Raw genomic sequence first — 113,789 nt, 5'->3', positions numbered from 1 at the left:
GGCCTCGGCTTGCTGGAATACCCGATCTGGTACTGGCACTGGGCCACGCCGGAGCGGGACACCGAGTGGGAGTACTGGAGATCCCTGAACCTGGATGTCGACACCATCCGGGCCAAGGCACGGGCCACCGCAGCCCACCGATCACAAGTGGCTCCGCTGTCCGATGCACCGCAGGACGCTGCGCTGCTTCAGGAAACCTTCATTCAACACTTCCAGCGCTCCGGCGAAACGTTCCGATTCACTCCCCCAGGACTTCGGGATTCCGCCACGGCATCCGCCACCTTTGACGGACTATATGAGCATCGGCCCGATCCATGGGACTACTTGGGAAGCGCTTACGAACGACGCAAGCGCGCGATCACGCTCGCGTCGCTTCCCCGGTCCCGGTACGGCTCCGTCATGGAGCTCGGCTGTTCGATCGGGGTGTTGAGCCGGGACCTTGCACAACGTGCCGACACCCTGCTGGCCGTGGATGCGAGCCGGGTTGCCCTGGAATCAGCCGCCGAGCGCCTGGCCGGCTTCAACCACGTGGTGCTCAGGCACGCGGTACTGCCCCACGAGTGGCCCGATGTGAAGCCCGGATCCCAGGACCTGGTCGTGGTCTCGGAAATCGGATATTTCCTGGCCGCCGACGAACTTGACCTCTTGTACGCGCGTTGCCTCGAGGCGCTTTCCGCAGGAGGGCACCTGCTCCTGTGCCACTGGCTGCATCCGGTGCGCGGCTGGCCGATGGACGGCGCCCAGGTGCATGCCGCCGCGCAAGGTCTGGGCCTGAAGACCAAGGTGCTGCACCGGGAAACAGATTTTGTGCTGGAGGTCCTCGAAAAGCCAGGCGGGCACAATGGATGACAAACTCTCGGCCATCCTCATTGTGGTGCCTGTACGCAACGAGGAGGAATTGCTTGGCGCATGCCTCTTGCGTCTGCGCAAGGCCATGGACCGGTTGAACCGTGCCAGGCCCGAGCTCGAGCTCCGGCTGACGTTGGTCCTTGACCAATGCCGGGATTCGTCACCAGCGCTCGCGGCATCCTTTGCTGCCAACGACCCGCGTCTGTCGGTGCTCTCGGTGGGATGCGGGGTGGTAGGTGCCACCCGTGCAGCCGGAATAGATTTTGCCCTCGAATCCCTGGCAGCTGATACCCCGGCACGTCATTCGCGCGAACGCATCTGGATTGCCTGCACGGATGCCGATACCCGGGTCCCGGTGCACTGGTTGACCCGCGCCGTGAAGCTGGCAGAGTCCGGGTCAGACGTCATCGCCGGCACCGTGGAGCCTGACAGTTCGGACATTGACCAGGCATTTTTTGCATTGTGGTCGCGAGACCATGACCGCGGAGAAGGCCATGGCCACATCCACGGGGCAAACCTGGGTTTCCGGGCTTCCGCCTATTGCGCGGTGGGCGGGTTTGATCCGGTTCCGGTGGCCGAGGACGTCCAGTTGGTTGAAAGGCTGCGCAAAAACGGGGCCAGGGTCACGGCCACCGGAAAAATCCACGCAATCACCTCCGGGCGAATGCAGGGAAGAGTGGGGTCCGGCTTCGCTGGATATCTTCGAAACCTGGCGCAGCGCCACGTGGAGCATGCCGGAGAACACGGTTCCTGAGGGAGCACCGCAATCCCCTTGCCACTTCGTGGTGATGCGCATATGTTGGCCACAGGGGCCCATGATCCCGGCCTTCAGGGCATCCTCCCGCAGTTCCTTCAATTCGGCTCCGCACCGAGAAATGGGGAAGCAAATGGTTGAAAACCCGGGGAAACGTGCCGAACCGGACTCCGTGTCCGGGAAACCCATTCGTCATCGGCCAACCAAGAACGTCACGGCGACGACACGTGCAGGGGTTATCTGGACATTCACCATCGTCGCCATCGTGGTGCTGATCCTCCTGGTGATATTCATGATGCAGAACCAGACCCAGGCGACCGTCAACTTCCTCGGATTCCAGGGGCAGATGGCCCTCGGTGTGTCCATGTTGCTTGCGGCCGTGGGCGGGGCAGTCGTCGTGGCCATTGTCGCGGCGGTACGCATCATCCAGTTGCGAAGCCGCGCAAGTACCGCGGCCAAGCGCCGGGAAGCCTGACCAAAATCGCATCCGTTGTGGGCGACCGTATTTTCACATGTCAACAGTCAGAGAGGATCCAACGATGCATGATCTCGAAAAACAAATGAAAACGATCCAGACCCAGCTCAAGCACTGGGCGGAGAAGGCAAAGCAGGAGTATCCCAGCCAGTTGGAGGCCTCCGTGCGCCACGCCGTGGACCGGATGGACCCGGCCGGGCTGGCCCGGGCATCCGAGGAGGTCGTGGCCACCGTGACCGGCAACCGCAAGACGGCCCGCCGTGCCCGGAAAGCCGTCGAAGAGTCCTTGCGCAAGGCCCAACGGAAGGCTGGCAGCAAGCACAACGGGCATGGTCGGCTATTGGCGGTCCTTGGCACCTTGGCAGTCACCGGAATCCTCGTCGTGATCGTGCTACGCCGCGCCGCAGGACCCCACGACCGCAATCTGGGAGCAGTTAAGTTGCACGTCGACGACACGACGGAGGGCATCGATCCCGATCTGGGCGAATAATCCCCGACTCGGCCGACCCTATCGACAGAGCCCCGGTAGCACCCTTGCTCTCCCTTGGCGGGAGCGTTCAGGGGGTTCCGGGGCTTTTCGCCGTCCCGGAAACCTGGAAGTATTCCGGCACCGTGTGCGAAAACATGGACTCTCCCCGCACGTGCACCTACCGTGAGATCCATTAGCGGCGGACACTTCTGCGATCGATGTTTTTACAAAAGGCTTCAGACCGCACCCGTACCGCGCACTGGCCAATGACATTACGAGAAGAGATCATGTCAGTTTCGGATTCACGTCAACCGGCTCTCCGGACGGAGAACTTCGGACACCTACGGCGAGTCGGAGCCGCAGCGATGGCGTTTGGCCTGGTTCTGACCGGGTGTGCCACGGGGTCCCAGCCCGATGCCGCAGCTCCCAGTGAAAACCAGTTCACCGCAGACGCACCGCTGGAGGGCGAACTTAACATCATGGGCTATAACGCGGATGCGGATGAGGTGGCCCGCACCCGGGCGGACCTTGCAGAAGCGGCCATCGAGCCGGCCACCGTCAAGGCTGTTGAAGGTGAACTCGACGTCCAGCAGTTCCTCTCCGCCGTGGCAGCCGGGGACGCCCCTGATTTGATCTACGCAAATCGCGACCAGTTAGGCACTTTTGCCGCACGCAAGGCCATCATGCCCTTGGACCAGTGCGTCTCCGGCGAGTCAATTGCTATTGGTGATTTCCGCGCACCGGCCGTATCCCAGGTAACCTTCAACGGCCAGGTCTATGGCATCCCGGAATTCAACCAGGTCCAGATCCTGATGGCGAACCGGGAACTGCTCGAACAGGAGGGCCTTGCGACCGAGGACGTTGACGGCTCAAACTGGCAAGCGGTGACAGATGCGAACAAGAAGCTGATGAAAAAGGAAGGATCCAAGCCCTCCGTCATTGGCTTTGACTCGAAGCTTCCCGAGTTCCTTCCCCTGTGGGCCAAGGCCAATGGTGCCGACCTCATTTCCGCCGACGGGCGTACAGCGCAGCTTGATGACCCCAAGGTCGTGCAGGCCCTGGAATTCGGAGTGGGGATCTATGCTGACCAGGGTGGATTCGGGTCGGTCAAGGCGTTCCGCGATTCGGCCGACTTCTTCGGGAAGGAAAACCAGTATGCAACCTCGGTGCTGGGGGCGATGCCCATGGAACAGTGGTACGTGAACATTCTCAACGACGTATCCCCGGACGCCCCCATGGCTTTTGCTACGTTCAAGACCACCACTGGCCAACCGCTGAGCTTCGGCTCGGGTTCGGCATGGGCCATCCCGGCAGCCGGTAAGAACCCGGAAGCCGCCTGCCGTTACATCAAGACCATCACGCAGACCGCTTCCTGGCTCGCGGCCGCCGAGGCGCGGGCGACGCAGCGCGAAAAAGACGGGAAGCCGTTCACCGGGCTCTTCACCGCCAACCAGAAGGCCGACGAGGAAATCAAGACCAAGTATGTTGATTCGTCCACAGACCTGGATTCCCCGTGGAAGGAGGCCGTTGCCGCTTCCTACGAGGCAAATGATGCCTCGTTCTCGTTGCCGGCGAGCCCGGCGGACGCGCAGTTCAAGCAAGCTTGGCTTGACGCGGTGAATCGGGTGCTCAATGGCGAGGCGACTCCCGCCGAATCGCTGGGCCGCGCACAGGAGGAAGCGCAACGTGCACTCGATGAGGCTTGGCAGACGCTGGAGAATGCCGGCTCTGCCGACAGCGAAGGCTAGGAGGTCCCATCGTGGCCACCGCCCGCACCTACACGTTGCGTTCGCGCAACAGACGGCAGACACGAAATGCCATGCTTTTCATTTCGCCGTGGATCCTGGGTTTCCTGGTTTTCGCCCTGTGGCCGATCCTCTACAGCGGCTACCTATCGCTGACCGACTACGACGTGCTCAGCGACCCGAACTACATCGGCCTGGAGAACTACAGGGAGTTGGCGGAGGACCCCCGTGTTGTACTTTCACTGCGCAACACACTCTTCTATACGGCGCTTTCCGTTCCCCTCCATGTGGGCATCTCGCTTATGCTGGCCATGCTGCTTATGCGAGCACAGCGCGCCACCGGCTTCTTCCGGACCGCGTTCTACCTGCCGAACATGACTCCACCGGTCGCTGTCGGCATCCTATTGCTATTGCTCTTCAACGGGCATGACGGACTTGTCAACGCGGTGCTGGGGATTTTCGGAATCCCCGGGCCGGACTGGACCACCGACAGCACCTGGATCAAGCCCGGGCTGGTCTTGATGAGCCTGTGGACGCTGGGCGGGTCGACCATCATCCTCCTGGCCGCCCTGAACAACGTGCCGCGCGACCTGTATGACGCGGCGCTCGTGGACGGCGCCGGAGCCTGGCGCCGGTTCATCACCGTCACTGTTCCGATGATCTCCGGGACGTTGTTCTTCTTGGTCATCGTCAACACCATTGCTGCCCTGCAGTCCTTTACCGAGGCCTACACCGCGTATTTCGGTGCCGGAAACGGAACCTACAGCAACGATGCCGCGCTCTTTTACGTCATCTATCTTTTCCGGCAGGCTTTCGAATTCCTCAACATGGGCTTTGCCTCCGCCATGGCTTGGCTCTTGTTCGGCATCATCATGGTGATCACCGCCGTTCAGTACGTGGTGGGCCGCAAACTCGTTTTTTACGAAGGAGAAGACGGTGGCTAGCATCCCAACGTTGAAGCAAGTCCCGGACGCGCCCGTGGCACCGGTTCCCTCCGGCACACCGCCGCAGGCTGTCCGCGGCAGACGTCGGCTACCCGCACGGATACTACTGCTGACCACGCTGGTTGCCGCGACGGCGGTGTTCGTCTATCCGCTGATTTGGCTGGTCTCGGCCTCATTCAAGCCGCAATCGGAGGTCTTCGACAACCGGCTGATACCCCGGTCCCCCACACTGCAAAACTACGTTGAAATCTGGAATGCCGCGCCGTTGGCGCTTTGGATGGGCAACACGGTACTGGTGACCGTGCTTGCGGCCGTAGCCGTGACGCTGAGCAGTTCCATGGTTGCGTGGGGATTCGCGTACTACCGTTTCCGCGGACGCAACGCCCTCTTCTTTCTTGTGCTTGCCACCATGATGCTTCCCGGTGCCGTGACCTTGATCCCGACCTTCCTGATATGGAACGCGCTGGGCCAGGTCGGCACGCTCACCCCGCTGTGGGCAGGGAACCTCTTCGGCTCCGCGTTCTACATCTTCTTGCTGCGGCAGTTCTTCCTGGGGCTTCCCCGTCAGATCTTCGAGGCGGCGCGCACCGACGGCGCCAACGACTGGCAGCTATTCCGCCATTTTGCCCTGCCCTTGTGCAAGCCGGCGCTGATCGTGACCCTGCTCTTTGAAGCCCAGGCGGCTTGGACCGACCTGATGCGGCCGTTGATCTATCTGCGCGATTCCGATACGTTTACGGTCCCGCGCGGCCTCAAGGCCATGGTGGACCAGTTCGGTTTCGCCGGAAACTGGCATTGGGAACTCATTGTGACCGCCAGCGTCATCACCACGCTGCCGATGATCGTGCTGTTCTTTGTGGGTCAGCGCCACTTCATTGAAGGGGTGGCCACCACCGGGGTAAAAGGGTAGCCGGTGACGGCTTGAGGATCAGGCTTCCCAGACCACCTGGCCGGGGTCCTTATCCTCGCGCCAGCCGCGCCAGACCGGATGGCGCAGCCTACCGCCGCCGGTCGTCTCGCCATAGCGCACTTCGCCGACGAGCTTGGGCGACACCCATACCGCGTCATGGCTGTCGGCTGCAGGCACGTCCTTGGCCGCCGGTGTCTTGCGCCGCAGCTTCTCCAGCTTGGTCCGGGCGGCTTCCAGTTGGCGGTCGGTGAATCCGGTGCCCACCCGCCCGGCGTAATGCAATTCCCCTCCCTTGGGAACGGCCAGCAATAGGGATCCCACCGTGTCTGCGCGGTTTCCCTTCCCATGGCGCCAACCAATGACCACGACTTCCTGGTGGCGCTCGTGTTTGACTTTCATCCAGTCCCCCGAGCGCTTTCCCGGGCGGTAGCGGCCATCGATCCGCTTGGCCACGATCCCTTCCAATTCGAGCGCCGTGCTGGTTTCCAACGCCTCTTGCAGGGAACCGTCATGGGCCTCGGGGATGTGCACGTGCTTGCCTGTGCGCACATGGGAGATCAACAGCTTGCGCCGCTCGGCGTAGGACCGGTCCGTGAGGTCTTCCAGTTTCCCGGTCTTGGCGCTCGGCAAACGCAGGGCGTCGAACAGCATCAAGTGCACCGGCGCCGATTTGACGCTCTTCCCACCGTTGCCGGAATTGCGGGTTTGCAGCAACCCAAAATTGGGTCGGCCGGCTGCGTCAAGTGCAACTATTTCCCCGTCCAACACGGCCCCGTCCGGGGCCAGCTCCGCAATTTCCTGCAGTTCGGGGTAACGTCCCTCCAGGGCTTGGCCATTGCGGCTGCGCAGGGTCGCCGTGGATCCGTCAACCGTGGCCAGTGCGCGGTACCCGTCCCATTTCATTTCAAACGCCCACGCCCCGTCCGCATCGATGTCTTTCTCGGTTCCTGCCTGGGCGAGCATTGGCCCCGGCACGGCGGCAGACCGGGCATCGGGTACATCGTCGTGGGCTTCCGAATCGGGTGCGGGTGGTTTCTGCGACTTGGGCTGGTCCTTCATCAGCTGCAACAGCCAGTTCTTCGCATCCCCCATCCCCGGCGTATTGATCAACGCGTATCGCCGCGGCACGCCTCCCAGTCCCCCGTCCGGGCGGCCATGAAGCACGGCAATCACTTCGGAGTCCTCCCGCCATTTCTCGATCTCGCAGTCCCCGGAGTCCCAGAGCTTGACGGTCCCGGCACCGTACTGCCCGCGCGGGATCTCGCCCTCGAACTCGGCGTAGTCAAGCGGGTGGTCCTCCGTCATGACAGCAAGCCGGTTCTTCTTGGGTTCCAGCGGCGGGCCCTTGGGCACGGCCCAGGAGACCAACACGCCAGAATGCTCAATCCTGAAATCCCAGTGCAAGGCCCGTGCGTGGTGTTCCTGGATGACAAACGTGGAGCGGCTTCCGGGTCCCGCCGGGTGGGGTGCGGGCGCCGGAACGGGCTCGGGGGTTTGGTCCGGGTCGCGCTTGGATCGGTATTCTGCAAGCCGGTCAGGGGTGGCCACGGGGATCTTGCCCAGCGCTGCGAGGGGATCAATGGAATCCTGCACACGTTCCAAGACCTCATGGAAGTCGAGTTGGGCCAGCCTGGGTTGACCGATCTCGTCCCAGGTCCGCGGTGCTGCCACGGTGGGATGCGTTCGGCCGCGCAGCGAGTATGGACAGATGGTGGTCTTGGCGACGCTGTTCTGGCTCCAGTCCAGCAACACCTTGCCTTCGCGCAGGGACTTCTTCATGTCGGCGACCACCAGGTCCGGGTGCTCGCGCTGCAATTGGGACGCCAGTTCCTTGGCCACAAGCGAGACTTGTTCGGAGGTGTGTTTCCCATCCAGTGCGGCATAGAGGTGGATGCCCTTGAACCCGGACGTCACCGGGTAGGCGACCAGATCCATGCCCTCGAGCAGTTCCCGGCACAGGAAGGCGACCTCGGCGCATTCGGCCAGTCCCGCGCCGGGCCCCGGATCCAGGTCCAACACCATCCGGTCCGGATTCATCGGCTTCAAGTGTTCGTCAAAGCGCCACTGCGGCACATGGACCTCGAGGGCAGCCAACTGCGCGAACCACGCCAGCACCGCGGGTTCGTTGACCATAGGGTAGGTGTTCACATGGTCCTTGTGGGTGATGTTGGCGCGCGGGGTCCATTCGGGAGCAGAGTCCTCCAGGTCCTTGCGGAAGAACACCTTGCCCGGCCTCTCCCCGGTCCCGACTCCGTCGACCCAGCGCTTGCGCGTTGCCGGCCGCCACGCCGCCTGCGGAATCAAGACGGTGGCCACATCCGCGAAGTACTGCATGACTTCGCCCTTCGTGGTCCCGGTCTCCGGGTAGAGCACCTTGTCCAGATTGCTGACCTTTAGCCGCCTGCCCGCCACCGAGACAGTCTGTTCCTTGGCACGCGTTGCCATGGGCAATTCCTTTCCCTTGCTTTCAACTGTGCCGTGACCCTGCCCCGATGGCCAGCCTTTTAGCCCCAACTAAGCAAGTTTCCCCCCCTCGCGGCAAGCCATAGCCATGTGCCGGTCGACAGGGTGCAATTCCCTAGACATGGCCGCGCTGTGCTGCGTAGCGTTGGAACTGTTGAACACCGGTCGTATTCAGGCACCGCCAGGCCGGTCACCGAGGGTTGGTTCGTCTCTGGCCCAGCCACCCACCACATCAATCCGCCAACTTTCCGGGTCGCTGCGGCTTGTCCGGCAAGCTGCGGCGGCCTTGCGCGAACGAAGCATGAACTCCGCAAAGGTTGCCGGTGACTTGGTGAAGAAGCACAATCCGGTGGGTGCTTGAACCATTGATCCGCGCCGTGCCTTCGAAGGCAACAAAGGGGATACTCCCCGTTGCCACCCCCATTCACCAACACACGGAATCAAACACGTAGGAGGAACGATGGCAACCGCACGAGAAATCATGACAGGCTCGGCCGAATGCATCGGGGAAAACGAAACGCTGGAAGAAGCAGCACGCAAGATGCTTCAACTCGATGTCGGATCGTTGCCGATTTGTGGGGAGGACAACCGGTTGAAGGGGATCATTTCCGACAGGGACATTGTCACCAAATGCGTGGCCCAGGGCGGAGACCCGCGCACTACCCGAGCCGGAGAACTCGGCGAGGGCAAGCCCGTGACCATCGGTGCCGACGACAGCATTGAGGAAGCCATCTCCACCATGCAGTCCCACCAGGTCAGGAGACTTCCCGTTATCGACGGACATGAACTGGTCGGAATGCTCAGCCAAGCCGACATTGCCAAGAACTACCCTGAAGACAGGGTAGGCGATCTCGTCAAGTTCATCTCGCTCGACTGAGCGCGGGCCATAATAGGCCCGCCCCACCAACATCCGTTGGGTTGCGCCCGCAGGATTCCCTGCGGGCCGCGCGGTGTTTCGACTTGTTCAACGGCACGCCCCCCGGGGTATCGGGCGGCGTGCCGGCAAGGTGGTCCGTCTCATCCGCGAATACTCCAGGGTTCCCTTGCGTGCTCCATTCTTCGTCAAGCCTGCGTCCCAACGCATGGACGCGGAAATGCTCTCGGTCCGGCGGCTAACGGCTCGGTGCCCGTGTTTGCACACGGGCACCGGACTCCACCCATGCCGTCGCGAGGGCAGGAATTGAGCGAAACAAACGCCAATGTTTCAACGAACGATACGAAACTTTCGCGGTATTGCCTTCATCGGCACTTCTTTGTAACCTAAAAGTGGTTCAGCAGTGGGCCGTGGATCCTTCGAAAATGGAGCACTCCATGAACCTGCCCGTTGGCATATCGCCGTGTGAACCCGCAGTACGATTCCTCCCCTCCAGTTCTCCGCATGGACCAGGCACGGGCGGGCACGCCCGCAGCCCCCTGACTGCAGAGCGCAGGTTGGCGCGATGAGGGTCATTGAGAACAACCAGGAATTGGTCCGATACCAGCTCTATGAGTTGGGGGATTTGGCCGGCTTCGTCCAATACAGCATGCAAGGCGACGAACTTTGGCTGCACTACACCCAACTCAAGCGCCGGTACAAGTCGGCGGAAATCATCGAGGAACTGCTACTCCACGTGCTGGATGATGCACACCGCCGGCGCCTGGCGGTCATGCCGTTCTGCCCGGCCATGCGGCTCTTCATAGCCGATCATCCTCACTACCGGCGCATGGTTCCGGAGGCCTGGCAGGATCGTTTCCTGTCAGCGCAGACGGCCGCGCTCACACCGATGGACAAGGTCCGCTACACCGGTTCCCCGAAACGGCGCAGCACCGCTGCCCATGCACGCGCGGCCACGCCGGTCGGCCTCGAGCCTTCATATACGGGCTCCCGGCAGCCACAGCCACGCCTGAGCGGGACCTGAGACCAAGTCCCGGCAAACAACGGCGGGTGCGGAAACCTTCTTCCGCGCCCGCCGTTGTTTGCCTCCGCCTAGGACGTCGGGATGTCGAACCGCTCCCAGGCCCGGTGCGAGGCCAACAGGGTTGCTGTGTCCTGGATCGCTGATTCGGTGGTCGCCTTCACCAACCCGGGGCCCATGGCGGGCAATCCGACGTCCTCAAAGAAGCCCTCGTTCTGCTCCACTGTCACGATGGCCTTGCCTTGCCTGTATGCCTCTTGTAGCAGCAACACCAATCGCGGGTCCAGCTCTTCGGCGCCCGGGGGGCGGATGGCCCCTGCCTTGGCGTCAAGATCGACCCTGGAATCCGGTGCCGGGGACAACGCCGCGGCGACCACTATGGCGTCGAACTCGATGGACCGCGCCGTGAGCAGCGTACGGTCCACGGGGGAACCGTCAGCGAGGCTGCCACCGGTGGGTGCCAGCAGCAGTGGCTTCAGGCCCTGCAGGTTGGCGTTGGCCACCAGCAACTCAATGGTTTTCGCCGGGGTGGAATGACTTGCCACGATGCCCAGCACCCTGCCATCGACCGGCCACATCCCACCCATTTGCGAGACCGAAGGGCAAAGCTCGGATTCCGGCACTTCGGTGTCCGCCTCGGGGGCAGGCAGGCCAAGTTCATGTGCAACAGCGGCGCACAGCCCGGCATCGATGTTGGCCAAGGCCTGCAGTTGGCGTTTGCGGACCTGTTCGCTGGCGCACTTGCCCAGTTCAAACGAGTAGGCCTGTTGGACGTGCAGTTGTTCCTGTGTGTCCAGTGAACGGTAGAACATCGTCACTTGGCTGAAGTGGTCCTCGAACGACACCGGGTTGCCACGTTCCTTGAGTGCTTCGGCGACATGCTCGGGAACGTCGATGAATGGCGGACGGATATTGTCCCCCTCCCCGGCCATGAAGGGGCAGCCGCCGTCCAGCGAATTGGGATGATAGGGCGCGATGCCTTCGTGCACGTACGTCTGGTGCATGCCATCGCGCAGCATGTCATTGACCGGCGCGTGTGGCAGGTTGATGGGCAACTGCGAAAAGTTCGGCCCGCCCAGACGCGTGATCTGGGTATCGATGTAGGAAAAGAGCCGCACCTGGAGCAGCGGGTCGTTGGTGACGTCGATGCCCGGCACCAGGTGCCCGGGGTGGAAGGCGACCTGCTCGGTCTCGGCGAAGTAGTTGGCAGGATTCCGGTCCAGGACCATCTTGCCGATCAATTGGACAGGAGCAAGCTCCTCGGGAACGAACTTGGTGGGATCCAGCAGGTCGATGCCCTTGAACATCTGTTCCTCGTTGTCTTCGAAGACCTGCACGCCCAGTTCCCATTCCGGGAATGCACCTGCCTTGATGGCCTCGGCGAGGTCGCGGCGGTGGAAGTCGGGATCGGCGCCATTGGCCAGCAATGCCTCCTCCCACACCAGGGAGTGCACGCCAAGCCGCGGCTTCCAGTGGAACTTCACCAGGGAGGTCGTCCCGTCCGGGGCGACCATCTTGAAGGTGTGGACTCCGAATCCCTCCATCATGCGGTAGGACCGCGGGATGCCCCTGTCACTCATGAACCACATCGTGTGGGCCTGGGCCTGGGTGTGTTCGGAAACGAAATCCCAGAAAGTGTCGTGGGCGGACTGCGCCTGGGGTATCTCCAGGTCCGGGTGCGGCTTCACGGAGTGCACGACATCGGGGAACTTGATGCCGTCCTGGATGAAGAACACCGGAATGTTGTTCCCCACCAGATCGAACACGCCCTCCTCGGTGTAGAACTTGGTGGCGAAACCGCGCGTGTCTCGGACGGTGTCGGCCGATCCTCGCGATCCGGCGACGGTGGAGAACCTGACAAACACCGGGGTTTCGACGCCCTCGGCCAGGAACCCGGCACTGCAGATCCGCGAGCCGGTGCCGTAGCTGATGAACCGGCCGTGGGCCCCGGCGCCGCGGGCGTGGACCACGCGCTCGGGGATCCGTTCATGGTCGAAGTGCGTGATCTTTTCCCGCAGGTGGTGATCCTGCAGCAGGATTGGGCCACGCGGACCGGCCTTCAGCGAGTGGTCGGTATCCCGCAGCGGTGTCCCTTGGCTGGTGGTCAACGCGGTTCCCTGCGGATGGGTGGGCCGGGCGCTTTGCTTCGGACCGGATTCGCCCGACGCTTCAGGAGTTGGAGTGGACATGTCAGAACCCGCTTTCGTTCCGTGCCCACAGTGGGGCGCGTGCGATGGAATGTTGACTTCCGGCGGCGTTTCGCATGTTTGCGTGGAGGTGGCTCATCTCGCAGGCGCCGCCACCTCCACCGTAGGCCCGGGTCCCCGGGGCACGTCAAGGAAAGTGCGCCTGGCAGAGTGTCGGTCTCTGTTGCGGGCACTTTCCAGCCATGCCCGGCCTTCTCGCCTATTCCGGTTTACGGACCAAGTTCTCCGGTTCGGTTCCGTTGGCCCAGGCGACCAACTGGCGCTTCAGCAGTGCCGTCATGCGCGGAAGAAAGGCCTCGGTGTTGCCGCCGTTGTGGGGAACAATCAAGGCGTTGGGCAAGCTCCAGATCGGGTGGTCCCCAGGCAGGGGTTCGGGATCAAAGACATCGGAGGCGCAGCGCAGCCGACCCGTGCTCAATTCCGCGACGAGTGCATCGGTGTCGACAACCGGGCCTCGGGCCACATTCACGATCACCGCGTCGTCGGGCAGGGCGGCCAACAACTCGGCGTCCACCAAGTGGTGGGTGCCCGGGTTGTGGGGCACGATCAGGATCAGCACCTCGATGTCCTTGGCATGCTCCAGCAGGTCATCGATCGCCAAGACCTCGCCATGGGCATCGGTGCGGGCGCGGGTGCCGAAACGGCTCATTTCGACCTCGAACGGCACCAGCCGCTTGCGGATTTCCTCACCGATGCCGCCGACGCCCACGATGGCGACCCTGCGGTCCGCCAGGCCCGGCCAGCGCCGGGGGTTCCAGCGGCCCTCCGTCTGGTCGCGCACTGACTCGCCAATGCCGCGCAGCGAAGCCAGGGCCAGCCCCACGGCCAGCTCTGCGGTTGCCGCGGCGTGGACTCCGGCTGCCGTGGCAACAGCGACATCGGGACCTACCAACTCGTGCACGCCGTCGAACCCGGTGGTCTGCGTCTGAACTAGTTGGAGATTCCCGGCCCGCCCGATGCCCTTGAGCATCGACATATTGGCCATGTACGGGAAGACGGCCACGTCGATCTCATCGAGCTCCACCCCTATCGGTTCCCCGGCAATGTCCCAGATGCCTGCCTTGATCCCTGCGGGCAACGGGCCCACGGCGTCAAGTAGTTCGGTATTGGGAAATGACACAACGTGGATTGGCTTCATAGGCCCTAGCCTAGGTTGGCCCAGTACGCCGCCCCAAGGGCATAACGCTCAGCGTCGTAAAGGATGGACACACATGACGTGCCTCCCCCGCGACATCGAAACAGTCCAACGACCCTACTCAAGGCAATATTTGTGACCTCGATCCCAAAGGATCGATTCGGTTTGCTTTCCGCCCGCAAGCTGGTAGAGTTTCATGTCGTTGCAGAGCGCGGGAGCCACGAACTTCCAGCGAAACAACAGTCGCACCTCTAGCTCAATTGGCAGAGCAATTGACTCTTAATCAATGGGTTTCGGGTTCAAGTCCCGAGGGGTGCACATACAGGAAGGTCCGGTTTGCTAAAGCGAACCGGACCTTCCGCTTTTTCGGCAGGAAGTGAGCTTGCCGCCATGCGGCATCCCCACCGGCCGGCACGCCGCAAGCTCCGGCCACCGCGAGTTTCGCGCAACGTGCACTGTCCGGAAAGCGGAGCGATAGCCCGTGGCGTTCCGGGTCTCACAAAATGCAACAGTCACGCTGAAATACATTTAGCCATGAATTCGGGCACCCAGCGCTCAACTGCGGATGGACATGCAGGGCCCCGGATCCCGGCCGCCCGTCGACGGCATTCGCCCCCGGATCCACCCCGCAGGGCGGTCGCCGGGATACGACAACCTACATCGGCGGTGTGGTGATATTTCATCCCGGCGACACCCCGGGACATACCTGTCAAGGATCGGGGAGTCCGGGCTCCGGAACCGCTGGACCCGGTAGGCCTGGACGGTGTGCGCGCAATCACACATCCAATTCCGGGAATTCCGATCCGAAACTCCGGGCAATTCCGGGCCAACAACCCCGCAAATCCCCGAGTTATCGGCATTTTTGCCTCACCACCCAGGCCCTCCTCGCCGATTTTATTTCCTGGGTGTTTTCTGGTTATGATTATCTGCGTCGCAAGGACGGGCTCCGCATGGAGCGCTGACCAGAGCGACTCAGCACCTCTAGCTCAATTGGCAGAGCAATTGACTCTTAATCAATGGGTTTCGGGTTCAAGTCCCGAGGGGTGCACGGTGAGAAAGACCCGATCTGTTTCGACAGATCGGGTCTTTCGTTTTTCTCAGCGCCCCCAGCCCACCGCGAATCAACTCTTGGCCCGTTCCCTTGCCCCGGCATCCGCCATTGCGTGCGGTCATACCGGCAGATCGCGAGCCTCCGCGGTCGGATGCCACAGCGCTATGGACCCTTGCCGCTTGGGATCCCCCGAAATCCGCAGACCACCCCCATCCCTGCGACAACACCGTCCGGTCACATATTCGATAGGCTCATGGGTAGACCCTCATCGAAGATTCGATTCGCCGCTGTATTCAACTGCTCACGCCGAATCCACCATACCCAGGGAGTACCCATATTCATGAGTGATAACGCCACCACCGAAGCCGCCCGCCTCTCCGCCGGAGACACCGCGCCGGACTTCACCCTGCCCGATGCCCGGGGCCAGGAACTCGCCCTTTCCTCCCTACGCGGGAAGAAGACGATCGTGTACTTCTACCCGGCGGCTTCCACCCCGGGCTGCACCAAGCAGGCCTGCGACTTCCGCGATTCCCTCGAGTCGCTGACGGCGGCCGGCTACCAAGTCGTGGGCATCTCCCCCGACGCGCCGGCCAAGCTGGCCAAGTTCACCGCCAAGGAAGAACTGACCTTCCCGCTGCTGGCCGACGAGGACCACGCCGTTGCGGCCGCCTATGGCGCCTGGGGTGAAAAGAAGAATTACGGCCGCACCTACGAGGGCCTGATCCGATCCACCGTCGTAGTGGATGAGCAAGGTAACGTCGAATTGGCACAGTACAACGTGAGGGCCACCGGACACGTCGCAAAGTTGCGTCGTGATTTGGGTCTCGATCCAAAATAAAGTTTCGCCCACAGCCCAAAAGCCACAAATCGGGCCAAAATTCTCCGCTAGACTGATTTCTGCCGAACTTCGAAAGCGGTTCGCTGCCTTGCGAGCGTGGCGGAATTGGTAGACGCGCTGGATTTAGGTTCCAGTGTCTTCGGACGTGGGGGTTCAAGTCCCCCCGCTCGCACACAAACGCCAAATGTATCGTCTGATACCTACGGCACCACGCAGGGCCCCCGGATACTGCCGGGGGCCCTGCGCTTTAACATTGAGCAGCGGCCGCCATCATTTGGAGCCCAAAACACTGACGAGGAGTCTTGGTGCCAGACCAGCCGCACAGCCCGGATCGACCCAGGGCCACGCGCCGAACCTTCCTTGCCGGCGGTCTGGGTCTCACGGCGCTGGTCCTAACCGGCTGCAATTCCAAGGACACCACGGCACCTTCCAGTCCGACCGGCAGCGCCGAACCGGCGATCCGTACTTTTCACTTTGGTTCCGCCGCCGACCCGGCAGGACTGGACCCCGCAATCTCCGGGGACAATGAGACCTTTCGCATCACGCGCCAGATCTACGAGGGCCTCATCGGGGTGGACCGCGAAACCGGGGCGCCGATCCCGCTGCTCGCCACCGACTGGATCGTGAGTCCGGACCGACTGCAATACACCTTCATCTTGCGCCGCGGAGTCAAGTTCCACGACGGCACGGACTTCGATGCGCAGGCCGTGGTCACCAATTTCGAACACTGGATAGCGCTGCCGATAGAGGTGCGCGCCAACTCGGACCAGGGCTTCACCCAAGTTTTCCGCCACAACGAGCAGCTCCCGGTGCTTCCCAAGTCCATCCCCGAACCCAAGGCAACCGCGAACGAGGACGGCAACGAATCCGTTGACCCCCAAAAGCTCGTTGAGCACGCGGCGCAGACGGCGTTGCTGACTTCGCTCCGTGAACAGCTCAGGGCAAATCCGTTCGTGGGGACCAGCGTCGGTGGCACCGCCAGCTACTTCGGATCCATCAAGGCCGCAGACACCCACACCGTGGTGCTGACCCTGCGCCAGCCGATCTCCGGACTCATCGAGGCGTTGACGCTGCCCGGCCTGGCCTTGGCCTCGCCCAAGGCGCTTGCCACCCCCGCGACATCGAACGACCAGGTGTCCTACCTGTCAACCCAGCCGGTAGGCACCGGGCCGTACAAGTTCGTATCTTGGAAGGACGGGGCGGTGACCTTACGCAGCTTCCCCGAATACTGGGATGCCGCCGCCGTGGAAGCCAACGCCACCGCTCCCACCCTGGTCGTCTTCCGTGAAATCCGTACGCCCTCCGGGCGCCTGGGTGCCTTGGACCGCGGCGAGATCGACGGCTTCGACCTGGTCGCGGTAACGGGGTTGCGCGAATTGGTGCGCGAGGGCAAGCTCATCGTGCAGCGAGACCCGTACTCCGTGACCTATTTGGGGATGAACCAGAAAAACAAATGGTTGGCCAAGGAGGAATTCCGCCAGGCGATTGCCCACGGAATCGACAGGCAAAAGATCATTGAACAGTTCTACATCTCCGGCACCAAGGAAGCCCGGGGCTTTTTGCCCGCTTCGCTGGGGATCAAGACCTCGGACACGTACTACGGCCCGGATTCCAACCGTGCCAAGGACCTGCTCGAATCCTGCGACTACGACGGAAGCCCCATCCCGTTCCTGTACCCCTTGAACATCTCCCGGGCCTACCTGCCCCTGCCCGAACTCATCTATGCAGAAATCTCACGGCAGTTGGCCCTGGTCGGAATCAAGATCGCACCGGTGCCGATGGACTGGAACGACGGCTATGTCGCCGCGGTCCGCTCCGGGGACACCCCTGGCCTTCACCTGCTGGGTTTCAACGGCGGCTATCGGGACCCGGATGACTTCATGAGCGCACTCTTTGCGGACAACAAGCAGCAATTCGGCTACGACTCCCCCGTCCTTTCCGCGCAGGTGCTGCTGGCTCGTTCCATGCCCTCCGGAGAGCAGCGCATCAACGCATACCAGGACCTTTCCAATACCTTGGCCAAGGACTTGCCAGCTCTTCCCCTGGCCTTCCCCATCTCCGCGTTGGCCTTCAACGATTCCGTAAGGAACTACCCCTCGTCCCCGGTTTTGGACGAAGTCTTCACCGATGTGAGGATGAACACTTAATCAGCCCGCTGTCAAGGGACCAATTTCTTGGACACCCCCGGATGGCGCTAGTCTTGCCTAGAGTCAAGACGAACTTTCAATGGAGAACCCCCGTGCCTTCTGAATCCACCAATCAGTCTTTCGACGTCGTTCTCATCGGCGCCGGTGTCATGAGCGCGACGCTCGGCACCATGATCAAGCAGCTGGAGCCGGGGTGGAGCATTGGCCTTTTCGAGAACCTGGACCAGGCCGGCCTCGAGTCTTCCTCCCCTTGGAACAACGCGGGAACCGGCCACTCGGCACTCTGCGAACTGAACTACACCGCGGCCGGCCCCGACGGCAGCGTCGACCCGGCCAAGGCCATCGGCATCAATGAGCAGTTCCAGGTCTCGCGCCAGTTCTTCTCGCACCTGGTGAAGAACAAGCAGGTTGGCGATCCCTCCACGTTCATCAACGCGCTGCCGCACATGAGCTTCGTCATCGGCGACGACCACGCCAACTACCTCAAGACCCGTTACGAAGCGCTCAAGCCCCACACGCTCTTCAACGAGATCGAGCACACCGAGGACCTGGACACCATCAAGTCCTGGGCCCCGCTGGTGGCCAACGGCCGCGACGAGTCCCAGCGCGTTGCAGCCTCCCGCGTGGTCTCCGGCACCGACGTGGACTTCGGTTCGCTGACCCGCCAAATGACCGAGAACCTTGCGGCCAACGGAGCCGAGGTCAACTTCGGTCACCGCGTTACCGGCATCAAGCGCGACGGCGCCGGATGGGATGTTTCCGTGCGCGACAACGCCACCAAGGCCAAGCGCACCGTCAAGGCGAAGTTCGTGTTTGTGGGCGCCGGCGGCGGTGCACTGGGCCTGCTGCAGAAGGCAGGCATCGACGAAATCAAGGGCTTCGGCGGCTTCCCTGTCTCCGGCCAGTTCCTGCGTTGCACCGACGATGCGATCATCGACCAGCACCATGCCAAGGTCTACGGCCAGGCCTCGGTCGGCGCCCCGCCCATGAGCGTGCCGCACCTGGACACCCGCTTCGTCGACGGCAAGCGCTCGCTGATGTTCGGCCCTTACGCTGGCTTCTCCACCAACTTCCTGAAGACTTCCTCGCTGCTGGACCTCCCGGCCTCGATCCGAGCGCACAACATCCTGCCGATGCTGGCCGTGGGCAAGGACAACCTGGACCTCACCGTGTACCTGATCAAGGAGGTGCTCAAATCGCGCGGCAAGAAGGACGACGCGCTTCGCGAGTACCTGCCCGAGGCCACCGGCGAGAAGTGGGAATTGATCACCGCCGGACAGCGCGTCCAGGTCATCAAGAAGGACTCCAAGAAGGGGGGCGTGCTGCAGTTCGGCACCGAGGTCATTACCTCCGCCGACGGCACCATCTCCGGGCTGCTCGGCGCCTCCCCGGGAGCCTCGACCGCGACCCCGATCATGATTGGGCTGTTGGGCCGCTGCTTCCCGAAGCAGTTTGCCGGCTGGGAATCCAAGCTCAAGGAGATCATCCCGTCCTATGGGGTGAAGCTCAACGAGAATGCCTCGCTCTACGCCGAAGTGCGTACCGAGACCGACAAGGTCCTCGGCCTCGCTTAACTAGTAGGTGCGCCGGCACCCCCTCCGGTTGGACCAAGACAGAAGCCCGATTCGTGGTTTTCCCTTTCGCATAGCGTGACGGGATCATTGAATCGGGCTTTTGCCATCCCGTCCCCCCATGCATTCCCACCGCATGGACGCCGGGTTCAGGGTCTGCACCCAAGACACCTCCTGCTGAGCATCTTCATCGCTCGGGGTTCATGAACCCCAGTCGCCCGCCCAAATTAGCGCGTCCCATCCGTTGAGCAAACCACCCGAAACATTGCGACGCGGACACAATCCCGCTCGAGCCCTTTACAGTGCCCTGTCCGCGGACCATACTGACTTCAATACTTGGGAAGTATTTACATCGTTGGGATTATCTCCGGTTCTTGGCTAACCCGGAGATTGCTTGGGAATTTGGGAACTTGGGGAGGTTGTACCAGCCATGCTTGAAACTTGGGGAAATCGCGCTGCTCCGCGCCATCACAACATCGGGTCGCGACCCGTGACACCGGAATCCGCTAGACCACTGCTTTCGCGACGCTCTTTCGGCATCACCATTGGAGCCTCACTCGTCCTGGGCGCGGGCGGCATCGCTGCATTGGCAGCCGCATTCACCGCCGCCGGACCGTTGGGCACCACCACCGTACAAACCAGCTTCGGACAGGCGCGGATATCTCGGGCCGAGCGCCAAGCAAGACTGGCATCCGGCGCCGCCACCGGAGGCGGCCACTCCGGGCACCAGTCGACAGTCGACGGAACCCGGCAACCGGTCAACATGACATTCGGGGACCATTTGCTTCTCCAGCTCGAGGTCTTCAATGAAAGTGACGAGGACCAAATGTTCTCGCCGGGGCTGCTGCGCATCCAAGGCAACAGCCAACCGTGGCTCGTCGTCAACCGTTGGAACGACCTCACCCCCGGTTTGATGGCCCCGGGGTCACAGGTTCGGGCCAATATCAGTTTCCTGGTTCCATCCGATGCCACGGCGTTCACAGCCCTATTCGATGACATCGCAAATCCAGGCGGAAACCCCGTAGAACTACCCTTGCCGGCCGTGAACTGGCGTCCCGGATTCCTGGAGGAAGCACATGTCTAGCGATAGCGTGCCCACAAAGACCAACGGCACAGAACCCGCGTCCACAACCGATTCCCACCCGGATGATCCCGGTCTCGATCGGTCCAGTGTATTGAAGCTCGGTGCCGCAGCGGCCCTGGGAACTGCCGCAGCCATGGCGGCAGTGGCCCGACCGGCCACAGCGGCCCCACCGCGCAGGGCCCGTGTCGCGGTTCCCGTGGCCGTCACCCCGCTGCCAGGGGTACTGGACCTCTACATCAACGAGGGCTACACAAGGATGGTCGATGATTCCCTGGTCTACCAGCGTGGATTCGGCGACCAGCCAACGGCCCTTCGGGACGCCAATCCGTCACTGCGCATCGTTCCGAAGATCTTCACCCGTGCCGGACAGGTGGTGGAATCACGGACCTATCCATTGAACGCGGCGCTTCCTCCCAACGGGACGCCGACACCTGCCGGACCGGACCCCGCGAACCCGGGCCAGTTCTTTATCCGGAGAAACCACTGGGCCAGCTATTTCCCGCAACGCACCATCATCGTCGAGACCGGTTCCAAGGTGCGGTTGCGCATTTTCAACCGCCTTGCCGGCACGCACCAGTTCACCGTTGCCCAGGGTGCCCACGGCCGCAGCGACATCACCACGGGACCGATACCTCCAGGCGGGGAAGCGCGGTTGGACTTCGACGCACCATACGCCGGCACCTACCTCTATTACGATCCAACGAATGCGCCGGTCCAGCGTGCGCTCGGGCTCTTCGGATCCATTGTCGTGGTGGACCCCGAGGACGCCTGGCGGGTCGCGCCCAACCAGATGGGCTTTGAAAGGCAATGGCTGTGGGTCACTCATGCCATTGACACCAAGTGGGCCAACATCGAGGCAGCCGGCGGTACCGTTGACCCAGTGGCAACCCCCGCCGTACCCCGCTACTTCCTGCTCAACGATCGCAGCGGATATGAGGCCTTGGGCCATTCACCCAACCGGGATATCAATCGACTGGCCCACGAGGAGTCGCTGATCTCCGGCTATCCGCGACAAGTCGATGTACGCGATTTCGGGGAAGACCTGACTCTGGGCACCATCCGCGGCGGGCAGGTGGTCAGGATGGTCAATGCCGGAATAGCGTTCCACCAAATCCACTTCCACGGCAACCATCTGTGGACGGTGCGCCGCAACAACGTCGAATGGCCGCGTGAATTCGGCCACGTGGATGAGGACGGACACGTGGTGCTGCAACAGTGGGAAGACGTGATCCAGCTCGAACCCATGGATCGGAAAGACTGCATCATCCCCATGAAGCGACCACCAGACGCCACAGACCAGGTCTGGTATGCCCGGACCGAAGACTGGAAATATCCCATGCACTGCCATGCCGAGATGTCGCAGACTGCGGCCGGCGGCATGTACCCCGGTGGGCTGGTTGCCCACTGGGAGCTTAAATCACCGGTGATCGGAGGCTAGGACCATGAGAACAACATTTTGGGATGCCATTAGCGCAGCTGCGGGTAAGGTCCGCGATTCCCGCCGGGACGACGACGACAAGAAGGGGTCTTCACGCAAGCCACGAGCCACAAAGTCACCCAAGCCCACGCCGACGCCGACACCCAAGTCGACGCGAAAAAGCACTCCAAAGCCGAAGCCGACCAAGTCCGCGACGCCAAAGCCAACGCCGACCAAATCGGTAACGCCAAAACCAACGCCGACCAAATCCGCAACACCAAAACCGACGCCGACCAAGGCCTCCACCCCGACGCCAACACGCAGCTCCACGGGGCCAACCTCCACCAGCAAGTCTGCGACGACATCGCCCAGCTCGACGGCGCCGTCGCCACGGCCCACGAGCGCCACACCATCCGATGACGATGGCGAAGAAAGGGATTACGACTCCCAAGCCGATTTCGCATCGCACCAGATGCAGCAGGACAATCCGGAGACGCTTTTTCGCCAGACTCCCCATTTGGAAGTCAACATGGACCTGTCGAGCCGCGACTTGCGTTTTCCCGACGGTGCGGAATTCGAGATGTGGGTCTTCCACAGGAGCGACTCGGGGCGCGGTTTCCCTGGCCCAACCTTGCGACCCATGGAAAAAAACATCTTCCATGCCACGGTGGAACCCAGCATGGGGCCACACACCATCCACTGGCATGGCATGGAGCCCGACCCCCGAAACGACGGCGTGGGACACACCTCGTTCGAAATCGACGACTCATACACCTATCAGTGGCAGCCCGAACCGGGGCGTGCACACGACCCGAACTACGGCGCGGCAGGCACCTATTTTTACCATTGCCACGTCAACACCCCGCTACACGCCCAGATGGGGCTGCTGGGCCCGCTGGTCATCGATCCCATCGTGCTGCCCGAATTCCCGGTTTCCCCGGGAAACCGGCGCGCCTTTGCCGACGGACCCGAATACGACATCGCCACTGAGTCGCTGATCATGCCGTTCTCGATCGATCCACGGTGGCACGAGATGGGACATGCTGCTGGCCTTTCGGGCGAAGATGTCGGGCTGAACCGTTTTGAACCCACCCACTTCTACATCACCGGCGGTCTTTTGGCCCAGCGCAAGGAACGGGAAGAAGAAGTGTGGGCACCGACCCAGCTGCCGATCAATGTGAAGGGAAACGGGAAGGCGCCAAGCCTGATGCGCTTCTGCGACGGGAACTACCTCCCCAACAGGATCACGTTCCTCCACGAAGACGGAACGCCAGCGCGCATCGCCGAGCTCATTGCCCACGATGGCCGGCCCTTCCGGCATACTTCGGCCCCCGGGCAACCGGCAATCCCCACCAGCATGCACCCGGATTCCAGGGCTCGTTTGTTCACCCATACCCTTACCATGGGTGCTGCGGAAAGATACGACATGCTTCTGCATCCGCCTGCGGCAGGAAACTACACGTTGAGAATTGACTGGAATGATTGGATCACCGGTCAGAGGGTAGGTCGCCGGGAGTTGAAGCTTATCGCCTCCTGAATCTCATCCCTGCCCACTCGAGCCTGTTACCTCCCGTTGCCCTTGAATGCATGGGTGCTCGGTGCTTTGCTTGCAGTGGATAACCCGTCACTCCGGATGCCCAGGTCGGCTTGCCCCTCCTGGGCATCCGTGTTCGCGCAGCGGCGTGGTACGGATGGTGGGAACGGGTGGAAAATCCAGGAAGGACACAGACATGCTGGGCCACGGCTACCTGAACGCATTGAAGAATGCCAAGAGCACTGTCTATGGTCCGGCGAGGGAAAAGATCGGGACCCTCGGGAACATTTTCATGGACGTGCGCACCGGGGACGCGGACTTCGTGACTGTTCGTCTCGGCCTGTTCGGAGCGGAGGAGCTCCTCGTCTCCCTCAGGGGTGCGGTGATCACTGACGGCCACCTGCAAGTTCGGTTCTCCAAGGATGTCATCAGGCACGCGCCAAAGGTCGACCCGGCTTCCGCGCTCGATGACGCGGAGAAATCGCTGCTGGATGGCTACTACTCGGTGATGGACCCGGACACCGGCGGATAGGCCCGTGTGGCCCGGGTGGTGATTCTCACCGTCGCTGGACAACGATGATGATCCCCTCGCGGGACTCCCGGCCCGGGGCATCGTCGTATTGGGATTTTCTCGATGCCCAGTTGTGGATGTTTCCAGCCGTCTCCTAGTGGTGCGACACTTTCTTGAATTGCGATGCCGGCAGTGTTTGGCTTGCGGCATGGGCGAGGCTGCGGGTCACACGCTTCCCGTTTGCCAGTCCGTGGCTGAGGTCGTGCGGGGAGGAAGTAGATGCCAGTAACTGGGCCGATCGTGGGCGGAGTAAGTCTCCGCTTCCGGGCGAATACGGCACAGGACATGACATGCCCGTTCCCCGCCACGCAGAAGAATCGTTCACGATACTGCGCCGGCCACTTCGAATCTCCTCCCGAGCTCCCCCGGAAAGGAAAACACCATGCTGAACAACGAAGACCTCAAGCCCCTGCTGGAAACCAAAGCCAACGTGTTTGGCTCCGAAGGAGAAAAGATCGGTACCCTCGGTCAGATTTATCTTGACGATGGAACCGACCTCCCACACTTCGCTACCGTGAAAACCGGTCTGTTCGGTTCGTCTGAAAACTTTGTGCCGCTGGATGATGCGGAAATCTCCAATGGACAGCTCTACGTCAGGTTCACCAAGCAATTCGTGAAGGACGCGCCCAACGTCGATCCCATGGGGCATCTGAGTCCCGAGGACGAGGATCGCCTCTACGACTACTACTCGCAGGCCGGTCTGGGCGCGAACCGTGGAGTCACTGAACCCGAAACACCAGAGACCCCGAGAGACCAGGACAACCTCGAACCCGTAGGCCTGAACCAAGACACCCCGCAGGGCGCCGAAGAACATGTGCACACCATCGGCCCCACGTCCGGACGTCCCCGAATCCGGAAGTACGTGGTTACCGAGCATCCAGTGGACGCATCGGCGTCCGAACAAGCAGGGGCATCCTACGGCCTTTCCGGGGAGCATGGCGCGTACCTCGATGGACCGCAAACGAACGACGTGGAGCGGAACGGAAACGAATCACTTTCCGAAGGTGACCGTAGTGCGACGGAAGACGGGCCTGAAATGAAGCGTCCCCGCAGCGGCGAACGGATGGATCCCTGAGAAACGGCCTTGGGGCACGAGCAGCTCCTTGCGAGGCAATACCTAACGGGTGACAAATCAAGAAAGAGGTCGTTTGATGGAAACCACGGGTTCAGGTTCGAGTACTTCCAGCTATCGAGCCAACGAGAGGTTGGCTCGGGAACGCAGCCAATTCGGTGGCGTCAAGGTCGGCAGTGCGTTCTTTGGCTGGGTGACCGCCATGGGAATCACTGTCCTGCTCACGGCGCTCATCACAGCCTTTGGTGCCGGCGTTGGTTTGGCCACCGACACCGATCTGGGTACCGCCACCGAAAGCGTTGCCGGCAATCCGGATGCCACCGCCTGGATCTCCGCCATTGTCTTGGTGTTGGTCCTGCTTCTTGCCTACTTTTGCGGCGGCTACGTCGCTGGCAGGATGGCACGCTTTAACGGGATGCGGCAGGGAATGGCCGTCTGGCTTTGGGCGATCATCGCCGCGATTGCCGTAGCCGCGCTCACAGTCCTTGCCAACGTCAAGTTCGAGGCCTTGGGGCAACTAAACGGCATCCCACAACTTCCCATGGACGGCGCAATGTCCGCTCTTGGTTGGATCGCGCTGGCAATCGCAGTCATCGTCCCGCTGCTCGGAGCAATCCTCGGAGGCCAAGCCGGGATGCACTACCACCGGCGGGTGGATCGCAACAGCGAAAACATCTATCGGGCGCCCTAGCTCGGCCGGATACAAGTTCGCGGAAAGGGAGGCGGGCAGGACATCGATGAATTTGTGGGCACGTCATGCGGGTTCAATACCCGAAAGCGGCTGTCGCGCTTCCGGGGCACGGCTCGCGGCCACTGTGGCCATGCACGTTACCGAATGTACAAAAATCTGGAACCAATCCTAGGAGGACCCCCGTGGGTATCGGAGACAAAATCGGCAATAAGGCGCAAGAGGCCGTAGGCAAGATCAAGAAGAATACCGGCGACGCAACCGACAACGAAAGCCTGCAGGCGGAGGGCGCAAGGGAAGAGGCTGAGGCCAGGGCGAAGCAAGCCGGCGAGCACCTCAAGGACGCCGCCCGGGACGTCACCGACAAGTGAGCAATCCACGCAGGGCTAAGGTTGCTCTTGCCTGCAGGACCTGGAAGGTGGGGTCGACCGCATCAGCCGTCGACTCCACCTCCGTCTTGTAATGCACGGGTTACTTCTGCCCTACGCCGCGCTGCTTTACCCAGCATCGAAGCGTGCGTCGTCTTCGTTCGAGTCTTCGGGCCCGCGCTAATTTGAACCGGGAGCTGTACTTCCCGGTTCTCCGAGCAAGTCCGCATCTCTGTCCTTGGCTTCTTCGTTCCTCGGGGTGCCGTTGTCCAGCAACGTCTCGGCGTCGCGCAGCGGATCAAAACTGTCCAGCGTCGGAGGAACGGACGTTTGGTCCTCCTGATCCCCGTCGGCATTCTTGTGAGTCATTTTCTGCCTCCTCGTTGTCAGTCAATTCGTCTCCTCGTTGTCAGTCAATTCGTTAGGAATTTCGCAGCGAATCGATCAGTTCCTTCTTGTTCTGCTTCGAGTAACCACTCAACCCGATTTCCTTGGCCCGGGCCTTCAGCTCTGGAACAGTCCAGTCTTCGTAGTCGCCTGCCTTTCCGCCCCGCTTCCCTACTTTCGACCTTCCGTCGCGGGCAGCCGCGTTGGCGATTCGAGCGGCTTTTTGCTTGGAATTTCCTTCGTCGCGCAACTTTTCATAGAGTTCATCGTCCTTGATCTGCGGAGTCTTGTCCTTTGGCATTGTCATGCTCCCTTCACATCGAACTGTCCCTGGCCACTCCCTTTGATGTGTCGAACACGCACACTTCCGCCCGGAAGGCAGAAGGACATTCGGCCACAAATGGGTGCTGGTCCCTTCCAGCGCAGTGGGGCGGTCCCCGGGGCTGTGTCTGCCACGCTACTTGGCCGTCTTCGGGATTCCAACCTTTTTGCATCCCTTTGATGCGGGGCCTGCCGGTGTCTAGAGTTCAGTCAGCGGCGTGTCGAGCATCCAGGCAAGTGAAGTTCCATCCACCCGCCCTTCGCGCATTCCTTTGAGATGTGCGCTAAACAGGTCGAAGGGTATCCGCGGCGATCGATAGGCGCGCGCTCGATCATGGCTGAGGCAATCCGGGTTGTGCCAAACGAGCAATTGAAGCGTTCCCTCGTCGGCATGCACAAGGGCCGGTCCGCGTTGGATCCCCAAGGCATCCAGCCGCTGGGCAAGGGCCTTGGCGGACACCCCTCTTTCCCACAGGAAGGCAGCCAGCTCGCGGGGGGACTGCTTGTTCCAGTCAATCGACTGCACGGTCTCTTCGGGGAGTAAAAGAGCATAAGCAAATTCCTTCGACCATTGGTCCCTGCGTCGTGCCCGATGGCCGATTTCCGGTTGTCTTCCGCCCACCAACTCCCCGAGTTCACGCGCAAGCACAAGGTTCGCTTGGTACCAAGCGCCCGTGCCGCGCACCACCACGTACGTGACCTCGCCGGCGACCATGGCCCGGGCGTCGAATGCGGGCCCCTCGGCCACCACGAAAACCCCGATGCCGTAGGCATTTTCAATGGCGGCGGGTAAGTCCTGCATGAAAGGTTGCGAGGAGCCGCGCGAGAGTAGGGAAGCTACGTGGGTCGCGGCTTCTTCGGGCGTTAGCCCCGTGGGCGGCACGGGCACAGATGGCGTAGTCAAGGCAACTTCCCGGTAGGCGCCCGCAGGAAAGGCAACGGTCTCGGCCACCCGGTCCAATCTGCCTCGGACATATGGCGGTCCTTCGGAATTGTGGGCGTCGGCCCGCGGGTCTCCCGTGATCAGCCATTGGAGCGAGACCTTCAGGATCTTGGCCAGAGCTGCCAGCTCACTGGCGCTAAAATTTCGTTGTCCGCTCAGGGAACGGCTTAAAGCATCTTGGCTCATGGCTGCTTGGCGTGCGATGCCTGATTGATTCAATCCTTCGGTGTTTGAACTGATGGCATCCCTGACGCGCAGACGAATTTGGTTCACCGGAATCGAGTCCTCCTTTCCCATCGTTCTTTTCCCAACTCATCGGTGTATGCGGCCGCAACCTCCCCCCGGGGGCTGTTCCCAGCATTGCCGCCCATCCGGGCCCGTGTAAAGATAAATGCATGGTGGCGTTCAAATGCCCTTTCCCCAAACGGGCGAGCCGGAATCCGGCAACGTGCGGGAAGATACCCTCCGTCATGACCGAAAATCCACGCACCACACCGAGGAACCAGCCCACCGGCTGGCCGTGAAAGCGGGTGAGGCAAGTTCAAGGGAGCCGTTCGCAACAGACCGATTTTCCCGTGGGGCTGGCTTCGCAAAGAATACGGTCAAGCCCAGTGGCACTTGAACGGGTGTCTCGTGGGAGCAGCCCGTGTTCGCCCATTGTCCGGGCACCGAATCGGCACGCTCGCACGTCAATATCCCGCATTCAATCCCTCCTTCCGCATACAACGTCCATTGATACCGCACTCCTTGACCCGAAAACTCGGAAAGCATGTCGGCCGAGTGCGGCACACCGTTCCACCCCGATTCCGCTCCCTCGCCATGGGGCTTCGACTTCCGGCTGCGGGTTACTGTAAGGAGTTCACCATGAGTACCTTTGGCATCGAAGAGGAATTCTTTCTCATGGATCCCGAAACCGGATTGCCCGCTGCTCCCAGTGAGAAGGCCCGCGAGGCGCTCATGTCCCTACGTGCGGGAGAGAGCAGTTCACAGCACGAGCTCCTGGATTGCCAGATCGAAATGGCCACGCCCGTTTGCTCCTCCGCGCAGCAGGCCCTGGATTCTGTCCGTGGCTTCCGGCAAGGCCTTGCGAGGACTGCATCGGGGCACGATCTGCTTGCAGTCTCCCTGGGCACAGCCCCGCTGATCGGGGCATCCGCAGCCGGGATCGCCCCAACCGAACGCTACAGGGAGATACACCGGTACCTGCCTGGCATCAGCAGCGAGCAATATGTATCGGGTCTGCACGTGCACGTCTCGATCCAGGATTCCGAGGCCGGGGTGCACGCCCTCAACGGCATCCGTAGATGGTTGCCCGCGCTGTCGGCTCTGGGCGCAAATTCACCGTTCTGGCGCGGGCAAGACTCGGGGTTCGCCTCGTGGAGGAGTATCCACTACCGTCAATGGTCGGTGCAGGGAATTCCGCCTTATTTCACCGGAGCGGATGACTACTTCAAGCGGCTAGAACGAATACTTGGTTCAGATGTGGTTCTTGATGCCGGCCATATCGGGTGGGCGGCCCGCCTTTCAAACCATTATCCGACCATAGAAATCCGGATTTCCGATGCCCAATTGCGGGCCGACGAGTCGGTGACGTTGGCGTTGATCATCAGGGCACTGGTGGAGACGATCATCCGTGAACCCGTTCCGCAGGATGGAATACATCCTGAGATGCTTGATCTCGCCTTCTGGCAGGCGGCTAAGAACGGCCTGGAGGGCAACCAATTGCACCCCGAGACCGGCGATAGAGTACCGTCCGATCAACTTGTGCGAGTCCTGCTCGGCCATATCGGCGATGCGCTGGATGAGAACGGCGACCTCGAGTTCGTGAAAGCCGCCACGGACCAACTTCTGACTCGCGGCAATGGTGCCCGGCGACAACGAGAGAGCATGGCCCTGGGCGGAATCGACCGGGTCATCAATGACGCGGCAAGCGCGCTTGCGGCCTGAGTTCTGGCCCGCCCCTCGAAGACGGGCAAGCCCCAGGCAGCGAAGGGCGGGATGCGTTTCGGTGCCGCATCTCACCAAAGCCGATCCGCACAGCATCCTCTCTCGTGAAACCGACTAATCCATCGACGGTGGCCTGGTGGTCGGGTCGGGGTGCGGCATGGGGTCTGGCCCCGGGGCCGGGCTCGGCGAGGGGAACGGGTCCGGGTCCGGGTCCGGCGAAGGATCGGGAATAGGCGATGGATAGGGCCCAGGTTCCGGATCGGGATGGGACGGGGGCCCTGGCGGAAAGTCGGGACCTGGTACCGGGTATTCCGGATCCGGACCCGGCGGCGGGCCCGGTGGGGTCTCAGGCGCGGGCTCGTGCTCCGGAGGAAGCGTGAGGCCCTGGGGATCGCGGAATTCTGGCGTTCCTTGGCCGAACTGCTTGAACATATTTTCTCCTCTGACTGTGGGAGTAGAAAGTCGTTCCTTCGCGGATTCCACTGGCAGCCGGGCACCATGACCCGGCTCGTTTGACCGTTCGTCAATCGTTGCACGGGACGCAGAGGTCAGTCCACCGTATCGACATCACGACTGTCGAAAGCGCCAGCGCCAGCGCTTCCGGCAGGCAATATCCAAGCGCATCGAGGTTTTACCAACACGCGGTGCAGGAGCCCGAACAAATCGGCCAAATATTTTTCGGGTTTCCTGTTCCCCGCGTCCGTCGTTCGATAATGTCTCCTGCATAGAAACTAGCCAGAAAGAAGATTCAGGATTCACATAGTGGCCCCACGACCTCTTAGAAATTACCCGGGCATGGGCCCGGTGGGGCGATTACGGGCAGCTATGGGCAATCCACTCGTGGGAAGTCATTCCACTCAAGGTCGTTGCACGTGCGTTCGACGACCGGGTTCCACCACATAGTGTTCATACGCTGGATCTTCAGCACAGCGTCACACTGCATCCCTCCGGGATACGCACGCAAAAGTCTCCTTCGAGGGGTGCAGGGAATAACATTGGGGGATCCTGCACCCCTCGAAGGAAAAGGTCCCAGACTCCGGTGCCAGGGAGGCCTTTTCCGCCATGAGCGCCCCAGCGATGGCGTGTGGCTCTTCCCGGAAATCAAGGTACGCCTCTGGGTGCATTCGCGACCGCCGCAGGCCAACTAGAGTTGTTCTCGGAGCAATAGCGAACAAGACAAACTTTCTAGGATGGCAGATGCACCGGCTGGCGGCACTATCCCTGGGCAATCGCGCCCTCATCGCATTGATCACGGTCTTTGTGGCGGTGTTTGGCGTGATCACCATGGGGCAGCTCAGGCAGGAGCTCATCCCCGCACTCGAGTTCCCGCGGATTTCGGTGCTGGCATCCCAGCCTGGAGCTTCTCCGGAGGTCATCGACGGGCAGGTGGCCCAGCCACTCGAGGGCGCGCTCCAGGCAGTGGAGGGCTTGGAATCCTCCTCCTCCACCTCGCAAACCGGCTTCACGACCCTCTCACTGTCCTTCGCCTACGGAACCGATCTGGACCGGGCGCGCGCCCAGGTCGACAAGGCCATCTCCAATGCCAAGTCCTCGCTTCCCGAAGACGTCGAACCCTCGGCCTTTGCCGGTTCCATCGCCGACTTCCCCATCGTCTATCTCGCGGTTTCCGGGGGCGAAAACCTGAACGACCTGCGCGCGGACGTCGAGCGTCTGGTGCTGCCCAAGCTCTCCAAGGTGGAGGGCGTACGTACCGCAGAAGTTTCCGGCGGCACTTCCCAGCACATCGCAGTGCTTCCCGATACCGCCAGGCTTGCCACGGAACGCCTCAACGGCAACGACCTGAAAAAGGTCATCGAGGAAGGCTCCGGACTGATGCCGGTGGGCCGTCTGGACACAGAGGGCCTTGACCTGCCCGTCACCTCCGGCTCCTCCATCGATTCCCTTGACGCCGTCAAGTCGCTGCCGGTGCGGGGAGCCAGTGGCGTTCACGAGCTCTCGGAGCTGGCCGATGTCAGCATGCAAGAAGACGCCGCCACCTCGATCACGCGCACCAACGGGATCGAGACGCTGGCCGTGTCGGTGACCAAGAAGCCAGACGGGGACACCGTGGGCATTTCCCATGCAGTCGCCGCGCTGCTGCCCGAGCTCGCCGCGCAGCTGGGGCCCGACGCGACGTTCACCACGGTCTTCGACCAGGCCCCCTTCATCGAGCAATCCATCCACGATCTCACCGTCGAGGGACTGCTGGGACTGGGCTTCGCCGTCGTGGTCATCCTCATCTTCCTGCTTTCGGTGCGCTCCACCCTGGTCACTGCGATCTCCATCCCGCTGTCCCTGCTGGTGACCTTCATAGGCCTGCGCACCGGCGGCTACACGCTGAACATGCTCACCCTGGGCGCGTTGACCATCTCCATTGGCCGCGTGGTGGACGACTCCATCGTGGTCATCGAAAACATCAAGCGCCACCTCGCCTATGGCGAGGAAAAATCCAAGGCCATCCTCACCGCCGTGCGCGAGGTGGCCACAGCGGTGACAGCCGCGACGCTGACGACCGTGGCAGTGTTCCTGCCCGTGGCCCTGGTCGGCGGCATGGCCGGGGAACTCTTCCGACCGTTCGCGCTGACCGTGACCATTGCCCTGCTGGCCTCGCTGTTGGTCTCCCTGACGATTGTCCCGGTGCTTGCCTATTGGTTCCTGGGCCACAGCCGGCCAGGGGCAGCCGATGCCGCAGAGGCCAGGGCGGCTGCCGAAAAGAGGGAAGCGAAGTCCTGGCTGCAGCGCGGCTACTCCCCCATCCTGCGCAAGACGCAGAAACACCCCGTCATCACCTTGACGGCCTCCGTTCTCCTGCTGGGACTTACCGTCGTCTTGATCCCGCTGGTGCCCACCAACCTGCTGGGCGGCACCGGGCAAAACACCTTCTCCGTCACCCAAAAGCTGCCGGCCGGTTCTTCCCTGGAAACCACCATGAAGGTGGCCGAGCCGGTGGAGGAGGCGCTGCGCGGGCTCGATGGCGTCGTGGATGTGCAGCTGACGGCAGGTTCCCCGTCCGGCGGCTTCGCCGCGTTCCAGGGCGGCGCTACCGACACTGCCGGTTTCACGGTCATGACCGATGCCGACGCCGACCAGGAAGCCATCCAAGCCGCCGCCCGCGCCGCGGTGGCTCCCCTGGCCGGCGACTCCGAGATCTCCATCTCCGCCGCCGAGGGCGGCCGGGGCGGCTCCTCCGCGATCACCGTCCAGGTCGGCGCGCCCACCCCGGAGCTGCTCACCGAGGCAACCCATGCCACTGTGGCGGCCCTGACCGGAATCGAGGGCGCGACAGACCTGGGCGACAACCTCTCCGAGGCGCGCCCCCAGGTCTCCATCGACATCGACAGGGCCGAGGCAGCCGCAGCCGGGCTCTCCGAGGAGCAGATCGGCGCGCTGGCGGCCGGGACGCTCTCCCCCGTCCCCGCGGGCACCGTGCGCCTTGGCTACACGGACTACCCGGTGCTCATCGGCGAGGGAACAGAGCTCACCGATCTTGACCAGCTGCGGAACCTGGTTCTGCCTGCCGCGGGCGGCACCGTGAAACTGGGCGACGTGGCGACGGTGGAGCGCTCCGAATCCCCTGCAACCATCACCTCCTCCAACGGGGATCGCATTGCCACGGTCTCCGTCACCCCGGGGGAAAACGATCTGGGTGCGGTTTCCGCCGAGGTCGCCAAGCGCCTCGAGTCGCTCACCCTGCCCGCGGGAGCCACCGCGGAACTGGGCGGGGCGGCCACCGAGCAGGCCGAGTCCTTCGGCCAGCTCTACCTGGCGCTGCTGGCGGCCATCGCCATCGTCTACGTGGTGATGGTCGCGACCTTCAAGTCGCTCATCCAGCCGCTGATCCTGCTGGTCTCCATCCCGTTCGCCGCCACCGGCGCCATCGGCTTGCTGCTGCTGACCAAGGTGCCGCTCGGCCTGCCGTCCCTGATCGGCATGCTGATGCTGGTGGGCATCGTGGTCACCAACGCGATCGTGCTCATCGACTTGATCAACCAGTACCGCAAGCCGCGCGACGGGCACCCGGCCATGGACCTTGCCGACGCCATCCACCACGGTGCCCGGCAGCGCCTGCGCCCGATCCTGATGACGGCACTGGCCACGATCTTCGCGCTGGTCCCGATGGCCCTGGGCCTGACCGGTGGCGGCGGATTCATTTCCAGGCCACTGGCCGTGGTGGTCATCGGCGGGCTTCTCTCCTCCACCGCGCTGACCCTGATCCTGGTGCCGGTGCTCTACCACCTGGTGGAGGGCGCCAAGGAGCGGGCGGCCAAACGCCGCATCGACAGGCACTCCGAACCTGGCACACGGGCCGGAACCTCGGTTGTTGTCACGCCGACCGAACCGACGCGGGAGCTGATCACTGCCATGGCAGCGGCCGGGCGCACGCCGCTTGCCGATGGCGCATCCGTCGGGGCGGGCAACTCGGGCAACGGCTCGGTACCACCGCCGGTCAGCGCCACGGGCACCGCAGCCTCGGGCACCTTGATCAATCCGGCCACCGGGATGATCCCGCTGACCCGCAAGGAACGCAAGGAAGTCGAGGACGTGCTGAGGAATCAGCCAAGGGATTCCTGAGCCGGAACCGGATGCGGGGCGCCATCCCCGCCCATCGGGCCGGCATCATTCCGTCCCCCTGAACTCCGGCGGCCACACTGGCCCGGAAAACGGGTACGGTCCTCTGGCCACTTTGTCCGACCGCACGTACGCTCAAGTCATGGAAAAGGAACAGACACACACGGACGTTGAGGCCCTCGAATCCAACCAGTGCCTGGAACTGCTTCGAGCGGTTTCCCTCGGCCATCTCGCCGTGAGCCACGGCGACATGCCACAGATCTTCCCGATCAACTTCACGGTCGACCACGGCACCGTGGTATTCCGCACCGGACCGGGAACCAAGCTGGACACCTTGCGTGCCCAGCCCCACGTTGCCTTTCAGGCGGACGGGGTGAACCCGGAAACCGGCGTCGCCTGGTCGGTCATGGTCCAGGGCAAGGCGGAACTTTTCGGCGGCATCGAGGAAACGCTGGATTCCTTCAACCTCATGCTCTTCCCCTGGGAATCCGGGCCCAAGGACCAGTTCGTGCGCGTCATCCCCAGCTCGATGACGGGGCGGCGGTTCAAGGTTGCCGATCCGCTGACCTGGTGGAAGCACATGCGCCACGGATAGGCCCTACTACTTCTGGCAGTACTTTTCACCGGACTTCGCGGCGCTCGGGGATGGTCCGCGCATGTCCATGAAATTCCCTGCCGGTGACGATGGACAAGCACGTCAAAAGGAGTATCGTCGAAGACGTCGGGACCCCTCAGGACTTCAATGTGGCTCTACCGGCCTATACCGCGCTCCAAGGAATCCAGGAGCAAGGTGTTCGTGCCGGCAACCCACGAGAACTTGAAGCGCGGGTCCCGACGCCCACACACCACATCCGCTCGCGGGATGCCGTGCGTCTCGCGCGACGGGAACTCCTCCCCCACACGCCCGCCTACCGGTGCTTCCCGGCAAGTGCGGTATCCTCGAGGGCATTTCGCGGCACGGCGAACAGCACCAGTGCGCACACGATCCCCGTCCCGCCGCAGATGGCCCAAACGATCATGTATCCGGCCAATGGCGCAGCGGTGTTTTCCACCGCCGTGTTCGATGCCGCCCCGGCCACCTGGCCGATGAGGGCCAGCCCGAAGACCGCCGAAGCGAAGGAACCTCCAATGGTCTTCACCGCATTGGTCAGCCCGGTGGCCATGCCGGTCCGGTGATAGGGGGCGGCTGCCGCAGCCGCCGCCGGCAGAGCCGCGATCAACGCCCCTGAACCAACGCCTGCAACCACCATGTTTGCCAACACCTGGGCCAGCGAGGCATGCAACGGCAGGAACATCAGATACCCGATGCCAACGAGCGCGCTGGCCGAGACCAGCGTCGCCTTGGCACCCACAAGTCGCGCAGCCACCGGGAACAGCAACGCCCCCACAAGCATCGAAAGCACATACGCCCCAATGATGACCGAGACGCCCGATGCGCCCAGCCCGAGGCCATACCCATTGACGGCCGGGTCGGTGCGGGCGAAGGTGCTCATGGGAATCTGGGCCCCCAGGACCGAGACGCCAAAGAGTCCTGCGGTCAGCTGCACCGGCCACATCGACCGGGCGAAGAGGACCTTGAAATCTATCAGCGGATCGGCCTGCTTGTTTTCGTGGCGGTAGAACACGTAAAGCACGGCCAGGCCCAGCACCATCGATCCCCATGGCAACGGGCTGCCGGCGCCGTTGATCCGCAGGAAGCTCAGTCCGCTGGTGAGCAGCAGCAGCCCGGTGGCCAGGTAGCCGAATCCCCCGCCGTCAATCCTGGCCCCGTTGCGCTCCCCGTCATCGGGCACGCCGAAGGCCACGGCAAAGATGCAAATCGTCGTGGCGATGGCGGGGATCGTCATGGTCAGCGGAACACTGCCGCCGAAGACCCCGATCAGCGCGCCGCCGGCCAGCGCACCGGCAATCACCCCAACTTCGAGCGCCCCCACCAGCAGCCCCGCCGCGCGACGGGCCACCGGGCCGGGGATGCCCAGTTTGCGGGCGCGTGAAAAGACGATGGCTATTTCCAGCGGCAGCCACACCGCATAGGCCCCCTGCAATGCCCACGCGACCAGGAACGTGGTGAAGGATCCGGAAAACACCACTGCCCATGAAGCCAGTGCGGTGACCACGGCCGAGAGCAGGAGCATCTTCTTGTGCCCGAAGATGTCCCCGAGTGATGCCAACAGCGGGACCGCCAGCGCGCTGACCATGAGCTGGGCGGCCTCGAACCAATTCACATCCGCATCGTGGATTCCCAGATGGCCGGCGATGTCGGTCATGAGCGGCGTGTAGTAGCCCTGCAGGATCCCGCTGGTGAGTTCCACGATGGCCAGGAAGCCGACGATCCCGGCCACCGAGTTCCAGCGCACCGGATCCCGGCGGGCAGGGTCCTGGTTGATCGATAAAGGCGTGTCCATGGCCGGAGCCTACCGCGAAGACGAAGCGAGTCGTGAGAGACGCCACATGAACCCTGGGGAATTATTTGGTGACGATTCTCGCTATTCCATGCAAACGCATATAAATCTGGCATACTGGTTACCAGAGCGAAGTCCACCCAGCCCAACAGGAGGCATCATGCAGTTCGGCATTTTCTCAGTCAGCGACATCACCCGCGATCCCACCACCGGCAAAACTCCGAGCGAGGCCCAGCGCATCAAGGACATCGTTGCCATCGCCAAGAAGACCGAAGAAGTCGGCATGGACGTCGTCGCCATCGGCGAGCACCACAACCGCCCGTTCTTCTCCTCCTCCCCCACCACCACCTTGGCCTACATCGCGGCGCAGACGGAGAAGATCATTCTCTCCACTGCCACGACGTTGATCACCACCAATGACCCGGTGAAGATCGCCGAGGACTTCGCGATGCTGCAGCACCTGGCCGACGGCCGCGTGGACCTGGTGCTCGGGCGCGGCAACACCGCCCCGGTCTACCCCTGGTTCGGCAAGAACATGCAGGACTCGGTGAACCTGACCATCGAGAACTACAACCTGCTGCGCCGTCTCTGGGACGAAGACACGGTGAACTGGGAAGGGAAGTTCCGCGCCCCGCTGCAGAACTTCACCTCCACCCCGCGCCCGCTCGATGACGTGGCCCCCTTCGTCTGGCACGGGTCGATCCGCACCCCGCAGGTCGCCGAAATCGCGGCCTACTATGGCGACGGCTTCTTCGCGAACAACATCTTCTGGCCCAAGGAACACTACATCCAGCTGATCAACCTCTACCGCGAGCGCTACGAGCACTACGGCCACGGCCGCGCGGACCAGGCCATGGTGGGCCTTGGCGGGCAGTTCTTCATCCGCAAGAACTCCCAGGACGCCAAGAATGAATTCCGTCCGTACTTCAACAACGCCCCGGTCTACGGCCACGGCCCCTCCATGGAGGACTTCACCGACCAGACCCCGCTCACCGTGGGCTCGCCGCAGGAAATGATCGAAAAGACCCTGACTTTCCAGGAGGCATTCGGCAACTACCACCGCCAGCTCTTCCTGGTCGACCACGCCGGCCTGCCGGTCAAGACCGTCCTGGAGCAGCTCGACCTCTTCGGCGAAGAAGTGCTGCCCACGCTGCGCAAGGAACTGGCCAGCCGCAAGCCGGCCGACCACCCCGAGGCACCGACCCACGCGAACCGCGTTGCGGCCCGCGACGCCAAGCTCGCCGCCGGAAAAGCCAATGTCTAGCCAGGCCTCGCTTCGTTCCGCGTCTGCCGCCTGGGAAGCAGTATTCCGGGCGCAGGTCACGGTGATGCGCGAGATCCAGAAACTCCCGGAGTTCAAGGAGCTCAGCACCCGTGAATACGATGTGCTCTTCAATCTCTCCAGGTGTTCCTCCGGGACCAGCCGGCTTTCGGACTTGAACCAGCACCTGTTGATTTCCCAGCCGAGCCTCAGCCGCATGGCTGACAGGCTGGAAGCCAAGGGCCTGGTCTCGCGCCGGTCGGATCCCACCGACCAGCGGGCTGTCCTTATTTCCTTGACCGAGGAAGGTGCCCGGCTGCAGAAGGCGATGGGCCGCGAACATGTCAAGGGCATCCACGACCTCATTGGGACCGCGCTCTCCGACGAGGAATTTGCGACGCTGCAGCAACTGGCCACCAAATTGCGCCAGCACGTGGAAGCGCCGTAGCCACTAAGTCCACACCGGACAATCCACAGGCCACGGGTGCCAAGGAATCCACCTTCCTTGGCACCCGTGGCCTTTTGCCTGCCCAGGCCGCGCCGACGGCTCCACGCTAGACCCCGAACGGCTCCGCATAGCGGAAGTTGCCCTTGGGCAGTGGCATCGGCGAGAGGTTCAACACCATGAAATAGTCGCCCCAGGACGGATCCGAGGGAATGATCCCATGGGGCACGGCCGGCACGTACCCCAAGCGCCGATAGTATTCCGGCTCGCCCAGCAATATGATCGCGCGCTCCCCGCGCTGGGCGGCGCGATCCCGGATCTCATTCAGGAGTGCGGTCCCGACCCCATGCTTTTGGTCCCCGGGATCCACCGACACCGGGCCAAGTCCCAGCAACGGAATGTCCCCATCGAGCCATCCGCGCGTGGCGATCGCATGACCTGCCAAGTGGCCATTGACTTCTGCCACCACGGAATATTCGGGTAGGTACCCTTCGCAGGAATAGAGTTCGGACAGCAACGCCGCTTCCCCGGGTTCCCGGGCGGCGTCCGAGTCGGCGAATGCGCGCACGGTCAGCTTGCGGATCTCCTGCCGATCTGCCGGTTTCTCGCTTCGAAGCCTCATGCCACCAGCCTATGGCCAAAAGTATTCAAAAACCGCTAAGACGCAAGTGAAAGGCCCGGTCGGGAACCGGGCCTTTGAATGTTGATCGCCTAGTGCGAGCCAACCGGATGATGCTCGTGGTACATGCGCATCGTCGGCTTGATGGCCATTGCCGAGGCAACCAAAGCGACAATACCCGGAATCCAGGTATGCCATGCCACCATCGGCGTGCCCGAGGCGAAGCTGCCCATCCAAGGCGAAGCAACAACCAGCGCCGCCACGACCAGCTGAACCCATTCGGCCGCCGGCATCCCGGGGGCAGCAAGGTTGATAACGCCAATAACGATCAAGGCGATACCACCGGTCAGCATGTAGGCGGCAGACTGTCCCACTTCCGTAGTCCAGGTCATGGCCAAGACCGTGTAAAGGCCAGCGGCCACGGCGACCCAATTTTGCCATGCAGTCCATCGCTTCATGGTCTAGATCTCCTTTGTCTTACGTCCATCCCCCGATCCACGGCTTCTCCGGAATCGCGAAGGTTGCCCGTGCGGGCACCGACGGTGCAACGGGCCCCACTTGCCTGGCACATTGCCCCTTCGGTTGTCATCTCATCCTGCCCGCAGCTCCCGCGCGGGGGTAGGGTCCAAAGTCACGGTCGGTGGGACGAACCCGCATGCGGGGCAAACTCCAAACTGAGTCGCTGTCCTTCGCTGCGTTCAGGCATCATCAAAACGGTGCCCAACGGATCCAAGGTGCAGCTACCGGTAACGAAGTCGGGTTCCTGGATCCAGACCAGCCATAACTGCCAAACAGACTGGATGGGTTCGCAATAGCTGCGCTGAGACCGGACCCTGGATGACCGATGACGGGCAACGGGTCCGGGGAAACTAAACTGGTTCAATGACTGCAACACTCGTGGCCAAGGACCTTGCCGGCGGCCATGCCAACCGGACACTATTTTCCTCCCTCAGCTTCACCGTCTCCCCCGGGGACGTCATCGGGGTGGTGGGTGCCAACGGGGCTGGCAAATCCACGCTGCTGCGATTGCTCGCCGGGGTGGACGTTCCGCTGGGCGGAACCGTCTCCAGCGCACCGGACGGCGCGTTCATCGGCTGGTTGCCGCAGGAACACGAACGCATCGACGGAGAAACCATCGAGGCCTACCTGGCCCGGCGCACTGGCTGTGCTGCGGCAACCGAGGCCATGGAATCCACCGCCGAGGCCCTGGGCTCCGGGGCACCGGGTGCCGATGACGCGTACGCCGCCGCCTTCGAGCACTGGATGGCCAGCGGCGCGGCCGATCTTGAGGACCGGGCTCCGGCGACGCTTGCCGAACTTGGCTTCACCCTGCCCACCGAAACCCTCATGACAGCACTCTCCGGCGGACAAGTGGCCCGCGTTGCCTTGGCGGCCCTGCTGCTTTCCCGCTTCGACCTGGTGCTGCTGGACGAACCCACCAACGACCTTGACCTCGCCGGGCTCGAACGCCTTGAATCCTTCGTCTCTTCGCTGCGCACCGGGGTCGTTCTGGTTTCCCACGACCGCGAGTTCCTGGCCCGCTGCGTGACCCGCATCGTCGAGCTGGACCTGGCACAAAACCAGGTCGCCGTGTACGACGGCGGCTACGACTCCTACCTCGAGGAGCGGGCCATTGCCCGCCGCCATGCCCGCGAGGCCTACGACGAGTTCGCCGACAAGAAGGCGGACCTGGTTTCCCGGGCCCGCACCCAGCGCGAGTGGTCCTCCCAGGGTGTGCGCAACGCGATGAAGAAGAACCCTGACAACGACAAGTTGCGCCGGAAGGCGTCCAACGAGTCCTCGGAGAAGCAGGCGCAGAAGGTCCGCCAGATGGAATCGCGGATCAAGCGCCTCGACGAGGTAGCCGAGCCACGCAAGGAATGGGTGCTGCAATTCGAGATCGCCGCCGCCCCGCGTTCCTCCACCGTGGTCTCCACGCTCAACGAAGTCTCCATCACCCGCGGCGAATTCACCTTTGGGCCCGTCTCAGCGCAGGTCAACGCCGGGGACCGCATCGGCATCACCGGCCCCAACGGGGCCGGGAAGTCCACCCTGCTGAAACTGCTGCTAGGGCACCTGGCGCCGGATTCCGGATCGGCCACCTTGGGGTCCTCGGTGGCCATCGGCGAGATCGACCAGGCACGCAGCCACCTTGACGAAGACACCGCCCTGGGCGACGGATTTGAACTTGCGGTTCCCCAGATGAACCCGGCCGAGGCTCGCACCCTGCTGGCCAAGTTCGGCCTCAAGGCCCACCAAGCCGCATCCCTGGTGCGGGATCTGTCCCCGGGCGAGCGGACGCGGGCGGGCCTTGCCCTGCTGCAGGCACGCGGGGTGAACCTGCTGGTGCTGGACGAACCCACCAACCACCTTGACCTGCCAGCCATCGAGCAGCTCGAGGAGGCACTGGAGTCCTACGAGGGAGCCCTGCTCCTGGTGACCCACGACCGCCGCCTGTTGGACAATGTGCGCCTGGATGCACGCTGGCACGTCGAGGCCGGAAAGGTGCGCCTGGGGATCAACTCCTGACGCCCGGTCGGCGCGGGCCCGGTATCGAGCTATTCCCAACGTCCGCCATGGATTCTGCGCTAGGCGGACCCGTGGACGGTGACCATTCATTGCTAAAGGGGACATGTTCGGGACATGCTGAAATTGTTGCACGTAGCGTGTGCCAACCTACTGGACGGTACGTCGAAAGTGGTCTCCATGAAGAAGTCAGTTTCCAAGCGTGTGCCCCGATTGCCTTTGCTTTCCGGGCAGGCAACCCCGTCAGCCGGTGCCTGGATCATCCAAAGGAACGAGGCACCATCCTATGATGCCCCGACCTGTGAACGCTGTGACACCAGCGAATATCTTGTCTATGAAAACGTCACCCTTCTGCTCGACTCCAAAAGGGTCCAGCCTCCATGCTGGGACGTTGAATATTGGTGCGGCGCGTGCGAGTCCTTCTACGGGATGCTCACCACCTACGTGCCCGAAGACCGCCAGGCCGTCAGGCTGGCGGCGGAGAATCCCCGCTATGTGCACTACCGCGTGACAGAGCTGGATCGCGGCAACAGCACGAAGGTTGCCCGTGGTGCCCGCCAGCAGCTGCCCGGTTTGACCGCAGTCGATTAGGGGCGAGTGCGAGGTGCGCACCTTTGGCATTGAGGAAGAGTTCTTCCTCATCGACCGTGAAACCGGGATGCCGGCCGTCCCGCGGCGAAGCGTTTACAACGACTTGATGGCAGTGAACGGCGGAAGCAGTCCCACGCATCCCGAATTCCTCTCCTGCCAGCTGGAGCGCAGTACGCCGATCTGCACCACGCGCCAAGAGGCGATCGAGTCAGTCACCGCCGCCCGCCGGGAACTTTCGGCTGTGGCGCGCCAGGCGGGGCTTCACCTGGTCGGGTCGGGCACGCCGCCGCGGATCCCGTCCGGCCCGGCAACTGTGCACGCTTCAGAACGCTACTATTCCATCAACGAATTCTGCGGTGCCATCACCGCCGAGCACTACCTTAGCGGCACCCATGTCCATGTGGGGGTCGACGACCTTGCCTCCGGGGTGGAGGCCATGAACGCGCTCCGGCCATGGCTGCCGCTGCTCACTGCCTTCGGGGCAAACTCGCCCTACTGGCGGGGATCCGACAGCGGATTCGCGTCCTGGCGCACCATCCAGTACCGCCGCTGGTCCATCCAAGGCATTCCGCCGTATTTTGCTGATGAACAGGACTACCTGCGCCGGATGGAGTTCCTGCTGGCTTCCGACGTGGTCCTTGACCAAGGCCACATCAGCTGGGCCGCCCGGCTCTCCACGCGCTACCCCACATTGGAGATCAGGACGGCCGATGCCCAGGTGCGCGCCTCCGACGTCGTCCTCCTGGCGTTGATTGCGCGGGCCTTGGTTTCCGCCGGCATCAACAATCCCGGGCGCATCCCGAATCCGGCGCCCGAGGCCTTGGACATGGCGCAGTGGCAGGCCGCCAAATTTGGGATCCGCGGAAACCAGTACGATCTGGTCACCGGCACCAAGTGCAGCATCGACCGGCGCCTGGAGTCGCTGCTGCAGTACATCCGCCCGGAACTGAAGACCACCGGAGACACCGAATACGTCGGCGCAGGGCTTGAACGGATGATGAGCGAGGGCAACGGTGCCGTGGCCCAGCGCCGCTCCTTCCATGACGGCGGGTTCGACCAGGTGCTGGCCGAGGCTGACGCCCGGGTTGCCGACTGAACCTTTCCCCGTGGACCGGAAGCTTGATTCATTCGCCTCCGGACAAGGCCGCGTCAACCCCCGGGATTTGTTCCCGGTAGGTGTCAAGCAACGACTTGGCCACGGAGATTGAATCCACCAGCGGGTGGGCCGCCAGCGCCCGCCAGGCCAGCTCGCCGCTCTTGTTTTTCGAAGCGGCAATCGTCAACCGTTCGACGGCCTTGACCTGCTGCAGCAGCCCGAGCATCTCGCCGGTGACCGGCGCGATCCGCTTGGGCGCGATGCCGTCGCCGGTGACGGTGCACGGCACCTCGATCACCGCGTCATCGGGCAGCTGGGGAACCAAACCGCGATTGGCCACATTGAGGATCATGGTCGCGGGCTTGCCACCGAGCAGGGCCGTCATGAGGTCGAGGGCGACTTGCTGGTATCCCCCTCCCTCGATGTCGGAGGCCTGGCGAGCGGTGCGTTCGGACTCGGGCCGGCTTTCGGCCATGTAGCTCGACTCGCGATCGTGCTTGGTCCGCTGCCACAGCTCCAACGCACTGTCGGGGTGGTGGCAGGCCTCCTCGTAGAAGCGTCCCTGCTGGCGGTGCAGGAACTCGCCGCGGGTCTCGGCCGAGCCGCGCAGCCGCTCTGTGGCTTCGCGCTGGAAGTAGTAATAGTAGAGGTACTCGTTGGGAATCGCTCCCAGTGCCCTGATCCAGTCGAAGCCCATGAGCCTGGCTTCCTCGATGCCTTCAAGCCCCGCGTCGTCGGTCAACAGCCCGGGCAGTTTGTCCACTCCGTCCACGGTGAGGCCGCGCAGCCAGCCGAGGTGGTTCAGGCCCACATAGTCGAAGTCGACGTCCTCGGGGGTGGATCCGATGGCGTGGACAGCCCGGCGCATGAGCCCGATCGGGGTGTCGCAGATGCCCACGACGTTGTCTCCCAGCGCCTCCCGCATGGCCTCGGTGACGATGCCCGCGGGGTTGGTGAAGTTGATGAGCATTGCCTCGGGGGCGTGCCTGGCCACGCGCTCGGCGAGGTCGCGGGCGTGGGGCAGGGTGCGCAGGGCGTAGGCCAGCCCGCCGGGACCTGTGGTTTCCTGGCCGAGCACACCCATTTCCAAGGCGATCCTCTCGTCCTTGATCCGTCCCCCGGTGCCTCCGATGCGCATGGCGGAGAAGATGAAGGCGGCACCCGTGACCGCTTCATCCACTCCGGAGGCCGTGGTGACGCGCGGGGGCCGGGGCAGGGAAGGGGTCAGCTGCGCCAGCACGGCCTCGATGGCTGCCACCCGTTCCGGGTCGGAGTCGAAGAGGCACAGGTCGGTGATGCGCACCGTCTCCGTGTCGCCCGAGATGGCCTCAAAGATTTGCGGCACCCGGAACCCGCCGCCTCCGATGATGGTCAGCTTCATGCCAGAATCACTTCGCTTCCTGATGTCCTGAATGCTTCGAGGGTCTGGGGATCGGCACCCTTGCTGGTCACCAGCGTGCCAATGCGCGAGGCGGTACAGACCTCGCGGAGGCCCACCCCCGGGAACTTCGTTTCGTCGGCCAACAGCACAATATTCGAGCTGGTGGTCAGTAGTGCGTGCTTGACGGGAACCTCGATGCCGGTGGTGTCAAGCACCGTGGTGTCGGGTCGCACTCCGCTGCAGCCCAGGAAACCGATGCTGGCACGAATGTTGGCCAGCGATTCGAGGGTCATCGACCCCACCAGCGAATGGTAGGAGCGCCTCAGGACTCCCCCGAGGATGACCAGCTCCACCTCGGTGTCGGTGCGCAATTCATCGAGCACCGCAATACTGGAGGTCATCACCGTAATCTGGCGCCCACGCAGTGCCCGGGCGAGCAAGGCGGTGGTCGTCCCGATATCCAGCAGGACCACGTCTCCGTCCCTGACCAGCTCGGCTGCGCGGAGGGCGATGTTTTCCTTCGACGGCGGACCGGCGGCGAGCACCTCGCGGAAGGGGATCTTGTCCGCATCGAGGCTTCCGCCCCCGTGGACGCGGCGAAATTGGCCTTCGGACGAGAGTTGGTTCAGGTCCCGCCTGATGGTGGACAGACTCACGCCCAAGTCATCGGCCAGTTGCTGGACCGAGACATCACCGGTCTCCTGGATCCGGCGCAGAATGGATCCCTGCCGCGCGCTGATGAGCATGCCATCACCCTAGCAGTCAAAAATGGGCAAAAGCGATCATTTTCAAGCACTTGAACGGCCTCTGGACGCATGCTAACGTCCAATCCAAGGGTGCTCCCAGCGGCCCCCCGCCACGGGCGATCCGGGGGTGCATCGACCCGACCCGCAGCGGCAGGCTCCATGCGGCACAAGTCAGAGGAACTCAGCGGTGGACACAGCATCCAATCTCGGCACCGACCTTGATCTCTTCCTCCACGGGTCGCTCTTCTTCGACATCATCTTCACTGGCCTGCCCTCCGCCCCGCAGCCCGGCACCGAGGTCTGGGCCGAGGGCATGGGATCGGTCCCCGGAGGCATCGCGAACCTCGCCGTGGCCGCGGCCCGGCTGGGGCTGTCCACCGGGCTCTCGGCCGGCTTCGGGGACGATGCCTACGGCGCCTGGTCCTGGTCGCTGCTGGAAGAGCAGGAGGGCATAGACCTAAGCCGCTCGCGCATCTTCCCCGAGTGGCATTCGGCGGTCACCGTCTCCCTGGCCCGCGGCGGCGACCGTTCCATGGTCACCCACGGCCACCCGATGCCCGTCAGCGCCATGGAGCTGATCGGAACCCCGCCCACTTCCAAGGCCATGATTGCCGAGCTGGCACTGCCCGGGGACGAGGCGCCTTGGTGGCTGGCCACCGGCCCGAACCAGGGCAGGGTCTTCGCAGCCGTCGGCTGGGACCCCACCGAAAAGTGGGATCCGGCCATGCTCGGGGACCTGGAACACTGCCACGGCTTCCTGCCCAACCACGTCGAGGCCATGGCCTACTCCCGCACCTCCACCCCGGACGAAGCGCTCGAGGCCCTGGCGACACGCGTCCCGCTGGTGGTCGTCACCCGGGGCGTGGAGGGGGCCATCGCCATCGACTCCACCACCGGCGAACGCGCCCGCGTTCCCAGTTTGCCGGTTCCTGCCATCGACCCGACCGGCGCCGGCGACGTGTTTTCGGCCGGCATCGTGCTCGGCACCCTGGCCGGCTGGCCGCTGGAGCAGCGCTTGCTCTTCTCCACGCTGTGCTCGGCCCTGGCCGTGAAGCACTTTGGCGGCTCCCTGGCTTCCCCCGGCTGGGGAGACATTGCCGACTGGTGGGAGTCCACAAAGCTGCGGGCTCGGGAGAACGCCGAGTGCCGGGACATCGCCAAGCGCTACGGTTTCCTGGACGAGGTCCTGCCGCAGCACCAGCTCAATGCCGTGCGCCGCGCCGAGGCCACGTTCGGATTGCTGACCGAGGCCGAGGCACACTACCGGACCAATGGATACAAGCCACTTCCGCCGGCCCGCTGAACCGCACCCGCCGTCCCGGCGGCGGCCATCGAGACATTTCGCATCACTTGCACCTACGTACCTTGCATGAAAGGACCACCATGAAACCCCGAGGCAAGACCCTCACCGGTGCCTTGGCCGCTGCCGCGGCCCTGGCACTGACGCTCTCGGCCTGCACGCCGGGCTCCGAGGCCCCCACGTCCTCTGCCCCGCTGACCAGTGCCCCCGTGGAAACGGACGTCTCAAAGATGGGCGAGCAGACGCTCACCGTCTGGGACCAGGAGGTCCGCGGCGGGCAGAACGAGCAGATGACCAAGCTCAATGCCGCCTTCGAGGACAAGTATCCGAACGTGACCATCGAGCGCAACTCCCAGTCCTTCGAGGACCTGGGCAAGACCCTGCGCCTGGCGCTGTCCGGCAACGACGCCCCCGACGTGGTCCAGGCCAACAACGGCCGCAACACCATGGGCTCCTTCGTCAAGGCCGGGCAGCTGCTGCCGCTCGATGCGTGGGCGCAGGCCTACGGCTGGACCGAACGCTTCCCCGCCTCCGTGCTGAAGTACTCGCAGTACTCCACGGACGGCACCACGTTCGGATCCGGCTCGGTCTACGGGCTGCCGCAGGTCGGCGAGGTGGTCGGCGTCTTCTACTCGAAGAAGAAGCTTCAATCCCTGAGCCTGGACGTCCCGTCCGACTGGGCCGGGTTCGAGTCCGCCATCGCCACCGCCAAGGACAAGGGCGAGACCCCGCTGCTGCTGGGCAACATCGAGAAGTGGCCCGCGGGCCACGTCTTCGGCCCCCTGCAGGGCGCCAAGGCGCCTGCGGAGGACATCGAGAAGCTTGGTTTTGGCAACGCCGGTTCCACCTGGAACACCCCGGAGAACGAGGCCGCGGCGGCCGAACTGGCCGACTGGAACGCCAAGGGCTACTTCAACGAGGGCGTCAACGGCACCGAATACGATGCCGCCTGGCAGAACCTGGCCAAGGGCGAGGGCGTGTTCCTGATGGGAGGCTCCTGGATGGCCGCGGACCTGGCCGACGCCATGGGCGAGGACGTTGGGTTCTTCGCCCCGCCGGCAACCGCCGGGACCGGCGCGCACACCACCGGCGGCACCGGGCTGCCCTTCACCGTGACCTCCAAGACGGAAAACCCGGATCTGGCCGCCGCCTACATCGACTTCATCACCAACGACGAGGCGATGGCAGTGCTGGCCGACACCGGGAACCTGCCGGTCATCAACACCCAGAAGTATGCCCCTGCCTCCGGCGTGCTCAAGGACGTTTACACGGAGTTCGAGACCGTCACCACCAAGGGCGCCCTGCTGCCGTATCTGGACTACGCGACCCCGTCCATGGGAGACACCCTCGGCGACTCGCTGCAGGGCCTGCTGGCCGGCAAGCTCGATGCTAAGGCGTTCACCGACGCCATGGAAGCTGACTATGCCGGCTTCACCCAAGGCAAGTGACACCACCGGCGGGCCGGGCACACGCTCGGCCCGCCACGGGCGCACCATCACGCCCTACCTCTTCATTGCACCGGCCCTGGCGATCTACACCGCGTTCATGCTCTACCCGCTGGCCCGCTCGGTGCACCTCTCCCTCTTCGAATGGGACGGGCTGTCCCTGGCCACCTTCGTGGGGGTGGGGAACTACACCGACATCCTCGCCGATGAACGCCTGCGCGCAGCGTTCGGCCACGCTGCGGCCTTCATCTTCTTCTACGCGCTGCTGCCCTGCGGCATCGGCCTGGTCCTGGCCGCGGTGCTGACCCGCGCCAAGGTCCGGGCCCTGCCGCTCTTCCGCGTCCTGGTGTTCCTGCCCCAGGTCATTGCGATGGTCGTGGTCTCCGTGGCCTGGAAGCAGATCTACGCCCCCGACGGCCTGCTGAACTCCGGGCTGCGCTCCATCGGGCTGGAGGCACTCACCCGTTCCTGGCTCGGGGACTACGCCTTCGCGCTGCCGGCCGTCGGGCTGGTCGGTTCCTGGGTGTCCACCGGGCTGGTCACCGTGCTGCTGCTTGCCGGCATGGCCAAGATCCCCACCGAGCTTTTCGAGGCGGCGCGGCTTGACGGCGCCGGGGCCATCCGCGAGTTCTTCGCCATCATCGTCCCGGCCGTCCGCGCCGAAGTCACCGTGGCGCTGACGCTGACCATCGTGGCCTCGCTGAAGACCTTCGACCTGATCTACATGACCACCTCCGGCGGGCCCGGTTCCTCCACCACGGTGCCCAGCTACGAGGTCTACCGACGGGCCTTCGAGACCGGGCAGGTCGGCTCCGCGGCCGCCATCGGCGTCACGCTGACGGTGATCATCTTCCTGATCACGCTGGCCGTGAACCGGATCTCGGAGCGCGGCGCATGAGGGTCTCGGGCACCGAGCGCACGCTGAACTACGCGATCCTCATCGGCTTCTCGCTCATCGTGCTCACCCCCGTGCTTTCCATCCTGGCCACCGCTTTCGGCCCGGCCGATGCGGCCGCCGCCCGCAACGGTGCCTTCCACCCGTCGAACTTCGCCACCGCCTGGGTGGAGGGGCGCTTCGGCCAGTACATGGGCACCTCGGTGATGGTGGCGCTGGTCGTGGTGTCCCTGTCCGTGGTGCTCTCGATCCTCTCCGGCTACGCGTTCGGGACCATGTCCTTCCGCGGCGAGCAGGCGCTCTTCTACCTCTTCCTGCTGGGCATCATGGTGCCTTCCGAGGCCATCATCGTGCCGCTGTTCTTTGACCTGCGCACCTTCGGGCTCACGGACACGCTCTGGGCCGTGGCCCTGCCCCAGGTCGCGCAGTCGGTCGCGTTCGGCACCTACTGGATGCGCGCCTACTTCAAGTCCGTGAGCCCCTCGATCATGGATGCCGCGCGCGTGGACGGGGCCTCCAAGGCCCGCATCCTCGTTTCCATCCTGGTGCCCATGGGGCGCCCGGCCATCACCACCATGGTCGTGCTGATGTTCATGTGGACCTGGAACGAGTTCCTGATCCCGCTGGTGATGTCACCCTCCGGGGCGTTTCGCACCGCGCCGTTGGGCCTGGCCTTCTTCCAAGGGCAGTACACCCAGGGCACGGCCTTGTTGGCCGCGGCAGCGGTGCTGGTGGCGCTGCCGGTGGTCCTGCTCTATTTCCTGATGCAGCGCCACTTCATCAAGGGCATGCTCGAGGGGGCCGTCAAGGAATAGGTGCGGTGGCATGCCCTGACCGGATGGCAACAATGCCGACAGGGTTGCGGGCCAAGGCTGTTCCAGGGCGCCGGTCCCGGTGCACACTGGTGACATGAGGATCCTGCTGCAGACCGCGCGGCTCCAGCTGCGCGAATTCACCGCCGACGACGCCGGGCTGCTGGAGGAGCTGGATTCGGATCCGCGGGTCATGCGCTACATCTCCAACTCCAAGCCCACGCCCCGGCAGGAAATCATCGACGAGTACATCCCCGCCTACCTTCAGTACCACCGGAAGGGACCCGACTTCGGGTTCTGGGTGGCGCAGCTGCGCGACAGCGGGGAATTCGCCGCGTGGTTCCACCTGCGCCCCGAGCCCGGGGACCCGGCGGACGATCCGGAGCTTGGCTTCCGGCTCAAACACCGTTTCTGGGGCCAAGGCCTGGCCACCGAGGGGGCCTCCGCGCTCATCGACCACGCGTTCTGCGCGGATTCCATCGACGTCACCCGGGTCCATGCCAGCACCATGGCGGTGAACATCGCCTCGCGGATGGTCATGGAAAAATGCGGGATGGACCTGGTCCGCCATTTTGTCGCCGACTGGCCGGTGCGTATCGACGGCGACGAGCTCGGTGATGTCGAATACGCGATCACCCGTGCCCAGTGGCTTGAAGGCCGGCCGCCGCAGCCCCAGCGCCGATGAGTGCCGCCGCGGCAAGCCATGGGCATGGGCAGGGAAGTCGCCTACGCTGAAGACAAGCGCCGTTTCCGTTCCCGGCATCCAAGCAGGGTTGGCACGAGGGGAGCACATCATGGCCACCACCCGCATCCACACCATCGGCCATTCGACCCACGAGGTCGCCGACTTCATTGAGATCCTACGCGCCCACGGCATCAAGCAGCTCGTGGACATCCGGACCATTCCCAAGTCCCGGCACAACCCCCAATTCAACGGCGAGGACCTGGCCGCAAGCCTGGACGCCGCCGGCATCGGCTACCGCCGCGCCAAGGAACTCGGCGGCCTGCGCCCGACCCACAAGGACAGCATCAACGGTGCCTGGCGCAACGATTCCTTCCGCGGCTACGCCGACTACATGCAGACCGGCGAATTCGCAGCTGCCATCGATGACCTGCTGGAGAGTGCCACGAACAACGACACCGCCATCATGTGCGCAGAGGCCGTCCCCTGGCGCTGCCACCGCTCGCTGGTCGGCGACGCCCTGGTGGTGCGCGGCGTCGAGGTCCTGGACATCTTTTCAAGCACCAAGGCAACCCCACACACGCTCACCTCGTTCGCGCAGGTCGAAGGAACCGCCCTCACCTACCCGCCCCAAGAGGGCATCTCCTAGGAACCCCCGCGGCAGGGGTTTTGCCGTTCGCCTCATCCACCAAGGAGTTCCTCGCCGTCCACGGACGCCCAACGCTTCCTGCGTCGAGTAGTTTGCCCGGGCCCCGGAATGTCAATCGCTGCGGCCAACCGTCCCCCGGTCTCGGTACCCTGGGCAGCAGGACAGTGTGCTGCAAGCAACGGAGGAACCAATGGCCGAACAAGCATTCGTGGGGATTGCCGAAGACATCGCCCGCCGCGCCCATGCGGGCCAGGTGGACAAGGCAGGGCTCGACTACATCACTCACCCCGCCCGGGTGGCCGCGGGCGTACGCCTGCATGGCGGCACGAACGAGGCAGTGGCCGCCGCCTGGTTGCATGACGTGCTCGAAGACTGCGATGTCTCCGCGGCGCAGCTCGGCGAGGCCGGAATCCCCGATACCGTCATCGAAGCGGTCAGGGCGGTCACCAAGATCAAGGGCGAACGGCTGGAAGACTATTGCGGGCGCATCCGGGCCAACCCCACGGCCCTGCGCGTCAAACGCGCCGACATCGAGGACAACACCGATCCGGCCCGCACCGCCAAATTGCCCGAACCAACGCGGCTCCGCCTGGCGGCAAAGTATGCCCGCGTCCGCTCGCTCCTCGGCTTCCCGCAGCAGGCCTGAGAACCGTTTCATCCGCTGCCGCAGATCCCCGGGGCCGGGAATTCCACGACGGGCCTTTGGCCCCTTGTCCGGGGCGGGTTCGGCGGCAAGGATGGGAGTTGTGCACGGTAACCGGCACACGCTAACGGGGATCGGGAGGAACCGCCATGGACCACGCAGCGACATCGGATGCTTCCCCTGGCCAGGCCACCGGCACCCACCGCGACGCCGAATCCGCCGCCCCCATCCGCGTCTTCATCCTCGATGACCACGAGCTGGTCCGCCGCGGCCTGGCCGAGCTGCTGGAGGGTGAGGGCTTCGAGGTAGTGGGCACCTCGGGGACGGCGCGCGATGCCCGGAAGCAGATCCCCGCGCTGCGCCCCGACGTCTCGGTGCTGGACGCCCGCCTGCCCGACGGCACGGGCATCGAGGTCTGCCGCGACGTGCGCTCGATCGACGGGTCGCTGAACTGCCTGATCCTCACCAGCTACGACGACGAGCAGGCGCTGCGCGGGGCGGTGCTTGCCGGGGCCGTCGGCTACGTGCTCAAGCAGATCGCCGGCAACGACCTGATCCGCGCGCTGCGCCGGGCAGCTCGCGGCGAATCGCTGTTCACCCCGGGGCTCAAGGCCAGGATCGTCTCGGGGCTCATCACCCACGAGAACACCGACCCGCGCATCAGCCAGCTGACCACGCAGGAACGCCGGGTGCTGGAACTGGTCGGCGAGGGGCTGAGCAATCGGCAGATCGGCGAGCGCATGCGCTTGGCGGAGAAGACGGTGAAGAACTACGTGTCATCGATGTTGGCGAAACTGGGGTTCGAGTCCCGCACGCAGGCTGCGGTGTTTGTGACCCATCCGCTGCCAGGGCGCAACGACGGGGGAACCTAGCCTTCCCTCGCTTCAGGATTCGGCGGGCATCGGCACGACCCAGCGCAGCGTTGTCCCTTCCCCCGGGGCCGAGTCAATGACCAGTGTGCCGCCGAGTTCTGCGGCGCGTTGGCGCATGTTTGCCAGACCGCTTTCGGCCACGGGGGCAATGAATCCGATTCCGTCGTCGCGCAGCACGAGCGCCAGGGTGTCGTCGGTACGTTCGATGGACAGTTCCACGGTGTGGGCGTGGGCGTGGCGCCCCACGTTGCTCAGCGCCTCGGTGATCACGGCCAACAGGTGGGTGAGCGTGGTTTCGTCGGTGAGGGCGTCGATGTTGTCGCCCAGGCGCAGCGCCGGGGTGAAGTCCAGGGGTGCCGAGGCCCGGCGGATGGCGCGCAGGATGTGGGAGCTGGGGCTCTCCGTCTCCCCCGCATGGGCACGCAGCGAGTAGATGGTGGCACGCAATTCGGCGATGGTGGTGTCCAGTTCCCGGGCAATGCCGCTAGCACGTTCCCGCGTGGCGTCGGTGGGCAGTTGCTTGCGCAGTGCACTGATGCCAAGGCCGGCGGCGAAGATGCGCTGGATGACGATGTCGTGCAGGTCCCGGGCGATGCGTTCGCGTTCCAGGTAGAGCAGCACGTCCTCGCGCAGGTGGTGCATCTGGACCAGGCCCAGCCCTTGGGCGACGTTGTCGGCGAAGATCCCTGCCATCTGGCTCTCGACGGGGCGGTAGGGGCCGGTTCCGTGTTCCCTGATGGCAACGAGCAACCCGTAGTGGGTGCCGCGGGCCGACAGCGCGGCCACCAGGGTGTGGGTCCCGTCGGCCAGTTCCCCCAGCGGAACGATTGCCTCGGGGGTGGGCAGCAGGGTCGGTGCGGTGCGGTGCGGCACCCAGCGGAGGCGCTCCCCCGGCTCCAGCAGGACGCGGCCGGCCAGGTGCGGGTGCACGTGCCTGCTGATCCCGGCAATCCGGTATCCACTCGCGCCGGGACCGTCCCCGTCGATGGGGAGCAGCAGCAGGACGTATTTGGCCCGGGCCTCGAGGCGCGCCAGCTCCGCGACATCGTTCAGGCCCTGGGTGTGGTGGGGGGATTCGCCTCCCAGCAGACCTCCGATGCGGGCAGAGGCTTCCAGCCAGCGGGCACGGTCGGCGGCGTCCTGGTAGAGCTGGGCATTTTCCAGGGCCACACCCGCACTTCCGGCGAGCGCCTCCCCCAGCTTCCTGTCGGCCTGGGAATAGCGGTCCTTGCCGTTCTTGGGTCCCAGGGCGAGGCGGGCGAAGTGGTGTTGCCGAGTCATCAATTCCAGGCGCAGGCGCTTGGCTTCGTCCTTGCCGGCCGGCTCCCCCAAGGTGGCGGCTTCACTGCCCTTGGCCAGGAGTCCTTGCTGGTGGGAGGCGCTGGTCAGCTCGAGCACCCCCGAGGTGGCTCCGAAGATCTTCATCGCCTCGTCCAGGACGCGGTGGGTGATGGCGGTGACGGAGAGGTCGCTGGCGATCGAGGCCATGGAGGCGAGCAGTTCGCGCACCCGTGCGTCGCTGCGCTTGGACATGTGCACCTTCCTCCCGATTCCACCGTGCCACTCCCCTGTGCCTGCGAGGGGTACCCGCCTAGGCGTCACCTTACTCGTGCACCGCCAGCCGGGAACAGGGGGAAGATGCATATCCGCAACCAGGCGATGGAGCCTGCGGTGGATTAGATTGGGTGGATGGATATTCGAGTTGCCACCCCTGGGGATTGGACGGGCCTGTGGCCCATCATCGAGGAGGTGGTCCGCGCCGGCCAGACCTACTGCTGGCCCGCGGATGCCACCGAGGAAGAATGCCGCACCTGGTGGATGGACAAGCCCGGCGGGACGGTCTATGTGGCGGTGGATCCGGACGGGAAAATCGCGGGGACCGCCGAGCTGCATCCCAACCTGCCGGCCGCGGGTTCGCACATTGCCAATGCCGGGTTCATGGTCGCTTCCCATGCCTCCGGCCGCGGGCTGGGGCGCACGCTGGGCCGCCACGTCATCGAGGAGGCCGCGGCGCAGGGCTTCACGGCCATGCAGTTCAATGCCGTGGTTGCCACCAACGCGCACGCCATCCGGTTGTGGCAGTCCCTGGGTTTCAGCATCCTGGCCACGATCCCCGGGGCCTTCAACCACCCCGACCGCGGCATGGTGGGGCTGAACCTGATGTACCGGTCGCTGTAACCGCCCCCAGGCCGAGGGCCGTCGTGCCTCGAAAAATGATTAGAACACATATTCGATCAGGCTTTGGGGGTGCTCCAACAACGCTGCCGGAGCTGGCCGGTGTATCCCTGCGGTGTGTTGGTCGACGGCATCGGCGAGGTGTGGGTAGAGCTCCCAATCCCTGCACCGTTATGGTCCGGTGCAGATGCGGGACTTTACTGTGACTCTTGGAGCTGCGCCCGGTGATCGCCGGATAGACTCAGTCGATGGCCGCGGCAGACACTCCGCGCAGGCGTGAGGACGATGAGTGGATAGCGAAGCACAGGTCGATGACCGGCCACCGCGACACCTGTTGGTTGTTGACTGCGTCATGTCAATCATCCTCCTGGTCGTGCAGCCGGTGGTCGCGATCGTGCTGTTCTTCCTTGCCGCCCTTGCCGGGTCGTCAAGTTTTCACCAATCGCGGTCGGTGCCACAGTGGGCGGTGACAACCGTGATCGTCTTGGTTTTCGCCGTCCCGCTCGTAGCGGCGGTTTTCACGATTGCGCGGATGGTCAATGACCGCATTGCGTTTTGGGTGCCGTCGCTGGCCATGGCAACGACAACCCTGATGGTCTATTTCCTGTCCGCGTATGGGGCATCGCACTAAATCCCGTCAGCGCGTTCCCACTCACGATTTAGGCGGCCCCCTGGACCAGGAATTCCTTCCAGCGCTGAACCCGACACTGAACCGCGCGGGCACCCGGAAGACTTAGAGGCTTGCCAGCAGCGAGGCCAACGGAGCGGGAATGGACTCCAACGGCACCGCCTCCGCCAGCAGCCCGGCGTAGCGCACCTTGTTGCCGCTGCGTCCGCCAAAGAACCGCGCCAGCTGGCGATCGATGGGTTGCGCCCGCTGGAAGGGCTGGGACTGCAGGCGCCGGAAGGACACAAGCTCGCCCTGCCCGGCGATGACCGCTTCGACGCCTTCCACGCCCAAGGCACGGATGAACTCGGCTTCCAGGTCCGGGTCGCAGACAAACACCGTCTCGAGCACTCGCTCGAAGTCGCGCCTCTCGGCCGCGTCCACCAAACCGACAAGCCGCTGGCCGTTCAGTTCGCCGGCGGCGCGGCGGGCGCCCTTGGACCCGCCGACGGGCAGCACCCGGGGTTCGGGCAGGGCCAGCCTCCGGGCCAAGGTCCTGATGGCGACGGCGTCGCTCTCGCCTTCAACCAGCACGATGCTCATGCAGACATGGATATCACATGGCCTGCCCCCGGCTCCATGGCCGGGACGTGCTCATTCCCCGGCGATGGCCTTGACCGCCGCAACCACGGCGCGGGCGGCGGTGGCAATTTCGGCTTCCTTCACGTTTCGGGTGAAGCTCAGCCGCACCGCGGTGTGTGCAACCTCCTCGTCGTAGCCCATGGCCAGCAGCACGGTCGAGGCGTCGGTGGATCCGGCGGCGCAGGCCGAGCCCGAGGAACACACCACCCCGCGGCGCTCGAGTTCGAGCAGCACCGTCTCTCCGCCGGTCTCCGGAAAGACGAAGGAGACGATGCCCGGAACGCGCCGGGTGGGATCCCCGGTAAGCCCGGCACGGATCCGCCCGCCGGTGTTCAGCCCCTTGAGCACGGTGTCCATGAAATGCCGTCCGTAGCCGTCGGCGATGCCACCGGCGTTGGCTGCCGCGGCCAGGGACAGCGCGGTGGCGGTGGCCACGGCGCCGGCCACGTTTTCGGTGCCGGAGCGGCGTTCGCGTTCCTGCCCGCCGCCGTGGACCAGCGGTTCCAGGGCCAGCTTGCCACGGACCATCAGCAGCCCGGCACCCTTGAGCCCGCCGATCTTGTGCCCGGAGATGCTCAGCGCGTCGACGTGCGCGGCGATCTGGCCCATGTCCAGCCAACCGGCTGCCTGCACCCCGTCGCAATGCACCAGCGCCCCCACCCCGTGGGCGGCGGCCGCCACCTCGGCGATCGGCTGGATCGTTCCGACCTCGTTGTTCACAGCCATCACCGAGACCAGCGTGGTGTCCGGGCGCAGCAGCTTGGTGAACGCGTCGATATCCAGGATCCCGTCGGAACCGACGGGGGCGACGTCGAGTTCGAAGCCGTGGTGGCGCACCAGGTAGGCGCAGGCCTCGGCCACCGCGGGGTGCTCGATGGCCGAGCGCACCAGGTGGCGCCCGCGCGGGTTGCCCAGCGCCAGGCCCTTGATGGCCAGGTTGTTGGATTCGGTGCCCCCTGACGTGAAGACCACGTCCCCGGTGCGCACGCCCAGCACGTCCGCGGCGGTGGCCCGGGCGTAGTCCAGGGCCCGCTTGGCCGTTTGGCCCATCGAGTGGGCGCTGGAGGGGTTGCCGTAGTCGCTGGTCAGCAGCGGGATGATGACATCCAGCACGTCTTGGCGCACGGGCGTGGTGGCCGCCGCATCGAGGTAGATCAAGTCAGTTCGCTTCCATCCTGATGTCCAGGCCGAGGTCAAGGGCGCGCACCGAGTGGGTCAGGGCGCCGGAGGAAATGACGTCGACCCCGGTGGCGGCGATGGCTGCCACGGTCTCCAGCCTAACGTTGCCAGAGGCCTCCACCAGCGCGGCCCCGGCGATCCGGCGCACGCCGGTGGCCAGGTCGGCCAGGTTGAAGTTGTCCAGCATGATGGTGTCGACCCCGGCGGCGAGCACCGCGTCGAGCTGGTCCAGGGAGTCGATTTCCACCTCGAAGTGAACGGTGTGACCCAGGGACGCACGGGTCTTGCGCAACGCGTTGGTCAGCTCCGAGCCTTTGCCCAGCAGGGCCAGGTGGTTGTCCTTGGCCATCACGGCCTCGGAGAGGTTGTCGCGGTGGTTGTGCCCGCCGCCGCAGCGCACCGCGTAGCGCTCCAGCACGCGCAGCCCCGGGGTGGTCTTGCGGGTATCGGCGATCCGGGCGTTCGTGCCGGCCGTTTCGGCCACGAAGGCGGCGGTGGCGGTGGCGATGCCGGACAGGCGCTGGAGCAGGTTCAGCCCCACTCGCTCCCCTGCCAGCAGCCCGCGGGCGGGCCCGGTGACCGTGACCAGGGTTTCCCCGGCGGCGAATCGCTCCCCGTCGGCGAGCGCCGGCACCAGCTCCAGGGCGGGGTCCGAGAGCGTCATGGCGGCGATGAAGGTGTCCAGCCCGGCGCAGATGCCCGGTTCGCGGGCTACGACCGCTGCGGTGGCGGTGGTGTGCGCGGGGATCAGCGTGTTCCCGGTCAGGTCCCCGCGGGGATTGTCCTCTTCCAGGGCAGCCAGGACGATTTTCTCGATGACGCGCGCAGGGACCGGCATGACGGAAGCGGTGCGGGTCGGTGCGGGGGCGGTGGTGTTAGACAAGGGTCTTGGTCCTTAGGTTCTGGGTGGCGGCTGTCGCGGCCAGGGCGCGGCCGAAGCGGGGCAGGTGCCCGTTGACCGGCTGCGGGGCCGCGATGGCGTCACTGCGGTAGTGCGCGCCGATGGAGTTTTCCCGTTCCAGGGCTGCAGTGGCCACGACGGTGGCCACTGTGAGCAGGTTGGCGCGCTCACGGGAAGCCCGGTCGTTGCCGGTCACTCGCCAGCAAGCCAACCGGTCCAAGGCGCTGCGCAGCCCCTCGGCGGTGCGTTCGACGCCCAGGTGCAGCTGGGCCAGTTCCTGCAGCTGGGCCAGGTCCATGTCCGCGGTGGCGGTTTCCGCCGGGTCGCTGCCGGAATACTCGAAGTTCCCGGCTCCCGCAGGCCGGGTGGGCATCACCTTCATGCCTGCGCTGTTGGCCACCGCAGCGGCCAGGGCGGTGGCGGCCGCGAGGTCGGAGGGCAGGTTCACCACGGTGCGCCAGGCGAAGACCAAGCCCTCGAGCAGCGAGTTGGAGGCCAGCCGGTTGGCGCCGTGCACCCCGGTGCATGCGGTCTCGCCCGCCGCAAAGAGCCCGGGTAGCGTGGACGCGCCGGTGTCGTTGGTCAGGATCCCGCCCATCCAGTAGTGGGCAGCGGGCGTCACCGGCACCGGTTCGGCGGCCAGGTCATAGCCCAGCTTCTTCAGTTCGCGGGTGATGGAGGGGAAGCGGCGGGCCAGGAACCCCGCACCGTGCCGCGCCTCGACGGCGCGGGCATCCAGGTGCACGGTGCCGCCCTGTGCGCGCACCGCGTGGATGGCGCGGGCCACCACGTCCCGGGGCGCGAGCTCTGCATCCGGGTGGACGGCCTGCATGAAGCGCTCGCCGCGTTCGTTCAGCAGCACCGCGCCTTCGCCGCGCACGGCCTCGGAGACCATGAAGCCGCCGGGGCTGACCAGCGTGGGGTGGAATTGGATGAATTCGGCATCGGCCAGCACGGCACCGGCCCGGTAGGCCAGGGCGGCCCCGTCTCCGGTGGCACCGTGCGGGTTGGTGGTGGCGGCAAAGAGCTGTCCGGCACCGCCGGTGGCCAGCAGCACGGCCTCGGCGTGCAGTTCATCGCTCTGTCCCTCGCCTCTGAGCACCCGCACCCCCGTGACCATGGTGGCCTGCCGGTCGGATCCGGCCTCCGCGTACGGGTTTTCCTCGGTGAGCAATTCGGTGACGAATGCGTGCTCGCGGATTTCCAGCCGTCCGGCTGCCTGCTGCGCGCGGCAGGCATGGATCAGCGCACTGGCCAGGCCCTTGCCGGTGGCGTCCCCTCCGGCGTGCAGGATCCGCGGGTGGGCGTGGGCCGCCTCCAGGCCCAGGGCGAAGGTGCCGGAGGCGTCGGTGTCGAACTCGGCGCCCGCACCGATGAGCCGTTGGACGTGTCCCCACGCGGAGGTGCACATGATGGCCACCGCGTCCGCATCGTTGAGCTGCGCCCCGGCGGTGAGCGTGTCGGCAATGTGGCTGGCGATCGAGTCGCCGGCGGCCGCCCCGGCCGGGCCGACGGCGCTCAGGCCGCCCTGGGCGTACCAGGAGTTGGAGTCGGCGAGCGCGTCCTTGGTCAGCAGGACCACCTCAAGCCCGCGCACGGCCGCCGTCAGCGCGGCGTAGAGCCCGGCAACGCCGGAGCCCACGACCACCAGCCCGGTGGCGTTCACGGCCGTGCCGCCAGCATCCGCTCCAGGGCCACCTTCGCGTCGGCGGCGATCCCTGCGGGTACGGTGATCTGGTTCAGCACGACCCCGTCCACCAGTGCCTCGAGCACCCAGGCGAGGTAGCCGGGGTGGATGCGGTACATGGTGGAGCACGGGCAAATCACCGGGTCCAGGCAGAAGATGGTGTGCTCGGGGTGCTGGGCAGCGAGCCGGTTGACCATGTTGATTTCGGTGGCGATGCCGAAGACCGATCCGGCCGGGGCGTTGGCCACTGCCTTCTGGATGTAGTCGGTGGAGCCTGCCTCGTCGGCGGCGTCGACCACCGGCATCGGGCATTCGGGGTGCGCCAGGATCCGCACGCCTGGGTGTTCCTTGCGGGCACGCTCGATCTGGGACACGGTGAAACGCTTGTGCACCGAGCAGAAGCCGTGCCAGAGGATCACCTTCGAGTCGAGCAGGGTGGCCGCTTCATTGCCGCCCAGCGGCTTGCGCGGGTTCCACATCGGCATTTGCTCCAGCGGCACGCCCATGGCCTTGGCGGTGTTGCGGCCCAGGTGCTGGTCGGGGAAGAAGAGCACGCGGCGGCCGCGTTCGAACGCCCATTCCAGCACCGTGGCGGCGTTCGAGGAGGTGCACACAATCCCGCCGTGCTTGCCCACGAACGCCTTCAGCGCCGCCGAGCAGTTCATGTAGGTCACGGGGATCACCGAGGCCAAGCCGTCAGCATCCGACTCGTCGGCATACAGGTCCATGAGCTGTTCCCAGCATTCCTCGACACTGGATTCGTCGGCCATGTCCGCCATCGAGCAGCCGGCGGCCAGGTTGGGCAGGATGACCTTCTGTTCATCCGTGGAGAGCACGTCGGCGGTCTCGGCCATGAAGTGCACGCCGCAGAAGACGATGTACTTGGCCTGTTCACGGGTCAATGCCGCGTTGGCCAGTTGGAAGGAGTCGCCGATGTAGTCGGCGAAGCGCACCACCTCGTCACGCTGGTAGTGGTGGCCCAGGACCACCAGTGAATCACCGAGGGTTTCCTTGGCCGCCAGGATGCGGGCGGTGAGTTCCTCGTCGGAGGCCTCGCGGTATTCGGCGGGGATGTCCCCCTGCCGCGGGGTGTCGGCCGGGGCCACATCTTCCTGCGAGGACCCCGGGCCGTACGCGGCCTCCCCGGTGTCAAAGAGCCAGGGACCCTTGGTCAGGTCGGTGTTGCAGCTGGCTTCGGGTGAAACCAGCTTCAGGGTCTGCAGGGTGGCTTGGATGCTGCTCATGAGATGTTCTCGCTCTCAAGGGGATGGGTGGTTGAGCCGGTGTAGCGATAAAGGCGTGGGGGGCGGTGCTTGCCGCCGGCAAGGAACTCGTCGGTTTCCTCGATGTCGGGGGTGCTGCGCAGCGTCCGGCGGAAGTTTGCCGGGTCCAGCTCCTTGTCCAGCACCGCTTCGTAGACCTCGCGGACCTGGGCGAGGGTGAAGCGCTCGCCGAGCAGGCGGTGGGCAATGGAGCCGTATTCGACCTTGTTGCGCAGGCGCCACAGCGCGTACTCGATGATTTGCCGGTGGTCGAAGGCCAAGTTCCCCAGCACCTCGGGGTCATCGGCACGGAACCAGGCGACGTTGGGGTCATCGAGCAGCACCGAGGTGGCGGTGTCGTGCGGGTCGTCCTCGCGGACCAGCGCCCAGTAGACGATGGAGACGACCCGGCGGGTGGGCGAGCGGTCCAGGTCCCCGAACGCGTAAAGCTGTTCTAGGTAGCGCGGGATGAGCCCGGTGGTGTCGCGCAGGTTGTTCGCCGCGGCGTCGAAAAGCGAGTCGCGGGGCCCCAGGGGGCCGCCGGGAAGTGCCCACTGGCCGCGGAACGGCTCGCGGGTGCGGCGGACCAGGGGCAGCCACAGGCTTTTGCGCCCGGTGCGCTCGTCGTCGCGCAGCGAGAAGATGACCGTGGACACGGCAAGCGCCGGTGGTTGTTCGCGGCGTTCCGCCACATTCGAAAACTGCAACCGGTCCACCTTCCTAGTTAGTGTCATATTGACCAGAACTAAGAATACGGCGCGCCGCGGCCCGCCACAAGCCCTGTGACGCGGAAGGTCGGCGACAAGTCGAAGCTCCTGGCAGCAAGGGGGGTTGCGCAATGCGTTAGCGAGCGCTAACGTATCTTTTGTGCCTGACGTTCTGGAAACCGCTGCCGAGCCCACCAGGCGCGCCCTGCTCCACATCCTTGCCGACGGGGAACACACCGTCAGCAAACTGGCCGAGCACTTCCCCGTGACCCGCTCGGCCATCTCCCAACACCTGCTGTTGTTGGCAGAAGTTGGGCTGGTCACGGCCAGGAAAGACGGCCGAAACCGGTACTACCGGCTTGATCCCTCCGGGATGGCCACCTTGCGCCGGGCGCTGGAGTCCTTCTGGACTTCGGAGCTGGACCTGCTGGTCGCCGAGGCCACGGGCCCGAATTCATGAACACCCCAAGGAGAATCCCCATGTCCATCGAAAAATCCGTGTTCCTCCCGCTCGATCCCGAGGCCGCCTTCGAACTGGTGACCCGGCCGGAACGGCTGCGCCGCTGGCAAACCGTCGCCGCACGCATGGACCTGCGTGCCGGCGGCGAATACCGCTGGACCATCACCCCCGGGCATTCCGCTGTCGGCCAGGTCAAGGAGGTCGAGCCCGGCAAGCGCCTGGTCTTCGACTGGGGCTGGGAAGGCTCCGCGTCCGACACCTCGACGGTCACCATCACCCTGGAGCCGACCGAGGGCGGCACCCGGCTCACCCTGCTGCACGAGGGTCTGGCCACCGAGGAAGTCGCCGGGCACACCGAGGGCTGGAACCACTTCATGGACCGTCTGGTGCGCTTCGTGACCGACGGCGACGCCGGTGCCGACGACTGGGCAGCGGTCCCCGATCCGCTCAACGAGCTCACCAGCGCCGAGGCAACCCTTGCCATCGCCCAGCGCGTCCTGCACCAGCTCAAGCCGGCCGACAACGGCCTGCCCACCCCGTGCGAGAACTTCAGCGTCACCCAGCTGGTGGACCACCTGGTCGGTTCGGTCAGCGGCATCGGCAAGGCCCTGGGCCTGGAATTGCTCGATGACCCCTCCGCCTCGGCCGAGGCCCGAGTGGCCGACGCCGCCCAGTCGACGCTGGAGGCCTTCACCAAGCGCGGGCTCGAGGGCACCATCGACATGGGCTTCGCCGAACTGCCCGCAACCATGGTCGCGAACATCCTGAACCTCGAGTTCCTGGTCCACGCCTGGGACCTGGCCACGGCCACCGGAGCCGAACTGGACGTCGCCCCCGCACTCTCGGACTACGTCCTCTCACTGGCCCGCAACACCATCAGCCCGCAGATGCGCGGCGCCAGCTTTGCCCAGGAGACCCTGGTCGACGAATCCGCAGCCAGCCTCGAACGCCTCGTGGCCTTCACCGGCCGCGAAGTTTCCGCCCGCTGAGCGGGCCGGAACACCTCAGGAGCAGCAATGGTCGACGTCAAATGCGAGATCGTGATCCAGCGGCCGCGGGCGGCCGTTGCCGGGTTCGCGGCCGATCCCAACAATGCACCCACGTGGTACGCAAACATCGGTTCGGCCGTTCACCGCGGCGGCCCGCCGGTGGGTGTGGGCACGCTCGTGGATTTCGGTGCCCGCTTCCTGGGGCGCGAGCTGAAGTACACCTACGAGTTCGTCGAATGGGTGCCCGGCAGCAGGCTGGTCATGCGCACCGCCCAGGGCCCCTTCCCCATGCAAACCACCTACACGTGGAGCGACGAGGGTTCGGCAACCCGCATGGTGCTGGCCAACACCGGCGAGCCGGCAGGTTTTTCCAAGGTGGCCGGCTTCCTGATGGCCCCCATGATGCGCCGTGCCATGGGCAAGGACCTGAGGAAGCTCAAGGAGCTCCTCGAATCCGGAGCAGCGGACCGCTGACCCGCAGGTCGCTGCGCCCGCCCGGCTCCCCTGCCAGGGTGGTGGGCGCAGCGGCGTTGTGGCGCGGACACGCAGGTCCGCGACTCCGTTTCGCGTCGGGGCGCGCCACTGGTGCAGACTGGGAAACATGATCACCGAACACGCATTGTTGCCAGTCATCATCGGAATGGAAGAGGAATTCATGGCCGCCTTCGAACAGGCGCGCCCGCTCATCGCCGCCACCGACGGCTTCCTCGGCCTGCAGCTCTCACGCAGCATCGAGACCCCCAACCACTTCCTATTGCTGGTCTCCTGGGAGTCGGTCGAAGCCCACACCATTGGCTTCCGGGGTTCGGCGAACTACCTCGAATGGAAGCGCCTGCTGCATCGCTTCTACGAGCCGTTCCCGGTGGTCGAACATTTCGAGGCCATCGAACACCTATCGGCCGACCGTCTCGGTTAGCATGGGACCAATGAGCCCACGCGGCCTCCCGCAGGTGGCCATCGCGAGAAGGTGACCCGTCCATGAGCACACCCCTCACGAACCCGGAATTTCCCGGCCGGCAGTCGGTCGATCAGTGCTACCGGTATGGCCGGGTCTCGATCTTGGAAGACCAGGCGGGAACGGCCCGCATGCACCTGGCCACCAGCGGCGGGATGGACGCGAGCCGAACGCCGGTTGCCCATCCGTATTTCTACGCCGGGTTCCCCGCGAATCCCCTGGCCGTGGCCCAGGCCCTGCTCGTGGTGGCCAGGGTAGCCCGTACCCGGTTCTACGTGCCGCCCGGAATGCTTGCCGCCATCCTGCGCGCGGCGGATCCGGTTATCACCTCGACGCCCGCGGGATTGCGCTTCGAATCCTTCAGCGCCTGCTGCGGTGTCCACGCCCGGCTCGATATCCCGGCCGCGTCGCTGGACACCGAGTTCACGGCCAGCGGAGTGACGAACATCGACATCAACCCACCCCTGCGACAGGCTCTGGCCGGGCTGCGCCACGGCGAGCCCCTGCACCTTGCCATCGGGGAAGCCGACGTTCGGGTGCGCACCATGGATTCCGAGCGGACCGAGGAACGGGTCGAGCTGCCGAACCGCTGGCTCAGGGGCCTGTGCGAGGTCCAGGCCTCGGGCACCGCAATGAAACTGCGCCACGAGCTGGGGCCCGCGGAAGCCAAGCGCTTCATCGGGTCCCTGCCCCGCACCAGCTCCACCGGCACGGTGTTGTGGGCCGCCCGGGCCGCCCGATCTCTGCGCACGGCCTCGCGGCCCGCCCGGGGTGCCGTGTGCCTCGCCGGTCCCGAACGCCTGCTGGCCCTGGGTCCGTTGTTGCGTTTTGCCACGGGCCTGCGCGCCTACGGACCGGACATCGATGCCGACTCGCTTCCCGCGGCCAGCTGCTGGGTGCTGGACATGCCCGGCGCCCGCCTGAGCCTGACGCTCAGCCCCGGGAAGTCGCGCGGGTTTTCCGGCGAGGGCGGGGTGTTGCACCGGCTGTCCTCCGACTCGGCTCCCCGGAATGCACTGCTTCTCGATTCTGCCCTGGCCCTCGATTCCTCCATCGACATCCCGGATCTGGGCCGGCGAACAGGGCTCCGCATTCCTGCGGTGACGGACGCGCTCGCGGTGCTGGCAATCTCCGGGCAGGTCGGCTTCGACGTCGCCGAAGGATTCTACTTCCATCGCCCCCTGCCCCTGGACACCGCCTTCGCGACGGGACTGAACTCCCGCCTGGCCGACGCGCAACGGCTGGCTTCCCTCGGCGCGGTACGGCCCCTGTCGGCCGCGTGGGGCGAACCGCGCGGCGGGGCGGACGTCCGTGGGTTCACGGTGCATTCGGGTGGCAACGAGTACGTGGTGCGCCAGCGGGACGGCGGAACCGACAGTTGCAGCTGCCCCTGGTTTGCGACCCACCGCGACGGGCGCGGCCCCTGCAAGCACATCCTGGCCGCCCGCATCGCGCAGCCGGAGACCGGGTTTCCGCCAACGGGTGCATCCCGCACACCCCAGGTGCCAGACGGGCTGGAACCGTGAGCCGGCGGCCCTACCAGTGGTGGGAATTCGACCAGGACCTCGATACCCTGGTTGGGCGGCCGGGCACCGATCTGGCGTCCCTGAATGAGCAGCTGCTCAAGGTCACCGACCCCGCCGAGCCCGCGGCGTACGCCGAGAAAGACATCCGGGAGCTGTCCAGGAGATGGACGCAGCGCCGGGACTTTGTGTCCGTGCGGCTGGCCGAACTCTTCCACTGCGTGCAATTGGTGCACGACGACGACTACGTCCTGGCGGCCGTGGGCCACCTCGGCGGACGCTCCGACACCGGCGGGGTCCGGAAGTTCATGCTGAGGCACGACGACTACCTGCGCGAACAGGTTTTCTGGCGGTTCTTCGAAGTGGAGGGCGGCGGTGAGATCTCCCTGGCAAACGTCGACAAGTACAGCGACGAGAACCATACCTGGACGGATACCATCCTGGCGCTGGTTGCCGAGGGAACCCTCGAGCGATCTCGCGTGCTGCGCAGCTGCCTCGAGGCGTTGAACCGGGATTTCTCCGCCTACCGCGCCGGCTGGTTTTCCAGGCTGCATGACGCCCTGGCGCCCGACGCCGCCGAGGCCCGGAACAACCAGGGCGAGCTGCTCCGCCTGCTGGCCTCGAACAATTCCGCCACCACGGCACTGGCGGTGCGGCAGGCACAACTGTTGCACCGGGCGGGAACGCTTGATTCCGAGGGGTTCATCCGCCATGCCGCGCCCGCCCTGGCCGCCCCCAAGACCTCGGCGCTGAAGGTCCTGGCCATTCTTCGGTCCATGGCCGGCAACGCTGCAGGGATTGCCGGGACCGGGCTTTTTGCCGCCGCCCAAGCGGGGATGGACCACCCACACCACGACGTGCAGCGGGCGGCCACCGCCTTGCTGGCGGATTTCGGCCGGGATGACCTGCTGCGTGCCGGGTCGCCGGGTTTGTCGCCCGCCGTGTCCATCGAGTTCGCAGCACGCCTGCCCCGGGCCGCTTCCTCCGGATCCCCGGCTACCCTCGCCTCCCCGGCGGGAACGACCATTGCCGAGGTGCAGCGGCAACCGCCGTGGCCGCACCCCGTTCCGGTCCCCGACTGGGCCGAGTCCGAGATGCAGGAGCACCTGGCGATGCTCCTGGAAAATCCGGGCGACCCGGTTGCCTTCGAATTGGCGCTGTCCCGGCTGGCCTCCCGGGATGCATGCGAGCTGTTGCGCCCGCTGGCCCGGCGCGCGGCCAAACTCGGCGGGAACAACGAAAACGTGGTGGCGGAACTGATCTTTGCCGGTGCCGATCCGGACTTCAGGTTCAGGCCGCCGACGCGCGCGCGGCGCTCGGGGCAAGACCAGGAGTCGAAGGTTTCGTGGCCCGAAGACCGCTCGATCGTTCCGGTGCTGTACAAACGGGTGCGGGAAGTCATAGAGATCCTGCAGGAACGCGCGGAGCACCGGGTACTGCTGGCGACGCCCACCGCAACATGCGGCTGGATCGAGCCCGCCGCACTGGTGGCCCGTTTCCTGGCCAACGACGCGGCAGGCAGGGATCCCCTTCGTTTCGATACCCTGGCCGCATTGCTGCGCCTGGCACCAGAGAATCGTCCCGCCGCACTCGAACAACTGCAAAAGGCCGATGTCCGCCCCGCGGGCACGGAGGCCGGCAACGCCATTGCGTACGCATTGGGCGGCCCGCCGGCGGCAATCAACGACGCAGCCTGGTGGGTGGCCGCCGCACGGGCCCGCGCGCCCTTTGCCATTGACGGCCACCTGCTGGAGGCGGGACTGGCAGTTGCGGGACAGGGGCATCCCGCCACACTCTGCCTCCGCTGGAAATCCGAGACCTCAACGTTCAAGGATGGCGGGAAGCTGCGGAGCTACACCTGGTGGAAGGTCAAGGCCGACGCAGGTCCCCAAGGCCGGGCGTCGGCGGAGTTCCCCAGCATCATTCCGTCCGCCGCCGATGCCTTCCAGGTTGCTTCCGCACTGGAAATCCGCCAAAGCGCGATGGCATTCCCGCCCAGCACCCTCTCGCTGGCCGCCGCGTCCATCTCCTGGTTGAATCGCGCGATGGAGACGCCGGACCCCGAGGTGGAGGATGCTGTCCTGGCCGCACTGGAAGTGCATGCCGGACGGTGGGAGGGGCCGACCGCCGAACTCCTGGCCTTGGGCCTGGCCGCCCAGCGAGCCGAGGTCCGTATCCGTGCCTCCGAGCTGTTCGCGCTGGCGATTCCGGAGCGAATGGGAGCCGAACCGTTTGCCGCAGCCCTGGCGCACTGTGCCCGGGCATGCGTCCTTTCTCGCTGGGCCGCGTCGTTGGCAGATGCCGCCGGCATCTCCGGCTCCGCGGCCACCGCGACCCGGGAGGTGCTGGCCCATTTGCTGCCCCGCTTGGAACGTGCCCAGCATGGTGTCGGCAAGCTCCTGGGCGTGTATCTGGAGGAATGCATCCGTGCGCATGTCCCGCCGGAGTCCGCCGAACTGCGCGCCTGGCTGAAGGGTTTTTCGGGCACCTCTATCGCGGCACGGAACGCCAAAGGACTCCTGGCGCTGTAGCAGGTGCTCCACATGGAGCGGCGGGTGCCGGCCCCGCTCACCTCCGGAGCGTCGAAGCAACTCGCCAAGCCACCACTATTCTGGAAGGATCTGCCTCATGGAATCCACACACGAGCACCTTGTCGAAGGCACCGCCAACGCCCTGGGCCTGACCGTCTACGAGCCCGGCTCCTCCACGACGCTGCGACCGGTGGTCCTGCTGCACGGCTTTGCCTCCTCCAGCGTCCTGAACTGGGTGAAGTCCGGATGGATCCGCAGCCTCACCGAGGCCGGACGCAAGGTGCTGGCAGTGGACCTGCCCGGCCACGGCACCTCCCCGGCTCCCGAGGACCTGGACGCCTACACGCCCAGCCGGATGCGCGCGGACCTGCTGCAGCTACTGATGGACCACGGGGTCACCACGCTCTCGCCAAGCGACGCACTCAGCGGCGTCGATCTGGTCGGCTATTCCCTCGGCGCCCGCCTGGCATGGGAATTCGGCGGCACCCAGCCGCAACTGGTGAACCGGCTGGTGCTTGGCGGTCCGGCCAGCATCGACCCGCTGGCCTCCTTTGACCTGAACGCCGCCCAACTCTATTTGGCCGACGGCACCTCGATCGCCGACGAATCTACGGCGGACTTGCTGCGCATGGCCCAAACCGTGGAATCCAACGACATGTTCTCGCTCATGAGCATGATCCAGGCCATTAAGACCGAGCCCTTCTCCCCCGAACAAATGATTCCCACCATGCCCACGCTGCTGGTTGCCGGAGACGGCGACTCGCTGGCCACCACCATGCCGCGGCTCACCGAGTTGCTCGCCACCCGCGACACCGAGAAGTCGATCCTCTGGCTCACCGGCCGCGACCACGCCAACGCGGTGACCAGCCGCGAGTTCAAGAACGCTGCTGTCGCTTTCCTGGAGGCCTGATCCCCGCCGGTGCTGCACCACGGGTCCTCCACCGGGGCGCGCTGCCGCTGGCGCGGCTGCACCGGAGATGAGCCGGCGGGCTCCCCGGAAAGTCAGCCGCAGCCCGCTGGGTCAGCCGATGATGGGCCGCTCTTCCGGTAGCCGGAAGAGCCTGGGCCGGAGGGAGAGAGCCAGCGCGGTGCTCACGGTGACCGTGCCGATCCGGCCGAGGAACATCAGGACGATCAGTACCAATTGGGCATTCGTCGGCAGGCCCGCGGTGATACCGGCGCTCAGGCCGACGGTTCCGAAGGCAGAGGTCGCTTCGAACAGCGTCTTTTCCAGAGTGTGGTCCGTAAAAGTGAGCAGCAGGAGCGTTCCAATGATGACCGCGGCGACACCGAGCAGTGCGACGGTGAGGGCCTGGCGCTGCACCGAGGAAGAGATGCTGCGGTGGGCGATGTTCACCTGCCCGTTGCCGCGAACCTCGTTCCAGATGGAGTAGCCCAGCACGAGGAACGTGGCGATCTTGATGCCGCCGGCCGTGCCCGCGCTGCCGCCGCCGATGAACATCAGGATGTCGGTGATGAAAAGCGTTTCGGACGCGGCGGCGGCGTAGTCGATGCTATTGAAGCCGGCAGTTCGGGGGAACACCCCACCGGCCAGCGCAGCGAGCAACTTGCCTCCCGGGGTAAATCCGCCCAGGGTTTCCTGTCGGTTCCATTCGACGGCGGCAAACATGAGTGTTCCGAGGAACAGGAGAGCGATAGTGCCATAGATGGTCAGACGGGCGTGGACGGTCCACGACCCAAACCTGAATCCCTGCCGCCTGAGCTCGATGAGCACGGGGAACCCCAGGCCGCCGGAAATCAGGGCCAGACAGATCGGGATGATGATCCAAGGGTCCTGCGCGAAGCCGATGAGGTTGTCACTGTACAAGGCGAAGCCTGCGTTGTTAAAGGCCGAGACCGCATGGAAGACGCCGTGCCACAGGGCCTCGAGGGGATTCTCCTGGTAGGCGATCCAGTACCTGCCTGCGAGGAAGATGGCCGTGGCGCCCTCGAAGAGGAGCATGATCCGGGCCACCCGGAAAAGCACACCCCGCACGTCGCCCAGATTGAGGGTATGGGTTTCAGACTGTGCAACGAGTTGTCCGTGCAGGCCGATCTTCTTCCGAAGCATCAGTGCCAGGAGTGTTCCGAGCGACATGATGCCGAATCCGCCGGCCTGGATGAGTCCGAGGATGACGGTGTGCCCGAAGGGCGTCCAGAATGTTGGAGTGTCCACGGTGACCAGTCCCGTCACGCACACCGCCGAGACGGCGGTGAACAACGCCGGCATGAACCCTCCACCGGCGTCCTCGGTGCGTGCTGCGGGAAGCATCAGCAGGAGTGTGCCGATCGAAATCATGCAGAGGTAGGCGAGGGGAACAATGCGTACCGGGTGCAGCACCACCCGTTTCAGGAGTCCGACCCAGCGGGCCGGCGCCCAAGGGTTGCCCCGCTTCGGGACCGGTTTTTTCGAGGCACGCAACAACACCATTCGACGTTACCTCCGGCCGATGGACGCCGGGCGAGGTTTGGCGTAAGGGTCCCGTAAAGATTCGTGGCCGTCGGGCATAATGGGTGGATGATCCGCGGCAGAAGCATCGGGAAGGCGGGTCCCGCCGCCTCCGGGAAGGACCCGATGCGCACCTTGTCGGGTTATCTTCTAGCGCTTGTCCTGCCGGCGGCAATGACCTTCCTGCTCTCTCCGTTCGACGAGTTGAACCTGGCCACCCATGCCCTGGCACGGCTGTGCTCGGTGATAGTCGTGGCTTTTCTCGGAGGCCTGGGGCCGGCGGTGCTTGCGGCGGTGCTGGACGCCTTGTTCCTGAACTATTTCGTGACCCATCCGGTGGGAACCTTGACTGTCAACGACCCCCAGGACTTTTTCGTCTTGTTGGTCTATCTGGGGGTCGGGATTACCGTGGCCCTGGTCGTGGGGCTCTCCGCCCGCCGGTCCCGGGCAGCAGCCCTCTCCAGCGCAGAGGCAGCCACGCTGAGCGAGTTGGCCCGCACCTCCCTGGCGGGCGACCAAAGTTCGGAGGAGTTCCTCGACCAGTTGCGCGGGCAGTTCCAGCTCAACGGGGTCAGCGTCTTCGAAGGCGTTGATGACGGCTTGTGGCGACTGCGTGCCTCGGCCGGTCCGGACGCGCCGCAGTGTCCGGACGCCGCCACCACCCTTGACCGACCTCGTCCCGGGTTGGCAGTCGGGCTGAACCAATCGGCGCCGACCGGCGGTGATCGGCGCCTGCTAAACGCCTATGAGGCACATCTTGCGGCGTTGTTGGAGCGTGAGCGGCTCATCCTTCGGCTACGCGATTCGATCAAGCTCATCGAAGGAAACCGGGTCAAGACCTCGATCCTGCGGGCCGTTTCCCATGACCTGCGAACCCCTCTGGCCGGTATCGAACTCGCCCTGACCGCGCTGCGCCGTCAGCGGTCCAAGACCAGCGTGGAGCAGCAGGAAGAGATGCTGGACGCGGTTCAGAGCTTCACCGACCGCCTCAAGGGGCTCGTGGGGAACCTATTGGACATGTCGCGGCTTTCCAGCGACAGCGTCCAGGTGCTGCACGAACCCGTCACGTGGCTCGAAGTTGTTCCCGAAGCGCTTGCCGGGGTGCCGGACGGGGCCGTGCGTGCGGAACTGGCCCCCAACTTGCCACCGGTGGACGCGGATCGCGGGTTGCTTGAGCGGGCATTGGCCAACCTCGTGGAAAACGCCGTGAAGTACGCGTCCGGGACCGATATTGTGGTGCGCGCCACGGCCGGCGGCAGTCTGCATGTCTGGCCTGACGGCCGTCCCTTTGGTGAACTGCGCGTCGTGGACCATGGTGACGGCGTGCCCGCGGACCAGGTCGTGGCAATGTTCCAGCCTTTTCAGCGACTCGACGACGCGTCCCCCGATGCAGGCATCGGCCTTGGACTGGCGGTGGCCAAGGGCTTTATCGAGGCCATGGAGGGTCAACTCGTGGCCGAGCCAACGCCCGGGGGCGGCCTCACCATGTCCATCAGGCTGCCGCTTTACACCGGCCTGGCATCGTTCAAGGACGACGAATGAAAAATGTCCTGCTGGTAGACGATGAACCCCAGCTCGTCCGCGCCCTGCAGATCAATCTTGAGGCCGAAGGCTATGCCGTCACGACTGCACCCGACGGCGCCAAAGCGCTACGGGCAGCTGCTTCCCAGCCCCCGGACGTACTCGTGCTCGACCTCGGGCTGCCGGACATGGACGGCACCGAGGTCATCCGCAGGCTGCGCGCCTGGACGGAACTGCCCATTATCGTACTCTCGGCCCGCCATGGCTCCTCGGACAAAGTCGAAGCCCTCGATGCCGGGGCCGATGACTACGTCACCAAGCCTTTCGGCCTGGATGAGCTCTTGGCCAGGCTCCGCGCCGTCGAGCGGCGTTCCTGGCCCGTCCGTGAGGCCGGGACGGTGGAAGCGGGCGATCTGGAGATCGACTTGATGGCTGCGACCGTCTCCCGTGCAGGTCACCGAATCCGTCTCACTCCGCGTGAATGGGGCGTGCTGCAATTACTCGTCGAAAACCGGGGAAGGCTGGTGTCCCAGCAACAGATCCTCAGCGAGGTCTGGGGGCCGCTCTACGAAAAGGAAACCCACTACCTGCGCATCTACGTGGGACAGCTCAGACGGAAACTCGAGGAAGATCCTGCAAACCCCCGGCATCTCCTGACAGCACCAGGTATGGGCTACCGATTCGAAACATAGCTTCTCATGCGCCGTATGCTCCCGCGGAGTTGACGGCACCAATCTGTGGGAGTGACCTGCGGAAACAGGAAACGGGCCAGGACAACGCCTCCCCCGGCGACTCCGCCACCGGGGGTGCTCCAGTCCACCCGTTCGACGCCTTAGGTCCCCTGTTGCGCCTCCGAAAGCCGCGCACCCGGCAGCAGCCTGCCAGTGCCAGGCCACCGGCCAATTCTTGTGTGCCCGGCACACAAGAATTGGCCGGCTCATATTTCGCGGGCACGGACCTTGGGACACTTCACCATGATGGCAAGATCCAATTCGCTTCCCTGCACGAATTTGTCCTCGACCGGAGCCCGGGCTCCGTTCGAGGACAAATCAACGTCCAAAGGGCACGCGCTGTTGCGCGCATTGCGAGGCTACTCTTCGTGCCCCTGGTCCTGGCTCATCGCTCCCTCACCCGGGGGCGTCTCGCCAGGAGGGACTCCGCCTCCTGGTTCCAGGCCTGTGATTTTTTGCTTGACCGGATCGGGATTGGATGTGGCCCCGGGTTCAACGGTTTCAGACACGGCTGAGTCGTCTGGCTCCGGCGCCGGTTCGTTCTTTGGGTCGAAGGCTGGTTTGTTGCCCATCGCGGTATTTTCCTGTCTTTCGATGTCGATTTCGGCCTCTGTGGGTCGGGCCGTTGCCTTTCCGGCGTGAGCGTCGGGCTCATCGGGGATATCGGACCATTCGGGATCGTCCGGCTGAAGGTTCAACGGATCAGCTTCGACTTCGCTCCCGTGCTTTTCGGCTTCTGGCTCCCCTCCCGCGGGAAGGCCGTGTTTATCCATCGTGCACTCTCCTCTTGGTTTGCCCGCCCGGAGAACGGGCTCAGGGAGTCGACTTGCCGCCGTTGACGTTCAGCGTTTCCCCGACCACGTAGCTGGATTCGGCAGACGCCAGGAAGACGTAGGCCGGGGCCAGCTCGACGGGTTGCCCCGCCCGGCCGAGCGGTACGTTGTGACCGAACTTCGGCAAGGCATCCTTCGGCTGGCCGTCGGAGACCTGCAACGGCGTCCAAATGGGACCAGGGGCCACGGCGTTCACGCGGATGCCGCGAGGTGCCAGTTGCACTGCCAGCCCCTTGGTGAACGCGTTGATCGCCGCCTTCGTCGAGGCGTAGTCCAACAGCGTGGGTGACGGGTCGTAGGCCTGGACCGAGGTCGTGTTGATGATACTTGCACCGGCCGGGAGGTGCTTGAGGGCTGCGCGGGTGACGGTGAACATGGCCAGGATATTGACTTGGAAAGTCTGCATGACCTGCTCGTCGTCCAGGTCTTCAAGGTTCTCGATGGCAATTTGCTTGCCTGCATTGTTCACCAGAATGTCCAATCCGCCCAGTTTCTCAGCAGCCTCGTCGGCTAGCGAGTTGCGATATTGGGCATCGAGCAGGTCCCCGGCAAGTCCAATGCCAATCCTTCCTTCCGCCTCGATCACCGCGATGATCTTGCGCGCGTCTTCGGCTTCGGCCGGCAGGTAGGCAATGGCGACATCCGCACCTTCCCTGGCGAAGGCGATGGCCACTGCCGCACCGATACCGGAGTCCCCGCCCGTGACCAGTGCCTTGCGACCCTTGAGCCTCCCGGTTCCGACGTAGGACTCCTCACCGTGGTCCGCCAACGGTTCCAGCTTTGCATCAAGGCCGGGTTCGGGTTGGTCCTGTTTGGGCGGTGAGATCCGGGGGTGCCGTTCCACCGGGTTGTCCAGAGAAAGCTGGGCCTCGGAATCGGGAATATTGGGTTCACGCTCATCCATGGGAAATCCTCCTGTCGTCGTGGACTTTGATGCTCGTACGGTTCACGCTAGGGCAAACCCCCTGGGGGTTCAATGAATGCGCACACGCTTGGCCATGGCAGGGCGATGGTCCTCGTGGAGGCAGGCCCGGCTTCCGGCCACCATGTACGCAGGGGCGTTCGTTTCGGTCGATTCCCTACTCTTTGTCGGAACCGGAGGCTTCCTCCTGCGTCTCGGAGGAAGCCTCCGACGCGCCCAGATCCTGGTTGATCCCCGGTTGGATCTCTTCTTCCGTCGAAGGCCGATCAACTTCACCGGCGTCGGGCATTTCGTCCTCGTCCGATTCCTGCGGCTGCCCGGTCACGTCGTGCCGATCATTTTCGTGTCGTTCCATGGTCGATCTCCTTGTCTCTTTTTGCGTGGTCTAGAGGGTGCGCTTTTTTTCCACGAGTTTCTGGGTCCAGCGTTTGGTGACGGCCTGGATGATTGATGCGCTGGCGCCGGAGAAGACAGCGAAGGCGAGTACCTTGCCGATCTTTGCCCGTTGCTGGGCCTCGGGGTTGGTGACGTTCGGCGGCTGCTCGCCGGTGGCCCCTTTCCAGATGGCGCCGGAGATCTTTGCCGCGACCAGTCCGGCAATGATCGAGATGCCGATTGCCAGGGCCTTGGTGACCAGTTTCATTTTTTCTCCTTCGTTGTCTGCTTCTGTTTGGCCTCGTTCGGCCTCGTCAGTTCTCGCTGTCCGTGGCCTTGTCCAAGGTGATTTGCCGGCGCTCGTACTCGCGCTGGCTGAAGGTCGCCTTCCGCACGGATTCCTCGTTGTCCAAGCTCGATCCGACGGCTCCGGCAATGGTGCCCAGGGATGCCGAAAGCCACGACAAATTCAGGTACTCCCCGAACCCCACCTCATGGCCCAATTCCATGGCCAGGAAGCGGGCATCGATGATGATCAGCGCGCCGGTGAGGATGATGGCAAACAAGACCAGGTACATCAGGAGAATCGCCGAGGCAATGGTCATCAATGTCGCCAGGTTGTAAATGACACGCTTCTCACGGTGGCGATTCCCGACGGGTCGTTCCCAGAGCCTGTTGTGCAACACCAGCCACGAACCCATCACCACAACGGAAAGCAGGCTGATGATGGCAAGGCGCTGGGGTGGGAGGTAGTCCGCCATGGTCCAGATGTTGGTGTAGAAAACGCCAAATGCACCCGTAGCCAAGGCCGCGGCCATCGCCGAGGAAAGGCTGGGCACCAGCCTCCACGGTCGGTTGCTGCGCACCATGCCGATGAGCAGCAGCAACCTGCCCATTATGCCCTTGACGGTTTCGAAGGCATCGTCGTCCGTCTTGGCGGCCTCGATCCTACGCTCAAGGGAAAAGGGGTCCACGGCCGGCAATACCCGCCCGTCGTCCCGCAAGTAGGGATCCCCGACCCCATGCAGGGCCGCCAGTGCTTGGACCACGGCACGCTGCAGTCGTTTCTTTCGGACTATCCCCAATGCGGGCAAGACCACAATGGCGGATCCGGAGCCGGCGTTGACGCTGGATGTCAGGGGTTCGCCCCTTTCATACTGTGGCAAGTCCGTCAGGTACACCAAGTAGTCCCAACCGCCCGCTTCGCGCAATTGGCGCGAGTGGGCATTGAGTTCAACCTCGCCGTTACCGGCCAAGGGAAGCGAGAATTCGGCGACTTCCACCTCCCAGCCCGCACCGTTGTCCAGGTCCGATACCAACTGCGCGGGCAGCGAGTCCTTCAGCGACACGGCCAGGGACAGCGGCATTCCGGTGTCAGCTATCAGGCCGACGATGGTCTTGCGGGCCGACTGCGTGGACATCGGGCTACCCTGCGTCGAAGCGGTCTTCGTCCCCCGACGACGCGTCGGATCCGGAGCCGTCCGCTTCTAGGTCACCGGCGTCCGGCTGGGCCGCGCGGGTTCCGTCCTGTCCTTCGGAGGACACGTCACGGGCTGCGGTGTCTCCGGTCCCCGGCTGGACATCGTCAGCTCCCAGCAATTGCTCGGCCAGGTAGTCGGGGTCCTGAAACGGGTCGACGGTGCCGGGGTCTTCGGGCCCGTCGAGGGAGTCCAACTCGGACAACCCATCGGTGCCTAGACCCGAGGCGTCCTCGGGGTATTCGTCCTCGGGCCCGGAGCCTGGATTCCGTGGTGTCGTTGACATGTGGTGCCTCCTTCGTAGCTTCGGGATTTCACGTGCCTGGTGGCGATGTGGGCGACTTACGTTCCGGACCGGAGGTCCGTTCCGACCGATTTCCCCCGGCCATGTGCCCGCAGCTTCCAACCCAACGTCGCGTTCCCCACGCTACTGTCCTTGTGGGGCCGTGCCAAGGAATCTGCACGTACTGCCATGGTGACAAGGGTCCTTCCCGCTTCGACTGTCGCCCTGGGGTTGGGTTGCCTCCAAGCGATTCGAATGGTTGGCACGTGGCCAAGCGCGCAGTCCTGCTGCCAAGTCACCGTCCGATACGAACCGCCGGGCCACCCACGACGCGTCCGTGGTCTCCTCCGACGGGTTGCGAAAAGCTATCCGAGTCCCGACTCGTGACCATATCCTGACGGAACACCACGATTCCACGATGCCCTGTGTGGACGTGATCCACCGGCCGGTGCCTCAACGAAGGAGACAGCTTTCAATGCGGATGCGTAAATGATTCTCGATACCCGCCCAGCAGGCGACCCTTTGCGGATCGCAGTCCTGGCGCACCTGCACCATGCGATCGTCCCGCCCTTTGCCGGCGGCATGGAATCGCACACCGCACACCTGGTTGGGGGCCTCACCGACCGAGGCCACCAGGTCACGCTCTTTGCCAAGACGGGCAGCGAGGCAACCTGCCGTGTCGAATCCGTGCTGGCTCGCTCCTACATCGTGGAGGGCTATCCTGAAAGCGACGGGCGAAACCGGCAACACCTGATGCTGGACGGCGCCATGGCGCAGGCCACCGGACAGATCCGTGCGGGACGCTTCGACGTCGTCCTGAACAATTCGCTCAGTCCCATACCCCACAGGGAACTGGCCGCAATACCGACCTTGCATGTCCTGCATACCCCGGTCTTGCCGAGACTGGCAGGAATCTTTGGCACCCCGGGGTGGACACCGGACCCGATGCACCGCCACGTCACTGTCTCACACGCGAACGCCCGGGCGTGGCGCCGGTGGCTGCCGGAGATCGACGTGGTCCACAACGGCATCGCCTTGGAGACCTGGCACTCCGACGCGGAGTCGATTCCGGGCACCGCGGCCTGGACCGGGCGCATCACCCCGGAAAAGGGAACCCATCTGGCCATAGCGGCCGCCCGGGCAGCCAACATGAAGCTGAGGATCGCAGGGCCGGTGCAGGACCGGGACTACTTCACCGCCTTGATTGAACCGGAACTGGATGCGGACATCACCTACCTCGGGCACCTTGACCAACGGGACCTGAGCACCATGGTTGCCACGGCCCAGGTGTTCATCTCCTCGCCTTTGTGGGAAGAACCCTTTGGGCTCACCACCCTGGAGGCGATCGCATGCGGCACCCCGGTGGCAGCGCTGCCCTCCGGGGCGATGGCCGAAATCATCACCGCAGACTCCGGGGTCTTGGCCACGGGCCATGACGCCGAGGCGCTTGCAAGGGCTGTCATCCTGGCCAAGGACCTGGAGCGGACGAAGGTGCGGGACAGCGCCCGCACCTTCTCGCTGGATTCCATGATCGATGCCTATGAAGGGCATTTGCGTTCGGTTGCACCCGTGCCGCACCGCGCTTTGGGACGGTATTCGTGAACTACAGGGTCTCCTACTACGCCCACCACCACGGCACCGGACATTTGCGCCATGCACAGCGGCTGGCGGAGCTGGAGGGAGTGGATTTGCAGGTGGCCAGCACCGGGGAACGCCGCCGCGACCTGCTCTTCGGTGAACTGGACTACGTCGCCTTGCCGGCCGACGCCGGGCCCCTGCAACACCCCGGCAAGATGCGGGCCGGAGACCCGCTGCACTATGCCCCGGTCGGCCCTGGCATCCAAGAGCGCTTTGCCATGCTGAACCGGGCGTGGGCACGGTTTGTCCCGGATGTTGTCATGGTCGATGTATCCGTGGAGGTGGCATTGTTTGCCCGCCTCAGCGGCTATCCCGTCGCCTTCCGCCGCATGCCCGGGGAGCGCCGGGACCGGGCACACGAACTGGCCTACGAGGTCGCCGATGCCATCTTCGGCTATTTTCCCGCAACACTCGAGGATCCCTCCCATCTGGCGGCGTTCGGCAACAAGAGCCACTATCTGGGTGTGCCCGGGTCCCTGCCTGCGCCGAGCGACCCCCCTGCAGCGCCATCGGGCCGCCGTCGAGTGCTGGTGCAGACCTCACTTGCCTCCGCGATTCCGGCACGGCGGTTGGCCGCGGCGGCCGCGGCCTCACCCGAATGGCTATGGGAGGTCGCCGGGGCGGTGGAAGAGGACGGGACGAGGCTGCCGGAAAACCTGCTGCTGCACGGCGTGGTGCCCGACCCCGGCCGCGCGATGGCCGCGGCCGACCTCGTCATCAGCTCAGCGGGCCACAACGCCGTTGCAGCAGCTGCTGCCTCTGGGCGACCGGTCATGCTGGTCCCGGAGGAAAGGCCTCATGACGAGCAACTCCACTTTGCCCGAGCCCTCGAAGGCGTCGCGGGAATCCCGATGCTTGGATCGTGGGAGGAACCCGCAGACTGGCCGTCCCTGCTGGAACGCGCCGTCGGCACGACCCAAGGTGCCCTGGCCGATGCCCTGTTTGTCAGCCCAGCAAGCTTCGCCGACGCATTGGAGGCGATGCTTGCCGCCTGCCTGAAAGCGGCAGTGGCATGAACCGCGCCTTAGTAGGGGTCGTTGCTGCGGGTCGCCTCAACTTCAGCCGCTCCGGGCTTTCTCATCACATCGATCCGGCTCCCTTCCGGATCCCACCGAATCAGCCCCATTTCTGCGAATGCGCCCAACCAGCCTTCCATGGGCCAGGTTCCCCAGCGCCCGTGGAAGTTCCGGGCGTTGGCAATGATGGCCTCGAAGTGGTTCAGCGGCGGCTTGTGGACGCCGTGGTGCTGGTGGAACAGCGGCTCGGCCACAAAGCACATGGGGATTTCCTGCTTGCGCGCCCTGAAGGCGAAATCGGTGTCCTCGGCACCATAGCCGGTAAAGCCCTCGTCGAATCCGCCCATGCGAAAGAAGATCCCGGCCTTGATCGCGAACCCGAGCGACCAGAACATTTCGTGGCGGGAGCGCTCCCCGCCCCCTGCCAGGTTCGCCCGGGCATGGTGGGGGACGGAGGCGCCAAGCAACGCGGCATCATCAATTCCGAAGCCCGCCTGAAGCGGGGCCGGAAGGTACCGGGGCTCAGCCATGGCCAGCACCGGTTCCCCCTCAATGGCGTCCAGGAGTGCGGTGAACAGCGTGTCCGAAGGAATGCAGTCCACGTCCAGGAACACCAGATTCGGGCTGTCCGCCGCGCTTGCGGCAGTGTTGCGGGCCCGGGCCAGCGGCAGGCCGGATTCGCCGGGATGCGAGGTGACATGGTGGATCCGCAGCGGCACGGTGCAGGAAACGGGCTCCGGGTCCGGCTCATTCATGTAGACGAGCACCACTTCGCAGGGAAGCTCGGCCGAGCGCTCCACACCTGCCAGCAGGTTGCGCAGGTGTCCGGCCCGCCCGTGGGCGATCACCAGTACCGAAAAATTTCGTGCCTCCACGCTGCCTCCTTGATTGCCGGCCATCGCGCCGCGAAGGCACCGGACACCATCCGTCGGGTTGCACCCAGCTTACGTCGACACACCACCGGCCGGCACCGAACCGGTACACATCCAGCAGCGCCGAGGAGGAACACATGAGCGGCACACCATCCAACCCCGTGGTCAGGGTCGCATCAATTCCGCACGACCAGATCTATATCCGCCACCTTGAGGCCGTCGATTCGTCGGGAGCCGGGGTGTTCCGCCTGCCCGATCCCCCGCCTGTCGACGGCGTGCGATCAGCGCAATCCGGATGGTGGCCGCCGGCGATGCTCTCGGCCGACTGGGTACGCGCCAACCATGACTCCTTTGACCTGATGCATGTTCATTTCGGATTCGACGCCGCGGACCCGGCCCACCTGCGAGAGCTGGTCGCCGAATTGCGGCACTTCGGCAAGCCCTTGGTTTACACGGTTCACGATCTGGTCAACCCGCATCAGCCCGACCCTGCGGCGCATGTTGAATTGCTCGACGTATTGATACCCCATGCGGATAAGCTGATTACGCTCACCGCGGGGGCCGCGCGGGAAATCCGTCGCCGTTGGGGTGCCGAGGCCCAGGTGCTGCCGCACCCCCACGTCGTGGACTTCGGAACCATGGACCGGATCCGCGCCGCCCGTCGGAAGAAAGCAGCGACCGGGCTTAAGGGTGGGATGAAGCGGATCGGCGTGCATCTCAAGGGGTTGCGACCCAACATGGACACCGCCATCCTGGATCCGCTGGCCCGCGCAGTGGCCCGGCTCCCCTCCGCGGTGCTCCAGGTCAACATCCATTCCCAGCCCCTGGATCCGGCCAGCGACGAATACCGGCCCGCGCTGGCCGGGAAGCTGCACGACGGCGTGAACCTGGGGCTTTGGGAACTGCGGTCCCACGAGTACTTCAGCGAACCGGAACTCTTCGACTACCTGGCCTCGCTGGATGCCTGTGTCTTGCCCTACCGTTTTGGCACCCACTCCGGTTGGCTCGAAGCGGCCCTTGATGTCGGCACACCGGTGGTCGCGCCCGATTGTGGGCATTATGCGGACCAGGACCCTTCGGTTGCACGATTCAGGACCACACCGACCGGCGTGGATGAAGAATCACTCCTGAACGCGATCCGGGATGTATTGCGGGCCGAAGACCTGCCCGGTCTTGATGCGGAAGGGCGCCGTCGGCAGCGGCTCGAGATCGCCCGGGCCCACCGGGAGTTGTACGACCTGCTCTTGGACCGGACCCCGGCTGCACGGTAAATGCCGGGGGCCGGCGCCGTCCGGTCCCGCTTACCGGCTGGCGACGGAAGCCGCTTAATCCGCCCGCCCGCGCCCCGGCGAACCCCACGCCAGTGGATCCGAACCATCGCCCCGCGCCCAGGCCTTGACATTCACGGAGACCCCGGTCACACTAGATCGTATACGATTTCATACACAACAGGAGGAAACCGTGAGCAGCGACGCTACAGCCACCGAATTGGTCGAGGTCGACCAGTCCATCTTTGACAGGGCCGGCAAGGTCCTTGCGGTCCACCTCTCCTACTCCTCGAGGGCAGCCCAGCGCGGCCGCACCCCTGCTTTCCCGTCGTATTTCATGAAGGCGTCTTCCTCGCTGGCCAGCACGGGCTCCACCGTTGAGCGCCCGGCAGGCACCGAACTCCTTGCCTTCGAGGGCGAGATCGCCTTGGTCATCGGCACCGACGCCCGCCGCGTTACGGTCGAGCAGGCCTGGGGCCACGTCGGATACGTGACGGCCTCAAACGACCTGGGCGTCTACGACATGAAGTACGCCGACAAGGGATCGAACATCCGCTCCAAGTCCGGCGACGGCTACACCCCGATGGGCCCGGTGCTGCTCCCGGCGGCCTCCCTCAACCCCGACGCCCTGCGCATCCGCACCTGGGTCAACGGCGAGATCGCCCAGGACGCTTCCACGCAGGAACTGATCTTCTCCTTCGCGCAGATCGTCGCCGACCTCTCCCAGCAGATGACGCTGAAGGCCGGAGACGTGATCCTCACCGGGACCCCGGCCGGATCGTCCGTGATCGTGCCTGGCGACGTGGTCGAGGTGCAGGTCGACGACGAGGCCGCGGGCCTGTCCACCGGACGCCTGGCCACCACGGTGGTGGAAGGCACCGAAACCTTCGCGGCCTTCGGCAACCAGCCCAAGATCACCGACGCGGACCGCATCGACGCCTTCGGCACCGCCGCCGACGCAGGCATCGAGACCCCGATCACCGGCAAGGCCGCATTGACCGACGAGGTCAAGGCCAAGCTCATGTCCGTGGCCACCGCGACGATCTCCGGCGCGCTGCGCAAGCGCGGACTGAACAACGTCTCGGTCGACGGACTGCAGGCCACCAAGGGCATGACGAAGGTCATCGGCACCGCCCGCACGCTGCGCTACGTGCCCAACCGCGAGGATCTCTTCAAGACCCACGGCGGCGGCTACAACGCCCAGAAGCGCGTCATCGACGACATCGGCCCGGGCGAGATCCTGGTCATGGAGGCCCGCGGCGAAAAGGGCTCCGGCACCCTGGGCGACATCTTGGCGATGCGCACCCAGGTCCGCGGCGCCGAGGCCATTATCACCGACGGCGGGGTCCGCGACCTCGACGCCGTTGCCGCCCTGGACATCCCGACGTTCCACAACGGCGCGCACCCCGCGGTCCTCGGGCGCAAGCACGTGCCGTGGGACACCGACGTGGCCGTTGGCTGCGGAGGCACCACCATCGTCCCCGGGGACATCGTCATCGCCGACGCCGACGGCATCCTGGTCATCCCGCCGCACCTGGCCGCCGAGATCGCCGAGGAGGTCGTCGAGTCCGAACGCCAGGACACCTTCGTGTTCAAGCACGTGTCCAACGGCGCCGAGATCAAGGGCCTGTTCCCGATGAACGCCGATTGGAAGGCCAAGTACAACCAGTGGGTCGCCGACGGCGAACCGGAATTCTAGGACCCGACATGGCCCCCAGCAAATCAGAGTCGGCCTACCGGCTGCTGCACGAGAAAATCACCGAGGGAACCTTCTCCCCCGGCTACCGGCTGGTGCTCGGCACCATTGCCGCGGAGCTTGGCTGTTCGGTGGTTCCGGTGCGCGAGGCCATCCGCCGGCTCGAGGCCGAGGGCCTGGTCACCTTCGAGCGCAACGTCGGGGCCATGGTCGCGGCAGCCGACACCACCCTCTACCTGCACACCATGCAGACCCTGGCCATCATCGAGGGAGCGGCCACCGCGCTGAGCGCCCCGTTCATCGACGAGGACCAGCTGGCAGCGGCCCGGGCCATCAACCAGGCCATGGCCGAGTTGCTGGTCGACTTCAACGCCCCGCGCTTCACCGAACTGAACAACGAGTTCCACCAGGTGCTCTACCGCAATTGCCCCAATCCGCACATCCTGGATCTGGTGCACCGCGGCTGGAACCGCCTGGCGGTGATGCGCTCCTCCTCCTTCACCCACATCCCGGGCCGCGCCCGGGAATCGGTGAGGGAACACGCCCGACTCCTGGACCTGATCGAGGCCAAGGCCCCCGCGGCCGAGATCGAGCAGGCCGCCCGGGCCCACCGCACCACCACCCTGAACGCCTACCTGGCGGCGGCCAACCTCCCGGCCTCACCGCTCTAGGCAGCCACACACATCTTCCATACGACGCCCCCACCCCATCCAGCAAGGAGCCAGTTCATGAGCAAGCACTTCGTTCCCGAGAACCTTCCGACCCACCTGCAGCACTACATCGGCGGCCAGTTCGTCGATTCCATCGGCGGGGAAACCTTCGAGGTCCTGGACCCCGTGACCAACCAGACCTACGCCACCGCGGCCGCCGGCCAGAAGGCCGACATCGATGCAGCCGTCGCCGCCGCCACCGAGGCGTTCAAGAACGGCCCGTGGCCGACGATGAGCGCCCGGGCCCGCGCCAAGGTCCTCTACAAGATCGCCGACGCCGTCGTCGCCCAGGAAGACCGCCTGGCCGAGATGGAAACCTTCGACACCGGCCTGCCGATCACCCAGGCCCGGGGCCAGGCGCAGCGCGCCGCGGAGAACTTCCGCTTCTTCGCCGACCTGATCGTCGCCCAGCACGATACCGCGCTGAAGGTCCCCGGATCGCAGCTGAACTATGTGAACCGCAAGCCGATCGGCGTCGCCGGCCTGATCACCCCGTGGAACACCCCGTTCATGCTTGAGTCCTGGAAGCTCGCCCCCTCGATCGCCTCCGGTTGCACCGTGGTACTCAAGCCGGCCGAGTTCACCCCGCTCTCCGCCTCGCTGTGGGCCACCATCTTCAAGGAAGCCGGCCTCCCGGACGGCGTGTTCAACCTGGTCAACGGCATCGGCGAGGAAGCAGGCGACGCACTGGTCAAGCACCCGCGCGTTCCGCTGATCTCCTTCACCGGCGAGTCCTCCACCGGCCAACTGATCTTCCGCAACTGCGCCGAAAACCTCAAGGGCATGTCCATGGAGCTGGGCGGCAAGTCCCCCGCCATCGTCTTCGCCGACGCGGACTTCGACGCCGCCATCGACTCGACCCTCTTCGGCGTGTTCTCGCTGAACGGCGAGCGCTGCACCGCCGGTTCCCGCATCCTGGTCGAACGCCCGATCTACGAGAAGTTCGTCGAGGCCTATGCCGCCCGCGCCAAGAACATCAAGGTCGGCGACCCGCACGATCCCGAAACCCAGGTCGGCGCGCTGGTCCACCCGGAGCACTACGACAAGGTCATGAGCTACGTGGAAATCGGCAAGACCGAGGGCCGTATCGTGGCCGGCGGCGGACGCCCGGAAAACCTGCCCGAGGGCCAGGAAAACGGCTCCTACGTCGCCCCGACCGTGTTCGTTGACGTCGCCCCGGACGCCCGCATCTTCCAGGAAGAGATCTTCGGACCCGTCGTGGCAATCACCCCCTTCGACACCGACGAAGAGGCCCTGGAACTGGCCAACAACACCCGGTACGGCCTGGCCGCCTACATCTGGACCAACGACCTCAAGCGCTCGCACAACTTCGCGCAGAACGTCGAGGCCGGCATGGTCTGGCTCAACAGCCACAACGTGCGTGACCTGCGCTCCCCCTTCGGCGGCGTGAAGGCCTCGGGCCTGGGCCACGAGGGCGGCTACCGTTCGATCGACTTCTACACCGACCAGCAGGCGGTGCACATCACCCTCGGTGAGGTCCACACCCCCAAGTTCGGCGCCTAACTTCTTCCCCCTCCCCGCTTTTCCAGTTTTTTCCGCAAAGGAGCGAATCATGTCCAACGTCATCCCCAAGCCCTCCGTCCCGGCTCCCGATATCCTGCGCTGCGCGTACATGGAAATCGTGGTCACCGATTTGGCCAAGTCCCGTGCCTTCTACGTGGACCTGCTCGGCCTGCACGTGTCCTACGAGGACGACAAGCAGATCTACCTGCGTTCCTTCGAGGAGTTCATCCACCACAACCTGGTGCTGACCCTCGGCCCGATTGCCGCGGTTGCCGCATTCTCCTACCGCGTGCGCTCCAACGCCGACGTTGACGCCGCCGAGGCGTATTACAAGGAACTGGGCTGCCGCACCGAGCGCCGCACCGAAGGCTTCGTGCGCGGCATCGGCGACTCCGTGCGCGTCGAGGATCCCTTGGGCTTCCCCTACGAGTTCTTCTTCGAGACCGAGCACGTCGAACGCCTGCACATGCGCTACGACCTGTACTCGGCCGGCGAACTGGTCCGCCTTGACCACTTCAACCAGGTCACCCCGGATGTCCCGCAGGGACGGAAGTACCTCGAGGACCTGGGCTTCCGCGTCACCGAGGACATCCAGGACGACCAGGGCGTCACCTACGCCGCCTGGATGCACCGCAAGGGCACCGTGCACGACACCGCCCTGACCGGCGGCGACGGCCCGCGCATGCACCACGTGGCCTTCTCCACCCACGAGAAGCACAACATCATCCAGATCTGCGACAAGATGGGCGCGCTGCGCATGTCCGACCGCATCGAGCGGGGCCCGGGACGCCACGGCGTCTCCAACGCGTTCTACCTCTACATCCTGGATCCCGATGACCACCGCATCGAGATCTACACCCAGGACTACTACACCGGCGACCCGGACAACCCGGTCATCACCTGGGACGTGCACGACAACCAGCGCCGCGACTGGTGGGGCAACCCCGTTGTCCCGTCCTGGTACACCGAGGCCTCCCTGGTCCTGGACCTGGACGGCAAGCCGCAGGACGTCATCCAGCGCACCCACTCCTCGGAGATGGAGGTGACCGTCGGCGCCGACGGCTTCTCCTACACCCGTGCACCGGGCGACGCACTGACCGGCGATCCAGGCGAGGAAGTCGGCTTCAAGATGGGCCACCAGCTCTAGGCCTTCTCCACCCGCATGCGCCCTGGCGCATGAAACGGGCCGGTGTCGGTGCGCATCATCATCCGATGGTGCGTACCGACACCGGCCCTTCCGTTTTTCCTGCCCTTCGGCTTTTCCCTCGCGCCAGCCGACGCCCCGGGCTCGGGGCGCAGGACGGTGAGGCCCGGCGTCAGTGCCCCACGGAGTAGCGCAGGAAGACCATGCCGTTGTCGAAGCGCCGCTCGTCGAGCAGCTCCAGGGAATGGCGGATGCCCTCGGGGAACATCCGCTTGCCGCCGCCGACGAGCATTGGTGCGACATACACCTGGCACTCGTCGATCAGGTTCGCCCGCCAGGCCTCCGCCGCCAGCCGGGCACCGGAGATGTTCAGGTCCAGGTCCGCCGACGACTTGAGGGAGCGGACCAGCCCGGGGTCGAAGCTGCGCTCGATCCGGGTGCGCCTGGTGGACACGGCCTCCAGCGTGCTCGAGAAGACGACCTTGTCGGCCGCCTGCCAGATCCGGGCGAACTCGGCGTTCCCGGGCGAATCCGCGGCCAGGTCAGGGTCGTTCTCCCAGCCGGTCATCATCTCGTACATGGTCCGCCCATACAGGTAGGTGCCGACCCCGCGCTCGGTGGCGTTGATGAAGTCAAGCACCTCCTCCCCCGGATAGGCCCAGTCGAATACCCCGGCCTCATCGGCGATGTAGCCGTCCAAGGATGCGAGAAACGTGTAGATCAGCCTAGACATGGTGTTCCCCTCGTGCGTGCGGTTGGTGCCCCGGGTGGGGCGGGACGGCGTGAAGCGTGGATCCCACGGTACTCCCGGGCCGGGGCGAAGTCACCGGGCAGGCTTCCGCGGACCCGGGTTGCCCGGGTCTTCACTCCCGCCCCAAACCCGAGCACACTGGATACATGGACAGGCAAGCAGGACCGCAGTTCCAGGACAGGGACCAGGCCGGCGCGCTGTTAGGTGAGCACCTGGTTAAGCGCGGGATGGGTTCCGGGAGCATCGTGCTGGGCCTGCTGCGCGGCGGGATCCCCGTCGCGGCGGCGCTGGCCGCAAGGCTGGGCGCACCGCTCGGCGCGTTGGCCGTGCGCAAGCTGGGAGTGCCGCAACAGGAGGAGGTCGCCTTCGGGGCAGTCGCCTCCTACCGCTCGTGCCGGGGCCGCTACATGGTGCGCACCGTCCACCAGCATGTACTCGGTTCCCGCGCGAAGGCTGTGCTGGAGGAAGTGGAATCCCGCGCCTCAGCGGAACTGGATCGGCTCGCTCGGCGCTTTGCCGATTACGCGCCCGACATTACCGGGGCGAAGGTGGTGTTGTGCGACGACGGATTGGCCACCGGTGCCACCATGCATGCCGCCGTGGACGTGGTGACTCAGTGCGGGGCCCAGGAGGTCATCGTCGCGGTGCCCGTCGCGCCGCGCATCCTGGCCCGTTCCATGGCCGGTGCCTCTTCGGTCATTTGCCTGCTGGCACCGCGGGAGTTTTCCGCGGTGGGATCCCACTACGAGGATTTTTCGCAGGTCGACGAGGACGCCGTGGAACGGCTGCTGCTCGAGGCGCGCGGGCACCACGACGCCCGGGAGGCCAACTAGCCGGTCCCGGCATCCCGCCGGCACCCCGTTGCCCGCGCTGGATGTCCATTGCCTCCGGTGCGAACACGCCGTAGGTTGTTGCCCACCGGTGCACACTCGCCGGCCGGAGCCACCGGCCGCGGGCCCGGGTATCCGCTGCATCGAAGGGGAACTCGATGGGGTTGCTTGGTTGGATCGTCCTGGGGCTCATTGTCGGCGCCCTGTTCAAGAACATCATGCCGGGCCGAGCCCACCATGGCTGGACGGCCGCCCTGCTCCTGGGGGCCCTCGGTGCCGTCGCCGGCGGCTGGCTGGCCGCCATGGCCTTCGGCACCGGAATCGGCGAATTCCTGAACCTGCGCACCTGGGTGCCTTCCATCCTGGGCGCCGCGGTGGTGGCCGGGACCTACGGTGTCATCCGCCAGCGCCGGGCCTAGCCCCGGCAACCCCGGCATGATCCTCGACAACACCCTGTCCCCGTTGTTATCTTTGGCCCATGTTGTCTTTCTTCCTGTAATCCGGTGATGCCCGACCGTGCGCTCACCCGCACGTGCGTTCGGTCCGCCGCAGTTCCGCGTCTGTCCGCCCACCAGGGGTCCGTGGACCGCGCGACCCACCGTTAATGATTACAGCGAGCGCGGCCACGCCTGCCCACCGGCAGCCGGGCCTTGCGCGGAAACACGAGACATCGACCATGCGAACCCAACTTTCCCTTCACGGCCTCAGCTTCTCCCATCCCGGGCACCCGGTGTTCCGCGACCTGGACTTCTCGGTGCGTCCCGGCGAGCGGCTGGGGATTATTGGAGAAAACGGCGCCGGCAAGAGCACCCTGCTGCGGCTGCTCGCGGCCGACCTGGCCCCGGACGCCGGGACCACCACCCTGCAAGCGGCGGGAGGATTCGGCTACCTGGCGCAGCAGCCGTCCTTCGAACCGGGATGGACCGTCGCGGACTTCCTGGACCATGCCATGGCCTGGCTCAGGGACCTTGAATCACGGATCGAGGCTGCCGCCGCGCAGCTGGCTCTTGCCTCCGAGGCCCAGCTTCCCCGGGCACTGGCGGAATACGGGCTTCTGGCGGATCTCCACGAGTCCCGGGACGGCGCGGGGGCACGGCAGCGCCTGGCCGCCTCGGCGCACCGGCTGGGCACCGGCGGCATCGCGGGCGGGAGGCGCTTCGACACGCTGTCCGGCGGGGAACGGTCCAGGTTGGCGCTGGCGGCCACGCTGGCGGCGAATCCGGAGGTGCTGCTGCTCGACGAACCCACCAACAACCTTGACACCGCCGGTCTGGAGTGGCTGGAGCACCGGCTGGCAACCCATCCCGGAACCGTGGTGTTCTGCACGCACGACCGCTTGTTCCTCAAGCGGGTCTCGGATGCGATCCTCGAGCTGGACCGCGGCGTACCCACCCGCCATGCCGATGGCTACGACGGCTACCTGCGGGCCAAGGCGGCACAGCGCCGGGCCATCATCCTGGCCCGGGAACAATGGCAGGAAAAACTGGAACAGGCAGCCCGCATGGCCGATCGCTCCGAAGGCGCGGTGGCCAAGATCCCCCGGAAAACGGAGAAACCCGGATTCGGCCACGGTGCGTTCCGGGCGCGCGAGCGCTCCCACGGATCCTCCGCCGCGCTGCGCCAGGCGAAGACGCGCCTGGCGCAGTTGCGGGCACATGAGGCGCAGCTTCCCCTCGAGCCGCTGCGCTTCACCCCGGGTCCGGCGGCCGTGGCCGACTCCGGGGCCGAGGTCGCGCCGTCTGCGGTCGAACTCGTCGGCGTGAACGTTCCGGGGCGCCTCGCCATCGACCACCTGCTGCTGGCACCCGGTGAACAGGTCCTGCTCACCGGGCCCAACGGCGCCGGCAAGTCGACATTGCTGGACGTCATCGCCGGGGTCCTGGCTCCCCCCTCCGGCACTTGCCGCGTCGGCCGGCCCGTGGGATACCTGCGCCAGGAACCCGACGCCTGGCCCGGGCACTGGATGGCGGCCCAGGGTTTTTGCTTCGGCTCGGGCCGGGACCTCGCCGAGGACCTGGGGCAGCTGCTGTCCCTGGGACTTTTCCGGCCGGAGGAACTGACCATGCGCATCTCTGAGATGTCCCTGGGGCAGCGGCGCAGGCTCGATGTGGCGCGGTTGTTCGCCAGGCCGGCGGAATTGCTCCTGCTGGACGAACCCACCAACCACCTGTCCCCGGCCCTCGGCGATGACCTGGAACTGGCGCTGGACTCCTTCGGGGGCACCGTCGTGGTGGTCAGCCACGACAGGGCGCTGCGCGCCAGGTTTGCCGGACGGCGGATCCATCTGGAGCACGGGATGCTCGTGGAATAGCGGGGGGAATCGACCGCAGGGTCTGGGTCTGGGCCCATGGCCCGCAGCCCGTTTCCCTTAATCAGCCGGCCACGTTCAGGCGCGGCAACGTTCCGATGTCCTTGCCGTCCTTGTCGGTGACCCTCAGGGTCTCGCCATCCACCTCCACGGCGGCGGCCCTCGAGAGCCACGTGTCAATCCCCGGGCAGCCAATCAATGTCATGGTCATCTCGTGCAGTTCGAATGCCTGTCCTGCTCCCGTCCACGAGCCGGTCAGCGTGTTGCACCCGTCATGCCCATTGAACCGGCCCTCGGGCGCGAACGACAGCACCGGAGCCCCCTCTGAGGCCCCGCCCCATTGGCCAATGACCGCAGCGTCGGCGTCGCTCCGCTCCGACTCCGCACTCGATGTTTCCTCGGTGGCGGAAGCCGACGGGCCCTGCGCCGGAGGGGTGTTGCTTGCCGGGGGAAGACCGTACGGTCCCACGTCCCGGGACACGGTTGCCTCGGGGTCTTCGGCGCCGGGACCCGTCGAACATGCCGACAGCGCAAAGGCCATCACAGCAATCATGACCAGGGCTCCAGGTCGCTTCATGGTCACATGGTAGCCCCGAAAACCGGCTTTTGGCCTGCAAAGAGGTGGGAAATCGTGGCTTGCTCCCCAAGCCGCCGTGCCGGGGTGCAGACTTAGTGACATGACACCCGAACACATTGCCCCCACCCGCTTCTCGGACCGCACGGCCGCCGGCGAATTCCTGGCGGTCGACCTGCAACGGTACGCCAAGGACCCCAACGCGTTGGTGCTTGGACTGTTGCGCGGCGGGGTCCCGGTGGCGGCAGAGGTCGCCGCAAGGCTGGAGCTTGAACTCGATGTGCTGGCGGTTCGCCGCCTGGTGATGCCCGAACGCACCGACATCGCCTTCGCCGCGTTGGCCGCCCATGGAGAGCACACGTCGCTGAAGTACATCGAGGGCGTTTGGGACTCGGCGCAGCTGCGCTTCGAGAAGGAAATCCTGGACGGGGTGGAGAAGGCGGCCCGGCTGGAGCTGGAGGAGTTGCGTGCCCGGCTCGTGAGCCCGGTCGTCCTGCCGGTCTCCGGACGCACCGTCATCCTCGTCGACGAGGGGATGGCCAGCGGGGCGACCATGTTGGCCGCCGTGGAATTGATGCGCGAGGCCGGTGCCGGGCGTATCGTGGTCGCGGTTCCGGTGGCCCCGGCGGTGGCCCGCAAGGAAGTCGAGCCGCTGGTTGACGAGTTCATCTGCGCCATCACGCCCAGGGTGTTCCACTCCGTCAGCGCCTTCTACTCGCGGTTCGATTCGATCGCCGACTACGAGATCACGGCACTGGTCCCCCGCAGGTAGCCGGGGACGGGCGGCCTTCTGCCGCCGGGACCAAAAAGGGGCCGGCCGGTCCCGCTCCCCAACGGGGAACTGGAACCGGCCGGCCCTTGCTACATGCTGCGCAGGTGCGCGAGAGGACTATTTGCTAGGCTTCCTGGCTTCGGTGCTTGGCATCGTGTGCCGCCTGCAGCTCCGGGTCGATGTCCTCGACGTGCAGGTTGCGGCCCTTGGTCTCGCCCACCCAGATGACTGCCGCCATCGAAATAAGGGTGAGCACCATGATGTAGATTGCAATCGAGCCGGACCAGCCGGTCCTCTGAAGAAGGATCTCGGCGACGGTCGATGCAAAGGCACCGCCGAGGATCGCGCCGAGAGCGTAGCCGATCGAGATGCCCGAGTAGCGGATGTGTGCCGGGAACATTTCGGCGTACATGGCCGACTGCGGGCCATAGGACAGCCCCAGGCCGACCGTCAGGATGAAGATCGAAACACCGTAGAGGAAGACGCTTCGGGTCTCGATCAAAAGGAACATCGGGATCATCCAGACGAAGACGATGCCGTAGCCGATCAGGAAGGTGTTGCGGCGTCCCAAGTGGTCGGAGAGCCAGCCACCGACCAGGGTGAAGATCAGCCAGCCGACGGAGCCGATGGTGGTGGCCAGGAGCACCGGTGCCGTCGGCATCTCCAGCACCCGGGTGGTGTAGGCGATGAAGAAGGCGATGACCAGGTAGCCGGCGGCGTTGTTGGCGATGAAGATCAAGGCTGCCTGGATGACTTCCTTGGTGTTGGTCTGGAAGAGCTGCTTCAGCGGGGTGTGCTCCGAGGCCTTGCGCAGTGCGAGCTGCTTGAAGATCGGGGATTCCTCGACGGCCTTTCGGATCAGGTAGCCAACGACGATCAGCACCACCGAGAGCAGGAACGGCACGCGCCAGCCCCAGGCGGCAAACTGTTCCGGGCTCATGGAGGTGCGCAGCAGGTACAACATGCCCGTGGCAATGATCATGCCGATCGGGACACCGATCTGCGGGAAGGCGCCGAAGAAGCCGCGCTTGTTGTTCGGGGCGTGCTCCACAGCCATCAATGCCGCGCCGCCCCATTCGCCGCCGGCGGAGAAACCCTGGATGATGCGCAGGAGCACCAGCAGGATCGGAGCCCACAGGCCGATGGTGGCGTAGGTGGGCAGGAGGCCGATCAGCGCGGTGGCCGCGCCCATCAGGATCAGGGTGGCGACCAGCACGCGCTTGCGTCCGTACTTGTCACCCAGGTGGCCTGCCACAATAGCGCCCAGCGGACGGAAGAGGAAGGAAATGCCGATCATTGCGAAGGCGAGGATCTGCCCCAGGCCCGGGTTGGACACGCTCAACGGCTGCAGGAAGAGCGGCGTCAGCAAGGTCGCGGTGAGCTGGGCAAAGATGAAGAAGTCGTACCACTCAATGGTGGTGCCAACCAATGTGCCGGCAAGGACACGACGTTCCTCGGAACGTTTGCTGCTTGCCGCGAGGGATGAGGAAGCCATGGGAGAACTCCTGCGTTCGGTGCTAGGTGCGGTGGACGAGTGTAGGCATCATACCGACCGTTCGGACGGTAAAGTGCTTTGTCCATGGTAACCCATCATCGTGACTCCGCTCACGTCAATTTGGGTTTCGGCTGTTCCTCCCCTTGCGCGGGGAATGCCCGGCGCCGGATGCGCCGGCAATCCGGCGTCTTGGGCGAAGGCGTTTCCGCGGTGGTTCCTCAATCCTCCCGGCCCAGGAATTCGCGCACTCGCAGGCGCATCGGCTCGCGGTCGTAACTGTTCACCATGGCTCCGGCCATGCGCACGGGATCGCCGAAAAAGAAGTATTCATAGAGTGCCTGACGACCGGAGAATCCGGTGATCGAGGCGTCGTAGGCGAGCTTGAACAGCCGGATCCGCTCGGACCCCGTCAGGGACTTGCCCTGCAGGTACTTGGCGATATCCTCCGTCGCAACCTCCAGGTCCGCTTCGCCGGGCAGCGCCATGAGGCCCGAAGCGCAGAACTTCCGGATGATCTCCGGGAAGCGCTGGGAGATCTTCGGATACCAGTTGCGGGCGGCATTCAGCGTTTCCCAATGCGGCAACAGCACCCCGTCAACGCTGGGGGCCGCCTGCGCCTCGGCCGCGACCACCAGCGCCTTGCCGATCTCCACGTTGCGGATCAACTCCGCCAGATCCTCCTGGATATGCGCAAAGCCGTCGATGCCAATGGCTCCGGCGATCTCCGAGGCCAGCCCCAGGTAGAACTCGGACTTGGCGACGGTGCGGGTGACGACCTGGTGCGTCATCAACGCGCCGGCTCCGGTGTCGGTATACCAGGCGTTGCAGAGTTCCGGGCGCCCGAGCATGAAGATGCGCTCATTGGGGATGAACACCTCGTCGAACACCACCACCGCGTCGATCTCGTCGAAGCGGGCTGCCAGCGGCTCGTCATGCGTGTTGCCGCCGTTGTGCAGCCCGGTGCGGCAGAGGTAGCGCAACCCGGGCGCGTCGTTGGCCACGGCCACGGCAAAGGAATAGGGAGCGTCCTCGGGGGTGCCGCGCAGCACGGTGGAGGGAAAAACCAGCAGCTCGTCGGCGATCGGGGCGACGGTGGCGAGCATCCGGGCACCGCTGATGACAATGCCGTCTGCCCGTTCCTCGACAATGCGCGCGGTGAGCTGGCCGCCGAGCTGCTCGGAGCCGGAGACCGAACGGTTGACTTGGGGTGGGATCAGGGTGTGCGTGGCCAAGAGGTCGTTCTCGCGGGCGAATTCGTAGTAGGCCTCGATGCGCTCCCCGAAGACCGGGTCGCCCTGTGCAAAGAACGTCTTGGCGGTGGACAGGGCGGTGAGGGCGGCGTTCATGTAGTCGGCGGTCCGGCCCAGGAAGCCGTTGGAATACTCGGACCAGGTGGCTGTCGCCGCCCGCCGCCGGGCCAGGTCCTGCGGCGTGCGCGGCACCAGGAAAGAGGCATTGACCAGGTCCCCGGTGGTGGGCGATTCGTAGGTCAGCGCGTCCCGGTGGGCCGGGTCGTGTTGCATGTCAAAGAGTTTCGCGTAAGTGAGCGCCAGCTGCCTGAAGGCCGGGTGCCGGGTGAGGTTTTCGGAGACCACCTCCCCGTCGATGACCAGGTGCGGACGCATCGCGTCCAGCTTGGCCAGGAACTGCGCCCCGGTTCTGATTCCCATGTTCAAGACCCCTCTTGAGTAGTGGCGGTGCTTCCGGATCGGCGGTGGACTAGAGCAGTTCCTCGACGCCCAGGTGGCGTTCGGGGATGGTGGTGAAGGACCCATTGGCGAAGGCCAGCGCGTCGCCGCGGCGGTAGTTGAAGTTGCGGACCTCGCCCAGATAGAGCGTGTGGTCACCACCGTCGTAGGCGGCCCACGGTGCGCAGGAGAAGTAGGCGAGCACGCCGGCGAGCCGCGGGGCCGTGGCCCCCTCGATCCAGACCGGATCGTGGCTCGGGCGGCCGGCGAAATGCAGGGCAAGGTCCATCTGCTCGGCGCCGAGGATGTTCACCGTGAACGACCGGTTGGCCAGCTCATCGTGGGCCTTCGTGGACCGGGCAATGGAAACCAGCACCAGGGGCGGGTCCATGGAGACAGAGGTGAACGAATTCACCGTGATCCCGTGGCGCTTGCTTTGTCCGTCAAAGGTCACAATGGCCACGCCGGTGGCAAAACGACCCAGGCTGCCGCGGAAATGTGGCAACGTGGAGGCATCGATCCGGCGCGGAACGCCACCCTCGGCAATTTCGTCCTTGCCCGGGACGATCATGGCGTGCTCCTGCTTCCCATTCCCGCCGGCCCCTCGCATTCACGCGGCAAATGTTCTAATATCGAACGAGCAGTTCCAATAAAGAATAGTATTTGCACCATAACCCAGCGCGGGTTGACCCACAACCCCCACGGGCAGCGCCACGCGGCGCCAACCCACCGAAGGACGGCACCGGCCCCCATGACCGCCACCAGCACCACCGCACCGGCATCACAAACACTCTCCCGCGGCATCCGCATGCTGGAGATCCTTGCCGAGGCCAACGGGCCCATGACCATTGCCGAGCTCGCCGAGGATCTTGGCGTGCACCGCTCGATCGCCTACCGGATCCTGCGCACCCTGGAATCCCACCGACTGGTCACCCGCGACGAGTCCGGCCGGGTGCACGGCGCCCCGGGCCTTGCCGTGCTGGCAAGCAGCGTGCAACGGGACCTGCAGAGCGCGGCGCTTCCGGAGCTGACGCTCCTGGCCAATGAGTTGAAGATGTGCGCCTTCATTGCCGTGTGGGACCAGCCCGACTGCACCACGCTGGTCACGGTGGAGCCGCGCCACGTGCACGCAGCGGTGGTGCAGCGCCCGGGCTCGCGCCATCCCTTCGGGCACGGGGCCCCGGGCATTGCCATGCAGTCAACACTCACCGAGGAGCAGTGGGCGGCGCTGAACCACGAGACACCGTACCGGAAGATCGCCTCCGAGGCCCGCGCCCTGGGCTACGCCACCAGCATCGACGAGGTCATTCCCGGTCTGTCCTCTGTGGCGGCGCCCGTCACGGTGCCGGGGCAGCTGCCGGCGGCGGTTGCCGTCGTCTACAGCACCGGGTCCCGGCAAAACGAGGTTGCCGCCATCGGTGAACGGTTGAAGGCCGCTGCCCGCGCCATCGAAGCCGAGCTCGGCTGACACCAAGGGGCCCACGACGGAGGGTGGTGGTTCGGAAGGATTTTCCTTCCGAACCACCACCCTCTTTTTCGTTTACCGCTCCGGTCCTAGGAACGCGGGCCGGTGCCGCGCATCATCGACCTGCGTTGGGCAGCGCGCAGGATCGCCATGGCAATGCCGGCGAGCAGGAGCAGTCCGGCCGCGCCTGCGGCCACTGCATACGCACCCGCATAGCCGTACGCATCGGCCAGCAGTCCGGCCAGGGAGTTGCCGATCGCGGTGCCCACCACGATGCCGGAGGACAGCAGGGTCATGACCGTGGAGAGGCGTGCCCGCGGCGCGATTTCCCCACCGAGGGTGAAGATGGTGACCAGGACCGGGCCAACCGGGATGCCCACCACCAGCAGTGCGGCGATCATCGGGCCCAGTTCCCCGGGCAGTTGCAGCGCCAGGGCCGCCGGGACCATGAAGATCGACGCAGCAAGCCAGCGGCTGGCCTGCGGCCACCCGCTGGGCCAGAACGCCACCGAGAGCGCGGCAATGGCGGAGGTGAACCCGACCGCCGCGTACAGCAGTCCGCCGATGTTCGCGTTGCCCAACGCCCCGGCGAATGCCAGGGTGCCGGCGGCGCTGGAACCGAAGAAGGTACCCATGCCGATCATCCCGATGACCGCGAAGGAGATTCCGGTCAGCTGGTGCGCGGTGAGCCTGACTTTCACGGCGTTCTTCACCGCCGGCACGACGGCCTTTTCGGTGCGGTGCACTGCGAAGAGCGGCACCAGCACCAGGGTCAGCACCGCGGCGATGGCCAGCGGGAGCCAGGGGGCGACCAGTGCGGCGAAGAGTCCCACGGCTGCCGGGCCGAGCACGAAGCCCAGCTCGTCGACCATCGACTCGTAGCTCAGCGCCGCCGAAAGTTCGCGTCCACCGGTGTCCCGCTTCCGGGTCAGCGCCATCCAGCGCACGCGGGCCAACGGGCCGACCTGCGGGCCGGAGGCCCCGGCGAGGACCGCCAGAAGCACGATGACACCCAACGGCGCCAGCTCTCCGGCACCGCCGAACCACAGCAGTGCGGTGATGAAGATTGTCTGGAGCACGGCGACGGGCAGCAGCACGCGGCGCTGGCCCAGGCGGTCGGAGAGATAGCCGATGGTAGGGCCACCCACTGCCGAGCCGAGACCCACCATGGCGGCGGCCATGCCGCCGGCGGCATAGGAGCCAGTCGAATCGATCAGCAGGGTCATCGAGCCGATGGTCAGCATGGCCAGGGGCAGGCGGGCAAAGAAGCCCAGCGGGAAAAAGGCCCAGCCCACGAGCGGCGGAAGCGCCGCGTAGGGCGAAGGGGCAGTGGACTTGTTGGGAACAGTGTTGGTCATGGCGATGCCGGGTACTCCACTTACATGCGTGTAGCGTCCCTGCCTCCCGCTACACAGAACCCTGTGCAAACATCAATCAGTCTATCCGAGCACCGCAAGGACCGTGCTCACACACCGATCTGCAGCGAGACGGTCGAGCCGTTGCGTCCCTTGTGGACGTTCAACCGGGTGGCAATGCGCTGCTTCATCTCGGCCACGTGTGAAACCACCCCAATGACCCGCCCGCCGCTGCGCAACATTTCCAGTGCGTCCATGACCTGTTCCAGGGTTTCGCCGTCCAGCGAGCCGAAGCCCTCGTCGACGAAGAGGGTCTCGATGTCGATGCCTCCGCTTTGCTGCTGGATCACATCCGCCAATCCGAGTGCGAGCGAGAGCGAAGCCATGAAGGACTCCCCGCCCGAGAGGGTCTGGGTGTCGCGCTTGACCCCGGTCCACGAATCCAGGATCTGCAGGCCCAGGCCCGACTTGTTGTTCCCCCTCGGGGTGTCGTCGTGGACCAGCGAGTAACGCTGGCCCGTCATCACCAGCAGGCGCGCCGTGGCCGCAAGGGCGACGGATTCCAGCCGGGCGGCGAGCACGTAGGTGCTCAGCGTCATCTTCAGCCGGTTCTCCCCCGCACCGCGGGCCAGCTCGGCGATGGACTTCAGCGTGGCGTAGCGCTCGAGCACCGGACCGGCCTCCATCGCAAGCGTGGCGAGCTTCCGGAGCGCCGCCTCCAGCCGCGCGGCGTAGCTGGTGAGCACGGCGTCGCGGGCCAGCAACCGGTCGCGGGCCGCGGCGGTGTCGACCACGGCCTGGTGCGCGGCGGCGTGTTCATGCTCGCCGGGCGTCTCGATGCCGTTGGCAGCCTCGGTGCGGGCGAGCTCGATGCCCGGAGCCTCGGCGAGCGTCTTGATGCGCACTGCCTCGTCGTTGTGCGAACGAACGGTTTGCTGTTCGGCCGCGCGCCCGGCATCGTCCAGTAGCAGTTCCTTCCAAGCGGCAGTGTCCGCGACGCCGATGCCTGCAAGTTTTTCCGCCCACTGCCCGGTGGAGGCCTCCAGATTGGCGGCCGCGTTCGTACTCGCGTGGAGCGCGGCGGACAAGGTTTCCAGCGCGGTAGCGGCCGAGCCCAGGATCACGTGGCGTTCTGCCAGGCTCTGGCCGTCCCTGCCCAGCTTGGCCAGGCGCGCCTCCAGTTTCAGTGCCCTGGCTTCCTCGGCTTGCTGCCGCGCTGCGGCCACCTCCAACTCCGTGGCGGTCTTCGCCTGGGCTTCCTTCAGATTTTCCAGCTCGGTCTCGGCTTGCTGCAGCGTCCGCTGCGCGGCGGCGGCCTCGGCGCCGGAGGCCGTCGCCTTGGCATGCGCCTCGGTCGCCGCTGCGAGTTCGGCCGCTGCATCTTCCGCGCCCAGCTCTCCAATCCTGCCGCGCGAGACGTCCAGCACCTGGTTGGCCTTCTCGAGGGCGGTCTTGTGCTTGTCCTCGGCCTTCTCGGCCTGGGCCAACAAGCCCTGGGCCGCCTCGATGTCTTGGGCGGAAACGAACTCTCCCTCTGGCAGTGAGGCGGGTTCCGGATGGGCGGTGGACCCGCAGACCAGGCAGGCTTCCCCGTCGATGAGCTCCTGCGCCAGTGCCGCGGCCGACTGTTCCAGGCGCAGTGCGACCAGCTGAGCGACACGCTCGCGGGCTTCCAGTGTTTGCGTGCGGGAAGCGTTCCAGGTGGTGTGTGCGGTTGCCTGCGCCTTTTCCGCCCGGGTTCGGGCGAGCACCGCGTCGCGGCGTTCGGTGGCGCTCCGGACCGCGGCCTCAAGCGTGCCAGCGGATTCGGCCAGGGCCGCGAGTTCCCCGTGCCGGGTGCGCAGTTCCGCAAGTCCTTCCCCGATTTCCCCGATGCGCCCGGCGCGTCCTGACTGTTTGGCGGCACCGGTGTCAATCTCGGCCTTCAGCGCCAGGATGCCGCGCCGGACCTCTTCGAGTTCGGCTTCCTCCGGCAGCGCCGCCTCGATGAGGGCGGCGGCGGCACGGGAGGCCTTTGAGGCCTCGGCCGCATGGCCGCCGAGCACCACCAGCACCTGCGGATCGGGAACGGTGGCGCGCGAGAGCTCCAGCAGGGCGTCGATTCCCGCGTCCTGGGCCATCAGGGAGTCGTGGGCCTCGCCGGTGTCCACCGCGGAAGCCGCGGCGACGAGCCTGTGGTGCGCCGCGTCCGCCTTGGCCCGGGCGTCGGAAAGTTGCTGGTGGTAGGGCAGCAGTCCAACGGCGCGGGCGTCGGCCTCCAACAGCGCCCCGAGGTCGGCGATGTGCTCGGCGCGGGCTTCGTGGGCGGTGCGCAGGGTCCCCAGTTCCGCCAGCTGCCGGTGCCTGGTGGCCCGGTCTTCCAGGGCCGTCCGGGTTTTCTGCGCGGTGGTGAGTTCGGCATCGGCACCCGTTCGTGCCCGCTCGAGCCCGGAACGCAGCTGCGCCACGCGCCGGCGCAGCAATTCACCGAGTTCATGGCTTTCCCCCGCGTCCAGGTGGTCACGGGCCTCCTGCGGGAGTCCGGTCCGGCCCTCGCCGGATTCACCGTCTGCCTCAGGGTCTTCGTCCCCGTAGAGCGTGGAGGTTGCGTCGTTGAGAAGGGTTTCGAGGGTCGTGGCACGGGCGCGTTCGGCGTCCTCTGCCTCCGCGCGGGCGGCGTTGAGGCGCTCGCCCAGGATCCGCTCGGTCATGGCGTATTCGCTGGTGTCGAAGAGCGAACGCAGCAGGTCCTCGCGGTCCTTGTCCTTGGCGCGCAGGAACGCGGCGAAGGCACCCTGGGGCAGCATCGCGACCTTGGTGAATTGCTCCTTGTCCAGGCCCAGGATCTCGGCCAGGACGTGTCCGACCTCGTCGTTGCGGGTGGATTTCTCGATCCACGCCCCGTCGATGCGCTCGCGCAGCCGGGATTGGGCCTGCGCGGTGGTGAAGCCGTTCTTGCTTCGCGTCGAGGGCCGCTCCCATGCCGGGGAGCGGGTGACCTCGAAGCGCCGGCCTCCGGTGGAGAACTCGCAGATGACTTCCGGGACAGCTGTGGGGCTCGCGTGGTCGCTGCGCAGCGACTTGCTGCCCTGGCGCACCCCGGGCAGGGAGCCATAGAGCGCGTAGCAGATCCCGTCGAGCACGCTGGTCTTCCCCGCGCCGGTCTCCCCGTTGAGCAGGAAGATCCCCGCCTCGGAGAGCGCGTCGAAGTCGATGGACGCGCGCTTAGCGAACGGGCCGAAGGCCTCGATCTGCAGTGCATGGACCCTCATGCCTGCACCTTCTCGCTGCGCATCTGGACCAGCACGGAAGCCACCAGGTCTTTCTCGGCATCGTTGAGCGGCCGCAACCTCACGTGGTCGACGAATCCGGCGCAGACCTCCACGGGGGAAGCGGCTGCCGCCAGCCGGTCGGCGTAGGAATCGTGTTCGTCCACCGGCCGGTCCACGGGTTCGAAGTTCAGCACCAGGGTGTCGGGGAAGCGCCCGCGCAGGCGTTCCATGGCGTCGGCGGGACGGTGCGTGTCCGTCAGGGTGACTTGGCACCAGGCATCCTGCGCCGAGGCGTATTGGTCGGCGGTGAGCAGGTCGTCGATCTTGCCCTTGAGGATGCGCAGCTCCTTGGCCGCGGGCCAGTCGATGCCGCGTACCTCGCCCAGCCCCTCGGGGCCGATGTCCAGCAGCCAGGCGCCCTTGCGGTGCCCGGCCTCGGAGAAGGAATACGGGATCGGGGATCCGGAATAGCGGATGTGTTCGGCCAGTTGCTGCCGACCGTGCAAGTGGCCCAGGGCCGCGTAGGTGAAGTCTGCGAAGTGGGAGGTGGGCACGATGTCCAGCCCGCCGATGCTCAGCTCGCGCTCCGAGTCCGAGGAGGCACCACCGGCGGCAAAGACGTGCGCCAGCACAACGGGGTGCACCGGATGGCTTGCCGCTTCCTGCCGTGCGGCCAGGTCCGTGCGCACCTTGTCCAGTGCCGCGCGGATGACCGGAGGGTGTCCGGGTTCGGTGACGCCCAGGGGCTCGGCGACCATGCGCGGTTCCAGGTAGGGCAGGCCGTAGACGGCAACCTCGAAGCCCTCCCCGTCGAAGATCGCCGGCCGGTCGATGTCGGCCAGGGAGGTGCGCAGGTGCAGCCCGGCGTGTTCGAGCAGCGCGGAGCCGAAGCCCAGGCGCAGGGCCGAGTCGTGGTTGCCGCTGGTGATGACCATCTGCACCCCGGTGGCGCGCAGCCGGACCAGGGATTCGTCGAACAATTTCACCGCGTCCACCCCAGGCAGCGCCCGGTCATACACGTCCCCGGAGACCAGCAGCACGTCCACCTTCTCGGTCTCGATGGTGGCGATGAGCCGGTCCACGAATTCACGTTGGGCCCCAAGCAGCGAGGCCCCGTGGAAGGAGCGGCCAAGGTGCCAATCGGAGGTGTGAAGGATACGCATGGAAACCACACTAGCGATTGGGTACCACGGGTTGGTATTCGACTCTGGCGCAGGTGGAAAACCACTAGACTGGCACGGTGAGTGAATCAACTGATCAGTACGCGCTTCCCGCCGATTATTCCGACCGTGTCTTCGGCGTGCTGCTGGCCGCCGCCGACGGTGCGGCCCACGCGCGCGACGGCGCCGATCCCGGCGAGACCGAGACCCTTGCCCTGTACCTGCTCGATGGTTTGCTCGAGGCCCTGGAATGGGCGAACGAGGGCGTGTCCTCCGACGAGGCCGCCTGCATGTGGCTGGCGGCGCTGCGTTGGTACAAGCTGGTGAACAAGTCCTTCCCGGCCGGCGCCCCCGAGCCGCAGCCGCGCTGGATCGACGAGGCCTTCGACGGGGCCCCGGACTTCGCCCCGGGCGACAGCCAGAACCTCCTGGCACTGGACAACGCCGACATGGCATCGGTCGGCCGCCCGCTGTTCCCGCAGGCCGACACCACCGGGGTGCTCACCCGCGCGGCGTTCATGGCGCTGCTGCCCCGCGTCGACGAGGCCACCACGGCCAAGCTCGCCACCGATGCCGCGGCGCTGACCCACGGGTCCCCCGCCGCCCACCGCGCCGCCGCCGCGGCCGCACTGGTGGTGCGCGCGGCCCTGGAATCCGGGACCGGCTCCCTGGGCCGCTGGGCCGCCTTGGTCAACGAATTCAAGCCCGAGATGGCCGAGGCAGGGGAACCGGACCAGGGGCACGAAGCGCCGGATTCCGAGGCCCCCGAACGGGACATGACGGCCGGGGCGGGACTGTTCAGGGCCACGACCTACGTGGCCAGCGCGCTGGCCAACACCGAGCCGAAGGCTGCGTACGACGCACTCTTCGAGTTGCTCGGCGAGGAACCGGATCCGGAGACCGCCGCCTACGCCACGGCGCTGCTGGCCGCGGTGCAGGGCACCGATGCGGTGGCCCACCGACCGGCCTCGGAGATCGACCCCATCCTTGACGCCATGCACGACCGCTGGGTAAAGCTCACCGTCGGGGAGTAGTTCCGCGGCGCCCTCGCGACAGGGCGCCGCCCGGCATGCGGCCGCACCACTTGGGCGGGCCGCGTCGGGCTTGGCTAGGCGGCGCTAGGCGGCGTCGAAGCCGTCGATCAACTGCAGGAATTCGCCCTCCGCCAGGATCGCGACCGGCTGCCCGGCCTCCTGGAGGCGCAGCACCCGCTTGGCCTTGCCGGTGAGTCGTCCGGTGGACAGGTCCTCGGGCACAAAGCCGTCACCGACCACCAGCACCGTGGTGGCGCGGGTGACGCGGCTGGCGGTGTTGGCGCCGCGCTCGGCGGCCCGGTCCTTGGCGACTTGGCGGGAGATGCGCAGGTTGCCGGTGAAGACCACCATTTCGCCGTAGAGCGGGTGCGCCGGGTCGGCCTGCGGATCCCCGGTGCGGTCCTCGCCCTCCTGCGGCCATGCAACCCACTCGGGTTGCACGGGCACCGGGTTGCCGCTGGCTGCCCAGCCTTGGGCGTCCCGAGTGGCCTTGGACAGTGCATCGCCCGGCAGGTAGGCGGGCGCGAAGCCCATCTTCACCTTCAGCACCTGCGCGGCGGCTGCCACGTCGTCCGCCTCCTGGCGGCGGGCAATGTCGATCATGATGTTCGCGCAGGCCCGGGCGTCGGCCAGCGCATCGTGGTGGTTTTCCATGGGCGATCCCGCTTCCTCGGCCACGAATGGCAGCGAGTAGGAGGATAGCTCGTAGGTGCGCCGGGACATCTTCACGGTGCAGGCGTAGTCGAATGCGGGGCCGGAAAGTTCGGAGACCTCCAGGGCGGAGCGGATCACGCCGAGGTCGAAGGCGGCGTTGTGCGCCACGAGGGTGTCGGTGCCGATGAAGTTGGCCATCGGGGTGAACAGTTCGCCGAAGCGCGGTGCATCCTTGACCATGTCGGCGGTGATGCGGTGGATCATCACGTTGCGCGCATCGAAGTGGTCAAACCCCTCCGGCGGGCGCATCAGCCAAGAGGCTTCCTCAACGATCTTGCCGTTGCGGACCCGGCTGAGTCCGACGCTGCAGGCGGAGCCACGGAATCCGTTGGCGGTTTCAAAGTCGATCGATGTAAAGTCCAGGGCCACGAACCAAAGAATACCGTTGATCGCCCACGGCTTGCGCACCGAGACTCCCGCATGTGGCGTGAATGACATCGAAAACGCGCACAAAACCCCCGGCGGACCCGCCCTGCCACGCAGGTGGCCGGGCCGACCCGCCGGGGGTCGGTTTGTTGCAATTCCGTGGTTGCGGCTAGGCCGTGGCCCGGCGCAGGGTCAGGTACGATCCCCCGGCCAGCGCCACGCACACCAGGCCCAGCACGATCGACAGGCCCAGCACCTGCATCGAGGCGAACCAGTTTCCCACCTGGGGCCAGGCGTCGTTGACGGCGACGAGCGCGAGCATCCCCAGCAGCAACACTGCGAAGCCGATGCCAGCGGCCAGCAGGCCGGTGGCCTTCCAGCGCAGGTACACCGTGGCGCACCAGAAGCCGATCATGAACAGCAGCACCATTGCCACGAAGTAGAACAGGATCTGGACCAGCGCGTTGTTGCCTGCAATCCAGTCCATGGCGAAGAGCTGGCCGTTGAATCCCCACCCCCCGGTGGCGGTTTCCACCAGGCCCAGGACGTAGTAGAGGATCGAGAATCCCAGGGCGATCAGGGCGAAGAGCCCGAGCGTGCCCAGGTAGAACGTGCTGCGTGAGACGCTCATGGCCTGCGAAAACGGGAACGTGAGCGTGAGCGACTGGATGCCCAGGGCCAGGAAATACCACATGACGGCCTGGCCCGACCCGGAATACAGAGTCCCTTCCCTGGCGCTGGCGGGAAGCAGCGCCCAGATGGCGAACGTTAGAAGGGTCGAAACGACCAGGATCACCAGCGGGATCCCGAGGAAGGTCCACTTGTTGATCAGCTGCATGCGGGCAACCTTGATGACGCGGTTCATTTGAGGGCCTCCTGGTATTCCTCGCCGTTCACGTGCTTCTGTGCAGCCATGGTTATACGCACGACCAATTGCTGAAGGGGCACCGGGGACAGCTCGAGTCCGAGTTCCGCAGCCATGGCGCGCTGGGTCTGCCCGAGCCGCCCCTTGATCGTGACCGACGCCAGGGAACCGAGGGAATCGCGGTGCAGCACCTCGTAGCCGTCGATGAAGTCGGCGACCGCTTCCTGGTTCCCCGTCACGGCGACCGCCGAGCCACGCAGGGACTCGGCATCCTCGTCGAGCAGGATCCTGCCCTTGTCGATCACCACGACGTGCTCCAGCAGGTTGGCGATCTCGTCGATCAGGTGGGAGGAGAGCACAATGGTGCGCGGATGGTGTGCGTAGTCCTCGACGAGCCGGTCATAGAAGATCTGCCGGGCCACGGCGTCAAGGCCAAGGTACGGTTCGTCGAAGACGGTGATTTCCGCCCTCGAGGCCATGCCGATGATCACGCCCACGGCCGAGAGCTGGCCGCGTGAGAGCTTCTTGATCCTCCGTTTCAGCGGCAGGGCAAAGTCGGCCACGAGGCCTGCGGCCAGGTCCTGGTCCCAGTTCGCGAAGAACAGGGCGGCCGCCTTGAATGCCTGGACGGGCGTGAAGTCGTCGGGGTACTTCTGGGATTCGCGGATGAAGCAGATTCGCGCCAAGGTCTGGTCGTTCTCGTAAGGATTGTGCCCGTGGATCAACACCTCCCCGCTACTCGGGAACCCCTGGCCGGTGAGAATCGACATCAGGGTCGTCTTTCCGGCTCCGTTGCGTCCGAGCAGGCCGTAGATGCGGTTCGCTTCCAGGCGCAAGGTCACGCCGTCCAGCGCCCTGAGATCGCGAAATGTCTTGGACAGGTTCCTGACCTCGATGGCCGACGATGATGGCTGGTTCATCGGTTGACGCTCCCTTCGACTGTATCCGTGGTGAGAGATTGGCGGATCATGGCGCTGAGCTGGTCGGCGTCGATGCCGAGTTTCCTCGCCTCGCGCGCCAGCGGCTGGATGAATTGGGCTTGGAAGGCGTTGCGCCGGAGTTGAAGCAATTTCTCGCGGGCGCCACTGCTGACGAACATGCCGATGCCTCTCTTCTTGTACAAGATTCCACTTTCAACCAAGAGGTTCACGCCCTTGGCCGCGGTGGCCGGGTTGATGCGGTAATAGGCGGCGAACTCGTTGGTCGAGGGCACCTGGGTCTCTTCGGCCATGGTGCCGGCGACGATCTCGGACTCGATCAGCTCCGCAATCTGCATGAAGATCGGCCGTGAATCATCAATGGCGCTCACGACGGCCAACCCTTCTTGACACGCAACGAACCCGGACGCTTGATTGGTTCAGTGGTTCATTACTCATGTAACTAACCTACGACCGCATGAACCCGGTGTCAACAGGCAACGGTAGATTCCCGCGGGAACACCGCCGGCGGTATACGGGCCCCTTTAATGGCAGCAAAAAGCCCGGCTGCCCGCCTCCGTTTTCGCGTGTGCGCGAATTTCCGTCGTGACGTGCACCCGGGCCCGCGGACTCGGTACTGCGGTGTTGCTACTTGGCGGCGTCCGCATCCTGCATGGCGGCGTTCTTCTTCGCCCTGGTCTTGCGGATCTTCAGCACGATCCAGAGCACCAGCAGCAGGACCACGCCAACGATGACGATCTTCTGGAAGACGTCGGCATAGGCCTCGACAATGTGCCAGTTCTCCCCGAGGTAGTACCCGGCGAGCACGAAGATGGAGTTCCAGATCAGCGAACCGGCCGCAGTGAGCCCCAGGAACTTGCCCTGGTTCATCTTGGTGATGCCTGCGGGGATGGAGATCAACGAGCGGAAGATCGGGATCATGCGGCCGAAGAACACGGCCTTTGCCCCGTTGCGGTCAAACCAGGCCTCGACCTTGTCAACATCCTCGAGGTCCACCAGGGGCAGCCAGCCGACAATCGCGCGGGTGCGTTCGCGCCCCAGCGCACGGCCAACCCAGTACAGGGCGTAGGCACCGACAATCGAGCCGATCGTGGTCCACAGCAGCGCCTCCACGAGGGAAAAGGATCCGCGGCTGGCGGTGAAGCCGGCCAGGGGCAGGATGACCTCGGAGGGCAGCGGCGGGAAGAGGTTCTCCAGCGCGATGGCCAGCGCGGCACCCGGTGCCCCGATGACCTCCATCAGGTGCACCGCCCAGTCGGCAAATCTCGTGATCAGGCTTCCGCCGGAAGGATCGGCGGTCGCGGCCTGTAGCGCAGTCAAGGTAGTCATTGTCTTTTAGTGTCTCTTAAGCCACTGGGAATTCGCAGGGGCTGGGTCCACTATGTGTTCAATGCCTCACGTGACGGGCACCGGATCGGGCGCCACCCTGGCACAGTTGTTCGCGGCGCTGTGCTCGATCGCCGACAGCACCCGTTGGACCTCGAGCCCCTCGGCAAAGGAGGGCGAGGCCTGCGTATTGCCCTCGATGGCCAGCAGCAGGTCGCGGATCTCGTGGGTGAAGGTGTCCGCCCAGCCCAGCACGTGACCGGTGGGCCACCAGCCATCCAGGTACGGGTGCTCCGGCTCGGTGACCAGGATGGTCTTGGAGCCCTGTTCTCCGGCCGGCGCCCCGGAATCGCACAACTGCAGGTGGTTGAGCGATTCCAGGTCGAAGGCCAGGGAACCGCGCGATCCGTAGGCCTCGATCCTGAAGGAGTTCTTGCGGCCCGTGGCCATGCGCGTGGCCTCCACCGTGGCCACCGCGCCGTTGTCCAGCTCCAGGGTGGACCATATCGCGTCGTCCACAGTGACTTCCTCGTCCCCCGCGGCGCCGGGACGCCGGGAGACGAAGGTTTTGCTGGTGGCCGACACGGAACTCACCTTCGCCCCGGTCAGGTAGTGGACCTGGTCCACCGCGTGGGAGCCTAGATCCCCCAGCGCGCCGGACCCCGCCTCTTCCCGCCGCAGCCGCCAGCTCATCGGCGAGCCTGCGTCGACCAGCCAGTCCTGGTAATAGCGGATGTTGAGCTGGCGCAACTCCCCCAGTCGGCCGGCTGCCACCAGGTCCCTGGCCAGCACGAGGGCCGGCACGCGGCGGTAGTTGAATCCGAGCATCGACACCACCCCGGCATCCGCCGCGGCGGTTGCCGCCTCGGCCATCGCCTGCGCCTGCGCCACGGTGTTGGCCAGCGGCTTTTCCACCAGCACGTGTTTTCCGTGTTCCAGGGCGAAGATGGCGATTTCCGCGTGCAGCGCGCCGGGGGTGCAGATGTCCACGATGTCCACGTCCTCGCGCAGGATGCTCGCGCGCCAGTCGATGCTCGATGCCTCCCACCCGTAGCGCCGCGCGGACGCCTCGACGGTACCGGCATCCCGCCCCACGAGCACGCGCATGGCAACCTTCGGGGTGTCAAAGGTGGCGTTGACATTGCGCCAGGCCTGCGAATGGGCCTTGCCCATGAACGAGTGGCCGATCACCGCTACGCCAAGGGCCGAGCTGGTTCGGGACATCTATTGCTCCTTGCGGTGGTGCTGCCGGTGGGCGGATCGGTGTGGTGGCGCGGGGTTTAGGACTCGAAGGCCGTCGGCAGGTAGCGCTCGACGTTCTCCTTGGTCACCACGGCGGCGTACAGCACTATCTGGCGCGGGATCTCGATGTCCAGCAAGTCGCCCAGGGCCTTGTCCTGCGCCACAAGTCGGGCCACGCGCACGCCGTCGGCTGCCTGGTAGGCCGGGTAGACGGTGGTGGCCTTCACGACCGAGTCACCTGACTGGATCTCGCGCATCATGTTGGCCGAGCCGCCGTTGCCGACCATGAAGAACTCGTCGCGGTCTGCGGCCTTGATAGCCGCCAGCACGCCCACGCCCTGGTCGTCGTCGTGGTTCCAGATGGCGTCGAGCTGCGGGGCAGCCTGGAGCAGGTTGGAGGCCGCCTTTTCGCCGGACTCCACGGTGAATTCCGCGGGCACCCGGTTGGAGACCTCGAGCCCGCACTTTTCCAGCGCGTCCTTGAAGCCGCGGCTGCGGTCCTGGGTCAGCGGCAGGGAGTCGATGCCGGGGATCTCCCCGATCTTCGCATCCTTCTTGCCGTCGAGCTCGTTGCAGATGAAGTCGCCGGCGGATACGCCCACGCCGTAGTTGTCGCCCAGCACGGTGACGCGCGAGGACTGGGCGGTGCTGAATTCGCGGTCGACGTTGATGACCGGGATGCCGGCGTCCATGGCCTTCTGCGCCACCTGGGTCAGCGCGGCGCCGTCGAAGGGCAGCAGCACGATGGCGTCGACCTTGTCGTTGATCATGGTCTCGACCTGGCTGATCTGGACGCTGACGTCGTTGGTGCCCTCGGCGACCTTCAGCTCCACGTCCGGGTATTCCTTGGCGGTTTCCACGGCCAGATCGGTCATGGCGGCCATGAAGCCGTGGTCGGCGGCAGGCACCGAGAAGCCGATGGTGACCTTCTCGCCGGCCTCGGCGTTGGAGCCGGCGGCGGCGGGTGCGGCGGCCGCACCGGTCGTGGGTGCGGATTCGGCCGGGGCGTTGGAGACGCAGGCGGTGAGCATGAACGCCGAGGTGGCCAGCAGGGCAGCGGCGCCGAGCACCTTCTTGGAGCGAGTGGTGGGCATGGACATTACTTCTCCTTTGAAACAGTATTTGGTGCGGTGTGGGTGGTGCGGGTCAGGTGCGGGATTGCCGGGCGGCCAGCTGGCGCTGGATCAGCACGGCGATCACGATGATGGCGCCCTTGGCGACGAGCTGCACCGAGAGCGAGAGGTTGTTCAGGGTGAAGATGTTGGTCAGCGTGGAGAAGATCAGCACGCCGAGCACGGTGCCGAAGATCGAGCCTCGGCCGCCCGTGAGCAAGGTTCCGCCAATGACCACCGCGGCGATCACGTCCAGTTCCAGCCCGGTGCCGTGGGTGGCGCTGCCGGTGGTGGTGCGGGCCATGAGCATGAACGCGCCGATGCCGGCGCAGAGCCCGGCGAGCGCGTAGATGGCCATGGTGTGGCGTTCGACCTTGATGCCCGCCAGGCGGGCGGCCTCCGGGTTCCCGCCGATGGCGAAGGTGCGCCGGCCGAAGGTGGTGCGGTTCAGCAGCACCCAGCCGCCGATGGCGACCAGGATGAAGATCAGCACGATGACCGGCATCCCGAAGAGGTTCCCGCCCACTGCCTCGAGGAACGGGTCCACGGTGATGATCTGGGTCTTCTTGTCGGAGATGATCTCCGCCAGCCCGCGCGCGGCGGCCAGCATGGCCAGGGTGGTGATGAAGGAGACGACCTTGCCGTAGGCAATCAGGATCCCGTTGACCAGACCCGCGGCAGCACCGACCCCCATGGCGGTGAGCGCCATGAAGATCCAGGAGGTCGAATCGGCAAATGCCTGCCCGGAGAGGGTTGTCGCCCAGACGGCCGAGAGCGCAAGCACCGCGCCGACCGACAGGTCGATGCCGGCGATGGTGATCACGAACGTGGCCCCGATGCTGACCACCCCGGTCACGGCGGCCAGGCGAACGATGGTCATCACGTTGTTCGAGTCGGCGAAGCGCTCCCCCGCGGTGACGGCGCCCAGCACGAAGAGCAGCGCCAGGGCCAGGATCAGCCCCATGTTCCGGCGCAGCCCGGCATCCAACAGCCATTTCATGGCGCTGCGCCGGGGAGGCAGGCTCGGTGCCTGCTTGAGCTCGGTTGCGGCCGAGGTACTCATAGTGTGGTCCCTTCCATCACGAGGTCAAGAATCTGGTGTTCGCTTAGTTCGACTGCGGGTGCCCGGTGCACGATCCGGTTTTCGGACACGACAAGCACCTCGTGGCAGAGCCCGAGGACCTCCTCGAGTTCGCTGGAGACCACGACGATGGCGATGCCCGCCCGGGACAACCCGGCGATGAGGTTGTATATCTCGCTGCGCGCCCCGACGTCGACGCCGCGGGAGGGCTCGTCGAGCAGCAGCACTCGGCAGCCGTGTGAGAGCCAGCGGCCCAGCACGACCTTTTGCTGGTTTCCGCCAGAGAGCGTGCGGGCCTCGCGGGCGGGGTCGGCCGGGCGCAGCTCCAGGTTCCGGATCTGCTCCATGCTCACCCGGTACTCGGCCTTCTGGCTGGTGAACCCGGCGGTGGCGTAGCGCCCGATGCTTGCCAGGGTGAAGTTTGCGGCGAGGGTGTCATCGAGCAACAGCGCCTGGCTCTTGCGCTCCTCCGGGCACAGCCCCATGCCCGCGTTCACGGCCGAGACCGTCGAGCCGGGGCGCAGCCTCGTGCCGTCGATGTCGACGGTTCCGGAGACCGGCTTGGTGCTGCCGTAGATGGCACCAAGGATTTCCGAGCGGCCGGAGCCGACCAGCCCCGCCAGCCCCAGCACCTCTCCTGCCCGCACGGAGAAGGAGATCGGATCGTGTCCGGGGGCCACGACCAGGTCGTTGACCGAGAGGATCTCGGTTGCCTCCGCGGCGAGGGCGGCAACCGGCGGGAAGACGTTGGTGATGGAGCGGCCGGTCATGAGCCGGATGAGTTCGACGTTGGGGGTATCGGAGACCCGCAGGTTCGAGGCAACCGCCCGCCCATCCTTCAGGACGGTGATGCGGTCGCCGATGACCCGGATTTCCTCGAGCCGGTGCGAGATGTAGATGACCGCGACGCCGGATGCCGTGAGCGTGCGGACGGTGTCGAAGAGGTTGCGCACCTCCTCGGAGTCAAGGACGGCCGAGGGCTCGTCCATGATGATCAGCCGCACGTCACGGGACAGCGCCCGTGCCATGGAGACGATCTGCTGGCCCGCGGCGGAGAGTTCGCCGACTTCCATGAGCGGGGAGATCTCGGAATGGCCGAGGCTGGCCAACAGCCGAGCGGCTTCGAGCTGCTCGGCCCGGCGGGAACTGAATCCGCCCCGGGATTTCTCGTGGCCCAGGAAGATGTTCTCGGCGACGGTGAGCGTCTCGACGAGGTCGAGCTCCTGGTACACGGTGCCGATGCCTGCCTTGATCGCGTCATCCGGGCTGGAGAAGCCGACCTCCTTGCCATCGAGCAGGATCTGTCCTTCGTTGGGCCGGTGGGCACCTGCCAGCACCTTGATCAGGGTGGACTTGCCGGCGCCGTTTTGGCCCAGCAGGCAGTGCACCTCGCCGGCGGAGACCTCGAACGAGACATCCTGCAGGGCGATGATGCCGGGGAACCGCTTTTCGATCCCCCGCATTTCAAGCAGATGCGCCCCGCCAGGGATGGCGCCTGTGGCTTCGTCGTCACTCATAGTGATGGACGTTACACGGACTTATGATTATTGTCGAGCAAAAGTCGACCGATATCTGTCATTACTTGTGATTGGCACTACATCTTCTGCCCAATATGCTTCACTTGTTCCATGGCCATCTCGATGATTACCCCCAAGCCACCCACCCCTGGGACAGGTGCCGGAGAGCTTTTCCAGCTTCTGCGCGACGGACGGCCCCGTACCCGTTCCGAGCTGGCAACGCGCACCGGCCTCTCCCGTTCCACGATCGCCGCGCGCATCGATGCGCTACAGGACATCGGGCTCATCGGTGCCGTCGGGCCCGCGCTCTCCTCCGGGGGCCGCCCTCCCTCGACCTTCGCCTTCGTCCCCGAGTCCCGCACGGTGCTTGCTGCCGACCTCGGAGCTGCCCACGGGATCCTGGCGCTGACCGACCTGGCCGGAAACGTCATCGACCACCTGCGTGCCGATGTCGACATCGCCGCCGGCCCGGTGCCGGTGCTCGACTGGGTGGTGCACAGCTTTACCGAACTGCTGGGGCGCAACGGCCGCGACGCCGCGACGCTCTCGGGTATCGCCATCGGCGTCCCGGGACCCGTCGAGCATTCCACCGGACGGCCCACCAAGCCCCCGATCATGCCCGGATGGAACGACTTCGACATCCCCGGCACCATCCAGCGGACCTTCGACGTGCCGGTGCTGGTGGACAACGACGTGAACATCATGGCCCTGGGCGAGCAGTCCTTCAGCTGGCCCGACACCGAGAACCTGATGTTCGTGAAGGTGGCCACGGGCATCGGGGTGGGCATCATCAGCGGCGGCGAGCTGCAGCGCGGCGCCCAGGGATCGGCCGGGGACCTCGGCCATGTCCAGGTCCCGGGAGGCGCGAGCACGCCGTGCTCCTGCGGGAACACCGGCTGCCTCGAGGCGCTGGCCGGCGGGCCCGCCGTCGCCAGGAACCTGGCAGCCCACGGCATCGAGGTCGCCACCGCCTCCGAGGTCGGGAAGCTGGCCGAGGCAAACAACACCGCGGCCATCGCGGTGCTGCGCCAGGCCGGGCGCGACATCGGCTCGGTCCTGGCGATGTGCGTGAACCTGCTCAACCCCTCGGTGATCGTCCTGGGCGGGCGCCTGGCCAACGCCGGCGAACACGTGATCGCCGGGGTGCG

103 protein-coding genes and 3 tRNA genes (2 of these 106 running past the window's edge) are annotated in these 113,789 nt (G+C 65.3%); 63 read left to right on the top strand and 43 right to left on the bottom strand.

From position 1 onward, the window contains the following. The 7 genes from OIU93_RS07160 to OIU93_RS07130 all read left to right on the top strand — a co-directional run. Positions 1 to 849 carry the 3' portion of a PIG-L family deacetylase gene (locus OIU93_RS07160; RefSeq protein ID WP_264269394.1) on the top strand. 525 nt of this gene lie to the left of the window's left edge, so only the last 849 of its 1,374 coding nucleotides appear in the window; its start codon lies beyond the left edge, outside the window; its stop codon occupies positions 847 to 849. After that, entirely contained in the window at positions 842 to 1,603 is a 762-nt protein-coding gene (locus OIU93_RS07155) for a glycosyltransferase family 2 protein (protein WP_264269393.1), read from the top strand. Before OIU93_RS07160 ends, OIU93_RS07155 begins: the two co-directional genes overlap by 8 nt. 133 nt (positions 1,604 to 1,736) lie before the next feature. Further along, entirely contained in the window at positions 1,737 to 2,078 is a 342-nt protein-coding gene (locus OIU93_RS07150) for a lipopolysaccharide assembly protein LapA domain-containing protein (protein WP_264269392.1), read from the top strand. Positions 2,079 to 2,163: 85 nt separating this feature from the next. Next, positions 2,164 to 2,568 (top strand): hypothetical protein, encoded by a 405-nt coding sequence (locus OIU93_RS07145; RefSeq protein WP_264269391.1) that lies wholly within the window; start codon positions 2,164 to 2,166, stop codon positions 2,566 to 2,568. A gap of 344 nt (positions 2,569 to 2,912) precedes the next feature. Beyond that, positions 2,913 to 4,295: an extracellular solute-binding protein gene (locus tag OIU93_RS07140; protein WP_264269390.1), complete on the top strand. Its 1,383-nt coding sequence runs from the start codon at positions 2,913 to 2,915 to the stop codon at positions 4,293 to 4,295. A 71-nt stretch (positions 4,296 to 4,366) separates the two neighbouring features. Continuing rightward, complete coding sequence (locus tag OIU93_RS07135; RefSeq protein ID WP_264269441.1) at positions 4,367 to 5,236, top strand: carbohydrate ABC transporter permease; 870 nt, start codon at positions 4,367 to 4,369, stop codon at positions 5,234 to 5,236. After that, positions 5,229 to 6,146, top strand: coding sequence for a carbohydrate ABC transporter permease (locus tag OIU93_RS07130; RefSeq protein ID WP_264269389.1), 918 nt, complete (start codon positions 5,229 to 5,231; stop codon positions 6,144 to 6,146). The genes OIU93_RS07135 and OIU93_RS07130 overlap by 8 nt, the downstream gene beginning before the upstream one ends. An 18-nt stretch (positions 6,147 to 6,164) precedes the next feature. Here OIU93_RS07130 and OIU93_RS07125 read toward each other — a convergent pair whose 3' ends face one another. After that, positions 6,165 to 8,591 carry an ATP-dependent DNA ligase gene (locus tag OIU93_RS07125; RefSeq protein WP_264269388.1) on the bottom strand — a complete coding sequence of 809 codons (2,427 nt, stop codon included), beginning with the start codon at positions 8,589 to 8,591 and terminating at the stop codon, positions 6,165 to 6,167. A 478-nt stretch (positions 8,592 to 9,069) separates the two neighbouring features. Between OIU93_RS07125 and OIU93_RS07120 the strand changes: the two genes are divergently transcribed. Both OIU93_RS07120 and OIU93_RS07115 read left to right on the top strand, forming a co-directional pair. After that, positions 9,070 to 9,486 carry a CBS domain-containing protein gene (locus tag OIU93_RS07120; RefSeq protein WP_264269387.1) on the top strand — a complete coding sequence of 139 codons (417 nt, stop codon included), beginning with the start codon at positions 9,070 to 9,072 and terminating at the stop codon, positions 9,484 to 9,486. Positions 9,487 to 10,048: 562 nt separating this feature from the next. Then, positions 10,049 to 10,507: a GNAT family N-acetyltransferase gene (locus OIU93_RS07115; RefSeq protein WP_264269386.1), complete on the top strand. Its 459-nt coding sequence runs from the start codon at positions 10,049 to 10,051 to the stop codon at positions 10,505 to 10,507. A 68-nt stretch (positions 10,508 to 10,575) separates the two neighbouring features. Here OIU93_RS07115 and OIU93_RS07110 read toward each other — a convergent pair whose 3' ends face one another. Together OIU93_RS07110 and OIU93_RS07105 are read right to left on the bottom strand one after the other, a co-directional pair. Then, on the bottom strand, positions 10,576 to 12,693 hold the full coding sequence (locus tag OIU93_RS07110; protein WP_264269385.1) for a catalase: 2,118 nt from the start codon (positions 12,691 to 12,693) through the stop codon (positions 10,576 to 10,578). A gap of 217 nt (positions 12,694 to 12,910) precedes the next feature. Beyond that, the gene (locus tag OIU93_RS07105; RefSeq protein ID WP_372342880.1) at positions 12,911 to 13,831 is read right to left on the bottom strand and encodes a 2-hydroxyacid dehydrogenase; all 921 of its coding nucleotides are present in this window, start codon (positions 13,829 to 13,831) and stop codon (positions 12,911 to 12,913) included. Positions 13,832 to 14,091: 260 nt separating this feature from the next. On the opposite strand from OIU93_RS07105, the gene OIU93_RS07100 reads away from it, so the two are divergent. The 13 genes from OIU93_RS07100 (at position 14,092) to OIU93_RS07040 (ending at position 26,190) form a co-directional block, all read left to right on the top strand. Next, positions 14,092 to 14,164 (top strand) — tRNA-Lys (locus tag OIU93_RS07100). Positions 14,165 to 14,821: 657 nt separating this feature from the next. Continuing rightward, positions 14,822 to 14,894: transfer RNA gene (locus OIU93_RS07095), tRNA-Lys, on the top strand. Positions 14,895 to 15,237: 343 nt separating this feature from the next. After that, on the top strand, positions 15,238 to 15,735 hold the full coding sequence (bcp, locus tag OIU93_RS07090) for a thioredoxin-dependent thiol peroxidase (protein ID WP_264269383.1): 498 nt from the start codon (positions 15,238 to 15,240) through the stop codon (positions 15,733 to 15,735). 90 nt (positions 15,736 to 15,825) lie between these two features. Next, positions 15,826 to 15,907: transfer RNA gene (locus OIU93_RS07085), tRNA-Leu, on the top strand. Positions 15,908 to 16,040: 133 nt separating this feature from the next. Next, complete coding sequence (locus OIU93_RS07080; RefSeq protein WP_302265822.1) at positions 16,041 to 17,882, top strand: ABC transporter substrate-binding protein; 1,842 nt, start codon at positions 16,041 to 16,043, stop codon at positions 17,880 to 17,882. Positions 17,883 to 18,031: 149 nt separating this feature from the next. After that, positions 18,032 to 19,456 (top strand): malate:quinone oxidoreductase, encoded by a 1,425-nt coding sequence (locus OIU93_RS07075; RefSeq protein ID WP_372342883.1) that lies wholly within the window; start codon positions 18,032 to 18,034, stop codon positions 19,454 to 19,456. A 487-nt stretch (positions 19,457 to 19,943) separates the two neighbouring features. Then, positions 19,944 to 20,537, top strand: coding sequence for a hypothetical protein (locus tag OIU93_RS07070; RefSeq protein WP_264269381.1), 594 nt, complete (start codon positions 19,944 to 19,946; stop codon positions 20,535 to 20,537). Then, a complete protein-coding gene (locus tag OIU93_RS07065; protein WP_264269380.1) occupies positions 20,530 to 21,975 on the top strand; it encodes a multicopper oxidase domain-containing protein in 1,446 nt (481 codons plus the stop codon). Before OIU93_RS07070 ends, OIU93_RS07065 begins: the two co-directional genes overlap by 8 nt. A gap of 4 nt (positions 21,976 to 21,979) precedes the next feature. Beyond that, on the top strand, positions 21,980 to 23,491 hold the full coding sequence (locus OIU93_RS07060; RefSeq protein ID WP_264269379.1) for a multicopper oxidase domain-containing protein: 1,512 nt from the start codon (positions 21,980 to 21,982) through the stop codon (positions 23,489 to 23,491). 193 nt (positions 23,492 to 23,684) lie between these two features. Further along, positions 23,685 to 24,020, top strand: coding sequence for a PRC-barrel domain-containing protein (locus OIU93_RS07055; protein ID WP_264269378.1), 336 nt, complete (start codon positions 23,685 to 23,687; stop codon positions 24,018 to 24,020). Positions 24,021 to 24,441: 421 nt separating this feature from the next. Next, on the top strand, positions 24,442 to 25,134 hold the full coding sequence (locus OIU93_RS07050; RefSeq protein WP_264269377.1) for a PRC-barrel domain-containing protein: 693 nt from the start codon (positions 24,442 to 24,444) through the stop codon (positions 25,132 to 25,134). A 76-nt stretch (positions 25,135 to 25,210) separates the two neighbouring features. Further along, entirely contained in the window at positions 25,211 to 25,822 is a 612-nt protein-coding gene (locus tag OIU93_RS07045; protein ID WP_264269376.1) for a hypothetical protein, read from the top strand. Between the two features lie 182 nt (positions 25,823 to 26,004). Beyond that, positions 26,005 to 26,190 (top strand): CsbD family protein, encoded by a 186-nt coding sequence (locus tag OIU93_RS07040; RefSeq protein ID WP_264269375.1) that lies wholly within the window; start codon positions 26,005 to 26,007, stop codon positions 26,188 to 26,190. A gap of 177 nt (positions 26,191 to 26,367) precedes the next feature. Here OIU93_RS07040 and OIU93_RS07035 read toward each other — a convergent pair whose 3' ends face one another. The 3 genes from OIU93_RS07035 to OIU93_RS07025 form a co-directional block, all read right to left on the bottom strand. Then, a complete protein-coding gene (locus OIU93_RS07035) occupies positions 26,368 to 26,556 on the bottom strand; it encodes a hypothetical protein (protein ID WP_264269374.1) in 189 nt (62 codons plus the stop codon). Positions 26,557 to 26,608: 52 nt separating this feature from the next. Next, on the bottom strand, positions 26,609 to 26,875 hold the full coding sequence (locus OIU93_RS07030) for a Rho termination factor N-terminal domain-containing protein (protein ID WP_264269373.1): 267 nt from the start codon (positions 26,873 to 26,875) through the stop codon (positions 26,609 to 26,611). A 219-nt stretch (positions 26,876 to 27,094) separates the two neighbouring features. After that, positions 27,095 to 28,135, bottom strand: coding sequence for a helix-turn-helix domain-containing protein (locus tag OIU93_RS07025; protein WP_264269372.1), 1,041 nt, complete (start codon positions 28,133 to 28,135; stop codon positions 27,095 to 27,097). A 567-nt stretch (positions 28,136 to 28,702) separates the two neighbouring features. Here OIU93_RS07025 and OIU93_RS07020 point away from each other — a divergent pair. From OIU93_RS07020 to OIU93_RS07010, 3 genes are all read left to right on the top strand, one after another. Continuing rightward, positions 28,703 to 29,785, top strand: a complete 1,083-nt coding sequence (locus OIU93_RS07020) for a glutamate--cysteine ligase (RefSeq protein WP_264269371.1) — start codon at positions 28,703 to 28,705, stop codon at positions 29,783 to 29,785. 1,197 nt (positions 29,786 to 30,982) lie between these two features. Then, positions 30,983 to 34,357 carry an efflux RND transporter permease subunit gene (locus OIU93_RS07015; protein ID WP_264269370.1) on the top strand — a complete coding sequence of 1,125 codons (3,375 nt, stop codon included), beginning with the start codon at positions 30,983 to 30,985 and terminating at the stop codon, positions 34,355 to 34,357. A 139-nt stretch (positions 34,358 to 34,496) separates the two neighbouring features. Next, positions 34,497 to 34,949 carry a pyridoxamine 5'-phosphate oxidase family protein gene (locus OIU93_RS07010; RefSeq protein ID WP_264269369.1) on the top strand — a complete coding sequence of 151 codons (453 nt, stop codon included), beginning with the start codon at positions 34,497 to 34,499 and terminating at the stop codon, positions 34,947 to 34,949. Between the two features lie 313 nt (positions 34,950 to 35,262). Here OIU93_RS07010 and OIU93_RS07005 read toward each other — a convergent pair whose 3' ends face one another. Continuing rightward, on the bottom strand, positions 35,263 to 36,759 hold the full coding sequence (locus OIU93_RS07005) for an MFS transporter (protein ID WP_264269368.1): 1,497 nt from the start codon (positions 36,757 to 36,759) through the stop codon (positions 35,263 to 35,265). Positions 36,760 to 36,916: 157 nt separating this feature from the next. On the opposite strand from OIU93_RS07005, the gene OIU93_RS07000 reads away from it, so the two are divergent. Further along, positions 36,917 to 38,020, top strand: coding sequence for an LLM class flavin-dependent oxidoreductase (locus OIU93_RS07000; RefSeq protein WP_264269367.1), 1,104 nt, complete (start codon positions 36,917 to 36,919; stop codon positions 38,018 to 38,020). After that, a complete protein-coding gene (locus OIU93_RS06995; protein WP_264269366.1) occupies positions 38,013 to 38,465 on the top strand; it encodes a MarR family winged helix-turn-helix transcriptional regulator in 453 nt (150 codons plus the stop codon). Before OIU93_RS07000 ends, OIU93_RS06995 begins: the two co-directional genes overlap by 8 nt. Positions 38,466 to 38,571: 106 nt before the next feature. On the opposite strand, the gene OIU93_RS06990 is transcribed toward OIU93_RS06995, so the two are convergent. Both OIU93_RS06990 and OIU93_RS06985 read right to left on the bottom strand, forming a co-directional pair. After that, positions 38,572 to 39,084 carry a GNAT family N-acetyltransferase gene (locus OIU93_RS06990; RefSeq protein WP_264269365.1) on the bottom strand — a complete coding sequence of 171 codons (513 nt, stop codon included), beginning with the start codon at positions 39,082 to 39,084 and terminating at the stop codon, positions 38,572 to 38,574. A gap of 89 nt (positions 39,085 to 39,173) precedes the next feature. Next, positions 39,174 to 39,539, bottom strand: coding sequence for an SPW repeat protein (locus tag OIU93_RS06985; protein WP_264269364.1), 366 nt, complete (start codon positions 39,537 to 39,539; stop codon positions 39,174 to 39,176). A gap of 424 nt (positions 39,540 to 39,963) precedes the next feature. On the opposite strand from OIU93_RS06985, the gene OIU93_RS06980 reads away from it, so the two are divergent. The 3 genes from OIU93_RS06980 to OIU93_RS06970 all read left to right on the top strand — a co-directional run bounded on the left by OIU93_RS06980 (position 39,964) and on the right by OIU93_RS06970 (position 43,294). After that, positions 39,964 to 41,610: an ABC-F family ATP-binding cassette domain-containing protein gene (locus OIU93_RS06980; protein ID WP_264269363.1), complete on the top strand. Its 1,647-nt coding sequence runs from the start codon at positions 39,964 to 39,966 to the stop codon at positions 41,608 to 41,610. 177 nt (positions 41,611 to 41,787) lie between these two features. Continuing rightward, positions 41,788 to 42,198 (top strand): hypothetical protein, encoded by a 411-nt coding sequence (locus tag OIU93_RS06975; RefSeq protein WP_264269362.1) that lies wholly within the window; start codon positions 41,788 to 41,790, stop codon positions 42,196 to 42,198. 13 nt (positions 42,199 to 42,211) lie between these two features. Then, positions 42,212 to 43,294 (top strand): YbdK family carboxylate-amine ligase, encoded by a 1,083-nt coding sequence (locus OIU93_RS06970; RefSeq protein ID WP_264269361.1) that lies wholly within the window; start codon positions 42,212 to 42,214, stop codon positions 43,292 to 43,294. 28 nt (positions 43,295 to 43,322) lie between these two features. Here OIU93_RS06970 and OIU93_RS06965 read toward each other — a convergent pair whose 3' ends face one another. Next, a complete protein-coding gene (locus OIU93_RS06965; protein WP_264269360.1) occupies positions 43,323 to 44,675 on the bottom strand; it encodes a 6-phospho-beta-glucosidase in 1,353 nt (450 codons plus the stop codon). Next, positions 44,672 to 45,421 (bottom strand): DeoR/GlpR family DNA-binding transcription regulator, encoded by a 750-nt coding sequence (locus tag OIU93_RS06960; RefSeq protein WP_264269359.1) that lies wholly within the window; start codon positions 45,419 to 45,421, stop codon positions 44,672 to 44,674. Before OIU93_RS06960 ends, OIU93_RS06965 begins: the two co-directional genes overlap by 4 nt. A 187-nt stretch (positions 45,422 to 45,608) precedes the next feature. Here OIU93_RS06960 and OIU93_RS06955 point away from each other — a divergent pair, with 187 nt between their 5' ends. The 8 genes from OIU93_RS06955 (at position 45,609) to OIU93_RS06920 (ending at position 52,719) form a co-directional block, all read left to right on the top strand. Next, positions 45,609 to 46,724, top strand: coding sequence for a PfkB family carbohydrate kinase (locus tag OIU93_RS06955; protein ID WP_264269358.1), 1,116 nt, complete (start codon positions 45,609 to 45,611; stop codon positions 46,722 to 46,724). Between the two features lie 80 nt (positions 46,725 to 46,804). Further along, positions 46,805 to 48,169 (top strand): ABC transporter substrate-binding protein, encoded by a 1,365-nt coding sequence (locus OIU93_RS06950; protein WP_264269357.1) that lies wholly within the window; start codon positions 46,805 to 46,807, stop codon positions 48,167 to 48,169. Continuing rightward, positions 48,144 to 49,064 carry a carbohydrate ABC transporter permease gene (locus OIU93_RS06945; protein ID WP_264269356.1) on the top strand — a complete coding sequence of 307 codons (921 nt, stop codon included), beginning with the start codon at positions 48,144 to 48,146 and terminating at the stop codon, positions 49,062 to 49,064. Before OIU93_RS06950 ends, OIU93_RS06945 begins: the two co-directional genes overlap by 26 nt. After that, positions 49,061 to 49,876, top strand: coding sequence for a carbohydrate ABC transporter permease (locus OIU93_RS06940; RefSeq protein WP_264269355.1), 816 nt, complete (start codon positions 49,061 to 49,063; stop codon positions 49,874 to 49,876). Before OIU93_RS06945 ends, OIU93_RS06940 begins: the two co-directional genes overlap by 4 nt. 94 nt (positions 49,877 to 49,970) lie before the next feature. After that, the gene (locus OIU93_RS06935; RefSeq protein WP_264269354.1) at positions 49,971 to 50,558 is read left to right on the top strand and encodes a GNAT family N-acetyltransferase; all 588 of its coding nucleotides are present in this window, start codon (positions 49,971 to 49,973) and stop codon (positions 50,556 to 50,558) included. Between the two features lie 109 nt (positions 50,559 to 50,667). Beyond that, positions 50,668 to 51,204, top strand: a complete 537-nt coding sequence (locus tag OIU93_RS06930; protein ID WP_264269353.1) for a DUF488 family protein — start codon at positions 50,668 to 50,670, stop codon at positions 51,202 to 51,204. Positions 51,205 to 51,394: 190 nt separating this feature from the next. Next, entirely contained in the window at positions 51,395 to 51,850 is a 456-nt protein-coding gene (locus OIU93_RS06925) for an HD domain-containing protein (protein WP_264269352.1), read from the top strand. 146 nt (positions 51,851 to 51,996) lie between these two features. Next, on the top strand, positions 51,997 to 52,719 hold the full coding sequence (locus tag OIU93_RS06920) for a response regulator transcription factor (protein ID WP_264269351.1): 723 nt from the start codon (positions 51,997 to 51,999) through the stop codon (positions 52,717 to 52,719). A 12-nt stretch (positions 52,720 to 52,731) separates the two neighbouring features. Here OIU93_RS06920 and OIU93_RS06915 read toward each other — a convergent pair whose 3' ends face one another. After that, the gene (locus OIU93_RS06915) at positions 52,732 to 54,252 is read right to left on the bottom strand and encodes a sensor histidine kinase (protein WP_264269350.1); all 1,521 of its coding nucleotides are present in this window, start codon (positions 54,250 to 54,252) and stop codon (positions 52,732 to 52,734) included. 156 nt (positions 54,253 to 54,408) lie between these two features. On the opposite strand from OIU93_RS06915, the gene OIU93_RS06910 reads away from it, so the two are divergent. Both OIU93_RS06910 and OIU93_RS06905 read left to right on the top strand, forming a co-directional pair. After that, complete coding sequence (locus OIU93_RS06910; RefSeq protein WP_264269349.1) at positions 54,409 to 54,897, top strand: GNAT family N-acetyltransferase; 489 nt, start codon at positions 54,409 to 54,411, stop codon at positions 54,895 to 54,897. A gap of 286 nt (positions 54,898 to 55,183) precedes the next feature. Further along, positions 55,184 to 55,525: a hypothetical protein gene (locus tag OIU93_RS06905; RefSeq protein ID WP_264269348.1), complete on the top strand. Its 342-nt coding sequence runs from the start codon at positions 55,184 to 55,186 to the stop codon at positions 55,523 to 55,525. 102 nt (positions 55,526 to 55,627) lie between these two features. Here OIU93_RS06905 and OIU93_RS06900 read toward each other — a convergent pair whose 3' ends face one another. From OIU93_RS06900 to OIU93_RS06875, 6 genes are read right to left on the bottom strand one after another with little or no spacing between them, the layout of a single operon-like run. Then, entirely contained in the window at positions 55,628 to 56,104 is a 477-nt protein-coding gene (locus OIU93_RS06900) for an ATP-dependent endonuclease (protein WP_264269347.1), read from the bottom strand. Positions 56,105 to 56,155: 51 nt separating this feature from the next. After that, a complete protein-coding gene (locus OIU93_RS06895; protein ID WP_264269346.1) occupies positions 56,156 to 57,301 on the bottom strand; it encodes a cysteine desulfurase family protein in 1,146 nt (381 codons plus the stop codon). A gap of 1 nt (position 57,302) precedes the next feature. Next, positions 57,303 to 58,160, bottom strand: a complete 858-nt coding sequence (nadC, locus tag OIU93_RS06890) for a carboxylating nicotinate-nucleotide diphosphorylase (RefSeq protein ID WP_264269439.1) — start codon at positions 58,158 to 58,160, stop codon at positions 57,303 to 57,305. 37 nt (positions 58,161 to 58,197) lie between these two features. Further along, positions 58,198 to 59,889, bottom strand: coding sequence for an L-aspartate oxidase (nadB, locus tag OIU93_RS06885; protein ID WP_264269345.1), 1,692 nt, complete (start codon positions 59,887 to 59,889; stop codon positions 58,198 to 58,200). After that, positions 59,886 to 61,154: a quinolinate synthase NadA gene (gene nadA, locus OIU93_RS06880; RefSeq protein ID WP_264269344.1), complete on the bottom strand. Its 1,269-nt coding sequence runs from the start codon at positions 61,152 to 61,154 to the stop codon at positions 59,886 to 59,888. Before nadA ends, nadB begins: the two co-directional genes overlap by 4 nt. After that, complete coding sequence (locus tag OIU93_RS06875) at positions 61,151 to 61,879, bottom strand: NUDIX domain-containing protein (RefSeq protein ID WP_264269343.1); 729 nt, start codon at positions 61,877 to 61,879, stop codon at positions 61,151 to 61,153. The genes nadA and OIU93_RS06875 overlap by 4 nt, the downstream gene beginning before the upstream one ends. 160 nt (positions 61,880 to 62,039) lie before the next feature. Between OIU93_RS06875 and OIU93_RS06870 the strand changes: the two genes are divergently transcribed. The 7 genes from OIU93_RS06870 (at position 62,040) to OIU93_RS06840 (ending at position 69,247) form a co-directional block, all read left to right on the top strand. Continuing rightward, positions 62,040 to 62,339, top strand: a complete 300-nt coding sequence (locus tag OIU93_RS06870) for a helix-turn-helix transcriptional regulator (RefSeq protein ID WP_264269342.1) — start codon at positions 62,040 to 62,042, stop codon at positions 62,337 to 62,339. A gap of 20 nt (positions 62,340 to 62,359) precedes the next feature. After that, on the top strand, positions 62,360 to 63,328 hold the full coding sequence (locus tag OIU93_RS06865; protein ID WP_264269341.1) for a TIGR03086 family metal-binding protein: 969 nt from the start codon (positions 62,360 to 62,362) through the stop codon (positions 63,326 to 63,328). Between the two features lie 27 nt (positions 63,329 to 63,355). Then, positions 63,356 to 63,802 carry an SRPBCC family protein gene (locus OIU93_RS06860; protein WP_264269340.1) on the top strand — a complete coding sequence of 149 codons (447 nt, stop codon included), beginning with the start codon at positions 63,356 to 63,358 and terminating at the stop codon, positions 63,800 to 63,802. Positions 63,803 to 63,929: 127 nt separating this feature from the next. Next, a complete protein-coding gene (locus tag OIU93_RS06855) occupies positions 63,930 to 64,244 on the top strand; it encodes an antibiotic biosynthesis monooxygenase (RefSeq protein ID WP_264269339.1) in 315 nt (104 codons plus the stop codon). Between the two features lie 62 nt (positions 64,245 to 64,306). After that, positions 64,307 to 65,809, top strand: a complete 1,503-nt coding sequence (locus OIU93_RS06850; RefSeq protein WP_264269338.1) for an SWIM zinc finger family protein — start codon at positions 64,307 to 64,309, stop codon at positions 65,807 to 65,809. After that, entirely contained in the window at positions 65,806 to 68,337 is a 2,532-nt protein-coding gene (locus OIU93_RS06845; RefSeq protein ID WP_264269337.1) for a DUF6493 family protein, read from the top strand. Before OIU93_RS06850 ends, OIU93_RS06845 begins: the two co-directional genes overlap by 4 nt. Before the next feature lie 97 nt (positions 68,338 to 68,434). Next, a complete protein-coding gene (locus OIU93_RS06840) occupies positions 68,435 to 69,247 on the top strand; it encodes an alpha/beta fold hydrolase (protein WP_264269336.1) in 813 nt (270 codons plus the stop codon). Between the two features lie 111 nt (positions 69,248 to 69,358). On the opposite strand, the gene OIU93_RS06835 is transcribed toward OIU93_RS06840, so the two are convergent. Beyond that, a complete protein-coding gene (locus tag OIU93_RS06835) occupies positions 69,359 to 70,768 on the bottom strand; it encodes a TrkH family potassium uptake protein (RefSeq protein WP_264269335.1) in 1,410 nt (469 codons plus the stop codon). A gap of 87 nt (positions 70,769 to 70,855) precedes the next feature. On the opposite strand from OIU93_RS06835, the gene OIU93_RS06830 reads away from it, so the two are divergent. After that, positions 70,856 to 72,328, top strand: coding sequence for a DUF4118 domain-containing protein (locus OIU93_RS06830; RefSeq protein ID WP_264269334.1), 1,473 nt, complete (start codon positions 70,856 to 70,858; stop codon positions 72,326 to 72,328). Continuing rightward, on the top strand, positions 72,325 to 72,999 hold the full coding sequence (locus OIU93_RS06825; protein WP_264269333.1) for a response regulator: 675 nt from the start codon (positions 72,325 to 72,327) through the stop codon (positions 72,997 to 72,999). Before OIU93_RS06830 ends, OIU93_RS06825 begins: the two co-directional genes overlap by 4 nt. Positions 73,000 to 73,397: 398 nt before the next feature. On the opposite strand, the gene OIU93_RS06820 is transcribed toward OIU93_RS06825, so the two are convergent. The 6 genes from OIU93_RS06820 to OIU93_RS06795 form a co-directional block, all read right to left on the bottom strand. Continuing rightward, the gene (locus OIU93_RS06820; protein ID WP_372342879.1) at positions 73,398 to 73,811 is read right to left on the bottom strand and encodes a DUF6480 family protein; all 414 of its coding nucleotides are present in this window, start codon (positions 73,809 to 73,811) and stop codon (positions 73,398 to 73,400) included. Positions 73,812 to 73,851: 40 nt separating this feature from the next. Further along, the gene (locus OIU93_RS06815) at positions 73,852 to 74,775 is read right to left on the bottom strand and encodes an SDR family oxidoreductase (protein WP_264269332.1); all 924 of its coding nucleotides are present in this window, start codon (positions 74,773 to 74,775) and stop codon (positions 73,852 to 73,854) included. 175 nt (positions 74,776 to 74,950) lie between these two features. After that, the gene (locus OIU93_RS06810) at positions 74,951 to 75,148 is read right to left on the bottom strand and encodes a hypothetical protein (RefSeq protein ID WP_264269331.1); all 198 of its coding nucleotides are present in this window, start codon (positions 75,146 to 75,148) and stop codon (positions 74,951 to 74,953) included. 30 nt (positions 75,149 to 75,178) lie between these two features. Further along, positions 75,179 to 75,436 (bottom strand): DUF4235 domain-containing protein, encoded by a 258-nt coding sequence (locus OIU93_RS06805; RefSeq protein ID WP_264269330.1) that lies wholly within the window; start codon positions 75,434 to 75,436, stop codon positions 75,179 to 75,181. A gap of 46 nt (positions 75,437 to 75,482) precedes the next feature. Then, positions 75,483 to 76,589: a hypothetical protein gene (locus tag OIU93_RS06800; RefSeq protein WP_264269329.1), complete on the bottom strand. Its 1,107-nt coding sequence runs from the start codon at positions 76,587 to 76,589 to the stop codon at positions 75,483 to 75,485. Between the two features lie 4 nt (positions 76,590 to 76,593). After that, positions 76,594 to 76,932, bottom strand: a complete 339-nt coding sequence (locus tag OIU93_RS06795) for a hypothetical protein (RefSeq protein ID WP_264269328.1) — start codon at positions 76,930 to 76,932, stop codon at positions 76,594 to 76,596. Positions 76,933 to 77,418: 486 nt separating this feature from the next. Here OIU93_RS06795 and OIU93_RS06790 point away from each other — a divergent pair, with 486 nt between their 5' ends. Together OIU93_RS06790 and OIU93_RS06785 are read left to right on the top strand one after the other, a co-directional pair. Beyond that, a complete protein-coding gene (locus tag OIU93_RS06790) occupies positions 77,419 to 78,531 on the top strand; it encodes a glycosyltransferase (RefSeq protein WP_264269327.1) in 1,113 nt (370 codons plus the stop codon). Next, entirely contained in the window at positions 78,528 to 79,583 is a 1,056-nt protein-coding gene (locus OIU93_RS06785) for a glycosyltransferase (RefSeq protein WP_264269326.1), read from the top strand. The genes OIU93_RS06790 and OIU93_RS06785 overlap by 4 nt, the downstream gene beginning before the upstream one ends. An 8-nt stretch (positions 79,584 to 79,591) precedes the next feature. Here the strand turns inward: OIU93_RS06785 and OIU93_RS06780 are convergent, their stop codons facing one another. After that, the gene (locus OIU93_RS06780) at positions 79,592 to 80,458 is read right to left on the bottom strand and encodes a glycosyltransferase family 2 protein (protein ID WP_264269325.1); all 867 of its coding nucleotides are present in this window, start codon (positions 80,456 to 80,458) and stop codon (positions 79,592 to 79,594) included. A 134-nt stretch (positions 80,459 to 80,592) separates the two neighbouring features. Here OIU93_RS06780 and OIU93_RS06775 point away from each other — a divergent pair, with 134 nt between their 5' ends. The 5 genes from OIU93_RS06775 to hpaD all read left to right on the top strand — a co-directional run bounded on the left by OIU93_RS06775 (position 80,593) and on the right by hpaD (position 86,800). Further along, positions 80,593 to 81,726, top strand: coding sequence for a glycosyltransferase (locus OIU93_RS06775; protein WP_264269324.1), 1,134 nt, complete (start codon positions 80,593 to 80,595; stop codon positions 81,724 to 81,726). Between the two features lie 190 nt (positions 81,727 to 81,916). Continuing rightward, complete coding sequence (locus OIU93_RS06770) at positions 81,917 to 83,422, top strand: fumarylacetoacetate hydrolase family protein (RefSeq protein ID WP_264269323.1); 1,506 nt, start codon at positions 81,917 to 81,919, stop codon at positions 83,420 to 83,422. Between the two features lie 8 nt (positions 83,423 to 83,430). Next, positions 83,431 to 84,090, top strand: a complete 660-nt coding sequence (locus OIU93_RS06765) for a GntR family transcriptional regulator (protein ID WP_264269322.1) — start codon at positions 83,431 to 83,433, stop codon at positions 84,088 to 84,090. 57 nt (positions 84,091 to 84,147) lie between these two features. Beyond that, positions 84,148 to 85,653 carry a 5-carboxymethyl-2-hydroxymuconate semialdehyde dehydrogenase gene (gene hpaE / locus OIU93_RS06760; RefSeq protein ID WP_264269321.1) on the top strand — a complete coding sequence of 502 codons (1,506 nt, stop codon included), beginning with the start codon at positions 84,148 to 84,150 and terminating at the stop codon, positions 85,651 to 85,653. A 49-nt stretch (positions 85,654 to 85,702) separates the two neighbouring features. Beyond that, positions 85,703 to 86,800, top strand: coding sequence for a 3,4-dihydroxyphenylacetate 2,3-dioxygenase (gene hpaD / locus OIU93_RS06755; protein WP_264269320.1), 1,098 nt, complete (start codon positions 85,703 to 85,705; stop codon positions 86,798 to 86,800). Positions 86,801 to 86,969: 169 nt separating this feature from the next. Here hpaD and OIU93_RS06750 read toward each other — a convergent pair whose 3' ends face one another. Further along, positions 86,970 to 87,530: a dihydrofolate reductase family protein gene (locus tag OIU93_RS06750; protein ID WP_264269319.1), complete on the bottom strand. Its 561-nt coding sequence runs from the start codon at positions 87,528 to 87,530 to the stop codon at positions 86,970 to 86,972. A gap of 164 nt (positions 87,531 to 87,694) precedes the next feature. Here OIU93_RS06750 and OIU93_RS06745 point away from each other — a divergent pair, with 164 nt between their 5' ends. The 3 genes from OIU93_RS06745 to OIU93_RS06735 all read left to right on the top strand — a co-directional run bounded on the left by OIU93_RS06745 (position 87,695) and on the right by OIU93_RS06735 (position 90,689). Continuing rightward, positions 87,695 to 88,381 (top strand): phosphoribosyltransferase, encoded by a 687-nt coding sequence (locus OIU93_RS06745; protein WP_264269318.1) that lies wholly within the window; start codon positions 87,695 to 87,697, stop codon positions 88,379 to 88,381. 155 nt (positions 88,382 to 88,536) lie between these two features. After that, positions 88,537 to 88,797, top strand: a complete 261-nt coding sequence (locus OIU93_RS06740; RefSeq protein WP_264269317.1) for a GlsB/YeaQ/YmgE family stress response membrane protein — start codon at positions 88,537 to 88,539, stop codon at positions 88,795 to 88,797. Positions 88,798 to 89,054: 257 nt separating this feature from the next. Continuing rightward, a complete protein-coding gene (locus tag OIU93_RS06735; protein ID WP_264269316.1) occupies positions 89,055 to 90,689 on the top strand; it encodes an ABC-F family ATP-binding cassette domain-containing protein in 1,635 nt (544 codons plus the stop codon). A gap of 61 nt (positions 90,690 to 90,750) precedes the next feature. On the opposite strand, the gene OIU93_RS06730 is transcribed toward OIU93_RS06735, so the two are convergent. After that, the gene (locus OIU93_RS06730; protein ID WP_264269315.1) at positions 90,751 to 91,263 is read right to left on the bottom strand and encodes an META domain-containing protein; all 513 of its coding nucleotides are present in this window, start codon (positions 91,261 to 91,263) and stop codon (positions 90,751 to 90,753) included. 100 nt (positions 91,264 to 91,363) lie between these two features. On the opposite strand from OIU93_RS06730, the gene OIU93_RS06725 reads away from it, so the two are divergent. Next, positions 91,364 to 92,032, top strand: a complete 669-nt coding sequence (locus OIU93_RS06725; RefSeq protein ID WP_264269314.1) for a phosphoribosyltransferase — start codon at positions 91,364 to 91,366, stop codon at positions 92,030 to 92,032. Between the two features lie 124 nt (positions 92,033 to 92,156). On the opposite strand, the gene OIU93_RS06720 is transcribed toward OIU93_RS06725, so the two are convergent. The 3 genes from OIU93_RS06720 to OIU93_RS06710 all read right to left on the bottom strand — a co-directional run bounded on the left by OIU93_RS06720 (position 92,157) and on the right by OIU93_RS06710 (position 95,786). Further along, on the bottom strand, positions 92,157 to 93,527 hold the full coding sequence (locus OIU93_RS06720; RefSeq protein WP_264269313.1) for an MFS transporter: 1,371 nt from the start codon (positions 93,525 to 93,527) through the stop codon (positions 92,157 to 92,159). A 218-nt stretch (positions 93,528 to 93,745) separates the two neighbouring features. Continuing rightward, on the bottom strand, positions 93,746 to 95,197 hold the full coding sequence (hpaB, locus tag OIU93_RS06715) for a 4-hydroxyphenylacetate 3-monooxygenase, oxygenase component (protein ID WP_264269312.1): 1,452 nt from the start codon (positions 95,195 to 95,197) through the stop codon (positions 93,746 to 93,748). Between the two features lie 49 nt (positions 95,198 to 95,246). Further along, complete coding sequence (locus OIU93_RS06710; RefSeq protein WP_264269311.1) at positions 95,247 to 95,786, bottom strand: flavin reductase family protein; 540 nt, start codon at positions 95,784 to 95,786, stop codon at positions 95,247 to 95,249. 180 nt (positions 95,787 to 95,966) lie between these two features. On the opposite strand from OIU93_RS06710, the gene OIU93_RS06705 reads away from it, so the two are divergent. After that, on the top strand, positions 95,967 to 96,683 hold the full coding sequence (locus OIU93_RS06705; RefSeq protein WP_264269310.1) for an IclR family transcriptional regulator: 717 nt from the start codon (positions 95,967 to 95,969) through the stop codon (positions 96,681 to 96,683). A gap of 86 nt (positions 96,684 to 96,769) precedes the next feature. Here OIU93_RS06705 and OIU93_RS06700 read toward each other — a convergent pair whose 3' ends face one another. The 3 genes from OIU93_RS06700 to OIU93_RS06690 all read right to left on the bottom strand — a co-directional run bounded on the left by OIU93_RS06700 (position 96,770) and on the right by OIU93_RS06690 (position 102,449). Further along, positions 96,770 to 98,038 carry an MFS transporter gene (locus tag OIU93_RS06700; RefSeq protein WP_264269309.1) on the bottom strand — a complete coding sequence of 423 codons (1,269 nt, stop codon included), beginning with the start codon at positions 98,036 to 98,038 and terminating at the stop codon, positions 96,770 to 96,772. Positions 98,039 to 98,145: 107 nt separating this feature from the next. Continuing rightward, entirely contained in the window at positions 98,146 to 101,286 is a 3,141-nt protein-coding gene (locus OIU93_RS06695) for an SMC family ATPase (protein WP_264269308.1), read from the bottom strand. Then, the gene (locus OIU93_RS06690; RefSeq protein WP_264269307.1) at positions 101,283 to 102,449 is read right to left on the bottom strand and encodes an exonuclease SbcCD subunit D; all 1,167 of its coding nucleotides are present in this window, start codon (positions 102,447 to 102,449) and stop codon (positions 101,283 to 101,285) included. The genes OIU93_RS06695 and OIU93_RS06690 overlap by 4 nt, the downstream gene beginning before the upstream one ends. Before the next feature lie 77 nt (positions 102,450 to 102,526). Between OIU93_RS06690 and OIU93_RS06685 the strand changes: the two genes are divergently transcribed. Beyond that, positions 102,527 to 103,480: an ADP-ribosylglycohydrolase family protein gene (locus OIU93_RS06685; protein ID WP_264269306.1), complete on the top strand. Its 954-nt coding sequence runs from the start codon at positions 102,527 to 102,529 to the stop codon at positions 103,478 to 103,480. Positions 103,481 to 103,564: 84 nt separating this feature from the next. Here the strand turns inward: OIU93_RS06685 and OIU93_RS06680 are convergent, their stop codons facing one another. The 9 genes from OIU93_RS06680 to OIU93_RS06640 all read right to left on the bottom strand — a co-directional run bounded on the left by OIU93_RS06680 (position 103,565) and on the right by OIU93_RS06640 (position 112,641). After that, positions 103,565 to 104,563 carry an exonuclease domain-containing protein gene (locus OIU93_RS06680; protein ID WP_264269437.1) on the bottom strand — a complete coding sequence of 333 codons (999 nt, stop codon included), beginning with the start codon at positions 104,561 to 104,563 and terminating at the stop codon, positions 103,565 to 103,567. Between the two features lie 166 nt (positions 104,564 to 104,729). Continuing rightward, complete coding sequence (locus OIU93_RS06675; protein ID WP_264269305.1) at positions 104,730 to 105,425, bottom strand: hypothetical protein; 696 nt, start codon at positions 105,423 to 105,425, stop codon at positions 104,730 to 104,732. Then, positions 105,422 to 106,345 (bottom strand): ABC transporter ATP-binding protein, encoded by a 924-nt coding sequence (locus tag OIU93_RS06670; protein ID WP_264269304.1) that lies wholly within the window; start codon positions 106,343 to 106,345, stop codon positions 105,422 to 105,424. Before OIU93_RS06670 ends, OIU93_RS06675 begins: the two co-directional genes overlap by 4 nt. Further along, positions 106,342 to 106,701 (bottom strand): GntR family transcriptional regulator, encoded by a 360-nt coding sequence (locus tag OIU93_RS06665; protein ID WP_264269436.1) that lies wholly within the window; start codon positions 106,699 to 106,701, stop codon positions 106,342 to 106,344. Before OIU93_RS06665 ends, OIU93_RS06670 begins: the two co-directional genes overlap by 4 nt. Positions 106,702 to 106,990: 289 nt before the next feature. Beyond that, positions 106,991 to 107,692, bottom strand: a complete 702-nt coding sequence (locus OIU93_RS06660) for a DedA family protein (protein WP_264269303.1) — start codon at positions 107,690 to 107,692, stop codon at positions 106,991 to 106,993. A 66-nt stretch (positions 107,693 to 107,758) separates the two neighbouring features. Next, positions 107,759 to 108,913 carry a Gfo/Idh/MocA family protein gene (locus OIU93_RS06655; protein ID WP_264269302.1) on the bottom strand — a complete coding sequence of 385 codons (1,155 nt, stop codon included), beginning with the start codon at positions 108,911 to 108,913 and terminating at the stop codon, positions 107,759 to 107,761. A gap of 56 nt (positions 108,914 to 108,969) precedes the next feature. Then, on the bottom strand, positions 108,970 to 110,031 hold the full coding sequence (locus OIU93_RS06650) for a substrate-binding domain-containing protein (protein WP_264269301.1): 1,062 nt from the start codon (positions 110,029 to 110,031) through the stop codon (positions 108,970 to 108,972). A 46-nt stretch (positions 110,032 to 110,077) separates the two neighbouring features. After that, positions 110,078 to 111,106 carry an ABC transporter permease gene (locus OIU93_RS06645; RefSeq protein WP_372342878.1) on the bottom strand — a complete coding sequence of 343 codons (1,029 nt, stop codon included), beginning with the start codon at positions 111,104 to 111,106 and terminating at the stop codon, positions 110,078 to 110,080. Beyond that, positions 111,103 to 112,641, bottom strand: coding sequence for a sugar ABC transporter ATP-binding protein (locus tag OIU93_RS06640; protein ID WP_264269300.1), 1,539 nt, complete (start codon positions 112,639 to 112,641; stop codon positions 111,103 to 111,105). The genes OIU93_RS06645 and OIU93_RS06640 overlap by 4 nt, the downstream gene beginning before the upstream one ends. A gap of 111 nt (positions 112,642 to 112,752) precedes the next feature. On the opposite strand from OIU93_RS06640, the gene OIU93_RS06635 reads away from it, so the two are divergent. Further along, a protein-coding gene (locus OIU93_RS06635; RefSeq protein WP_264269299.1) for an ROK family transcriptional regulator crosses the window boundary here: on the top strand, positions 112,753 to 113,789 show its 5' portion. It continues 190 nt past the right edge of the window; only the first 1,037 of its 1,227 coding nucleotides appear in the window; its start codon is at positions 112,753 to 112,755; its stop codon lies beyond the right edge, outside the window.

It is taken from the genome of Paeniglutamicibacter sp. ZC-3 (assembly GCF_025847175.2).
GTDB lineage: Bacteria > Actinomycetota > Actinomycetes > Actinomycetales > Micrococcaceae > Paeniglutamicibacter > Paeniglutamicibacter sulfureus.
This window is presented reverse-complemented; position numbering and strand designations above follow the sequence as displayed.

Coding starts and splice junctions, on each gene's coding strand:
- OIU93_RS06995 (WP_264269366.1), top strand. CDS start 38,013: ATGTCTAGCCAGGCCTCGCTTCGTTCCGCGTCTGCCGCCTGGGAAGCA.
- OIU93_RS07135 (WP_264269441.1), top strand. CDS start 4,367: ATGCTTTTCATTTCGCCGTGGATCCTGGGTTTCCTGGTTTTCGCCCTG.
- OIU93_RS06900 (WP_264269347.1), bottom strand. CDS start 56,104: ATGAGCATCGTGCTGGTTGAAGGCGAGAGCGACGCCGTCGCCATCAGG.
- OIU93_RS07045 (WP_264269376.1), top strand. CDS start 25,211: ATGGAAACCACGGGTTCAGGTTCGAGTACTTCCAGCTATCGAGCCAAC.
- OIU93_RS06720 (WP_264269313.1), bottom strand. CDS start 93,527: ATGGCTTCCTCATCCCTCGCGGCAAGCAGCAAACGTTCCGAGGAACGT.
- OIU93_RS07000 (WP_264269367.1), top strand. CDS start 36,917: ATGCAGTTCGGCATTTTCTCAGTCAGCGACATCACCCGCGATCCCACC.
- OIU93_RS07155 (WP_264269393.1), top strand. CDS start 842: ATGGATGACAAACTCTCGGCCATCCTCATTGTGGTGCCTGTACGCAAC.
- nadC (WP_264269439.1), bottom strand. CDS start 58,160: ATGCCGGTCCCTGCGCGCGTCATCGAGAAAATCGTCCTGGCTGCCCTG.
- OIU93_RS06945 (WP_264269356.1), top strand. CDS start 48,144: ATGCCGGCTTCACCCAAGGCAAGTGACACCACCGGCGGGCCGGGCACA.
- OIU93_RS06965 (WP_264269360.1), bottom strand. CDS start 44,675: ATGAAGCTGACCATCATCGGAGGCGGCGGGTTCCGGGTGCCGCAAATC.
- OIU93_RS06840 (WP_264269336.1), top strand. CDS start 68,435: ATGGAATCCACACACGAGCACCTTGTCGAAGGCACCGCCAACGCCCTG.
- OIU93_RS07075 (WP_372342883.1), top strand. CDS start 18,032: ATGAGCGCGACGCTCGGCACCATGATCAAGCAGCTGGAGCCGGGGTGG.
- OIU93_RS06910 (WP_264269349.1), top strand. CDS start 54,409: ATGGATATTCGAGTTGCCACCCCTGGGGATTGGACGGGCCTGTGGCCC.
- OIU93_RS06670 (WP_264269304.1), bottom strand. CDS start 106,345: ATGAACCAGCCATCATCGTCGGCCATCGAGGTCAGGAACCTGTCCAAG.
- OIU93_RS06655 (WP_264269302.1), bottom strand. CDS start 108,913: ATGTCCCGAACCAGCTCGGCCCTTGGCGTAGCGGTGATCGGCCACTCG.
- OIU93_RS06835 (WP_264269335.1), bottom strand. CDS start 70,768: ATGGTGTTGTTGCGTGCCTCGAAAAAACCGGTCCCGAAGCGGGGCAAC.
- OIU93_RS06730 (WP_264269315.1), bottom strand. CDS start 91,263: ATGAAGCGACCTGGAGCCCTGGTCATGATTGCTGTGATGGCCTTTGCG.
- OIU93_RS07020 (WP_264269371.1), top strand. CDS start 28,703: ATGAGTACCTTTGGCATCGAAGAGGAATTCTTTCTCATGGATCCCGAA.
- OIU93_RS07005 (WP_264269368.1), bottom strand. CDS start 36,759: ATGGACACGCCTTTATCGATCAACCAGGACCCTGCCCGCCGGGATCCG.
- OIU93_RS06985 (WP_264269364.1), bottom strand. CDS start 39,539: ATGAAGCGATGGACTGCATGGCAAAATTGGGTCGCCGTGGCCGCTGGC.
- OIU93_RS07050 (WP_264269377.1), top strand. CDS start 24,442: ATGCTGAACAACGAAGACCTCAAGCCCCTGCTGGAAACCAAAGCCAAC.
- OIU93_RS06825 (WP_264269333.1), top strand. CDS start 72,325: ATGAAAAATGTCCTGCTGGTAGACGATGAACCCCAGCTCGTCCGCGCC.
- OIU93_RS06665 (WP_264269436.1), bottom strand. CDS start 106,701: ATGCAGATTGCGGAGCTGATCGAGTCCGAGATCGTCGCCGGCACCATG.
- OIU93_RS06920 (WP_264269351.1), top strand. CDS start 51,997: ATGGACCACGCAGCGACATCGGATGCTTCCCCTGGCCAGGCCACCGGC.
- OIU93_RS07025 (WP_264269372.1), bottom strand. CDS start 28,135: ATGGGAAAGGAGGACTCGATTCCGGTGAACCAAATTCGTCTGCGCGTC.
- OIU93_RS06790 (WP_264269327.1), top strand. CDS start 77,419: ATGATTCTCGATACCCGCCCAGCAGGCGACCCTTTGCGGATCGCAGTC.
- OIU93_RS06745 (WP_264269318.1), top strand. CDS start 87,695: ATGGACAGGCAAGCAGGACCGCAGTTCCAGGACAGGGACCAGGCCGGC.
- OIU93_RS06700 (WP_264269309.1), bottom strand. CDS start 98,038: ATGACCAACACTGTTCCCAACAAGTCCACTGCCCCTTCGCCCTACGCG.
- OIU93_RS07065 (WP_264269380.1), top strand. CDS start 20,530: ATGTCTAGCGATAGCGTGCCCACAAAGACCAACGGCACAGAACCCGCG.
- OIU93_RS07035 (WP_264269374.1), bottom strand. CDS start 26,556: ATGACTCACAAGAATGCCGACGGGGATCAGGAGGACCAAACGTCCGTT.
- hpaD (WP_264269320.1), top strand. CDS start 85,703: ATGTCCAACGTCATCCCCAAGCCCTCCGTCCCGGCTCCCGATATCCTG.
- hpaE (WP_264269321.1), top strand. CDS start 84,148: ATGAGCAAGCACTTCGTTCCCGAGAACCTTCCGACCCACCTGCAGCAC.
- OIU93_RS06830 (WP_264269334.1), top strand. CDS start 70,856: ATGATCCGCGGCAGAAGCATCGGGAAGGCGGGTCCCGCCGCCTCCGGG.
- OIU93_RS06960 (WP_264269359.1), bottom strand. CDS start 45,421: ATGCTCATCAGCGCGCGGCAGGGATCCATTCTGCGCCGGATCCAGGAG.
- hpaB (WP_264269312.1), bottom strand. CDS start 95,197: ATGGGAATCAGAACCGGGGCGCAGTTCCTGGCCAAGCTGGACGCGATG.
- OIU93_RS07145 (WP_264269391.1), top strand. CDS start 2,164: ATGAAAACGATCCAGACCCAGCTCAAGCACTGGGCGGAGAAGGCAAAG.
- OIU93_RS06660 (WP_264269303.1), bottom strand. CDS start 107,692: ATGACTACCTTGACTGCGCTACAGGCCGCGACCGCCGATCCTTCCGGC.
- OIU93_RS06805 (WP_264269330.1), bottom strand. CDS start 75,436: ATGAAACTGGTCACCAAGGCCCTGGCAATCGGCATCTCGATCATTGCC.
- OIU93_RS06820 (WP_372342879.1), bottom strand. CDS start 73,811: ATGGATAAACACGGCCTTCCCGCGGGAGGGGAGCCAGAAGCCGAAAAG.
- OIU93_RS06915 (WP_264269350.1), bottom strand. CDS start 54,252: ATGTCCAAGCGCAGCGACGCACGGGTGCGCGAACTGCTCGCCTCCATG.
- OIU93_RS06645 (WP_372342878.1), bottom strand. CDS start 111,106: ATGAGTACCTCGGCCGCAACCGAGCTCAAGCAGGCACCGAGCCTGCCT.
- OIU93_RS07125 (WP_264269388.1), bottom strand. CDS start 8,591: ATGGCAACGCGTGCCAAGGAACAGACTGTCTCGGTGGCGGGCAGGCGG.
- OIU93_RS06675 (WP_264269305.1), bottom strand. CDS start 105,425: ATGAACCGCGTCATCAAGGTTGCCCGCATGCAGCTGATCAACAAGTGG.
- nadA (WP_264269344.1), bottom strand. CDS start 61,154: ATGAGCAGCATCCAAGCCACCCTGCAGACCCTGAAGCTGGTTTCACCC.
- OIU93_RS06865 (WP_264269341.1), top strand. CDS start 62,360: ATGTCCATCGAAAAATCCGTGTTCCTCCCGCTCGATCCCGAGGCCGCC.
- OIU93_RS06705 (WP_264269310.1), top strand. CDS start 95,967: ATGACCGCCACCAGCACCACCGCACCGGCATCACAAACACTCTCCCGC.
- OIU93_RS06940 (WP_264269355.1), top strand. CDS start 49,061: ATGAGGGTCTCGGGCACCGAGCGCACGCTGAACTACGCGATCCTCATC.
- OIU93_RS06810 (WP_264269331.1), bottom strand. CDS start 75,148: ATGGAACGACACGAAAATGATCGGCACGACGTGACCGGGCAGCCGCAG.
- OIU93_RS06775 (WP_264269324.1), top strand. CDS start 80,593: ATGAGCGGCACACCATCCAACCCCGTGGTCAGGGTCGCATCAATTCCG.
- OIU93_RS06980 (WP_264269363.1), top strand. CDS start 39,964: ATGACTGCAACACTCGTGGCCAAGGACCTTGCCGGCGGCCATGCCAAC.
- OIU93_RS06855 (WP_264269339.1), top strand. CDS start 63,930: ATGATCACCGAACACGCATTGTTGCCAGTCATCATCGGAATGGAAGAG.
- OIU93_RS06740 (WP_264269317.1), top strand. CDS start 88,537: ATGGGGTTGCTTGGTTGGATCGTCCTGGGGCTCATTGTCGGCGCCCTG.
- OIU93_RS06750 (WP_264269319.1), bottom strand. CDS start 87,530: ATGTCTAGGCTGATCTACACGTTTCTCGCATCCTTGGACGGCTACATC.
- OIU93_RS07110 (WP_264269385.1), bottom strand. CDS start 12,693: ATGTCCACTCCAACTCCTGAAGCGTCGGGCGAATCCGGTCCGAAGCAA.
- OIU93_RS07120 (WP_264269387.1), top strand. CDS start 9,070: ATGGCAACCGCACGAGAAATCATGACAGGCTCGGCCGAATGCATCGGG.
- OIU93_RS06695 (WP_264269308.1), bottom strand. CDS start 101,286: ATGAGGGTCCATGCACTGCAGATCGAGGCCTTCGGCCCGTTCGCTAAG.
- OIU93_RS07010 (WP_264269369.1), top strand. CDS start 34,497: ATGGAAAAGGAACAGACACACACGGACGTTGAGGCCCTCGAATCCAAC.
- OIU93_RS06850 (WP_264269338.1), top strand. CDS start 64,307: ATGAGCACACCCCTCACGAACCCGGAATTTCCCGGCCGGCAGTCGGTC.
- OIU93_RS07140 (WP_264269390.1), top strand. CDS start 2,913: ATGGCGTTTGGCCTGGTTCTGACCGGGTGTGCCACGGGGTCCCAGCCC.
- OIU93_RS06725 (WP_264269314.1), top strand. CDS start 91,364: ATGACACCCGAACACATTGCCCCCACCCGCTTCTCGGACCGCACGGCC.
- OIU93_RS06800 (WP_264269329.1), bottom strand. CDS start 76,589: ATGTCCACGCAGTCGGCCCGCAAGACCATCGTCGGCCTGATAGCTGAC.
- bcp (WP_264269383.1), top strand. CDS start 15,238: ATGAGTGATAACGCCACCACCGAAGCCGCCCGCCTCTCCGCCGGAGAC.
- OIU93_RS06795 (WP_264269328.1), bottom strand. CDS start 76,932: ATGTCAACGACACCACGGAATCCAGGCTCCGGGCCCGAGGACGAATAC.
- OIU93_RS06710 (WP_264269311.1), bottom strand. CDS start 95,786: ATGATCGTCCCGGGCAAGGACGAAATTGCCGAGGGTGGCGTTCCGCGC.
- OIU93_RS06815 (WP_264269332.1), bottom strand. CDS start 74,775: ATGGATGAGCGTGAACCCAATATTCCCGATTCCGAGGCCCAGCTTTCT.
- OIU93_RS07060 (WP_264269379.1), top strand. CDS start 21,980: ATGAGAACAACATTTTGGGATGCCATTAGCGCAGCTGCGGGTAAGGTC.
- OIU93_RS06860 (WP_264269340.1), top strand. CDS start 63,356: ATGGTCGACGTCAAATGCGAGATCGTGATCCAGCGGCCGCGGGCGGCC.
- OIU93_RS06690 (WP_264269307.1), bottom strand. CDS start 102,449: ATGCGTATCCTTCACACCTCCGATTGGCACCTTGGCCGCTCCTTCCAC.
- OIU93_RS07055 (WP_264269378.1), top strand. CDS start 23,685: ATGCTGGGCCACGGCTACCTGAACGCATTGAAGAATGCCAAGAGCACT.
- OIU93_RS07030 (WP_264269373.1), bottom strand. CDS start 26,875: ATGCCAAAGGACAAGACTCCGCAGATCAAGGACGATGAACTCTATGAA.
- OIU93_RS06975 (WP_264269362.1), top strand. CDS start 41,788: ATGAAGAAGTCAGTTTCCAAGCGTGTGCCCCGATTGCCTTTGCTTTCC.
- OIU93_RS06935 (WP_264269354.1), top strand. CDS start 49,971: ATGAGGATCCTGCTGCAGACCGCGCGGCTCCAGCTGCGCGAATTCACC.
- OIU93_RS07015 (WP_264269370.1), top strand. CDS start 30,983: ATGCACCGGCTGGCGGCACTATCCCTGGGCAATCGCGCCCTCATCGCA.
- OIU93_RS06925 (WP_264269352.1), top strand. CDS start 51,395: ATGGCCGAACAAGCATTCGTGGGGATTGCCGAAGACATCGCCCGCCGC.
- OIU93_RS06930 (WP_264269353.1), top strand. CDS start 50,668: ATGGCCACCACCCGCATCCACACCATCGGCCATTCGACCCACGAGGTC.
- OIU93_RS06650 (WP_264269301.1), bottom strand. CDS start 110,031: ATGTCCATGCCCACCACTCGCTCCAAGAAGGTGCTCGGCGCCGCTGCC.
- OIU93_RS06950 (WP_264269357.1), top strand. CDS start 46,805: ATGAAACCCCGAGGCAAGACCCTCACCGGTGCCTTGGCCGCTGCCGCG.
- OIU93_RS06735 (WP_264269316.1), top strand. CDS start 89,055: ATGCGAACCCAACTTTCCCTTCACGGCCTCAGCTTCTCCCATCCCGGG.
- OIU93_RS06640 (WP_264269300.1), bottom strand. CDS start 112,641: ATGAGTGACGACGAAGCCACAGGCGCCATCCCTGGCGGGGCGCATCTG.
- OIU93_RS06765 (WP_264269322.1), top strand. CDS start 83,431: ATGGCCCCCAGCAAATCAGAGTCGGCCTACCGGCTGCTGCACGAGAAA.
- OIU93_RS07115 (WP_264269386.1), top strand. CDS start 10,049: ATGAGGGTCATTGAGAACAACCAGGAATTGGTCCGATACCAGCTCTAT.
- OIU93_RS07150 (WP_264269392.1), top strand. CDS start 1,737: ATGGTTGAAAACCCGGGGAAACGTGCCGAACCGGACTCCGTGTCCGGG.
- OIU93_RS06990 (WP_264269365.1), bottom strand. CDS start 39,084: ATGAGGCTTCGAAGCGAGAAACCGGCAGATCGGCAGGAGATCCGCAAG.